This is a genomic window from Nonomuraea candida, from assembly GCF_000725485.1.
GTDB classification, from domain to species: Bacteria; Actinomycetota; Actinomycetes; order Streptosporangiales; family Streptosporangiaceae; genus Nonomuraea; species Nonomuraea candida.
The window spans coordinates 227,361-340,412 of sequence record NZ_JOAG01000012.1 but is presented as its reverse complement, the minus strand read 5'-3'; the positions used below and the strand labels follow the sequence as shown (position 1 = coordinate 340,412).

General features: G+C 71.8%; 102 protein-coding genes (1 of these 102 cut by a window edge). 66 read left to right on the top strand and 36 right to left on the bottom strand.

Going from position 1 to position 113,052, the window contains the following annotated elements:
- The 3 genes from IO39_RS13470 to IO39_RS13460 form a co-directional block, all read right to left on the bottom strand.
- Positions 1–724, bottom strand: a 724-nt coding sequence (locus IO39_RS13470) for a CPBP family intramembrane glutamic endopeptidase (protein ID WP_063765262.1), incomplete at its 3' end; no start/stop codon positions are given.
- A 211-nt stretch (positions 725–935) separates the two neighbouring features.
- A complete protein-coding gene (locus tag IO39_RS13465) occupies positions 936–1,193 on the bottom strand; it encodes a WhiB family transcriptional regulator (protein ID WP_043621232.1) in 258 nt (85 codons plus the stop codon).
- A gap of 174 nt (positions 1,194–1,367) precedes the next feature.
- Entirely contained in the window at positions 1,368–2,756 is a 1,389-nt protein-coding gene (locus IO39_RS13460) for a glutamate-cysteine ligase family protein (RefSeq protein WP_245641948.1), read from the bottom strand.
- 311 nt (positions 2,757–3,067) lie between these two features.
- Between IO39_RS13460 and galE (IO39_RS13455) the strand changes: the two genes are divergently transcribed.
- Positions 3,068–4,045, top strand: coding sequence for a UDP-glucose 4-epimerase GalE (gene galE / locus IO39_RS13455; RefSeq protein ID WP_043621226.1), 978 nt, complete (start codon positions 3,068–3,070; stop codon positions 4,043–4,045).
- A gap of 102 nt (positions 4,046–4,147) precedes the next feature.
- Here the strand turns inward: galE (IO39_RS13455) and IO39_RS13450 are convergent, their stop codons facing one another.
- Positions 4,148–5,011 (bottom strand): hypothetical protein, encoded by an 864-nt coding sequence (locus IO39_RS13450; RefSeq protein ID WP_157548276.1) that lies wholly within the window; start codon positions 5,009–5,011, stop codon positions 4,148–4,150.
- An 83-nt stretch (positions 5,012–5,094) separates the two neighbouring features.
- Positions 5,095–5,892, bottom strand: a complete 798-nt coding sequence (locus tag IO39_RS13445; protein ID WP_169789061.1) for a hypothetical protein — start codon at positions 5,890–5,892, stop codon at positions 5,095–5,097.
- Positions 5,893–6,249: 357 nt separating this feature from the next.
- Between IO39_RS13445 and sucC the strand changes: the two genes are divergently transcribed.
- The 3 genes from sucC to IO39_RS13430 all read left to right on the top strand — a co-directional run bounded on the left by sucC (position 6,250) and on the right by IO39_RS13430 (position 10,270).
- On the top strand, positions 6,250–7,431 hold the full coding sequence (sucC, locus tag IO39_RS13440) for an ADP-forming succinate--CoA ligase subunit beta (protein ID WP_043621217.1): 1,182 nt from the start codon (positions 6,250–6,252) through the stop codon (positions 7,429–7,431).
- 3 nt (positions 7,432–7,434) lie between these two features.
- The gene (gene sucD / locus IO39_RS13435; RefSeq protein ID WP_043621214.1) at positions 7,435–8,310 is read left to right on the top strand and encodes a succinate--CoA ligase subunit alpha; all 876 of its coding nucleotides are present in this window, start codon (positions 7,435–7,437) and stop codon (positions 8,308–8,310) included.
- Positions 8,311–8,632: 322 nt separating this feature from the next.
- Positions 8,633–10,270 (top strand): cell division protein PerM, encoded by a 1,638-nt coding sequence (locus IO39_RS13430; protein ID WP_043621211.1) that lies wholly within the window; start codon positions 8,633–8,635, stop codon positions 10,268–10,270.
- A gap of 110 nt (positions 10,271–10,380) precedes the next feature.
- Here the strand turns inward: IO39_RS13430 and IO39_RS13425 are convergent, their stop codons facing one another.
- Positions 10,381–10,800, bottom strand: coding sequence for a hypothetical protein (locus IO39_RS13425; RefSeq protein ID WP_245641947.1), 420 nt, complete (start codon positions 10,798–10,800; stop codon positions 10,381–10,383).
- A 74-nt stretch (positions 10,801–10,874) separates the two neighbouring features.
- Between IO39_RS13425 and purN the strand changes: the two genes are divergently transcribed.
- The 3 genes from purN (at position 10,875) to IO39_RS13410 (ending at position 13,557) form a co-directional block, all read left to right on the top strand.
- Positions 10,875–11,504, top strand: a complete 630-nt coding sequence (gene purN / locus IO39_RS13420) for a phosphoribosylglycinamide formyltransferase (RefSeq protein WP_052422832.1) — start codon at positions 10,875–10,877, stop codon at positions 11,502–11,504.
- Complete coding sequence (gene purH, locus IO39_RS13415) at positions 11,501–13,051, top strand: bifunctional phosphoribosylaminoimidazolecarboxamide formyltransferase/IMP cyclohydrolase (RefSeq protein WP_043621203.1); 1,551 nt, start codon at positions 11,501–11,503, stop codon at positions 13,049–13,051. Before purN ends, purH begins: the two co-directional genes overlap by 4 nt.
- Positions 13,052–13,377: 326 nt before the next feature.
- Positions 13,378–13,557, top strand: coding sequence for a hypothetical protein (locus tag IO39_RS13410; protein WP_043621200.1), 180 nt, complete (start codon positions 13,378–13,380; stop codon positions 13,555–13,557).
- 32 nt (positions 13,558–13,589) lie between these two features.
- Here IO39_RS13410 and IO39_RS13405 read toward each other — a convergent pair whose 3' ends face one another.
- Positions 13,590–14,597 carry an ROK family protein gene (locus tag IO39_RS13405; protein ID WP_043621196.1) on the bottom strand — a complete coding sequence of 336 codons (1,008 nt, stop codon included), beginning with the start codon at positions 14,595–14,597 and terminating at the stop codon, positions 13,590–13,592.
- Between the two features lie 294 nt (positions 14,598–14,891).
- On the opposite strand from IO39_RS13405, the gene IO39_RS13400 reads away from it, so the two are divergent.
- Positions 14,892–15,743: a bifunctional methylenetetrahydrofolate dehydrogenase/methenyltetrahydrofolate cyclohydrolase gene (locus tag IO39_RS13400; RefSeq protein ID WP_043621194.1), complete on the top strand. Its 852-nt coding sequence runs from the start codon at positions 14,892–14,894 to the stop codon at positions 15,741–15,743.
- 227 nt (positions 15,744–15,970) lie between these two features.
- Positions 15,971–16,804, top strand: coding sequence for a polysaccharide deacetylase family protein (locus IO39_RS13395; RefSeq protein ID WP_043621191.1), 834 nt, complete (start codon positions 15,971–15,973; stop codon positions 16,802–16,804).
- 87 nt (positions 16,805–16,891) lie between these two features.
- On the opposite strand, the gene IO39_RS13390 is transcribed toward IO39_RS13395, so the two are convergent.
- Positions 16,892–17,653 (bottom strand): IclR family transcriptional regulator domain-containing protein, encoded by a 762-nt coding sequence (locus IO39_RS13390; protein WP_052422831.1) that lies wholly within the window; start codon positions 17,651–17,653, stop codon positions 16,892–16,894.
- 103 nt (positions 17,654–17,756) lie between these two features.
- Between IO39_RS13390 and IO39_RS13385 the strand changes: the two genes are divergently transcribed.
- The 6 genes from IO39_RS13385 to IO39_RS13360 all read left to right on the top strand — a co-directional run bounded on the left by IO39_RS13385 (position 17,757) and on the right by IO39_RS13360 (position 24,404).
- Positions 17,757–18,737: an ABC transporter substrate-binding protein gene (locus IO39_RS13385; RefSeq protein WP_043621189.1), complete on the top strand. Its 981-nt coding sequence runs from the start codon at positions 17,757–17,759 to the stop codon at positions 18,735–18,737.
- Positions 18,734–19,522 (top strand): ABC transporter permease, encoded by a 789-nt coding sequence (locus IO39_RS13380; RefSeq protein WP_043621186.1) that lies wholly within the window; start codon positions 18,734–18,736, stop codon positions 19,520–19,522. The genes IO39_RS13385 and IO39_RS13380 overlap by 4 nt, the downstream gene beginning before the upstream one ends.
- Entirely contained in the window at positions 19,519–20,400 is an 882-nt protein-coding gene (locus IO39_RS13375) for an ABC transporter permease (RefSeq protein WP_084772770.1), read from the top strand. Before IO39_RS13380 ends, IO39_RS13375 begins: the two co-directional genes overlap by 4 nt.
- Positions 20,393–21,184, top strand: coding sequence for an ABC transporter ATP-binding protein (locus tag IO39_RS13370; RefSeq protein ID WP_043621390.1), 792 nt, complete (start codon positions 20,393–20,395; stop codon positions 21,182–21,184). Before IO39_RS13375 ends, IO39_RS13370 begins: the two co-directional genes overlap by 8 nt.
- A gap of 85 nt (positions 21,185–21,269) precedes the next feature.
- The gene (locus IO39_RS13365) at positions 21,270–22,934 is read left to right on the top strand and encodes a thiamine pyrophosphate-dependent enzyme (RefSeq protein ID WP_043621184.1); all 1,665 of its coding nucleotides are present in this window, start codon (positions 21,270–21,272) and stop codon (positions 22,932–22,934) included.
- 9 nt (positions 22,935–22,943) lie between these two features.
- On the top strand, positions 22,944–24,404 hold the full coding sequence (locus IO39_RS13360; protein WP_043621181.1) for a benzaldehyde dehydrogenase: 1,461 nt from the start codon (positions 22,944–22,946) through the stop codon (positions 24,402–24,404).
- Positions 24,405–24,443: 39 nt separating this feature from the next.
- Here the strand turns inward: IO39_RS13360 and IO39_RS13355 are convergent, their stop codons facing one another.
- Positions 24,444–25,304, bottom strand: a complete 861-nt coding sequence (locus tag IO39_RS13355) for a MurR/RpiR family transcriptional regulator (RefSeq protein ID WP_157548272.1) — start codon at positions 25,302–25,304, stop codon at positions 24,444–24,446.
- The gene (locus IO39_RS13350; protein WP_084772769.1) at positions 25,301–26,755 is read right to left on the bottom strand and encodes a glycoside hydrolase family 3 protein; all 1,455 of its coding nucleotides are present in this window, start codon (positions 26,753–26,755) and stop codon (positions 25,301–25,303) included. The genes IO39_RS13355 and IO39_RS13350 overlap by 4 nt, the downstream gene beginning before the upstream one ends.
- An 87-nt stretch (positions 26,756–26,842) precedes the next feature.
- On the opposite strand from IO39_RS13350, the gene IO39_RS13345 reads away from it, so the two are divergent.
- Complete coding sequence (locus tag IO39_RS13345) at positions 26,843–28,372, top strand: glycoside hydrolase family 10-like protein (protein ID WP_052422830.1); 1,530 nt, start codon at positions 26,843–26,845, stop codon at positions 28,370–28,372.
- 281 nt (positions 28,373–28,653) lie between these two features.
- Here the strand turns inward: IO39_RS13345 and IO39_RS13340 are convergent, their stop codons facing one another.
- Positions 28,654–29,301: an FHA domain-containing protein gene (locus IO39_RS13340; protein ID WP_043621172.1), complete on the bottom strand. Its 648-nt coding sequence runs from the start codon at positions 29,299–29,301 to the stop codon at positions 28,654–28,656.
- 181 nt (positions 29,302–29,482) lie between these two features.
- Between IO39_RS13340 and IO39_RS13335 the strand changes: the two genes are divergently transcribed.
- The 4 genes from IO39_RS13335 to IO39_RS13320 all read left to right on the top strand — a co-directional run bounded on the left by IO39_RS13335 (position 29,483) and on the right by IO39_RS13320 (position 33,406).
- Positions 29,483–30,604, top strand: a complete 1,122-nt coding sequence (locus IO39_RS13335) for a citrate/2-methylcitrate synthase (protein WP_043621169.1) — start codon at positions 29,483–29,485, stop codon at positions 30,602–30,604.
- A 70-nt stretch (positions 30,605–30,674) separates the two neighbouring features.
- On the top strand, positions 30,675–30,974 hold the full coding sequence (locus tag IO39_RS13330; protein WP_043621166.1) for a DUF3017 domain-containing protein: 300 nt from the start codon (positions 30,675–30,677) through the stop codon (positions 30,972–30,974).
- 53 nt (positions 30,975–31,027) lie between these two features.
- On the top strand, positions 31,028–32,242 hold the full coding sequence (locus tag IO39_RS13325) for an NADP-dependent isocitrate dehydrogenase (RefSeq protein ID WP_043621163.1): 1,215 nt from the start codon (positions 31,028–31,030) through the stop codon (positions 32,240–32,242).
- A 135-nt stretch (positions 32,243–32,377) separates the two neighbouring features.
- Positions 32,378–33,406, top strand: coding sequence for a polysaccharide deacetylase family protein (locus IO39_RS13320; protein ID WP_043621160.1), 1,029 nt, complete (start codon positions 32,378–32,380; stop codon positions 33,404–33,406).
- A 78-nt stretch (positions 33,407–33,484) separates the two neighbouring features.
- On the opposite strand, the gene IO39_RS13315 is transcribed toward IO39_RS13320, so the two are convergent.
- A complete protein-coding gene (locus IO39_RS13315) occupies positions 33,485–34,615 on the bottom strand; it encodes a saccharopine dehydrogenase family protein (RefSeq protein ID WP_043621383.1) in 1,131 nt (376 codons plus the stop codon).
- A gap of 308 nt (positions 34,616–34,923) precedes the next feature.
- On the opposite strand from IO39_RS13315, the gene IO39_RS50580 reads away from it, so the two are divergent.
- A complete protein-coding gene (locus IO39_RS50580; protein WP_052422829.1) occupies positions 34,924–37,233 on the top strand; it encodes a protein kinase domain-containing protein in 2,310 nt (769 codons plus the stop codon).
- 58 nt (positions 37,234–37,291) lie between these two features.
- Positions 37,292–38,278 carry a malate dehydrogenase gene (locus IO39_RS13305; RefSeq protein ID WP_043621158.1) on the top strand — a complete coding sequence of 329 codons (987 nt, stop codon included), beginning with the start codon at positions 37,292–37,294 and terminating at the stop codon, positions 38,276–38,278.
- 308 nt (positions 38,279–38,586) lie between these two features.
- On the opposite strand, the gene galE (IO39_RS13295) is transcribed toward IO39_RS13305, so the two are convergent.
- A complete protein-coding gene (gene galE / locus IO39_RS13295) occupies positions 38,587–39,534 on the bottom strand; it encodes a UDP-glucose 4-epimerase GalE (RefSeq protein WP_043621154.1) in 948 nt (315 codons plus the stop codon).
- Positions 39,535–39,620: 86 nt separating this feature from the next.
- Here galE (IO39_RS13295) and IO39_RS13290 point away from each other — a divergent pair, with 86 nt between their 5' ends.
- The 4 genes from IO39_RS13290 (at position 39,621) to IO39_RS13275 (ending at position 45,379) form a co-directional block, all read left to right on the top strand.
- Positions 39,621–40,934 carry a hemolysin family protein gene (locus tag IO39_RS13290; protein WP_043621151.1) on the top strand — a complete coding sequence of 438 codons (1,314 nt, stop codon included), beginning with the start codon at positions 39,621–39,623 and terminating at the stop codon, positions 40,932–40,934.
- A gap of 14 nt (positions 40,935–40,948) precedes the next feature.
- On the top strand, positions 40,949–41,953 hold the full coding sequence (trpS, locus tag IO39_RS13285; protein ID WP_043621147.1) for a tryptophan--tRNA ligase: 1,005 nt from the start codon (positions 40,949–40,951) through the stop codon (positions 41,951–41,953).
- Positions 41,954–42,194: 241 nt separating this feature from the next.
- Positions 42,195–44,654 (top strand): ABC transporter permease, encoded by a 2,460-nt coding sequence (locus tag IO39_RS13280; RefSeq protein WP_043621145.1) that lies wholly within the window; start codon positions 42,195–42,197, stop codon positions 44,652–44,654.
- Positions 44,651–45,379 carry an ABC transporter ATP-binding protein gene (locus IO39_RS13275; RefSeq protein WP_043621141.1) on the top strand — a complete coding sequence of 243 codons (729 nt, stop codon included), beginning with the start codon at positions 44,651–44,653 and terminating at the stop codon, positions 45,377–45,379. Before IO39_RS13280 ends, IO39_RS13275 begins: the two co-directional genes overlap by 4 nt.
- Positions 45,380–45,459: 80 nt before the next feature.
- Here the strand turns inward: IO39_RS13275 and IO39_RS13270 are convergent, their stop codons facing one another.
- The 4 genes from IO39_RS13270 to IO39_RS13260 form a co-directional block, all read right to left on the bottom strand.
- Entirely contained in the window at positions 45,460–46,122 is a 663-nt protein-coding gene (locus IO39_RS13270) for a response regulator (protein ID WP_043621137.1), read from the bottom strand.
- Positions 46,119–47,306, bottom strand: a complete 1,188-nt coding sequence (locus IO39_RS13265; RefSeq protein ID WP_052422828.1) for a sensor histidine kinase — start codon at positions 47,304–47,306, stop codon at positions 46,119–46,121. Before IO39_RS13265 ends, IO39_RS13270 begins: the two co-directional genes overlap by 4 nt.
- Before the next feature lie 180 nt (positions 47,307–47,486).
- A complete protein-coding gene (locus IO39_RS54320; protein ID WP_157548270.1) occupies positions 47,487–47,681 on the bottom strand; it encodes a hypothetical protein in 195 nt (64 codons plus the stop codon).
- A 102-nt stretch (positions 47,682–47,783) separates the two neighbouring features.
- A complete protein-coding gene (locus IO39_RS13260; RefSeq protein WP_043621134.1) occupies positions 47,784–48,974 on the bottom strand; it encodes a helix-turn-helix domain-containing protein in 1,191 nt (396 codons plus the stop codon).
- A gap of 222 nt (positions 48,975–49,196) precedes the next feature.
- Between IO39_RS13260 and IO39_RS13255 the strand changes: the two genes are divergently transcribed.
- Positions 49,197–50,186: a YihY/virulence factor BrkB family protein gene (locus IO39_RS13255; protein ID WP_052422827.1), complete on the top strand. Its 990-nt coding sequence runs from the start codon at positions 49,197–49,199 to the stop codon at positions 50,184–50,186.
- Between the two features lie 104 nt (positions 50,187–50,290).
- On the opposite strand, the gene IO39_RS13250 is transcribed toward IO39_RS13255, so the two are convergent.
- A complete protein-coding gene (locus IO39_RS13250) occupies positions 50,291–51,445 on the bottom strand; it encodes a D-alanyl-D-alanine carboxypeptidase family protein (protein WP_043621131.1) in 1,155 nt (384 codons plus the stop codon).
- An 83-nt stretch (positions 51,446–51,528) separates the two neighbouring features.
- On the opposite strand from IO39_RS13250, the gene IO39_RS13245 reads away from it, so the two are divergent.
- A complete protein-coding gene (locus IO39_RS13245) occupies positions 51,529–51,747 on the top strand; it encodes an SCO4848 family membrane protein (RefSeq protein ID WP_043621128.1) in 219 nt (72 codons plus the stop codon).
- Positions 51,748–51,843: 96 nt separating this feature from the next.
- Here the strand turns inward: IO39_RS13245 and IO39_RS13240 are convergent, their stop codons facing one another.
- On the bottom strand, positions 51,844–53,196 hold the full coding sequence (locus IO39_RS13240) for a peptide ligase PGM1-related protein (protein WP_043621125.1): 1,353 nt from the start codon (positions 53,194–53,196) through the stop codon (positions 51,844–51,846).
- A gap of 534 nt (positions 53,197–53,730) precedes the next feature.
- On the opposite strand from IO39_RS13240, the gene IO39_RS13235 reads away from it, so the two are divergent.
- Positions 53,731–54,954, top strand: coding sequence for a M20 family metallopeptidase (locus tag IO39_RS13235; RefSeq protein ID WP_043621122.1), 1,224 nt, complete (start codon positions 53,731–53,733; stop codon positions 54,952–54,954).
- A 169-nt stretch (positions 54,955–55,123) separates the two neighbouring features.
- Here IO39_RS13235 and IO39_RS13230 read toward each other — a convergent pair whose 3' ends face one another.
- The gene (locus IO39_RS13230; protein ID WP_043621119.1) at positions 55,124–57,031 is read right to left on the bottom strand and encodes a Xaa-Pro dipeptidyl-peptidase; all 1,908 of its coding nucleotides are present in this window, start codon (positions 57,029–57,031) and stop codon (positions 55,124–55,126) included.
- Between the two features lie 290 nt (positions 57,032–57,321).
- On the opposite strand from IO39_RS13230, the gene IO39_RS13225 reads away from it, so the two are divergent.
- The 6 genes from IO39_RS13225 to IO39_RS13200 all read left to right on the top strand — a co-directional run bounded on the left by IO39_RS13225 (position 57,322) and on the right by IO39_RS13200 (position 64,201).
- Positions 57,322–58,389 carry a BMP family lipoprotein gene (locus IO39_RS13225; protein WP_043621116.1) on the top strand — a complete coding sequence of 356 codons (1,068 nt, stop codon included), beginning with the start codon at positions 57,322–57,324 and terminating at the stop codon, positions 58,387–58,389.
- An 82-nt stretch (positions 58,390–58,471) separates the two neighbouring features.
- Complete coding sequence (locus IO39_RS13220) at positions 58,472–60,079, top strand: ABC transporter ATP-binding protein (RefSeq protein ID WP_043621114.1); 1,608 nt, start codon at positions 58,472–58,474, stop codon at positions 60,077–60,079.
- Positions 60,079–61,218, top strand: coding sequence for an ABC transporter permease (locus tag IO39_RS13215; RefSeq protein ID WP_043621111.1), 1,140 nt, complete (start codon positions 60,079–60,081; stop codon positions 61,216–61,218). The genes IO39_RS13220 and IO39_RS13215 overlap by 1 nt, the downstream gene beginning before the upstream one ends.
- Complete coding sequence (locus tag IO39_RS13210) at positions 61,215–62,495, top strand: ABC transporter permease (RefSeq protein ID WP_043621107.1); 1,281 nt, start codon at positions 61,215–61,217, stop codon at positions 62,493–62,495. Before IO39_RS13215 ends, IO39_RS13210 begins: the two co-directional genes overlap by 4 nt.
- Complete coding sequence (locus IO39_RS13205; RefSeq protein WP_043621104.1) at positions 62,492–62,887, top strand: cytidine deaminase; 396 nt, start codon at positions 62,492–62,494, stop codon at positions 62,885–62,887. Before IO39_RS13210 ends, IO39_RS13205 begins: the two co-directional genes overlap by 4 nt.
- Before the next feature lie 33 nt (positions 62,888–62,920).
- Complete coding sequence (locus IO39_RS13200) at positions 62,921–64,201, top strand: thymidine phosphorylase (RefSeq protein ID WP_043621101.1); 1,281 nt, start codon at positions 62,921–62,923, stop codon at positions 64,199–64,201.
- A gap of 6 nt (positions 64,202–64,207) precedes the next feature.
- Here IO39_RS13200 and IO39_RS13195 read toward each other — a convergent pair whose 3' ends face one another.
- Complete coding sequence (locus IO39_RS13195) at positions 64,208–64,594, bottom strand: MarR family winged helix-turn-helix transcriptional regulator (protein ID WP_043621098.1); 387 nt, start codon at positions 64,592–64,594, stop codon at positions 64,208–64,210.
- Positions 64,595–64,681: 87 nt separating this feature from the next.
- Between IO39_RS13195 and IO39_RS13190 the strand changes: the two genes are divergently transcribed.
- The 5 genes from IO39_RS13190 to IO39_RS50575 all read left to right on the top strand — a co-directional run bounded on the left by IO39_RS13190 (position 64,682) and on the right by IO39_RS50575 (position 69,243).
- The gene (locus tag IO39_RS13190; protein ID WP_245641946.1) at positions 64,682–66,097 is read left to right on the top strand and encodes an MFS transporter; all 1,416 of its coding nucleotides are present in this window, start codon (positions 64,682–64,684) and stop codon (positions 66,095–66,097) included.
- A gap of 221 nt (positions 66,098–66,318) precedes the next feature.
- Positions 66,319–66,996, top strand: a complete 678-nt coding sequence (locus tag IO39_RS13185; protein WP_043621094.1) for an AMIN-like domain-containing (lipo)protein — start codon at positions 66,319–66,321, stop codon at positions 66,994–66,996.
- Positions 66,997–67,078: 82 nt separating this feature from the next.
- Positions 67,079–67,429, top strand: coding sequence for a cupin domain-containing protein (locus tag IO39_RS13180; protein WP_043621090.1), 351 nt, complete (start codon positions 67,079–67,081; stop codon positions 67,427–67,429).
- Between the two features lie 132 nt (positions 67,430–67,561).
- Positions 67,562–68,635: an adenosine deaminase gene (locus IO39_RS13175; protein ID WP_043621084.1), complete on the top strand. Its 1,074-nt coding sequence runs from the start codon at positions 67,562–67,564 to the stop codon at positions 68,633–68,635.
- Positions 68,632–69,243, top strand: coding sequence for a PH domain-containing protein (locus IO39_RS50575; protein ID WP_052422824.1), 612 nt, complete (start codon positions 68,632–68,634; stop codon positions 69,241–69,243). The genes IO39_RS13175 and IO39_RS50575 overlap by 4 nt, the downstream gene beginning before the upstream one ends.
- 176 nt (positions 69,244–69,419) lie before the next feature.
- Here the strand turns inward: IO39_RS50575 and IO39_RS13165 are convergent, their stop codons facing one another.
- The 3 genes from IO39_RS13165 to IO39_RS13155 are packed head-to-tail and all read right to left on the bottom strand — an operon-like array spanning position 69,420 to position 72,290.
- Positions 69,420–70,157: an enoyl-CoA hydratase/isomerase family protein gene (locus tag IO39_RS13165; protein WP_043621081.1), complete on the bottom strand. Its 738-nt coding sequence runs from the start codon at positions 70,155–70,157 to the stop codon at positions 69,420–69,422.
- The gene (locus IO39_RS13160; RefSeq protein ID WP_245641945.1) at positions 70,154–71,629 is read right to left on the bottom strand and encodes an AMP-binding protein; all 1,476 of its coding nucleotides are present in this window, start codon (positions 71,627–71,629) and stop codon (positions 70,154–70,156) included. Before IO39_RS13160 ends, IO39_RS13165 begins: the two co-directional genes overlap by 4 nt.
- Positions 71,589–72,290: a TetR/AcrR family transcriptional regulator gene (locus IO39_RS13155; protein WP_052422822.1), complete on the bottom strand. Its 702-nt coding sequence runs from the start codon at positions 72,288–72,290 to the stop codon at positions 71,589–71,591. Before IO39_RS13155 ends, IO39_RS13160 begins: the two co-directional genes overlap by 41 nt.
- Before the next feature lie 117 nt (positions 72,291–72,407).
- Here IO39_RS13155 and IO39_RS13150 point away from each other — a divergent pair, with 117 nt between their 5' ends.
- From IO39_RS13150 to IO39_RS13140, 3 genes are all read left to right on the top strand, one after another.
- On the top strand, positions 72,408–73,223 hold the full coding sequence (locus tag IO39_RS13150) for a MerR family transcriptional regulator (RefSeq protein WP_043621077.1): 816 nt from the start codon (positions 72,408–72,410) through the stop codon (positions 73,221–73,223).
- 101 nt (positions 73,224–73,324) lie between these two features.
- Positions 73,325–74,233 (top strand): sigma-70 family RNA polymerase sigma factor, encoded by a 909-nt coding sequence (locus tag IO39_RS13145; protein ID WP_043621363.1) that lies wholly within the window; start codon positions 73,325–73,327, stop codon positions 74,231–74,233.
- Positions 74,234–74,248: 15 nt separating this feature from the next.
- A complete protein-coding gene (locus tag IO39_RS13140; protein ID WP_043621074.1) occupies positions 74,249–74,734 on the top strand; it encodes a GyrI-like domain-containing protein in 486 nt (161 codons plus the stop codon).
- A 118-nt stretch (positions 74,735–74,852) separates the two neighbouring features.
- On the opposite strand, the gene IO39_RS13135 is transcribed toward IO39_RS13140, so the two are convergent.
- The 5 genes from IO39_RS13135 to IO39_RS13115 all read right to left on the bottom strand — a co-directional run bounded on the left by IO39_RS13135 (position 74,853) and on the right by IO39_RS13115 (position 81,251).
- Positions 74,853–76,262, bottom strand: a complete 1,410-nt coding sequence (locus tag IO39_RS13135) for an ATP-binding protein (RefSeq protein ID WP_043621071.1) — start codon at positions 76,260–76,262, stop codon at positions 74,853–74,855.
- A 158-nt stretch (positions 76,263–76,420) separates the two neighbouring features.
- Positions 76,421–78,043: a phospho-sugar mutase gene (locus IO39_RS13130; RefSeq protein ID WP_043621360.1), complete on the bottom strand. Its 1,623-nt coding sequence runs from the start codon at positions 78,041–78,043 to the stop codon at positions 76,421–76,423.
- A gap of 113 nt (positions 78,044–78,156) precedes the next feature.
- A complete protein-coding gene (locus IO39_RS13125) occupies positions 78,157–78,960 on the bottom strand; it encodes a purine-nucleoside phosphorylase (protein ID WP_043621069.1) in 804 nt (267 codons plus the stop codon).
- A gap of 3 nt (positions 78,961–78,963) precedes the next feature.
- Entirely contained in the window at positions 78,964–80,268 is a 1,305-nt protein-coding gene (locus tag IO39_RS13120) for a M20/M25/M40 family metallo-hydrolase (protein WP_043621066.1), read from the bottom strand.
- Entirely contained in the window at positions 80,265–81,251 is a 987-nt protein-coding gene (locus tag IO39_RS13115; protein ID WP_245641944.1) for an Lrp/AsnC family transcriptional regulator, read from the bottom strand. Before IO39_RS13115 ends, IO39_RS13120 begins: the two co-directional genes overlap by 4 nt.
- Positions 81,252–81,355: 104 nt before the next feature.
- On the opposite strand from IO39_RS13115, the gene IO39_RS13110 reads away from it, so the two are divergent.
- Positions 81,356–82,660: an MFS transporter gene (locus IO39_RS13110; protein WP_245641943.1), complete on the top strand. Its 1,305-nt coding sequence runs from the start codon at positions 81,356–81,358 to the stop codon at positions 82,658–82,660.
- 74 nt (positions 82,661–82,734) lie between these two features.
- On the opposite strand, the gene IO39_RS13105 is transcribed toward IO39_RS13110, so the two are convergent.
- On the bottom strand, positions 82,735–83,226 hold the full coding sequence (locus IO39_RS13105; protein WP_281200074.1) for a gamma-glutamylcyclotransferase family protein: 492 nt from the start codon (positions 83,224–83,226) through the stop codon (positions 82,735–82,737).
- Between the two features lie 196 nt (positions 83,227–83,422).
- Between IO39_RS13105 and IO39_RS13100 the strand changes: the two genes are divergently transcribed.
- The 10 genes from IO39_RS13100 (at position 83,423) to IO39_RS13055 (ending at position 98,109) form a co-directional block, all read left to right on the top strand.
- Positions 83,423–84,811: an NAD(P)H-quinone dehydrogenase gene (locus tag IO39_RS13100; RefSeq protein ID WP_043621057.1), complete on the top strand. Its 1,389-nt coding sequence runs from the start codon at positions 83,423–83,425 to the stop codon at positions 84,809–84,811.
- Positions 84,812–85,036: 225 nt separating this feature from the next.
- Positions 85,037–87,322 (top strand): TIM-barrel domain-containing protein, encoded by a 2,286-nt coding sequence (locus IO39_RS13095; RefSeq protein WP_043621054.1) that lies wholly within the window; start codon positions 85,037–85,039, stop codon positions 87,320–87,322.
- A 26-nt stretch (positions 87,323–87,348) separates the two neighbouring features.
- Positions 87,349–88,647 (top strand): ABC transporter substrate-binding protein, encoded by a 1,299-nt coding sequence (locus IO39_RS13090; RefSeq protein ID WP_245641942.1) that lies wholly within the window; start codon positions 87,349–87,351, stop codon positions 88,645–88,647.
- Complete coding sequence (locus IO39_RS13085; protein ID WP_043621048.1) at positions 88,648–89,511, top strand: carbohydrate ABC transporter permease; 864 nt, start codon at positions 88,648–88,650, stop codon at positions 89,509–89,511. It begins immediately after the preceding gene.
- Entirely contained in the window at positions 89,508–90,329 is an 822-nt protein-coding gene (locus tag IO39_RS13080; RefSeq protein ID WP_043621045.1) for a carbohydrate ABC transporter permease, read from the top strand. The genes IO39_RS13085 and IO39_RS13080 overlap by 4 nt, the downstream gene beginning before the upstream one ends.
- A 14-nt stretch (positions 90,330–90,343) precedes the next feature.
- Positions 90,344–93,226 (top strand): glycoside hydrolase family 3 protein, encoded by a 2,883-nt coding sequence (locus tag IO39_RS13075; protein ID WP_043621042.1) that lies wholly within the window; start codon positions 90,344–90,346, stop codon positions 93,224–93,226.
- Between the two features lie 53 nt (positions 93,227–93,279).
- Positions 93,280–94,044, top strand: a complete 765-nt coding sequence (locus IO39_RS13070; RefSeq protein ID WP_157548268.1) for a hypothetical protein — start codon at positions 93,280–93,282, stop codon at positions 94,042–94,044.
- A 133-nt stretch (positions 94,045–94,177) separates the two neighbouring features.
- Positions 94,178–94,678, top strand: a complete 501-nt coding sequence (locus tag IO39_RS13065; RefSeq protein WP_043621036.1) for a DoxX family protein — start codon at positions 94,178–94,180, stop codon at positions 94,676–94,678.
- Positions 94,679–94,879: 201 nt separating this feature from the next.
- Positions 94,880–97,549: a cellulose binding domain-containing protein gene (locus IO39_RS13060; RefSeq protein WP_043621033.1), complete on the top strand. Its 2,670-nt coding sequence runs from the start codon at positions 94,880–94,882 to the stop codon at positions 97,547–97,549.
- A gap of 107 nt (positions 97,550–97,656) precedes the next feature.
- Complete coding sequence (locus tag IO39_RS13055; protein ID WP_043621030.1) at positions 97,657–98,109, top strand: hypothetical protein; 453 nt, start codon at positions 97,657–97,659, stop codon at positions 98,107–98,109.
- A 113-nt stretch (positions 98,110–98,222) separates the two neighbouring features.
- On the opposite strand, the gene IO39_RS13050 is transcribed toward IO39_RS13055, so the two are convergent.
- On the bottom strand, positions 98,223–98,594 hold the full coding sequence (locus tag IO39_RS13050; protein ID WP_043621027.1) for a winged helix-turn-helix transcriptional regulator: 372 nt from the start codon (positions 98,592–98,594) through the stop codon (positions 98,223–98,225).
- Between the two features lie 123 nt (positions 98,595–98,717).
- On the opposite strand from IO39_RS13050, the gene IO39_RS13045 reads away from it, so the two are divergent.
- Positions 98,718–99,614, top strand: a complete 897-nt coding sequence (locus IO39_RS13045; RefSeq protein WP_043621354.1) for an NAD(P)-dependent oxidoreductase — start codon at positions 98,718–98,720, stop codon at positions 99,612–99,614.
- 34 nt (positions 99,615–99,648) lie between these two features.
- Here IO39_RS13045 and IO39_RS13040 read toward each other — a convergent pair whose 3' ends face one another.
- The 3 genes from IO39_RS13040 to IO39_RS13030 are packed head-to-tail and all read right to left on the bottom strand — an operon-like array spanning position 99,649 to position 103,144.
- Complete coding sequence (locus IO39_RS13040; protein ID WP_043621025.1) at positions 99,649–100,569, bottom strand: carbohydrate ABC transporter permease; 921 nt, start codon at positions 100,567–100,569, stop codon at positions 99,649–99,651.
- The gene (locus tag IO39_RS13035) at positions 100,566–101,507 is read right to left on the bottom strand and encodes an ABC transporter permease (RefSeq protein WP_043621023.1); all 942 of its coding nucleotides are present in this window, start codon (positions 101,505–101,507) and stop codon (positions 100,566–100,568) included. Before IO39_RS13035 ends, IO39_RS13040 begins: the two co-directional genes overlap by 4 nt.
- On the bottom strand, positions 101,504–103,144 hold the full coding sequence (locus tag IO39_RS13030) for an extracellular solute-binding protein (protein WP_043621022.1): 1,641 nt from the start codon (positions 103,142–103,144) through the stop codon (positions 101,504–101,506). The genes IO39_RS13035 and IO39_RS13030 overlap by 4 nt, the downstream gene beginning before the upstream one ends.
- Before the next feature lie 222 nt (positions 103,145–103,366).
- On the opposite strand from IO39_RS13030, the gene IO39_RS13025 reads away from it, so the two are divergent.
- From IO39_RS13025 to IO39_RS12975, 11 genes are all read left to right on the top strand, one after another.
- The gene (locus IO39_RS13025; protein WP_043621015.1) at positions 103,367–104,578 is read left to right on the top strand and encodes an ROK family transcriptional regulator; all 1,212 of its coding nucleotides are present in this window, start codon (positions 103,367–103,369) and stop codon (positions 104,576–104,578) included.
- 98 nt (positions 104,579–104,676) lie between these two features.
- A complete protein-coding gene (locus IO39_RS13020) occupies positions 104,677–107,487 on the top strand; it encodes a glycoside hydrolase family 3 protein (RefSeq protein WP_043621013.1) in 2,811 nt (936 codons plus the stop codon).
- Complete coding sequence (locus IO39_RS13015) at positions 107,484–108,488, top strand: LacI family DNA-binding transcriptional regulator (protein ID WP_043621010.1); 1,005 nt, start codon at positions 107,484–107,486, stop codon at positions 108,486–108,488. The genes IO39_RS13020 and IO39_RS13015 overlap by 4 nt, the downstream gene beginning before the upstream one ends.
- A 157-nt stretch (positions 108,489–108,645) precedes the next feature.
- Positions 108,646–109,122 (top strand): gas vesicle protein GvpJ, encoded by a 477-nt coding sequence (gene gvpJ / locus IO39_RS13010; protein WP_052422821.1) that lies wholly within the window; start codon positions 108,646–108,648, stop codon positions 109,120–109,122.
- Between the two features lie 6 nt (positions 109,123–109,128).
- Positions 109,129–109,932 (top strand): GvpL/GvpF family gas vesicle protein, encoded by an 804-nt coding sequence (locus IO39_RS13005; RefSeq protein WP_043621003.1) that lies wholly within the window; start codon positions 109,129–109,131, stop codon positions 109,930–109,932.
- Positions 109,933–109,945: 13 nt separating this feature from the next.
- Positions 109,946–110,173: a gas vesicle protein GvpG gene (locus IO39_RS13000; protein WP_043621001.1), complete on the top strand. Its 228-nt coding sequence runs from the start codon at positions 109,946–109,948 to the stop codon at positions 110,171–110,173.
- Positions 110,174–110,177: 4 nt separating this feature from the next.
- Positions 110,178–110,669: a gas vesicle protein GvpO gene (locus IO39_RS52540; RefSeq protein WP_084772761.1), complete on the top strand. Its 492-nt coding sequence runs from the start codon at positions 110,178–110,180 to the stop codon at positions 110,667–110,669.
- A gap of 1 nt (position 110,670) precedes the next feature.
- On the top strand, positions 110,671–111,012 hold the full coding sequence (locus tag IO39_RS12990; protein ID WP_043620998.1) for a gas vesicle protein: 342 nt from the start codon (positions 110,671–110,673) through the stop codon (positions 111,010–111,012).
- Positions 111,005–111,820 (top strand): GvpL/GvpF family gas vesicle protein, encoded by an 816-nt coding sequence (locus IO39_RS12985; RefSeq protein WP_043620995.1) that lies wholly within the window; start codon positions 111,005–111,007, stop codon positions 111,818–111,820. Before IO39_RS12990 ends, IO39_RS12985 begins: the two co-directional genes overlap by 8 nt.
- Complete coding sequence (locus tag IO39_RS12980; protein WP_063765261.1) at positions 111,817–112,011, top strand: gas vesicle protein; 195 nt, start codon at positions 111,817–111,819, stop codon at positions 112,009–112,011. Before IO39_RS12985 ends, IO39_RS12980 begins: the two co-directional genes overlap by 4 nt.
- Positions 112,012–112,299 carry a gas vesicle protein K gene (locus tag IO39_RS12975; RefSeq protein WP_043620994.1) on the top strand — a complete coding sequence of 96 codons (288 nt, stop codon included), beginning with the start codon at positions 112,012–112,014 and terminating at the stop codon, positions 112,297–112,299.
- A 107-nt stretch (positions 112,300–112,406) separates the two neighbouring features.
- On the opposite strand, the gene IO39_RS12970 is transcribed toward IO39_RS12975, so the two are convergent.
- On the bottom strand, positions 112,407–112,925 hold the full coding sequence (locus IO39_RS12970) for an NUDIX hydrolase (protein WP_043620991.1): 519 nt from the start codon (positions 112,923–112,925) through the stop codon (positions 112,407–112,409).
- A 74-nt stretch (positions 112,926–112,999) separates the two neighbouring features.
- Positions 113,000–113,052, bottom strand: partial view of a GNAT family N-acetyltransferase gene (locus tag IO39_RS12965; protein ID WP_245641941.1) — the 3' end only. The gene runs 457 nt beyond the window's last position; only the last 53 of its 510 coding nucleotides appear in the window; the start codon falls outside the window, past its right edge; the stop codon is at positions 113,000–113,002.

The window sequence follows — 113,052 nt, the reverse complement described above, 5'->3', positions numbered from 1 at the left end:
GCTCTGGGGTGGCCGAGGTGGGGCCGGGGCCGGCGGGGGAGGGGTGGAGGGCGGCGGAGATCCGGGCGAAGAGGTAGCCGAGCGAGTTGGTGGCCAGATGCAGCATCGCCGGGGTCAGGAGGCCACGGCGGCGACGCAGCTCGCAGAACAGCACGCCGGCCGCGGCCGTGGAGACCACGCTTCCCGCCACGACCCGTGCGGTGTCCAGGTGGGCGGGGGACTCGCCCGCCGTGAGGGCGCCGAGGGCGGGGTTGGCGCGGGCCATGTCGATGGCGGGCAGGATGTGCCAGAGGCCGAACAGGGTGGAGGAGACGGCCGTGGCGGCGACCGTGCCCCGCCTCTGGCGCACCATGGCGTACAGCGCGCCCCGGAAACCCACCTCCTCCAGCAGGACCGTGCCGAAGGGGACCTGAAGCAGGGCCTCTTCGAAGACGCGGGCGCGAGAGAGCGACAGGGCGCGCTCGTCGCGGAAGAGCGGCCTGGTGCGCGGCGAGGCTATGCCGACCGCGTAACCGGCGGCCACCGTCGCCGCCAACACGCCCCCGGCGATGGCCCCTCGGCGGCCGTGCTCGAACCCGAGCTCCTGCCACGACACCCCGGACCTGCGCGCCATGGCGACCAGCGCGGCCGTGGCGACGGTGGACGTCAGGGGGCCCAGACGGGGAGCGATCTTGTTGTTCAGGAGGTTGGCGGCGGTGAGCACGGCGATCGAGCGGAGCAGCACCCTTGCAGGCTACGTCGCGCCAGGCCCTCATGGCCCCACCGCCCACCGCCCACCGTCCACCGTCCACCGCCCACCGTCCACCGCCCACCGCTCACCGCACGGCGCTGAGTTGCCGCGGCGGGTCGGGCCGGCCGGTGCCGGGCACTGCGGGGTGCCGGGCACTGTGGGGTGCCGGGCAATGCGGGGGGCCGGGCAGGCAGGGGGTGGCGGGTCAGGAGGCCGCCGGGCGGCGCCAGCCTTCGGGGAAGCGGGTGCGGCGGCGTTCGTCGGGGGTGAGACCGCCCCAGATGCCGTCCGCCTCCCCGGCTCGTAAGGCGTAGGAGCGGCACTCCTCCAGCACCTGGCAGCTCGCGCAGACCGCCTTGGCGCGCGACTCCTGCAAGGGGGTGGGGGCGAGGGGGAAGAAGAGGTCAGGGTCGCTGGATCTGCATGCGCCCCGGCGCAGCCAGCCGATCTCCTCCATTGGCATGGGTCAAAGGTAGAGCCAGGTCATGATCGGCCACATCATCCTGGGGGTTGAGCCGCATGTACATCCGGCGGTTCGATCGGAGCCCGCTTCGTCAGGGTTGCCGGCATGGCGGTGGTGCGGGGTTCGGTGGGTCTGCTTCGTAGGGAGGGCACCGCCCCGGCGGCTCGGGGAATGTCAGATGTCCCACGTGTGCACGGGCTCGTTGGCGTGCATGCGTTCGATGTACTCCAGCGTCATCCCCCGCAGCGCCTCGTGCCGGTCGCCGGCGTCGCCGGTGTCGCCGGACTGCGCCCGTACCCGGGCCACCTGCCAGTCCGCCCCCGTGCGGCCGGACAGGCAGCGGCCCTCGATGACGGACAGCAGCCGGTCGGCGACGGGCCGGTGCACGCCCCACCTGGCCAGGCCCTCGTACGCCATGGGCAGCAGCCGGCGCAGGATCAGCTCGGACGCCGGCACCTCGCCCATCCCCGGCCAGTACAGCCGCGCGTCGAGCCCGTGCCGGGCCGCGGCGGCGAGGTTGTCGGCGGCGGCGCTGAACGACATGCGGCTCCAGACCGGCCGCTCGTCGTACGGCAGCACGCGCATCAGCCCGTAGTAGAACGCGGCGTTGGCCGCGACGTCGGCGACCGAGGGCCCGGCGGGCAGCACGCGGTTCTCCACGCGCAGGTGCGGCACCCCGTCCACGACCGCGTACACCGGGCGGTTCCACCGGTAGATCGTGCCGTTGTGCAGGGTCAGCTCGTGGAGCTGGGGGATGCGGCCCTGTTCGAGCTCGGCACGCGGGTCCTCGTCCTCGCAGAGGGGCAGCAGGGCGGGGTAGTAGCTGACGTTCTCCTCGAACAGGTCGAACACGCTCGTGATCCACCGCTCGCCGAACCACACCCGCGGCCGTACGCCCTGCGCCTTCAGCTCCGCCGGCCGGGTGTCCGTCGCCTGCTCGAACAGAGCGATCCTGGTCTCCCTGTGCAGCTCCCTGCCGAACAGGTACGGCGAATTGGCGGCCACCGCGACCTGGGCGCCGGCGATGGTCTGGGCCGCGTTCCAGTGGGCGGCGAAGGTGTCGGGGCTGACCTGGAGGTGGAGCTGCACGCTGGTGCAGGCCGCCTCGGGGGTGATGCTGTCGGCGTGGGTGTCGAGGTGCTCGACGCCCTCGATGGACAGGTGCAGGTCCTCGCCGCGGGCCGCGAAGATCTGCTCGTTGAGCAGCCGGTAGCGGGGGTTCGCGGAGAGCGCGCCCTCGCCGATGTCCTGCTCCCGCAGCGTGGGCAGGATGCCGACGAGGACCAGGTGACCGTCCTGTGAGCGGGCGCGTTCCTCGGCGTGGTTGAGCCGGGCCCTGACGTCGTTCTCCAGCCGGAGCGCCCCGTCGCCCGCCAGGTCCTGCGGCGCGATGTTGATCTCGACGTTGAACTGGCCCAGTTCCGTCGCCCAGTCCGGCTGCGCGATCGCGGCGAGCACCTGGGCGTTGCGCATGGCGGCCTCGCCGCGCGCGTCGACGATGTTGAGCTCGATCTCCAGGCCGGCGAGCGGGTGCTCGAATTCGAACCGGGATTCACGCAACATCTGGGCGAAGACATCAAGGCATCGGTGTACCTTCTCCCGGTATTTCCGGCGGTCGTCCCTGCTGAACACGACGACTGGCACGTCCCTGCCCATATCAGGAAATGTCGCACGGCGAAGCCGACTAGGCCAGAGCACGGACCAGACCAGAACACGAACCGGGCCAAGCCATGAACCGGGCCAAGCCATGAACCGGGCCGCGGCGTGAACCGGGTCAGAGCGTGAGACGGCCGGTCCCCGTCCTTGTCCACAGGGACGCCAGGTCATCCACAAGGAGGCCGACGCGGGCCGTCCCGGCTGGCTAGGGTGCAGGGATGCGCGTTTTGATCACCGGCGGGGCGGGATACATCGGGAGCACGGTCGCATCGGCCTGCCTGGACGCCGGCATCGACCCCGTGATTCTGGACAGCCTGGTGACGGGGCGGCGGGAGTTCACCGAGGGGCGGGTCTTCTACGAGGGCGACATCAGCGACGGCCCGCTGATCGACAAGATCTTCGCCGAAAATCCCGGCATCGAGGCCGTCGTCCACTGTGCGGCGCTCATCGTGGTGCCCGACTCCGTGGCCGACCCCGTCGGCTACTACCGGGCCAACGTCGCCAAGAGCCTGGAGTTCGTCGACCACCTGCTGCGCAACGGCCGCACCCGGATGATCTTCAGCTCCTCGGCGTCGATCTACCGCGCCGGCGAGGACCACACGGTGACCGAGGAGTCCCCGCTCGACCCCCAGAGCCCGTACGCGCGGACGAAGGCCGTCTGCGAGGGCATGTTCGCCGACATCGCCGCCGCCCGGCCCATCGAGATCCTCTCGCTGCGCTACTTCAACCCGATCGGGGCCGACCCGCGGATGCGCACGGGGCTGCAGCTCCGCCGTCCCAGCCACGCCCTGGGCAAGATGATCGAGGCGTACGAAGACGGCGTCCCGTTCCGGATCACCGGCACCGACTACCCCACGAGCGACGGCACCGGCATCCGCGACTACGTCCACGTCTGGGACCTGGCCACCGCCCACGTGGCCGCGCTGCGGCGCTTCGACGAGCTGGGGACCAGCGTGATCAACCTCGGCACGGGCCGGGGCACCACGGTCCGCGAGCTGGCGGAGGCGTTCAACCGCGTGGTGGACCGGCCGATCGAGGTCGTCGAGGCGCCGGCCCGGCCCGGCGACGTGGCGGGCGCCTACACCCGCAGCGACCGGGCCCGCCGCCTGCTGGACTGGCAGGCCCGCTATTCGGTGGAGGAGGGCATCAGGCACTCCCTCGAATGGGCGAGACTCCGCGACACCCGGCTCGCCTGACCGCCGTCGGACGAGGTGTGCCCAAGAGGAAGGCCCTCTCCCGCCGTTCGCAGGAGAGGGCCCGACCCGGCCTTTACGGCCGGTTCAGCCTGTGCGGCCGGTTCAGCCGGCGAGCCGGCCCAGCGGCACGTTCAGCTCTTCGAGCTCGGAGATCTCGTCCTCACCGTTCTCGAACTCGGTCGCGACGCCCTCGGTCGGCGCCTTGATCGACATGATGCTGCCCCAGCCGGAGTACCGGGTGTCCACGCTCACGGAGCCCTTGTTGCCGATGACGGACCCGGGGAACGTCGAGACGAGGCGCGTGGGCAGGCCCGCCGCGTTCACCTCGAGCTTCCACGAGATCGTGGCCTTCGCGGCCTTGGCGGACGGCTTGCTCAGCCAGGAGGAGCGCAGCCAGGAAGAGGTCTTCCAGACGTCGCCCAGCTTGACCTTGCCGGTGTAGCCGCCGCGGGTCGCCTTGGCGCTCTTGAACAGGGTCTTGAGGGTGGCGGGCTCGGCCACGTTGAGCGGCTGGCCGTACACGCCGGTGACGCCGCCGTTCGGGCCGTTGGGGGCCTTGAACCAGGTCTCGCCCTCCGGCAGGAAGGTCGACCAGAGGCCGCCGGACAGGTAGGCCGTGTTGCCGATCTTGATCGTGCGCTCCGGCGTGGCCATGGCCTTGATGAACTCGCCGCCCTCCTCCTCGGCCAGCTCGCCCAGCTCCGCCGGGAGGTTGAACTTGCCGGTGACGTCGGAGGCCGCGATGCCCGACTTCTTGAACAGCAGGCTGCCCGAGCGCCGGATCACGATCTCGCGCTGGCCGCCCATCTCGACCTTGGTGCTCTCGGTGAACGTCACGCCCTTGCCGGGGGCGAGCTGCTTCTTGACGGCGGCCACCGGGCTCTTGGGGGCCGCGGCCAGCGCCGGCGTGGCGGTCACCAGAGCGGCGGTCGCCGTTAATGCCACGCCCGTCAGGATTCGCTTCATGCGCATTCCTTAGTTATTGAGGGGAGTATTGATGTCCCAGGGCCCAAAGTGAGCCGTGGGGCGGCTCGGGGGGTCGTCGCAGACTACTGGAGTCTGCCGAGCGAGTTAAGAGAATTGTTCGGAATCTCCTGTGGGACCGAAGTGTCCGGCCCGAGCTCGTCGTAATCGACCACCTCGTCGGCGGGCGGCGCGACGACCTTGATCTTGGCGCCCCAGCCCGAGAAACGGGTCTCCACCGTGGAGGTGGTCTTTCCGAGCACGCCGAAGTCCATCAGGTATTCACTGCGGATCCCTGTGACCAGGCCCTTGGAGTTCACGCCCAGCGCGTAACCGATGCGCACAGAGCCCAGTCGCGGGTCGATCTTCTCGCCGTAGATCCGGCCGAGTTCCTTGAACGTGAGCGACCCCCGGTATGTCCCGCCCCTGAAACTCCCGGCCTTCGCGACGAGCGTCTTCAGCACCTCGGGCCGGAAGACGTCGAACGGCTGGTCGCCGGTGCGCGCGCCCGACTCGCTCGGGTAGCGCACCCACTTCTTGCCCTCGGGCAATTCCGCGCCGAACAATTCACCCTGCGCGTAGACGTGCCCGCCCACCGTGATCGCCCGGTTCGGCGCCGACGGGACCGCCGCGCCTTTCGTCCGGGTGCGTAGATCCGCGGCGACGACCCCGCCGTCACCGAAGCCGAATTCGCCGGTCGTCGTCGTGACCAGAGTGGTCGTCCCGTCCGTCACCATACGGGACGTCTCCGACACGCGGACCCCGTGACCGGCGGCGTACTGCTTCTTCAGCGCCTTCGCCGGGTCCACGGGCGCGGCCTGTGCCGGCGCGGCGGCCACGAGTGCGGCCGACGACGCCAGCGCCAGGCCGGCGAGAATTCGCATCATTGCTTTCCTTCGGCTTTGCGAGAGCGGGGAGCAAGCCTGCCATTCGAAGATCACGACCATATATCGAGTGGCGGGTCGTACGGCGACTAATCGGTGCAAATTCGGTGCAGGGTGGCGCCGCCCGGGAAGTGAGATCACCGTCACATAGCGGCAGAACCGCGACCCGATGACCTGGGCAGGTCAAGCTTCGGGCTAGGCTTCACTGGCGGAAACGCCCGGCACGCACCCCTGAGCGTAGGAGCTCTGCCGTGAGAGCAGCGAGGTACGAAGCCAACGAACGGCGAAGCGGACCCGACCGTCAGCGCAGTTGCCCGGGCCTTCGAACATCAGTCGGATAAGCAAGGACGGACCCTCGTGGACCTGTTCGAACATCAGGCGAAGGAGCTCTTCGCCGACTACGGCATCCCGGTGCCACGCGGCATCGTCGCCCACACGGTGGAGGAGGTGCGGTCGGCCGCCACGGAGCTGACCGGCCGCGTTGTCGTCAAGGCCCAGGTCAAGACCGGCGGCCGCGGCAAGGCCGGCGGCGTGAAGGTGGCCGACGACGCCGCGGACGCCGTCGCCAAGGCCGAGGCCATCCTCGGCATGGACATCAAGGGCCACACGGTCCACAAGGTGCTCGTCGAAGAGGCCAGCGCGATCGCGGAGGAATACTACTTCTCCTTCCTGCTCGACCGCGCCAACCGCACCTTCCTCGCCATCTGCTCCGCCTCCGGCGGCATGGACATCGAAGAGGTCGCCCACACCTCGCCCGACAAGGTCGCCAAGGTGCCGGTCTCGGCGCTGACGGGCGTCGACCGGGCCAAGGCCCGCGAGATCGCGGTCGCCGGCGGCCTGCCGGAGAAGGCGCTCGACGGCGCCGCCGAGCTGATCGAGAAGCTCTGGTGCTGCTTCGTCGACGAGGACGCCTCGCTGGTCGAGGTCAACCCCATGATCCTGGCCGCGGACGGCCAGGTGAAGGCCCTCGACGGCAAGGTCACCCTCGACGACAACGCGGCCTTCCGCCAGGCCGACCACGAGGCGCTGGCCGACAAGGCGGCCGAGGACCCGCTCGAGGCCAAGGCCAAGGAGAAGGACCTCAACTACGTCAAGCTCGACGGCAACGTCGGCATCATCGGCAACGGCGCGGGCCTGGTCATGTCCACCCTCGACGTGGTGGCCTACGCCGGCGAGGCGTTCCCCGGCAAGCCGTCGCCCGCCAACTTCCTCGACATCGGCGGCGGCGCCTCGGCCGAGGTCATGGCCGCGGGCCTGGAGATCATCCTCTCCGACCCGAGCGTCAAGTCGATCTTCGTGAACGTCTTCGGCGGCATCACCGCCTGCGACGCCGTCGCCAACGGCATCGTCTCGGCGTTCAAGCTGCTGGAGAGCCGCGGCGAGGCCGTGACCCACCCGCTGGTGGTCCGCCTCGACGGCAACAACGCCCAGCTCGGGCGGCAGATCCTGGCCGACGCCGCGCTCCCGCGGGTCGAGCTGGTTGACACGATGGACGAAGCGGCCAAGCGCGCCGCCGAGCTCGCTGCGGTAGGTGCGTGACCCATGGCCATCTGGTTGACTGAGAACAGCAAGATCATCGTTCAGGGCATGACCGGCGGTGAGGGCACCAAGCACACCCGCCGCATGCTCGCCTCCGGCGCCAAGGTCGTCGGCGGCGTCAACGCCCGCAAGGCCGGCACCACGCACGAGGGCCTGCCCGTGTTCGGGACGGTCCAGGAGGCGATGGAGGCCACCGGCGCCGACGTGTCGGTGGTGTTCGTGCCGCCGAAGTTCACCAAGGACGCCGTCAAGGAGGCCATCGACGCCGAGATCCCGCTCTGCGTCGTGATCACCGAGGGCGTGCCGGTCCACGACTCGACGGAGTTCTGGGCCTACGCGGTGGCCAAGGGCAACAAGACCCGCATCATCGGCCCCAACTGCCCCGGCATCGCCTCTCCCGGCGCCTCCAACGCCGGCATCATCCCCGCCGACATCACCACGGCCGGCCGCATCGGCCTGGTCTCGAAGTCCGGCACGCTCACCTACCAGCTCATGTACGAGCTGCGTGACTTCGGCTTCTCGACCGCCGTGGGCATCGGCGGCGACCCCGTCATCGGCACCACGCACATCGACGCCCTCCAGGCCTTCCAGGAAGACCCGGGCACCGACGCGATCGTGATGATCGGCGAGATCGGCGGCGACGCCGAGGAGCGGGCCGCGGCCTACATCGAGCAGCACGTCACCAAGCCCGTCGTGGCCTACGTGGCGGGCTTCACCGCGCCCGAGGGCAAGACGATGGGCCACGCGGGCGCCATCGTGTCCGGCTCGGCCGGCACCGCCCAGGCCAAGAAGGAGGCCCTGGAGAAGGTCGGCGTACGCGTCGGCAAGACCCCCTCCGAGACCGCCCGCCTGATGCGCGAGATCATGCAGTCCCGCTGAGCGGGCTCCTTTCGCAGGCCCCGCGCGGCACGTTCCGCGCGGGGCCTTCGCATGCCCGGGGCGGTTCGTGAAGGCCGCGGCAGCCGCGGTGGGGTGGCACGTGAAGCCGCGGCAGCCGCGCGGTGACATGGGGCGCGAAGCCGCGGCAGCCGCGCGGCGGGATGGGGCGCGAAGCCGCGGCAGCCGCGCGGCGGGATGGGGCGCGAAGCCGCGGCAGCCGGGCGGCGGGATGGGGCGGGGCTCCGAAGCCGTAACAGATGGACGGGCGATCCCGGCGCGTCAACCAAGCTTTGGTTGGGAAAGATTGAGAAAATCGCCTACTGTGACGGCGATTCTCGACCAGTTGCGCACCGCCCCCCGATCGGTGCTCGGCAAGCTCCCCGGGGTCTCGAGCGACGACGACGACTCCAGGCGGCCACTGCCCGTGTCGGGGATGCTGGCGGCCGCGCTCACGCTCGGCGTCGGGCTGGCCGCGCTCACCACGCTCACCCTGGTCGGCTGGATCGCCGCCCCGCGGGGCGCGCTGGGCGCCGGGCTGCCGGGCGTCTTCCGCACGGCGGCGCAGCTCTGGCTGGCCGCCCACCACGCCGGCTTCGCCATCCCCGGCGGGCGCGTCGGCCTGCTGCCGCTCGGGCTGATGATCCTGCCCGCCATCCTGCTCTACCGGGCCGGCCGGTGGATGGCCCGCGACGCCGACCTGCGGCTGCGGCTGCCCGCCCGGCTGCCCAAGAACAGCCCCAGGGAGCAGGCCGGGGCCCGCCGCCGGGCCCAGCTCGTGCTGGTGGCGCAGGCGGGGGTGTCGCTGGCGGCCCCGTACGCGCTGCTCGCGGGCCTGATCGCGCTCGTGGCGAGCAACGACGTCACCCAGCCGTTCATCGGCGAGGCGCTGCTGAGCCACTTCGTGCTGGCGTTCCTGGCGGGCTCGCTGGCCACGGCGCGCATGATCGGGCCCTGGCGGGTGATGCTGCGGCTGCTGCCCGAGCGGGTGCGCGCCCTGACGGTGGGCACCGCGGTCGCGACGGCGGTGCTGGTCGTGGCCGGGCTGGCGCTGGTGGCGCTCGCCGTCGTGCTCAACTTCGAGCAGGTCAGAGAGCTGTCCGAGGTGCTCGCGCCCGGGTTCGTGGGCGGCGTGCTGCTGGTGCTGCTCCAGCTCCTCTACCTGCCCAACGCCGTCGTCTGGGCCTTCTCCTACATCTCCGGCCCCGGGTTCGCGATCGGCGCCGACACCCTGGTCGCGCCCACGGGCGTGCAGCTCGGCACCGTGCCCAGCCTGCCGCTGCTGGGCGCGCTGCCGGAGAGCGGGCCGGTGCCGGCGTGGATGATGGCGGTGATCGCGCTGCCGTTCGCGGCCGGGGCCGTGGCCGGCGTGATGGTGGCCAGGATCTCGCCGTCGCCCTCCTATGAGGCGGCGCCGCTGTGGGGGTTCCTGACCGGGGTGTCGACGGGCCTGGTGGCCGGGGTGCTGGCGGCGCTGTCCGGCGGGCCGATGGGCGGCGGCCGGCTGGCCACGGTCGGCCCCTCGCCCTGGGAGGTGGCGCTGTCGGTGGCGCTGGAGGTCGGCGTGGCCGCGGGCATCTCCGCGGGCGTGACGAACCTGCTGCTGCTCAACAAGCGCGCCAGGACCCCGCTCGACAAGGCCGCGGCACCCGTGCGCAAGGCCGGCGCCGCGCTGGCCAAGGCGGCCAGCAAGGTCGGCCTGGCCGAGTCGGAGGTGCGCCCGCTGCCCGGCCACTGGATGGACGCCACCGAGGCCGACACCCAGGAGATCCCGGTCATCAGGGACGACTGGCAGGACGAGCACGCCTCCGCCGAGGCCGAGACGCTGGCCCAGGCCCGTCCGCGCCTGCGGGAGCCGGAGCAGGCGGCGCCCCGGCCGCCGCGCCGGGACATCGTGGACGAGTCCGACGATCGCGGCGGCCACGTCATCTACGTCGACCCGTACGCCTGGGACCGCGACTGACCGGCGGCTTCCGGAGCCGCCGGTCTTGAGGGCGCCCGGTCCAGGGCCCGCGGGCTGGTTCAGGGGCCGGGCGGTTCGACGTTGTACGTGCCCGGGGACCTGCGGCGCCTCTAGGGCTGCATGGCCCCGAGGACCTCCAGCACGTCGGCGGGGAGCTTGCGCTCGGCGGAGTTCCTGAACTGCGTGAAGCACTCGCCCTGCGCCGCCACCGTGCCCGCGCCCTTCATGCACTCCTGGTAGGCCGAGTATTCGTCCATGAGATAGAGCTGCATCACCGTGGCGCCGGCCGACAGGAAGAGGGCGAAGGCGGAGACGGTGATGCCGCCCACCGCCACGCCCGTCGGCTTGCCCGCGCCCTTCAGCAGCGGCAGCGCGCGGATCCCGGCCACCAGCGCGAACGCCGCCATGACCAGGCCCGCCAGCGGCAACATGAACGTCATGGCCAGCGCTGCGATGGACAACCAGATCGCTCGGCGGCCCGCGGACTCCGCGGGCTGCTGGCCTGCCGGTGCCTTCACCGGTGTCGACACCTGACCTCCTCTGCGTCGCCGGGCGATGAACAGATACCCTGTGACCCCCACCCTGTTTCCTCATTGGAGTGTGTGTGTCTAAGGCTGGGCGGCTCGTCGTCCTCGTCTCCGGCTCTGGAACCAACCTACAGGCCCTGCTGGACGCTTCCGCCGACCCGTCATACGGTGCTCGCGTGGTCGCGGTCGGCGCCGACAGGGAGGGAATCGAGGGGCTGGCCAGGGCCGAGAGGGCCGATGTCCCGACTTTTGTCGAAAAATTGGGCGATTATCGGACGCGGGCGGAGTGGGATGCCGCCATCGCGGCCAGGATCGCATCGTACGAGCCCGACCTGGTCGTCTCCGCGGGCTTCATGAAAATCTTGGGCACGCCGTCACTCGAAGCGTTCCCCCTGCTGAACACCCATCCGGCGCTGCTGCCGTCGTTCCCCGGGGCCCACGGCGTGCGCGACGCGCTCGCCCACGGCGTCAAGGTGACCGGCTGCACGGTGATTCTGGCCGACGCGGGCGTCGACACGGGGCCGATCGTGGCGCAGGCGGCGGTGCCCGTGCTGCCGGACGACGACGAGGCGGTCCTGCACGAGCGCATCAAGACCGTCGAACGACGGCTGCTCGTCGAGACCGTCGGCCGGATGGTCCGCGAAGGCTGGACGGTCAGCGGACGCACCGTCCGAATCGGTAACCACACAGGAGGGGAAACCACGTGACTCGCATCGCCATCCGGCGCGCGTTGATCGCCGTTTATGACAAGTCCGGGCTCGAAGAGCTGGCCAGAGCCCTCGACGGCGCCGGTGTGGAGATCGTCTCGACCGGCGGCACGGCCGCCGCGATCTCCTCCTACGGCGTCCCGGTGACGAAGGTGGAGCAGCTCACCGGCTTCCCCGAGTGCCTCGACGGGCGGGTCAAGACGCTGCACCCGCGCGTGCACGCCGGCCTGCTGGCCGACGTCACCAAGCCGCACCACGTGGCCCAGCTCGAAGAGCTGGAGATCGACCCGTTCCAGCTCGTGGTGGTCAACCTCTACCCGTTCCAGCAGACGGTGGCCTCCGGCGCCTCCGACGAGGAGTGCGTCGAGCAGATCGACATCGGCGGCCCGGCCATGATCCGGGGCGCCGCCAAGAACCACAACACCTGCGCGGTCGTGGTCGACCCCGGCGCGTACGGCGACGTGCTCAACGCGCTGGCCGAGGGCGGCTTCACGCTGACCGAGCGCAAGCGCCTCGCGGGCGTCGCGTACGCGCACACCGCCGCCTACGACGTGGCCGTGGCGAACTGGTTCGCGGGCACGTACGTGGCCGAGGAGGAGTTCCCGTCGTTCGCCGGGACGGCGTACGAGCGCAAGGCCACCCTCCGCTACGGCGAGAACCCGCACCAGCGGGCGGCCCTCTACACCGGCGGCACGGCCGGCGGGGGCGGGCTGGCCAACGCCGAGCAGCTGCACGGCAAGGAGATGTCCTACAACAACTACCTCGACGCCGACGCCGCCTGGCGGGCCGCCTGGGACTTCGCCGAGCCCTGCGTGACCATCATCAAGCACCAGAACCCGTGCGGCATCGCCATCGGCGCCGACGTGGCCGAGGCGCACCGCAAGGCCCACGCCTGCGACCCGGTGTCCGCCTACGGTGGCGTGATCGCCGTCAACCGCGCGGTCACCGCCGAGCTGGCCAGGCAGATCTCCGACGTGTTCACCGAGGTCGTGGTGGCTCCGGCGTACGACGAGGAGGCGCTGGAGGTGCTGCGCGGCAAGAAGAGCCTGCGCCTGCTGCTGTGCCCCGAGGGCCCGTCGGAGCCGACCGAGTTCCGCAAGATCAACGGCGGCCTGCTCGTGCAGACCGTGGACCGGGTCGACGCCGCCGGCGACTCGGCGGCGCAGTGGGAGCTCAAGACGGGCGAGCCCGCCTCGCCCGAGGTGCTGGCGGACCTGGAGTTCGCCTGGCGCGCCAGCCGCTCGGTGAAGTCCAACGCCATCCTGCTGGCCAGCGGCGGGGCGACCGTGGGCGTCGGCATGGGCCAGGTCAACCGCGTCGACTCGTGCCGCCTGGCCGTCACCAGGGCGGGGGAGCGGGTGACGGGCTCGGTCGCGGCCTCCGACGCGTTCTTCCCGTTCCCGGACGGGCTGGAGGTGCTGGCGGAGGCCGGCGTACGCGCGATCGTGGAGCCGGGCGGGTCCGTCCGGGACGAGCTGGTGATCGAGGCCGCCGAGAAGGCCGGCATCACCCTGTACTTCACCGGCACCCGCCACTTCTTCCACTGACGCGCGGCTTTCCGCGGGGGTCCGCCTCTTCCTGAGGTACGGCTCTGAGGTCCGCCTCCTGGGGGCGCGACCCTTCGGAGTACGGCCCTTAGGAGGTACGGCCCTTAGGAGGTGCGGCCCTTAGGAGGTGCGGCCCTTCGGGTACAGCCCTTCGGGGTACGGCCCTTCTGAGGTGCGGCCTTTGCTTATGTCGCCGATCGTAAAGATCGTCACGATAAGGGTGACATGTTAGATCATGTCGCCCTTATCCCATTTTTGCGTCAAGCATCCGTCTGCTCCGGCTAACCTGAACTCCTCCTCGCTTCTCCCACCTCCGGAGTTCCCCTATGGCGCTCGACGCGATCCTGCAGGCATTCGTCACCATGAACGGCCTGGCCACCAGCCCCTTCGTGCTCCTGGTCCTCGCCTTCATCGGCGCTTACCTGGGCGGCCGCGTCGTAGAGGTCATCCCCTACACCCGCCGCATCATCGAGCGCCGCGAAGCCCAGGCCGCCGAGCGCGAGTAACCGCACCCGAGCAGCAAGACCTTCGAAAGCCGTCATGAAGGGTGGGCGTGCCAGGCGAGGTTGGCTGCTCCGGCGAGGCTGGCTCGCACCCCCAGCACGCTGGGTCTGACCTCGACCGCCTGCACGAACGGCAGGCCGCTCACGTCGTCCAGCGCTTGGGTCAACGGGTCGAAGAGCACGCGGCCGGCGGCCGACACGCCTCCGCCGATGACGACTGCCGTGATCTCGACGGCCGCCGCGGTGGACGCGATCATGCCCGCCAGCGCCCGCGCGCCGCGTTCGAAGGCCGCCACCGCGACCGGGTCGCCCGCTGCGGCGTCCTGGGCGAGGGTGCGGGCATCTGCCCTGGCCTCTTCCGGGGCCGCTTGTCCGTCGTCCGGGGTGCCCGTGGCGGATCCGGAGTGAGAGGCGAGGGGAGATCCAGGCGAGGACGCGGGGGTGGCGCGGGAGGCGGCGCCTGGTCGCCAGCCGTTCTCCTGGGCCCAGCGGGCCATGTTGGGGCCGCTGGAGTAGCGTTCGACGCAGCCGCGGCCGCCGCAGGTGCACCGCTCGCCGTTGGGGTCGATGCTCATGTGGCCGACATGGCCGGCGTTTCCGGTCGGGCCCAGCAGGGGGACGCCGTCGATCACCAGGCCGCCGCCGATGCCCGTCGAGACGACGATGCCCAGCAGGGACGCGCAGCCGCGGCCGGCGCCGAGCCAGTGCTCGCCGAGCGCGAAGCACTGCGCGTCGCCCGCCAGCACGGTAGGGAGCGCGGTCAGCTCGCGCACCTCGTCACGCAGCGGGAAGCCACGCCAGCTCGGCATGTTGACCGGGCTCACGGTGCCCAGGGCGAGGTCGACGGGGCCCGCGCAGCCGATGCCGACCGCCCGGGGCGAGGGGCCGCCGTCCGTGACCTCCGTGATGAGGGCCGTCAGGGCGGACATGACGTCCTGCCCCGGCGTCGGCCGGGTGGCGGAACGCAGCAGGGAGCCGGCCTCGTCGACCAGGGCGGCGGCGAGTTTGGTGCCTCCGATGTCAATGGCGAGGACGCAGCTCATCAGCGCTCGCCGTGGTGGTCGGGACGGCGGCGGGGATCACCGGGGCGCTCCGGGCGCGCGCGGTCGGCGGGCGCTGCGGGCGGCAGGCGGAAAGGCAAGGAAGGACCTCCGTGCGCTCGTTGCTGGCCCCGGTTACATTAGGCCCTTCCGTGATCGATGACAACGATGTCATCGGCAGGCTGTGGATAACTCGGGGGTGACTGCCTGGCCTCTGTGGATAACCGGCTGCGGCGGTGGGCGCGGTGGGAGTGGTCCGGTGCGGGGAAGCCGGGGCGGCATGGAAGGATTACGGACATGAGCGCAGTGAAACTCGATGGCAAGGCCACCGCCGCGAAGATGAAGGCAGATCTCACGAAGCGGGTGGCCGCGCTCAAGGAACGCGGCATCACGCCGGGCCTGGGAACGGTGCTGGTGGGTGACGACCCGGGCAGCCAGATCTACGTCGCGGGCAAGCACCGCGACTGCGCGGAGGTGGGCATCGCCTCCATCCGCGTCGACCTGCCGGCCACCGCCTCCCAGGCCGACGTCGAGGCGGCCATCGACGAGCTCAACGCCTCGCCGGCGTGCACCGGCTACATCGTGCAGCTTCCGCTGCCCAGGCACCTCGACACGATGGCCCTGCTGGAGCGCATCGACCCGGCCAAGGACGCCGACGGCCTCCACCCGGTCAACCTGGGCCGTCTCGTCCACATGGTCGACGCCCCGCTGCCCTGCACCCCGCACGGCATCGTGCTGCTCCTGCGCGAGTACGGCGTGCCGATCAAGGGCGCGGAGGTCGCCGTGGTCGGCCGGGGCATCACGGTGGGGCGGTCGCTGGGGCTGCTGCTGACCCGCCGCAGCGAGAACGCCACCGTGACCCTCTGCCACACCGGCACGCAAGACCTGGCCGCCCACGTCCGCCGCGCCGACATCGTGGTGGCGGCGGCCGGCGTGCCCGAGCTGATCACGCGCGACATGGTGAAGCCGGGCGCGGCCGTGCTCGACGTGGGGGTCTCCCGCGTGGAGGGCAAGATCGCCGGTGACGTGGCGCCGGACGTCGAGGAGGTCGCCGGCTACCTCACGCCCAACCCGGGCGGCGTCGGACCCATGACCCGCGCCCTGCTCCTGTCCAACGTGGTCGAGGCCGCCGAGCGCCTGGCCGAGTAGCCTCCGGCCGCCTTTCCACGCCAGCCTCCGGGTCGCCTTCGAGCAGGGCGGTCCCGGGGGCTCTTTTCACGCCGGCCTCCGCCGTCGGACAGTCTCCGCCATTGAACGGTCTCCGCCGCCGGACGGTCGCGGGGAGACGTACATCCGTCATTTGACGGAGGACGTGGCCGGGGTGTCGCCCGAAGATGGTCCTCGAGGGCTCTGCCAAGAGCCCATCGAGGAGGGTCATGCCTGACCGACCGACGATCTGCCTGACGTTCGACTTCGACGCGATCTCGCTCTGGTTGGCGCGCGGGATGACCTCGCCGGGGCCGGTCTCGCGGGGCGAGTTCGGGGCGCACGCGATGCCGCGCATCCTGCGCATGCTGCGCGAGCGCGACATCACCGCCACGTTCTTCATCCCGGGCCACACCGTGGACGCCTATCCCGCCGAGTGCGCCGCCATCGCGGAGGCGGGCCACGAGATCGCCCTGCACGGGTACGCCCACGAGCAGGTCTCCAGGCTGGACCGGGCCGGCGAGCTGGCGGCGGCCACGCACGCCCGCGACTCCATCGTCAAGGTCACCGGCTACGAGCCCCGCGGCAACCGCACCCCGAGCTGGGACTTCACCAGCTCGACCGTGGAGGTGCTGCTGGAGCTGGGCATCGAGTACGACTCCAGCCTGATGGCCACCGACTACACCCCCTACTACGCGCGGCGCGGCGACATGGCCGACCCCGGCGGGCCGTACCGGTTCGGGGAGTCCACCTCGCTGGTCGAGCTGCCGGTGTCGTGGTCGCTGGACGACTATCCGCAGTTCGAGTACCTGCGCCTGGACACCGCCGTCATGCCCGGCCTGCGCGAGCCCGCGGCCGTCTTCCGCAACTTCCTCGACGACGTGGACTACCTGCTGCGTGACGAGCCGGGCGGGGTGTGCGTGCTGACCTTCCATCCACAGGTCATCGGGCGCGGGCATCGCCTGCTGGGCCTCGAACGCTTCCTCGACGCCTGCCTGGATCGGCCGCTGGCCTTCCGCACCTGCCTGGACACCGCCCGCGCCTTCCGCGAGCACGGCGCCTGACGCACGTCGGCACCTCGTGATGCCGGGCACATGCCGGGCACATACCGGGCACATGCCGGGCACATGCCGGGCGCCGGCAGGCGAAGGTCAGGCGTGCAGCGAGGCCAGGTCCGCCTCGATCCGGCCCGCCGTGGCCAGCAGCGGCGGCAGCAGGTCACGCCTGACGGCCTGGAGGCTCGTCCGGGTGGCGTGCGTGGAGACGTTCACCGCCGCCACCGTCCGCCCCGCGCGGTCCCTGATCGGCGCGGCGATCGAGCGCAGCCCCTCCTCCAGCTCCTGGTCCACCATCGCCCACCCGCGCCCGCGCACCTCGTCCAGCTCGGCCCGCAGCGCCGCGGGCAGCACGATCGTGTGCGAGGTCAGCCGCCGCAGCCGGGCCCGCCCCAGGTACGCCTCCAGCTCCCCGGGCGGCAGGGCGGCCAGCAGCACCCGGCCCATCGAGGTGCAGTAGGCGGGGAACCGGGTGCCGATGCTGATCGACACCCGCATGATCCGGGCCGTGGCCACCCGCGCCACGTAGACCACGTCCTCGCCGTCGAGCACCGCGACCGAGGCCGACTCCCGCACCTCGGCGGCCAGCCGTTCGAGGTGCGGGTCGGCCACCTCGGGCAGGGACAGGGCGGACAGGTAGGCGTAGCCGAGCTCCAGCACGCGCGGCGTGAGCGCGAACAGCCGGCCGTCGCCGCGCACGTAGCCGAGGTCGGCCAGCGTGATCAGGAACCGCCGGGCGGCGGCCCTGCTCAGCCCGGTCGCGCGGGCCACCTGGCTGAGCGTCAGCTCGGGCTGCGCGGCGCTGAACGCGCGGATCACCGCGAGCCCCCTGGCCAGCGACTGGACATGATCGGCCATGGTGATCCCCTTGACAGCAGCCGGTAAAGGCGTAGCTTCCGCGATACGGGGTTGTTCGGCCAGAGAATACCTGTGCGCATAGCGAACAGAAAGAGGAGCAGCCGTGCGTCGCGCTCTCTTGATCCTCGCCGTCCCGCTCGCCGTCTCACTCGTCACCGCCTGCGGCGGCGCCCAGCCGGCCGCGCCCGGCCGGGGCCCGGGAACGACCGGCGCGGGAACGACCGGCACGGAAATGACCAAGGTCAACGCCGGCGTGATCGCCATCGTCGACACCGCTCCCATCCACCTCGGCAAGGCCAGGGGCTTCTTCGCCGAGCAGGGGATCGACCTCACCATCACCCCCGTCGCCGGCGGCGCGGCGGCCGTCTCCGGGGCCGTGAGCGGGCAGTTCCAGTTCGCCTTCGCCAACACCACCTCGCTGCTGACCGCCAAGCAGCAGGGGCTGGACGTGAAGGTGGTCGCCAACGGCGTCTCCTCCACCGGCGAGCAGGGCGAGGACTTCAGCGCGGTGCTGGTCGGGCCGGACAGCCCGATCAGGACGGCCAGGGACCTGGCGGGCAGGAAGATCTCGGTCAACCAGCTCAAGAACATCGGCGACACGACCGTACGCGCCTCCGTACGCAAGGCCGGCGGCGACCCGGGCGGCATCGAGTTCGTCGAGCTGCCCTTCCCCGACGCGCCCGCCGCGCTGCTGGGCGGCCAGGTGGACGCCATCTGGGTGGTCGAGCCGTTCGTCAGCCAGGCCGTCAGCCAGGGCGCCCGGCCCGTGGCCTGGAACTTCGCCGACGCCGCCCCCGACCTGACCGTGGCCATGTACTTCACCACCGGCCGCACCGACCCCGGCCTGACCACCCGGTTCACCATGGCGATGCGCAAGTCGCTGGAGTACGCCGACACGCATCCCGAGGAGGTGCGGGAGGTGCTGAAGACGTACACCAGGATCGTGCCCGAGGTGATCGCCCGGATGCACCTGCCGAAGTGGCCGGTCGAGGTGAACCGGGCGTCCGTGCAGACCATCGCGGACCTGGCGCTGGGCGACGGCGTGCTCAAGCAGCGGATCGACGTCTCGGCGCTGCTCCCGTGACCCGCGCGGACGGCTCCTGGTCCCGGCTGGGGCACGGCGCCGCCGGGCTCGGCGGCCTGCTGCTCCTGATGGAGGCCGTGCCCAGGCTGGGCCTGGTGGACGAGCGCTTCCTGCCGCCCGCCTCGCGGATCCTCGCCACGCTGGCCGGGGAGCTGGCCACGCCCGGGTTGTGGATCGCGCTGGGCCAGACCATGCGCGGCTGGGCGGCCGGCCTGGCGCTGGCGTTCGGCGCGGCGGTGGTGACCGGGGTGGTCATCGGCGTCGTGCCGGGGCTGCGCGCGCTGACGAGCTCGACCGTCGAGTTCCTGCGGCCCATCCCGTCGGTCGCGCTGGTGCCGCTGGCCACGCTGCTGTTCGGGCCGTCGCTCGGCTCGACGCTGATGCTGGTGGTCTACGCGGCGTTCTGGCAGGTGCTCATCCAGGTCCTGTACGGCGTGGCGGCCGTGGACCCGGTGGCCTCCGACACGGCCCGGTCGTACGGGCTGTCGGCCTGGTCGCGGATCAGGCGCCTGGTGTGGCCGACGGCGCTGCCGTACGTGATGACCGGGCTGCGGCTGGCGGCGGCGGTGGCCTTCATCCTGGCGGTGACGGCGGAGCTGGTCATCGGCAGCCCCGGCCTGGGCGCGCAGATCCAGGTGGCGCAGAGCAGCGGCGCGGTGCCCACCGTGTACGCGCTGATCGTGCTGGCCGGGCTGGTCGGCATCGCGGTGAACGCCGCCGTGCGGCTGCTCGAACGCCGGGTCCTGGCCTGGCACCCCGCCGTGCGCTCGGAGGTGCCCGCATGAGCGCCACCGGACCGCCCGGAGACGCGCGGCCCGCCACGGCGGCCGGAGACGTCCGCGTGAGAGGCGCGGGCGCGGCCGGGGACGCGCGGCCCGGCGGTGGCGTCCGCGTGCGGGTCTTGGGAGCGGTCAGGCGGGTGGTGTGCCTGGTGGCGCTGCCCGCGCTGCTGGTGCTGCTCTGGTGGGCGGTCAGCGGCAGCTCGTTCTACCTGCCCGGCCCGGCCGCCGTGGGCCGGGCCTTCGCCGAGACCTGGTTCTCGGCGCGGCTGCTGGACGACGTGCTGCCCAGCGTCGGCAGGCTGCTGGCTGGCTACGCGCTGGCCGCGCTGCTCGGCGTGGGCCTGGGCGTGCCGATCGGGTCGTCGCCCCGGCTGCGCGCCACGCTGGAGCCGGTGCTGGAGTTCTTCCGCGCCGTCCCGCCGCCCGTCCTGGTGCCGCTGATCATGCTGCTGGCCGGCATCGACACCCCGATGAAGGTGCTGGTCATCGTCTCGGGCTGCGTCTGGCCGATCCTGCTCAACACCGTCGAGGGCGTGCGCGCGCTGGACGAGGTGCTCGCCGACACCTGCCGCATGTACGGCATCAGCGGCATGTCCAGGCTGCGCTGGTTCGTGCTGAGGGGCGCGAGCCCGCAGATCATGACCGGGCTGCGGCAGGCCCTGTCCATCGGCATCATCCTCATGGTCATCAGCGAGATGTTCGCCAGCTCCAGCGGCCTCGGGTTCACGATCGTGCTCTTCCAGCGGCAGTTCCAGATCGCCGAGATGTGGAGCGGCATCCTCCTGCTCGGGCTGCTGGGGCTCGGGCTGTCGCTGCTCTTCCGCCGCCTGGAGCGGTGGGTGCTGGCCTGGTACCACGGCAGTGGAGCCGCCCGTGCTTGAGATCCACGACCTGCGCAAGGTGTACGACGGCCGGGGCCGCCACGTCGAGGCCATCGCCTCGGTCACGCTGAGCGTCGCCGCCGGGGAGCTGGTCTGCGTCGTCGGCCCGTCCGGCTGCGGCAAGACCACGCTGCTGCGCGCGGTGGCCGGGCTGCTGCCGGTCAGCGGCGGCGAGGTGGCGGTGGACGGCCGGCGCGTGACCGGGCCGCCGCCGGGCACGGCCGTGGTCTTCCAGGAGTACGGCCGCAGCCTGTTCCCCTGGATGACCGTGCGCCAGAACGTGGAGCTGCCGCTGAAGGAGAAGGGGCTGCCGGCCGGCCGGCGGCGCGCGCTGGTCGCCGGCTCCCTGGACGCGGTCGGGCTGGCGGACGCGGCCGACGCGCATCCGTGGCAGCTCTCCGGCGGGATGCAGCAGCGGGTGGCGATCGCCAGGGCGGTGGCGTACGAGCCGAAGGTGCTGCTCATGGACGAGCCGTTCGCCGCCGTGGACGCCCAGACCCGGGCGGACCTGGAGGACCTGATCCTGCGGCTCTGGCGGGACCTGGGGATGACCGTGCTGTTCGTCACCCACGACATCGACGAGGCCGTCTACCTCGGGCAGCGCGTCGTCGTGCTGTCCGCGTCGCCCACCACGGTCATGGAGGACCTGAAAATCGACCTGCCGGCCGCCCGCGACCAGCTCACGACGCGCTCACTGCCCCGCTTCGGCGAGCTGCGCGGCCACGTCTACCGGCAGATCCAGCGCGCCAGGGCACACCATGACGACGCCCGGGGGACGCCATGACGACCGCCGGCCAGGCCATGCGTGCTCGGGACGTCATGACGACCGCCGGCCGCGCCGTGGGCCGCCGGCCGCGCGAGGGGGCGGCATGAGGACCGTCAGGGACGCCGTCTTCGGCGTGCTGCGCCGCCACGGCATGACCACGATCTTCGGCAACCCCGGCTCGACCGAGGTCCCGCTGCTCACCGGGCTGCCCGGCGACCTGCGGTTCGTGCTGGCCCTGCACGAGGGGTCCGTGGTCGGCATGGCGACCGGCTGGGCGATCGGGCGCGCGGCCCCCGCGCCGGTCGTCCTGCACACCACGGCCGGGCTGGGCAACGCCGTCGGCGCGCTGGCCACCGCCAGGGAGAACCGGGCGCCGCTGGTGGTGATCGTCGGCCAGCAGGACCGGCGGCACCTGGCGCTGGAGCCGTTCCTGGCCGGGCGGCTGGCCGGGCTGGCGGGCGACTACCCGGTACGCGTCGACCAGCCCGTACGGGCCCAGGACGTGCCCGGCGCGGTGGCCAGGGCCGTGCACGAGGCGGTCACGTTCGGGGGGCCCGCGCTGGTCGTGGTGCCGATGGACGACTGGGCGGCGCCCTTCGAGGAGGAGACCATGGCGGCGCCCGCCCGGCTGCTGCGGCCCGCCGGCGTGTCCTCCGGCGACCTCGCGCCGCTGGTGGAGCTGCTGGCCGGGGCGCGCAGGCCGGCGATCGTGGCCGGGGCGGGCGTGGGCGCCGGCTGGGACGCGCTGGTCGGGCTGGCCGAGCGGCTGGGATGCCCGGTGTTCCAGGAGTCGTTCGGCGGGCGGGCCGGGTTCCCGCAGGACCATCCCCAGTACCGTGGCGTGCTGCCCGCCGACCGGGGCCGGCTGCGGGAGCGGCTGCGGCCCTTCGACGTGGTGCTGGTGGTGGGGGCGCCGGTGTTCCGCCAGTACCCGTACGCGCCGGGCCCGCTGGTCGCGCCGGGCACCGTGGTCGCGCTCGTCACGGACGACCCCTCGGTGGCCCATCGCAGCCCGGCCGACCTGGCCTGCCTCGCCTCCCCCGAGGCCGTCTGCACCCACCTGACCACCCTCCTGCCCCCCGGCCCAGAACCCACCGGCCCAGAACCCACCGGCCCAGAGCCCGCCGACGCGCCGCCCGCCGACGCGCCGCCCGCCGACGCGCCGCCCGCCGACGCGCCGCCCGCTGGAGGCGAGCCACCGGCGGAGGGGGTGCCGTTGCGGCCCGCCGACGTGTTGCGGGAGCTGGCCGCCCGGTTGCCGCGCGACGCCGCCCTCGTCGAGGAGACGCCGTCCTCCCGCCCCGACCTGCACCGGCTCGTGCCCGCCAGGACCTCGCTGGGCTTCGTGTCGGCGGCCATGGGCGGGCTGGGCTTCGGCGTGCCCGCCGCCGTGGGCCTGCGGATGGCGCTGCCGGACCGGCCCGTCGTCGCCGTCGTGGGCGACGGCTCCGCCCTGTACGGCGTGCACGCCCTGTGGAGCGCCGCCCACTACCGGGCGGGCGCGCTGTTCGTGGTGCTCGCCAACGGCCGGTACGCGGTCATGGACCGCCTGGCCGACCGGCACGGCGGCGGCGCGGCGCCGTGGCCGCCGTTCACGGAGGTGGACCTGGCCGCCCTGGCGAGATCGCTCGGCTGCCCCGCCGTCCGGGTCGAGTCCACGGGCGACCTGGCGGCGGCGCTCGACGAGGTCATGCCCACGCTCGCCACCCGCGAGAGCCCCCTGCTGCTGAACGTGGTGGTGGGCGTGGACCCGGAATTCCAGCCCTGAGGAGGCACCATGACGTTCCTGGACCCCAAGATCTGGACGGGCTCGATCTTCGACGGCGGCTGGACGGCCTCGCGGGCCGGTGACGCGCCCGTCGTCGAGCCCGCGACCGGGGCCGAGCTCGGCCGGGCCGGCGTCGCGGGCCCCGGCGACGTGGCGGCGGCCGCCGTACGCGCCCGGCGGGAGCAGCCGGCCTGGGCCGCGACGCCGTACGAGGAGCGGGCCGCGCTGCTGCGGCGGGCCGGGCGGCTGTTCGAGGAGCACGCCCAGGAGATCCAGGACTGGATCGTGCGCGAGTCGGGCGGCGTGCCGGGCAAGGCCGCGTTCGAGACGCACGTGGCGGCGCAGGAGTGTTACGAGGCGGCGGCGCTGGCCTCGCAGCCGCTCGGCGAGCTGCTGCCCACGGCGCGCAGGCGGCTCAGCTTCTCGCGGCGGGTGCCGGTCGGGGTCGTGGGCGTGATCGCGCCGTTCAACTTCCCCCTCATCCTCGGCATCAGGTCGGTCGCCCCGGCCCTGGCGCTGGGCAACGCGGTGGTGTTCAAGCCGGACCAGCGCACGGCCGTCTGCGGCGGGTACGCCGTCGCCCGCGTCTTCGAGGAGGCCGGCCTGCCCGGCGGCCTGCTGCACGTGCTGCCCGGCGGCCCCGAGGCCGGCCGGGCCCTGGTCGAAGACCCGAACATCCCCGTGATCTCCTTCACCGGCTCCACGGCCGCCGGGCGCAAGGTCGGCGAGGCGGCGGGGCGCCTGCTCAAGCGGGTGCACCTGGAGCTGGGCGGCAACTCGGCGCTCGTGGTCCTCGACGACGCCGATCTCGGCCCGGCGGCGTCGGCGGGCGCGTGGGCGTCCTTCTTCCACCAGGGGCAGATCTGCATGACCGCGGGCCGGCACCTGGTGCACGAGGCCGTGGCCGAGGAGTACGTGGACCGCCTGGCCGCCAAGGCCACCGGCCTGCCGGTCGGCGACCCCGCCACCGGGCAGGTCGCGCTCGGCCCGCTCATCGACGCCGGGCAGCGGGACCGGGTGCACCGGCTGGTCACCGAGAGCGTGTCGGCGGGGGCGCGGCTGGCGGCCGGCGGCACGTACGAGGGGCTGTTCTACCGGCCGACGGTGCTGGCGGGGGTGCCGGCGGGCGCGCCCGCGTACGCGGAGGAGGTGTTCGGGCCGGTGGCGCCCGTGACGACGTTCTCGACGCTGGAGGAGGCGGCGGCGCTGGCCCGCGACAGCGAGTACGGGCTGTCGCTGGGCATCCTGACCCGGGACGTGATGAGGGGGCTCGCCCTGGCGGACCTGGTGCCGACGGGGATCGTGCACATCAACGACCAGACGGTGGACGACGAGGCGGTGGCCCCGTTCGGCGGGGTCGGCGCCTCCGGCACGGGCACCCGCTTCGGCGGGACCGGCGCCAACGTGGCCGCCTTCACCGAGACGCAGTGGGTCACGATGCAGGGCGACATCGCCCCCCACCCGTTCTGACCCGCCCGGCCCCCGTCCGGGCGGGCGGGCGGCCGGATGTCAGTGATGGTGGTAGCGGGCGATGGCGGCGCGGGTGGCGCGGATGGCGGCGTCCGCCGTGTCGTAGCGGCGCTGCGCCAGCCCCACGAAGATGCAGTCCACGATCAGCAGCTGGCTGATCCGGCTGGCCAGCGCCCCGGGCCGGAAGGCCGTCTCGCGCCCCGCCGACACCAGCGTGTGGTGCGCCAGCCCGGCCAGCGACGACCGCGGGTTGTTCGTGATGCCCACGATCACCGCGCCCGCCTCGGCCGCCGTGTGGGCGGGCACCAGCACGTCGGGCGTCTCGCCGCCGCAACTGATGGCCACCGCCACGTCGCCTTCCCGCAGCAGCGCCGCGCTGGTCAGCGCCAGGTGGGCGTCGCTGAAGGGATGGCTGGACAGCCCGATGCGCAGCAGCTTCTGCGACATGTCCGCCGCCACCAGCCCCGAGGCCGCCACGCCGTACACGTCCACCCGCCGCGCCTCCGAGATCGCCGTGACGACCTCGTCGAGCCGGTCGGGGTCGAGCTGGGCGGCGGTGTCGGCCAGCGCCTCGGACTCGGCCCGCGCCACCTTGGCGATCACGTCGGTGAGCGGGTCGTCGGGGGCGAGGTCGCCCGGCACCAGCCGCTCGGGCTCCTTGGCCACGGCCGCGGCCAGCGCGAAGCGGAGCTGGGAGTAGCCGGAGAAGCCCAGCGCCCGCGCCGTGCGCACGATCGTCGCCTCGCTCGTCCCCGACACCGCGCTGAACTCGGTGATCGTGCTCCGCACGACCAGCCCGGGATCGTCCAGGATGAGCCGGGCGATGGACTGCGCCGCCGGGGTCAGCGAGGGCAGCACGGCGCGCACGGCGGCGACCGGGTTGGCGGGCTCGACGCTCATCGCACCAGCCATTCGGCCGCGGCCTGGGCGGACACGCGGGAGATGCCGTGCGTGGCGATGTGGGTGACGCTGTGAGCGGCGCCTTGGGTGTCGCCGTCGGGCGGCGCGGGGATGCCGGTGTCCACCACGATCAGGTCGGGCCGCGCGGCCAGGGCCTTGGCCACGGTGTCACGCACCCAGGCGTGCCGGGCGGCGTCGTGCACGACCAGCACCACCGGCCGGTCGTCGAACGCGGGCAGCTCGCCCTCCCGCTCCATGCGCACCCGTTCGGTGTTGGGCAGCAGGGCGGCCAGGGCGGCGGCGAGCCCGGTCACGACGCCGGGGTCCACGGCCTGGTTGAGCCGGGTGTTGACCTCGACGACCAGGGGCGCGCGGTCCAGGACGGCGGTGCCGGTCGTGGTCAGCGCGGCGCGGGCGGCGCGCAGGCCCACGCCCTCGTCGATGTCGGCGCGGGCCCGCTCGCGCAGCTCGGCGCGGCCGGCGTGCCAGTCGGACAGCGCCCGCACCCGTCCGGCCGCCTCGGCCAGCCGCTCCTCGGGCAGGCTGCCGTCGCGCACGGCGGCCACGATCGTCGCGACGATCTCGCGCAGGCCGTCCTCGGTGGTCAGGCCGAGGCAGATGGCGTCCACGCCGGCGGCGAGCGCGCGCACGGCGATCTCGCCGGGGGAGAACATGGCGGCCACCGCCCGCATCTCGATCGCGTCGGTGACCAGCATCCCGTCGAACCCGAGCTCGCCCCTCAGCAGCTCGGTCATCACGGTACGGCTGAGCGTCGCGGGCATCGCCGGATCGAGCGCGGGCACGAGCAGGTGGCCGGACATGATCGAGCGCACCCCGGCGGCGATCGCGGCCCGGAACGGCGGCAGGTCGCGTCCGGCGAGCACCTCGCGCGAGGCGTGCACGGTCGGCAGCGCCAGGTGGGAGTCGGTGACAGTGTCACCGTGGCCGGGGAAGTGCTTGGCGCAGGCGGCCACGCCCGCGCCCTGCACGCCCTTGACGTAGGCGACGGTGTGCCGGGCGACCAGCTCCGGGTCGGGGCCGAACGAGCGCACGCCGATGACCGGGTTGGCCGGGTTGGCGTTCACGTCGGCGGAGGGGGCGTAGTCGAGGGTGATGTCGGCGTCCGCGAGCATCCTGCCGATCTGGCGGCCCACCTGCTCGGTGAGGTCCACGTCGTCCACCACGCCCAGCGCCCGGTTGCCGGGGAAGGAGCTGCCGGCCACGACCTCCAGCCGGGTGACGGCGCCGCCCTCCTCGTCGATCGCCACGACGGTGCCGGGGTGCTCCGCCCGGATCTGGCGCACCAGCCGTGGGCTGACGGCGTTGCGGGCGAACAGGACCACGCCGCCGAGACCCTCGCCCAGCGCCCGGCGCAGCCAGTCGGGGGCGGAGGTTCCGTCGAACCCCGGGTGGAGCACCGTCATCGCCAGTCTGTACAGGTCACCGCTCATCGGCATTTTCCTTCACAGTTGTTGATCTGAAGGTAATTTTCTGTCATCGTCGGCCTCGACACAACCACTTCCGAGAGGCCACCCCCCATGCCCAGCAGAAGGACTCTCCTGAAGGGTCTCGCCCTCGCCGCTGCCGCTTCCGCCGTCCCGCTGCCCGCCTTCGCCGACGCCGGCCACGTCCCGCCGCTGCGTCAGATGCGGGGCATGTGGATCGCGTCAGTGGTGAACATCAACTGGCCGTCCAAGCCGGGGTTGAGCGCCGACGAACAGAAGGCCGAGTACCTCGCCTGGCTGGACGTGGCCGTGCAACGCAAGCTGAACTCCGTGTTCGTGCAGATCAGGCCGACGGCCGACGCGTTCTGGCCGTCGCCGTACGAGCCGTGGTCGCAGTATCTGACCGGCACCCAGGGTCAGGACCCCGGTTACGACCCGCTGGGCTTCGCCGTGGAGGAGACGCACAAGCGGGGCCTGGCCTTCCACGCGTGGTTCAACCCGTACCGCGTGTCGATGCAGGCCGACCCGGCGCGGCTGCACCCCGACCACCCCGGGCGCAAGCACCCCGACTGGATCGTGCCGTTCGGCGGCAAGCTCTACTACAACCCCGGCATGCCCGAGGTGCGCAAGTTCTGCCAGGACGCGATGATGGACGCGGTCACCCGCTACGACATCGACGGCCTGCACTTCGACGACTACTTCTACCCGACCAACACCACGGCCTTCGACGACGCCGAGGAGTTCGCCCAATACGGCGCCGGCTTCCCCGACCTGGCCGCCTGGCGGCGCAACAACGTCGACCTGATGGTGCAGGAGATGCAGCAGCGGGTGCTCGCCGAGAAGCCGGAGATCGCCTGGGGCATCAGCCCGTCCGGCATCTGGCGCAACAAGGGCACCGACCCGCTCGGCTCCGACACCAACGGCGGGCAGTCCTACGACAACCTGCACGCCGACACCCGCGGCTGGGTCAAGAAGGGCTGGCTCGACTACATCGCGCCGCAGCTCTACTGGTACATCGGGCAGCCGCCGGCCGACTACTCCAAGCTCGTGCCCTGGTGGTCGGAGGTCGCGAGCGGCACCAAGACGTTGTTGTGGATCGGGCAGGCCGCGTACAAGGCGGGCGACCCGGCCCAGGCGCCCGAGTGGCAGGTCCCGGACGAGCTGTCCCGGCACCTGACGCTCAACCGCGACCACCCCGAGATCGGCGGCGACATCTGGTACAACGCCAACGACGTCAAGGTGGACCGGCTCGGCTCCGTCTCGACCGCGGTCAGGGACCACTACCAGCGGCCCGCGCTCGCGCCCGTGCTGCCCCGGCTGGCCGGCGGGAGGGCTCCCTCGCGTCCGGTGGTGGCCTACGCGCGGCGCGGGCACGGCGGCGTCGAGGTGCGGGCGGTGGCCACCGGCCGCGACGAGCCGTTCCAGTTCGCGATCTTCCGCTTCGACCGGCCCGCGCGCCAGAGCGCCTTCGCCGACGCGCGCAACCTCGTCGCGGTCGTGCCGGGTGACCGGCAGATCCGCTGGACCGACCCCGACGGCAGGCGCGGTGACCACTACTACGCGGTGGCGGTCGACCGGGCCAACCGGACGAGCAGGCCGAGCAACGGGTTCCGGGTGATCTGAGGGCGCCGCCCGGATGATCGGACCGAGGGCGTGCTACGCCCGCGCACGTCGCCGGCCGTTTTCCTGACCGGCGACGAGCCCGGCGCGCGCCCTCGGGCGTTCACCGCTGCTCGGATCCGCGCCCCGCGAGGGGCGCGGCGGACGCTCGGGGCCCGATGCTGCCGGAACCCCTCGCCGAAGCCCCGGTCGCGATCCGGTTCCCGAAAGCCCCGCTTCCGAGAAGCCTGCCCCTTGCCGAAGCCCTGCTCCGTGCGGAGCCCGGCCTCTGCGGAAGCCCGCTCCTAAGAAGCCCTGCGCCCAGCCGCCGATGGCTGCTCGGCGCCCGCTCCCGACGACCGCTGTGGCGGAACCACCGGGGTCGGGCGCACGAGACCGAGCGCGACGACCTCGTTGGCCAGCCGGGTGCGCCGGTTGGTGCCCTCGGGAATCCGGAACTTCTGGTAGAGCCGCAGCAGATGCTGCTTGACCGCGGCCTCGGTCACGACCAGGTCGTCGGCGATCTCGCGTGCGGTCGCCGGAGCGACGAACGCCTCGTCCGACAGCGCCGGCCTGCAGAGCGAGGTCAGCACGTCGACCTCGCGCCTGGTCAGCTCGGGCGCCGCCGCCCTGCGCAGCTCGACCTCGGGGGTGAAGTCCTCTCGCGGGACTCCACCGATGCGACCCCGCGCCGCGCCGAACGAGACGACGTCGCCGTCGTCAAGGACCCTCCGGGCGATCGGCCTGCCGTTCACCCGTGTGCCGTTCCTGGACAGGCCCAGGTCGACGACATACAGGTAGGGTCCTCGTCTGACGAACTCGGCATGGAGTCGAGACACGCTGGGATCGGTGAGCCGGATGTCAACACCCCGGCCCCTTCCGACCGTCGTGATCTCGGGGCGCAACGGGACCACCTCGCCAGTGTCCTCGATGCGTATGAACGGCCCCTCCACGGCAGTTCCTCCCCAGGTAGCCCGCCGTAACTATTACTACAGCTCCGGCTTACCCAACCGAGGGGATGCGGAATCTCCTTTGCCGAAAGGAGAATCCGTCGTGAAATTGGTCTGGACCTTTACCGGCGATTTTGCCTGCTCACGGGTAGACTTCGGACGAAGATAAGCGGAGGAAACACTCATGGCGGACAAGCCCACGAAAGGTCTGGCCGATGTCGTCGCGGCGTCCACTGCGCTGAGTGACATCGACGGAAAGGCCGGTCGCCTCTTCTATCGTGGATTCGACATCCACGACCTGGCCGGCCGCGCGACGTTCGAGGAGACCGCGTACCTGCTCCAGCGGGGGAAGCTGCCCACGCGTGCCGAGCTCGACGCCTACGGCGCCGAGCTGGTGCGAGGCAGAGAGCTGGGCGCCCTGGTGTCCGCGAACATCGCCGAGATCGCCGAGAAACAGAAACCCATGGAGGCGCTGCGCTCCCTGGTGTCGCTGTCCGGCGCGGACGATCCGGACAAAGACTCCATCGCGCCCGAGGCCAACCTGCGCAAGGCCGCCCGGCTGGTCGCGCAGCAGCCGCTGCTCGTCGCCCGCTACCACGCCGCCCGCACCGGCGCCGAGGCTCCCGAGCCCGACCCGTCGCTGAGCATCGCCGCGAACTTCCTGCTCCAGGTCACCGGCCGCACTCCCGATCCGCGCGAGGTCGAGATCTTCGACGAGTGCCTGGTGCTGCACGCCGACCACACCATGAACGCCTCCACCTTCGCCGCCCGCGTCTGCGCCGCGACCCTGTCGGACATGCACTCGGCCATCGTCGCCGCGATCGGCACCCTCAAGGGCCCGCTGCACGGCGGGGCGAACGAGCAGGTCATGAAGACGCTGGAGTCGTTGTCGCCCGGCGGCGTGGCGCAGGCCGTGCGCGACAAGCTGGCCGCCGGCGAGAAGATCATGGGCTTCGGCCACCGCGTCTACAAGACCGAGGACCCGCGCGCCACGCATCTGCGTAGAATGTCGGCCGAGCTGGGCGAATCCAGCGGCGACGACACTTACTACCGGATGTCCAAGGAGATGGAGGAAGTCGTCTTCGAGACCAAGGGCCTCTACCCCAACGTCGACTTCTACGCCGCCTCGGTCTACCACTACCTGGGCATCCCGACCGACCTGTTCACGCCGGTCTTCTCCATCAGCCGCATGTCCGGCTGGACCGCTCACGTGATCGAGCAGCACGCCGACAACCGGCTGATCCGCCCCGACAGTGAGTACATCGGTGAGACCGACCAGAAGTGGAAGCCGATAGACGAGCGATGAGCCTGGGCCGGAGAGAGCGAGGCACGATGCCGACACAGGCCCGTGCGCATGCGGCCATAAGCAGGGCGCGTTGAGCCAAGGGACCGAACGCGAGAGCTGGGGGCCGTACCCGCTGATCCTGGCGGGTGCGGCCGTCGGCGTGCTCGTGATCTTCATCGCGAACCCGCGCTGGGGCGGGTTCGTGCTGGGCGGCGTCATCATGGTCGCCGCCGCGCTGCGCTTCGCCGGCTACGGCGGCCAGCTCGCGCTCAGGAGCAAGAAGAACGACGTCATCACGCTGTCCGTGTTCGGATTCGTGCTGGTCCTGACCTCGCTCTTGCTCTACAACAACGAGCTGAAGGCGCTCATCCTGTCCCTTTTCGCCCCGTGACCTGACGGTCCGATAGCCTCAACGCATCCATTCATTGAAGGGGAACCATTCGCATGCCCAAGATCAAGGTGGAGGGCCCCGTCGTCGAGCTTGACGGCGACGAGATGACCCGGATCATCTGGCAGTTCATCAAGGACCAGCTGATCCTTCCCTACCTCGACGTCGACCTGAAGTACTACGACCTCGGGATCGAGCACCGAGACGCCACGGACGACCAGGTCACCATCGACGCCGCGAACGCCATCAAGAAGTACGGCGTCGGTGTGAAGTGCGCCACCATCACCCCGGACGAGGCGCGCGTCGAGGAGTTCGGCCTCAAGAAGATGTGGAAGTCCCCCAACGGGACCATCCGCAACATCCTCGGCGGCGTGATCTTCCGCGAGCCGATCATCATGTCGAACGTGCCGCGGCTCGTCCCCGGCTGGACCAAGCCGATCGTCGTCGGCCGTCACGCCTTCGGCGACCAGTACCGCGCCACCGACCTGAAGATCCCCGGCGAGGGCACGCTCACCCTGACGTACACGCCCAAGGACGGCTCCGAGCCGATCGAGCTCGACGTGTACGACTTCCCCGGCGGCGGCGTCGCGATGGCGATGTACAACCTGGACGAGTCGATCCGCGACTTCGCCCGCGCCTCGATGCGCTACGGCCTGGCCCGCAACTACCCGGTCTACCTCTCCACGAAGAACACGATCCTCAAGGCCTACGACGGCCGCTTCAAGGACATCTTCGCCGAGGTCTACGAGACCGAGTTCAAGGACCAGTTCGAGCAGGCCGGCCTGACCTACGAGCACCGCCTCATCGACGACATGGTCGCCGCGGCGCTGAAGTGGGAGGGCGGCTACGTCTGGGCCGCCAAGAACTACGACGGCGACGTCCAGTCCGACACTGTCGCCCAGGGCTTCGGCTCGCTCGGCCTGATGACCTCGGTCCTGATGACCCCCGACGGCCGGACCGTCGAGGCCGAGGCCGCGCACGGCACCGTGACCCGCCACTACCGCCAGCACCAGCAGGGCAAGCCCACCTCCACCAACCCGATCGCCTCGATCTTCGCGTGGACGCGTGGCCTGGCCCACCGCGGCAAGCTCGACAACACCCCCGCGGTGTCGGAGTTCGCCGACAAGCTGGAGCAGGTCTGCATCGAGACCGTCGAGGGCGGCCAGATGACCAAGGACCTCGCGCTCCTGGTCGGCGGCGACGCCAAGTGGCTGACCACCCAGGACTTCCTGGCGGCGCTGGACGAGAACCTCAAGAAGAAGATGGCTTGATCGTTCCTTCCCGCGAAGGGCCGTCCGCTGCCGGGCGGCCCTTTTCCATGTCTTGACCGCGGGTGCGGCGTGGTGCAGTTGATCACGTGGGTAAGAGCCAGCTCAGAACGGTCGTACACGTTTCGGGGGGTTCGGATGCGACTGCGAATTCTGAGTGGGCTGGGGGCGCTCACCGCCGCCGCCATCCTGACGGGCTGTGACTCTCAGCCCGAGACCACCAAGCTGGCCACCAAGAAGGTCGACGCCGCCGCCAAGGCCAAGGCCGACCGGGCCGCCAAGGTCGCCAGGGCCGCCAAGGTCAAGGCGAACGAGCTGGGGCAGATCCCGGTGCTGATGTTCCACCGGATCGTCCCGAAGCCGCAGACGACCGACGACAGGTCGCCGCAGCAGTTCCGGGCCGACCTGGAACGGCTCGTACGGGAGGGATACGTGCCGATCACGGCCGCCGAGATGGTGGCCGGCAAGATCGACATCCCGGCGGGCAAGCACCCGGTCGTCCTGACCTTCGACGACTCCTCGCCCTCGCAGCTCACCCTGAACGAGATGGGCGTCCCCCAGAAGGACACCGCGGTCGCGATCCTGAAGGAGGTGGCCGCCAGGAACCCGGGCTGGCCGGCGAAGGCCACCTTCTACGTCACGCGCGACATGTTCGGTAAGACCGTGCGCGAGGAGCAGGCGCAGGCCCTGCTCTGGCTCAAGGACAACGGCTTCGAGATCGGCAACCACACCCGTGACCACCTCAACCTGCGGGGCCGCTCGCGCCAGCAGGTCGAGGAGCAGATCGGCACGATCGCCAAGCAGATCGGCGCCCTGTCCTACACCAAGCCCACCACGATCGCCCTGCCGTACGGCAACCAGCCCACCAAGAAGGACTGGGCCATGCGCGGCAAGCTCTACAACCACCAGGGCGCCTTCCTGGCCGGGTACACCCCCGCGCCGGCGCCCTTCAGCAAGTCGTTCGACCCGGCCGGCATCCCGCGCATCAAGGTCATGGAGAAGAAGGGCGACTGCGCCCAGTTCTGCTCCGAGGCGTGGCTCGACTGGCTCAAGAAGAACCCGGACATGCGCTACACCTCCGACGGGGACGTGCGCACGGTGGCCTATCCGAAGTACAAGGCCCCGTACATGCGCAAGGCCTTCGCCGCCTGGAGTCTGCCGTACTGACGGCGCGCGGAGGCGGGGTCAGGACCGCCGGGTGAAACGGAGGCGGGGTCAGGACCGCCGGGTGAAGCGGAGGCGGGGTCAGGACCGCCGGGTGAAGGCGATGCCGGCCCGGTGGAGGCGGTCGATGAGGGGCCGGCCCATGGCCGAGGCCGTGGTGAGCTGGCCCGCGCGGTCGGGGACGTCGTCGAAGGCCAGGCAGAGGGCCGACTCCGCGAGCATCTTGGCGGTCTCGTCGTAGCCGGGGTCGCCCCCCGACACCTCCGTGACCACCCGCTCGCCCCCGCCCTCGCCCAGGAACGTCGCCTTGAACCAGCTCCTGGCCCGCTGCTCGGGCGAGGGGCCGTCGCCGGGCCGCAGCCGCTCCTGGAGCAGCCGGCGCGCCGGAGGGAGCTGCGCGAGCACCGCGAACGCGCCCGCGCCGGCCGCCGTGGCCAGCGCCCGGGGCAGGGTCCTGACCGCGTAGTGGTGGCGGTAGGTGAAGCGGGGGCCGTAGCGGTCGAGCAGGCGGGCGGAGTAGCCGACGATCAGCGGATCGACCGTGGGCAGGGGCAGGGCCCAGCCGCCGCCCACGTGACGCGGGCCTCCCGGCAGCGAGCTGACCGTGCGGCCCCGGGGCGGGACCTCGGCCGCGCGCCGCCGGGCGCCCTCGGCCACCGTCTGGCGCGCCCGGCCCAGCACCGACAGCGCCGAGGCCAGGGTGCCGCCCGACGGGCGCATGCTCGTCCGCAGGAAGCCGCTGACCTTGAGCGGGACGCCCTCGGGCAGTTTGGTGACCGTGTGCAGGACGCCGAGGTCGAACGGGATCGAGTCGAAGCCGCAGGCGTGCACGAGCTTGGCGCCGCTCCTGAGCGCGCGGTGGTGATGACGCACGTACGTCCGGTCCACGAACTCCGCCTCGCCCGTCAGGTCCAGGTAGTGCGTGCCGGCCTCGGCGCAGTTGGCCACCACGCCGTCGCCGTGCCGTACGTACGGGCCCACGGTGGTGGCTAGCACCCGCGTACCGCGGGCCAGCGCCGCCAGGGAGGCCGGGTCGGCGGCGTCGGCGACCAGGATCGGCACGTCCAGCCCGAGCCGGGCCAGCTTGGCCCGGTCGCGCCCGGCCACCGCCCAGCGCACGCCGGGGCCCGCGGCCCGCGCGAGGTAGGCGGCCGTCAGCGCGCCGGTGAACCCGCCGGCGCCGAAGAGCACGATGTCGAAGGGGCGTTCCACGATCCAGAGGTTCGCGCGGAAGCGGTCGCGGCGCAAGGAGGCCCGGAAAGCGGCGAGAGGCGAAGCCGTGGTTCCGGAGGGGGCGAGAGAGGAAGCCGTGGTTCCGGAGAGGGCGAGAGAGGAAGCCGTGGTTCCGGAGGGGGCGAGAGGCGAAGCCGTGGTTCCGGAGGGGGCGAGAGGCGAAGCCGTGGTCCGGGAGGTGGAAAGAGGCGAAGCCGTAACGTGCCCAAGCCTTAACAGATCCCTGTGAAGTTGCTGAGCGTCGTAAAGTTTGCGTCGATGGGGTTCAGTACACGTGGGGATGACGAATGCCGCAAATCTCGCCGCTGGTCGCCGGCGATCCCAGCGAGCTGGGGTCCTTCCGGCTGTCCGGACGGATCGGGGAAGGTGGCCAGGGCATCGTCTACCTGGGCGTCAACGACGACGGTGAGCGGGCCGCGATCAAGCTGCTGCACGTCAAGTTCAGCGGCGACACCATCGCCAGGTCCCGCTTCGCCAGAGAGCTGAGGGCGGCCAAGCGGGTCGCGTCGTTCTGCACGGCCCGGGTGATGGAGGCCGACCTCGACGGCGACACCCCCTACATCGCCAGCGAGTACATCGACGGCCGGCCGCTGCGGGAGGTCGTCGAGAGCGACGGCCCGCTCACCGGCACGGCGCTGCACCGGCTGGCCATCGGCACCGCCACCGCGCTCACCGCCATCCACCATGCCTCGATCGTGCACCGCGACTTCAAGCCCGACAACGTGCTGATCGCCGCCGACGGGCCGCGCGTGGTCGACTTCGGCATCGCCCGCATCATCGACTCCACCGGCACGATCACCAGCCGCGCCATCGGCACCCCCGCCTACATGGCGCCCGAGCAGATCGCCGGCGACGAGATCGGGCCCTACACCGACGTGTTCTCGTGGGGGGCCACCATCTCCTTCGCGGCCACCGGGAAGGTGGCCTTCGAGGGCAAGTCCATCGCGACGGTGCTCAACCGCATCCTCAACCACGAGGTCGACGTCGACATGATGGAGGAGCCGCTGCGCGGGGTGGTGCGCGAGGCGCTGGCCAAGTCGCCGGCCGAGCGGCCCTCCGCCGACCAGATCCTGCTGCGGCTGCTGGGGCAGTCGTCGGCGGTGGGGGCCTCCACGGCGGTGCTCACCAAGGGCGTGCAGGTGGCCGGCGACGAGGACACCACGCCGTTCCTCCGCGTCTCGCCCAGGTCGCTCACCGGCCAGCAGGCCAGGACGGGCCCCGGCGCGTCGCCCCGGCCCGGCGCCACGGGCCCGGCTGCCGCGCCGGCCTCAGGCCCCGCCCCCGCCGCTTCGGGCGGGGCAGCCGGGTCCGGTACGAGCGCCGCCCCTGGCACGGGGCCGGCTCCGGACGTGACCGGGCCGGAACAGTATCGGACCACGGACCAGGAGCAGCCCGGGACCACGGGCCAGGGGCAGCACGGGAACACCGGGCAGAGCCGGCACGGGAACACCGGGCAGGGGCGGCAGGACCGTCAGCACACGCTCGGCCGGCAGGCCGTGACGACCCCGCCCGCCCCGGCGGGGCCGCACGGGTCCACGGGGCCGCAGGGGTCGACGGGGCAGCACGGGTCCACGGGGCCGCAGGGGTCGACGGGGCAGCACGGGTCCATGGGGGCCCACGGTTCCACGGGGCCGCACGGGGTGGCGACCGGGCCGGGGAGCGGGCCGGTGCCGGCCGCAGGGGATGGGGCGCCGTACCCGGAGCACGAGCCCGCCGGAAGGCGCAGGCGGGCCAAGGTGTGGCTGGCGCTGGCCACCTCGCTCGCCCTGGTCGCCGCCGCGGCCGTGGCGCTGTTAGTGAAGAACGGCTGGCAGGGCCTGCCCTTCGGCGACGGGGCCGGCCCGGGCTCGGAGAAGAGCCCGCCCGCCGCGCTGTCCACGGTGGTGGACAGGGTGGCGAGCACCGGGAAGATCGTGATCGGCGTCAAGGGCGACCTGCCGGGCGTCGGGCTGCAGAACGGCGACGACTTCCAGGGCTTCGACGTCGACATCGCCAGGCGGATCGCGGCGGAGCTGGGGGCCGAGCGGACGACGCTCGTCCGGGTCAGCAGGGACGACCGCGACGACGCCCTGGCGGAGGGCAAGGTCGACCTGGTCGTGGCCACGTACTCGGTGGACAGGAGCAAGGTGACGTTCGCGGGGCCGTACTACCTGGCGCACCAGGACGTGCTGGTGCGCGCGGGCACGGGCATCGACGAGCTCGGCGACCTGAAGGGCAAGCGGATCTGCGCGCCCAACAGCCCGTCCGTCGGCCTGGTCCAGGACCGGGTGGCGGTCAAGCCGGTCGTGGCCGGCGACTACGCCGCCTGCATGGACCTGCTCAGGAACGGCAAGGTGGACGCGGTGCCCGGCGACGACCTGATCCTGGCCGGGTTCGCGGCCCGCGAGCACATGCGTTACAAGGTGCTCGGCGCCAAGCTCACCAACGAGCGCTACGCGGTGGGCATCAAGGCCGGCGACGTGAAGACCTGCAAGGCGGTGTCGGGCGTGATCGCCGACCTGTACGCCAAGGGCTTCGTCGCGGAGCTCATGACCAGGCACTTCGGAAAGGTGGACTTCGAGGAGGAGCTGAAAGTGCCCGCGATGGAAACCTGCTGATGACGAGCGGGTAACATCCCAGGCGTCAACGATTCTTGCTGGGAGTTAGGGGAAGGCCATGGCGTCGTCAGCCACTGTGCCCGTCAAGGTGACCGTCACCGGAGCCGCCGGCCAGATCGGCTACGCTTTGCTGTTCCGTATCGCGTCGGGGCAGCTGCTCGGCGCCGATGTTCCGGTCAAGCTCAGCCTGCTGGAGATCCCGGCGGCGGTGAAGGCGGCCGAGGGCACCGCGATGGAGCTGGACGACTGCGCCTTCCCGCTGCTGTCGGGCATCGAGATCACCGACGACCCCAACGTCGCCTTCGCCGGGGCCAACGTCGCGCTGCTGGTCGGCGCCATGCCGCGCAAGGCCGGCATGGAGCGCGGCGACCTGCTCGGCGCCAACGGCGGCATCTTCGGCCCGCAGGGCAAGGCGATCAACGACCACGCCGCCGATGACATCAAGGTCCTGGTCGTGGGCAACCCGGCCAACACCAACGCGCTCATCGCCCAGCAGAACGCGCCCGACGTGCCGGCCGACCGCTTCACCGCGATGACCAGGCTCGACCACAACCGCGCGCTGTCCCAGCTCGCCGCCAAGCTCCAGGTCCCGGTCACCGAGATCAAGAAGATGACGATCTGGGGCAACCACTCCGCCACGCAGTACCCTGACCTGTTCCACGCCGAGGTCGGGGGCAAGGTCGCGGCCGAGCAGGTCGAGTCCGAGTGGCTGAGCGGCACGTTCATCCCGACGGTCGCCAAGCGCGGCGCCGCCATCATCGAGGCCCGCGGCGCCTCTTCGGCCGCCTCGGCCGCCAACGCCGCGATCGACCACGTCCACGACTGGGTCAACGGCACCGACTGGACCTCCGCGGCCGTGGTCTCCGACGGCTCCTACGGCGTGCCGGAGGGCCTCATCTCGTCGTTCCCCGTACGCGCGGCGGGCGGCAAGTTCGAGATCATCCAGGGCCTCGAGATCGACGCCTTCTCGCGCGAGCGCATCGACGCCAGCGTGCGCGAGCTGGAGGAGGAGCGCCAGGCGGTCAAGGACCTGGGCCTGATCTGACCCGAGCTCGAACGACGCGCGCTCCCGGCTGCGGGAGCGCGCGTTTCGCTTTCCCGGCGCGGCCCGCCGTCACTCCTCCTGAGGCGTCCCCGGGAGGTGCGCGTCTGGGCCGGGCGCCTCCGGGCTGCTCGCCTCCGGGCAGGACGTGGGCCGGGTGACCGGGGCGGGCGCCGGGGTCGCGAAGACCACGCCGGCCGCGGCCAGGAGGCTGGCCATCACGACGAGGGCGCAGAAGACCAGCTTCGTGACCCTTGGTGAAAAGCTCCTCACATTTCGGTATCACAGCACATATTCGCGCCGCGCATGGCTCATTCGCCAGAAAGCGCTCCCCAGGCGTCCGAAACGATGTCGCGCAGCGACGCGCGCTCGGCCTTCCACCCCAGCTCCCGCTGGATCTTGGCGGACGAGGCGACGAGCACGGCCGGGTCGCCCGCCCGCCGGCCTTCGACGACGGCGGGGATCTCGTGCCCGGTCACCTCGCGGCAGACCGAGATCACCTCCTGCACGGAGAACCCGGTGCCGTTGCCCAGGTTGTAGATCCGGTGCTCGCCCGGCGTGGTCGCGTCCAGCGCGAGCAGGTGGGCCTTGGCCAGGTCGGCGACGTGGATGTAGTCGCGCACGCAGGTGCCGTCGGGCGTGGGGTAGTCGGTGCCGAACACGCTCACCGACGCCCGCTCGCCGGTCGCCACCTTCAGCACGTTGGGGATGAGGTGGGTCTCGACGGCGTGCCGCTCGCGGTAGCGGCCGTAGGCGCCGGCCACGTTGAAGTACCGCAGGCTCACCGCGCCCAGCCCGCGCTGGCGGGCGTAGGCGCTCAGCGCGGTGTCCACGGCCAGCTTGGAGGCGCCGTAGGGGTTGGTCGGGCGCGTCGGGTCGCCCTCCTCGATCGGCGAGCGCTCCGGCTCCCCGTACGTGGCCGCCGTCGAGGAGAACACGATCCGGTCCACGCCGTGGTCCCGCATGGCGTCGAGCAGCCCCAGCGTCCCGCCCAGGTTGTTGTCCCAGTAGCGCCCCGGCTGCTGCACCGACTCGCCCACCAGCGACCTGGCCGCGAAGTGCAGCACCGCCTCCACGCCGGCCAGCGCCTGCCCGGCCTCGGTGATGTCGGCGCGCACGAAGCGGGCGCCCTCGGGGACGGCGTCCTCGTGCCCGGTCGACAGGTCGTCGAGGACGGTCACGTCGTGCCCCGCCTCGACGAGCTGGGCGGCGACGACGCTGCCGATGTACCCGGCGCCACCGGTGACCAGTAGCCTCATGTGCACTCCTGTTCAAATATGTTTGATTTTGTAAGGCTTGGGGTTCAGCATACGCGGGAAACCCGACGAGTACGCTGCCAACCACAATGTTTGACACCGTCGCGGCCAACATCGCCCTGGTCCTGCTGTTCATTCTGATCGGCGGCTTCTTCGCCGCCGCCGAGATCGCGATGGTCTCCCTGCGCGACAGCCAGGTCCGCAAGCTCTCGCAGCGCGGCCGGCGGGGCGAGCGCGTGGCCAAGCTGGCCAGAGACCCCAACAGGTTCCTGTCCGCCGTGCAGATCGGCGTGACCGTGGCCACCATGTTGTCGGCCGCGTTCGGCGCCGACCGGCTCGCCGCGCAGTTCTCGCCCGTGCTGGAGGGCTGGCGGGTGCCGGCCGCCGTGGCGCCCGTGCTGTCGCTGGTGCTGGTGACGCTGGCGATCTCGTATGTGTCGCTGGTGCTCGGGGAGCTGGCGCCCAAGCGGCTGGCGCTGCAGCGGGCCGAGGGGCTGTCGCTGTTCGTGGCGCCGTTCCTGGACCGCATCGCGGCCCTGTCGCGGCCGATCATCTGGATGCTGTCCAAGTCCACCGACGGCGTGGTCAGGCTGCTCGGCGGCAACCCGAAGGCCGACAGGGAGGAGGTCACCACCGAGGAGCTGCGCGACATGGTGGTGGGCCACACCGACCTGACGGCCGACGAGCGCAAGCTCATCGCCGAGGTGTTCGCCGCCGGCAAACGGCAGCTCAGGGAGGTGATGCTGCCGCGTACGGAGGTCGAGTTCATGGAGGCCGACACCCCGCTGAACGAAGCCGCCCGCCTGGCCGCCACGCTCCCGCACTCGCGCTTCCCGGTCTACCGGGAGACCTACGACGAGGTGATCGGCTTCGTGCACGTCCGCGACCTGCTCGACCCCGAGCTGATCGGGCGCGCCGAGCCGATCAGCGCCGTGGTGCCGATCAGGACCGCCAAGTTCGTGCCCGCCTCCAAACGCCTGCTCAGCACCCTGAACGAGATGCGCGACGAGGGCCAGCACCTGGCGATCGTGGTGGACGAGTACGGCGGCACCGCCGGCATCGTCACCATGGAGGACCTGGTCGAGGAGCTGATCGGCGACATCAGGGACGAGTACGACGTCGAGGAGGACGTCGTCATCCTGCCCGCGGGCGAGATCGAGATCGACGGCCTGACGAACCTCAACGACTTCGCCACCGAGACCGGCATCCGCCTGCCGGACGGCCCGTACGAGACGCTGGCGGGCTTCGTCATGGCCATGCTGGGGCACGTGCCGGCGGTCGGGGAGCGGGTGGAGTTCTCCGGCTTCGAGCTGGCCGTCACCGAGCTGGACGGCCGCCGCATCGCGCGGGTGCGGGTGAAACGCCGACCGGCCGCCGAGTCGCTCCCCGACCAGGATTCCTGACACAATTGCCTGCTATGGCCAGACCTCGTGTATTCTCCGGCATCCAGCCCACCGCGGACTCCTTCCACCTGGGCAACTACCTGGGTGCGTTGCGCCAGTGGGTCCCCATGCAGGAGACCCACGACGCCTTCTACTGTGTGGTCGATCTCCACGCGCTGACCGTGAGCCCCGAGCCCGCCCAGCTGCGCGCCCGCACCCGCGTGGCCGCCGCGCAGCTGTTCGCCTGCGGCCTCGACCCGGAGCGCTCCACCGTCTTCGTGCAGTCGCACGTGCGCGAGCACACGGAGCTGACGTGGATCCTCCTCTGCCTCACCGGCATGGGCGAGGCGGCCAGGATGACGCAGTTCAAGGACAAGGCGGCGAAATACGGGGAGAGCGCGGCCGGCGTCGGCCTGTTCACCTACCCGATGCTGATGGCCGCCGACATCCTGCTCTACCAGGCCGACCAGGTGCCCGTCGGGGCCGACCAGAAGCAGCACCTGGAGCTGACGCGCGACCTCGCCCAGCGCTTCAACCACCGCTTCGGCGACACGTTCACGATGCCCGAGCCGTTCATCCCCAAGGAGGTCGAGAAGATCACCGACCTCCAGGACCCGACGGCGAAGATGTCCAAGTCGTCCTCCAGCCCGCAGGGCATCCTCGACGTCCTGGAGCAGCCGGGGCCGCTGCGCAAGAAGATCATGCGCGCGGTCACCGACACGGGCTCCGAGGTGCTCTTCGACGAGACCAACAAGCCGGGCATCTCCAACCTGCTGCGCATCCAGGCGGCGCTGACCGGCACGCCCATTCCCGAGCTGGTCGCCCGCTACGAGGGCCAGGGCTACGGCACGTTCAAGAAGGACGTCGCGGAGGCCGTGGTCGAGACGTTCTCGCCGATCAGGGAGCGCACGGAGAAGCTGCTGTCCGACGAGACCGAGCTCGACCGCCTGCTGGCCATCGGGGCCGAGCGCGCGGCGGCGGTGGCCAGGGAGACCATGGCCGTCGTGCGCGAGCGGGTGGGCTTCCTGCCCAAGCTCTAGCCTTCCTGGCCACGAGGGGCCGGTCACGCCGATCACCCGGCGCGACCGGCCCTTTTCCGTGCCCGGCACCAACCCCCGCCGCCGTAGCAGCCGCAAGCCGCCACCGCACCCGGCCCCGCCACCGCACCCGGCCCCGGACCCGCCACCGCATCCGCACCCGGACCCACGCCGGAGCCGGGCGGGACCCGGGCACCCCCGCGACAGGGACCCCGGTACCGCCCGGAGATCGTCCCGGCGGCCGATGATCGGCCCCGCCGCGGCCAGCAGGCTGGAAGGGCAGGTCACGGAGGGAGGCGGCACGGTGGTGTGGATGGCGTGGCGGACGGTGCGCAGGCATCCGGGCAGTGTGGCGGGCGCGCTCGTCAGCCTGGTCGTCGCGGCCACGATGGTCAGCGCGCTCTGGTTCGTCATCGATTCGGCGAACGCCCGGCAGGCCCCCGTCGAGCGGTATGCCGGCGTGCCCCTGGTCGTCGGCACCGGCATGGTCGCGGGGGCGATCCCCCCCGAGCTGGTCACGGCCGTGCGCGCGCTGCCGGAGGTGGGCGCGGCGGTGCCCGAGCTGACGTTCGCCGTCGGCGGCGTCGACGCGGACGGCCCGGTCTGGGGGCACGGCTGGTCGAGCGCGGTGCTGACGCCCTTCCGCCTGAGCGCGGGCCGGCCGCCACGGGGCGCGGGCGAGGTGGTCGTGGACGCGCGCCTGGCGGGGGCCGGCGTGGGCGACCGCGTCGCGCTGGAGGTGGCCGGCGTCGTACGGACCTGCCTGGTCGTGGGCGTGGCGACGGCGGCGGCGGAGCCGCGTCACCAGACGGCGCTGTTCTTCGCCGACGACCACGCCGCCACGCTGGCCGGCCGCGGCACGGGCGGCGACGCGCTCGGAGTCTTCCCCCGGCCGGGGGTCGGGACGGCGGCGCTGGCCGCGGCGGTGTCGCGGGTCGTGGCGCCGTACGAGAGCGCCGGGGTGCGCCTGGCCACCGGCGCGGCGCGCGGTCTGGAGGAGGGCACGCCCGCCGGCCCGCAGACCGGCCTGTGGTTCCTGCTGGCGATGACGGCGCTGGTCGCGACCGGTATGGTGGCCGCCGCCCAGGGCCTGTCGGTACGGCGGCGCGGCATGGAGATCGCGGTCCTGCGCGCCCTCGGCGCCCGCCCCCGGCAGATCCGCCGCATGCTGCTCGCCGAGGGGCTGCTGCTGTCGGCGCTCGCCACGGCGATCGGCCTCCCGCTGGGCATGCTGGCCGCCCCCGTGGTGGCCGGCCGGTTCCGTGACTTCGGCAACCTGGGCGCGGCGTTCGAGCTCGGCTACCGCCCGGCGCCCATGGCGTGGACGCTCGCGTTCACCCTGGCCGTCGCGCTGGCGGCGAGCCTCATGGCGGTGGCGCGGGCGCTGCGCGTCCGGCCGGGCGACGCGCTCGGCGAGGCCCCGCAGGAGGGCCGGCGCGCCGGCCGGGCCAGGCTGCTGAGCGGGCTGGCGCTGCTGGCCGTGGCCGCCGCGCTCACCGCGCTGCTGCTCGGGCGCGTGACGGACTTCGGCGGGCCCGTCGGGACGATGGCCGCGCAGTTCCTCATGATCGCCCTGGTCGTGGCCGCCGCCGGGCTGGTCGCGCCGTGGGTCGTGCTGAGCGCGGGCCGGCTGGTACGCGCCGTGATCGGCCGCGTGTCCCCGGTGGGCGGCTTCCTCGCCACCGCCAACGTGATCTTCAACCACCGCCGGTTCGCCGGCGCGGTCGGGGCGATCGCGCTCGGCATGACGCTGGTCGGCGTGGTCGTCGGCACCCAGCTCTTCTACGACTGGCGCGCGGCGGCGTGGGCGGCCAGGGAGGTGCGCGCCGACCACGTGCTGCTGCCCGCGCACCCGGCCGCCGGCCTGTCGGAGGAGGTGCGGCGCGGGGCCCAGGAGCGCGCGGTCGGCGTGCGCTCCATGCCGGCCACGCTGAACGGCAGGCCCACGGACCTCACGGTGGCCACCGGCGACGTCACCCGGGTCCTGGACCTGGCGCTGCCGCACGCGCCCGGCGCGGGCGAGGTCGCGCTCGACGCGTCGCTGGCGGGCAGGAGCGGCGCCCAGGTCGGCTCGCGGCTGCGCGTGCGCCTGCCGGGGGCCCGCGAGGACGACCTGCGCACGGTGACCGGCATCTACCCGGACACGCCGGAGCTGGCGTCCATGCTGGTGACCACCGTCGGCGACGGCGCGGCGCGGCTGGGGCGGGGGCCGTACCAGAAGGTGTACGTACGCGGCGCGCTCGCCCGCCCCACCCCCCTGGCGCTGACCAAGCGGGACTACGTCTGGCACACCGCCCGCGAGCACGCCGCGCGCAACCGCGCCCTGCCCTACGTCTCCGTGCTCGTGGCGCTGTTCGGCCTGGTGGCGGCCGTCAACGGCCTCTGCCTGGCGCTGCTGGACCGCGGCCGCGAGTTCACCGGCATGCGCCGGCTGGGCCTGCGCCGCGCCCAGATCGCCCGCATGATCTGCTGGGAGAGCCTGCTCACCGTGCTCCCCGTCCTCCTCCTGGCCCTGGCGGCCACCGTCTGGACCACGCTGGTGCACGCCGTCAGCGAGCCGGGCGGCCCGGCGGCCCTGGCCTCCTTCATCCCCTTCGACTGGCTGGCCTCCCTCGGCGGCGGCGCGCTCCTGGCCGCACTGGCCGGCTCGCTGCTCGCCGTACGGGCCGCCATGCGCAACCAGGAAAGGCAGGGTCTGGCATGACCGAACCCGCGGTACGGCTGAACCAGGTCGGCAAGGTCTACGGCACGGGCCCGTCCCCCGTGCACGCGCTCAAGGACGTCACCCACGACTTCGCCCGCGGCTCGTTCACCGCGGTCATGGGACGGTCGGGATCGGGCAAGACCACGCTGCTGCAGTGCGCCGCCGGGCTGGTGCGGCCCACCTCGGGCGCGGTCAGCGTGGGCGGGCGCGACCTGGCGGCGCTCGGGGAGAACGAGCTGGCCGCCCTGCGCGGGGAGCGGATCGGGTTCGTCTTCCAGTCCTACAACCTGCTGCCCGCGCTGACCGCCAGGGAGAACATCGAGCTGCCGCTGCGGCTGGCGGGCCGCAGGGCCGAGCCGGGGCGGGTGGCGGAGCTGATCGCCAGGACCGGCATCGCCGGGCACGTGGACCGGCGCCCGCACGAGCTGTCCGGCGGCCAGCAGCAGCGGGTGGCCATCTGCCGGGCGCTGGTGGCCGGGCCCGACGTCGTCTTCGCCGACGAGCCGACGGGCAACCTGGACAGCGCGGCCGGACGGGAGATCCTGGCCATGCTGCGCCTCGTCGTGGACACCCTGGGGCAGACGGTCATCATGGTCACCCACGACGCGCAGGCCGCCACCCTGGCCGACACCGTGCTCGTCCTGAGCGACGGCCGGGTGGCGGACGTCGTCGCGGGCGCCGCGCTCCGCCACGGCCCGCCGGGCCTCACCAGCCCGGCCCCGTAGCCGGGCGGCCGGTCCCCGATGCTCGCGGGTGCCCGGGATGACCGGCCGGTCCCGTGGCGGGGGCGGCCGGTTCCCCTTGCTCACGGCGTGCCGGGGGTGACCAGGCCGGCCTCGTAGGCGGCGATGACGGCCTGGGCGCGGTCGCGTACGGCGAGCTTGCCGAACAGGTCGCTCACCCGGTTCTTCACCGTCGAGACCGACAGGCCCAGCTCGCCGGCGATCTGCGTGTTCGACAACCCGCGCGCGATGAGCTCCAGCACCTGCCGCTCGCGCTCGGTCAGCGCGGGCAGCTCCGCCAGGGACGGGGCCGCGCGCGGGCGGGCCGGCCGCACGAACGTCTCGATCAGGCCGACCAGCAGCCGGGGCGCGACCGCCGCCTCGCCCCTGTGCACGGTCCTGATGCCGTCGATGAGGTCCTCGGGGGTGGAGTCCTTGGGCAGGAACCCCGACGCGCCCGCCCGCAGCGCCGCCACCACGTGCTCCTCCAGGTCGAACGTGCTCAGCGCGAGCACCTTGACCTCGGGCAGCTCCCCGGTGATGCGCGCGGTCGCCGCCACGCCGTCCAGCTCCGGCAGGTAGAGGTCCATCAGCACCACGTCGGGCCGCAGCGCGTGGCACTGCCGCACCGCCTCCAGCCCGTCGGCCGCCTCGCCCGCCGTGGTCAGGCCCGGCGCGGTCTCCAGCAGCAGCCGCAGCCCGGTGCGGACGATGGCGTGGTCGTCCACGAGCAGTACCTTGATCACTTCGCCTCCGGCAGCGGGATACGGGCGTGCACCACGAAGCCTCCCTCAGGCGCGGGCCCGGCGCGCAGCTCGCCCCCGCACAACGACACCCGCTCGGCCATCCCCGCCAGCCCCAGCCCCATCCCGACGCCTCCCGCCCCGGCCCCGGCCCTGACCCCACCGGCCACCGCCCCACCGGCCACCGTCCCACCGGCCACCGTCCCGGCGGCGCCGGGGCGGGTGCGGCCGTCGTCGCTCACCTCCACCTCGACCAGCCCGGGCCGGTACGCCAGCCGCACCCGCGACCGGGCCCCCGCCGCGTGCTTGCGGGTGTTGGTGAGCGACTCCTGCACGATGCGGTAGACCGCGTGGTCCACGGTCGTCGGCAGCTCCACGGCCGTCCCCTCGACCTCCAGCGCGGCGTCGCCGGACTCCGCGACCAGCGCGGGCAGCCGCGCCACCCCCGCGCCCGACTGGTCGGCCACGGGCTCCCCGTCGGCGCGCAGCACGTCGAGCAGGTGGCGCATCTCGGCCATCGCCCGGCGGGCGGTGTCCTCGCCGGTGAGCAGCGTGTCGCGGGCGCGTTCGGGGTCGATCGGGATCGTGCGCCTGGCCACGCCCATGTAGAGGCCGATCACGCTGACGTGGTGGGCGATGACGTCGTGCAGCTCGCGGGCGATGCGGCGGCGCTCCTCGCGTACCGCGATCTCGGCGGCGAGCTGCTCGCGGCGGTGGGCCAGCTCCACGCGCAGGCGGACGATGTGACCGGCCGCCACCGGGAGCGCGGGCGTCAGCACGACGGCCAGCACCGCGGGCATCGGCCCGGTCAGGGAGAGGCCGGCGAGCAGCACGCCGGCGGGCACGGACAGCGCGCCCACCACGAGCGAGACCCGGCCCGGGGCGTGCCGGCCCACGCTGTAGAGGGCGATCAGCATCGCGCTGACCGGGGCGTCGTACTCCGGCGGCCGGGTGCCCGCCGCGTAGAGGAGCGTGACGAGCACCGCCACGACGACGGGGTGGCGGCGGCGCAGCGGCATCAGGGCGGCGCCGGCCAGGGCGAGCAGGACCACCTTGACGCCCAGGCCCCAGTGGGCCAGGCCGAGCTCCGCCGCGAGCACCACCACGACGGGCACGGCGCCGGCCGGCCCGGGGGAGAGGCGCCACGGGGCCCCGGCCCGGCCCGGGCGCGGCAGTCGTTCGCGCAAGGCCCCGGCGATCACCTGTCCAATGCACCACACCGGCACAGGACCGCGCAAACCGCCGGGGCGGAGGAGAGGAGGGGCGGAGGGAGGAGGAGGGGAGGAGGGGGAGGGGGCGGCGCGGGCGTGGGGGCCGCGCCCGCGTCGACCGCCCGGCCTTCGGGCCCGTGGAGGCGGGCCCGACGGTCAGGCTCTCCGGGCCGCCCGGTGCACGCGCAGGAGGGCACGGAGGGCGGCCAGGCTGGGTCTGGTGACCCGGGTCTCGTCGCGAACGGCGGTCCACCCGGAATGGTCCCTGTGGAAGGACCATCCGGGGAACTCGCGCGTCGCCTCCTGCTGGAGGCGTTCCATGACGAAATCAGCACTGGGCGCTCTGGTCATGGGACGCAGAGTGGCATCGCCATACCTGACCGTGACGAACTCCGGCGCAGGATCTCCCCGTTCGCATCGGGCGAACTCTGAGTTCGCGAAAGGGAAGGCGTTTCAGATGGGGATGTCGTGCCGCTCGGCGAGATGACGCACCTCCGACGCCCAGGACGGCCGCGCCCGCCGCGCCAGCGACCGGACCATCTCTCTCAGCAGCAGCTTGTGGTCGAGCTCCTCGGGGCATTCCCGCTCGATCCGCAGGAGATGGAGCAGGCTGGCGGCGTCGTCGCCCAGGTCCTCGCAGGCGCGGGCGACGTCGCCGAGATGGGTGGCGCGCCGCTCGATGGACGGCGTGCGCCGCAGGTCGATGTCGTCGGCCACGTGCAGCACCGCCTCGGGACGGCCGACGTCGTTCTCGATGCTGGCCATGTGGATGGCGACGTTCGTGGGGCCGAAGAAGGCCTGGTCGTAGACGGCGGAGGCGTCCTCGACCCGCGCGGCCAGGCGCGCCGCGGGGCCGCGCACGCGCTCCCTGGCCGCGTCGTCCTCGCCCATGCGGGCCTCACCGATCGCGGCGAGCAGGTGCAGCGCGCCGAGCGCCTTGATGTGGCGCTCGTCGCCGTCGCCGGCGTGCGGTTCGAACAGCTCGATGCCGCGCCGCGCGACGTCGTACGCGATCTGGTGCATGTCGTCGGACAGCATCGACTGCCCCAGGTTCCAGTACGCCCACGCGACCATCAGCGGGTCGCCCGACTCCTCGGCGAAGCGCATCGCCCGGTCGGCCGCCAGGTGCGCCAGGTCCACCCGCCGCAGATGCTTCAGCACCCCCCTGGCCAGCAGGTACGCGTCGGTCGCCACGTTGTACGACTGCGGCGTGTGCTCCAGGGCCAGCCGCTCGGCGTCGGTGACCAGGGACGGCAGCGCGGCCATGAGGATCGAGTAGCGGCGCGTGGAGGTGAACCAGGCGTTGCGGGCGGCCGCAACGCGCTCGCCGAGCTGCGCGGCGTCGGGCGGCTCGATGTCGGGCCCCAGGGAGCGGCTGGTGAACAGGGCCCGCTCGATGTCGCTGATCTGCGGCCTGCTGGGCTCGTGGGAGTCGCGCGGGGTCTCTCCTAACAGCACCGCCGTGCGTACGCCGAGCACTTTGGCGATCTCTCGCAGCAGGGGCAGCGAGGGGGTTCGTTTGCCGTGCTCGATCAGCTCGATGTGCCTGGTGGTGCAGCCGGACTGCGTGGCCAGCGCGGTGGTGCTCATGCCACGTCGTTCGCGCTGGAGCCTGACCATCTGCCCGGTGCTGATTTCGGCCATGGGCGTGGCGCCTCCTGGATCGGTCCCAACTCCCACAGGCTAGGGCTCCCGATGTGCGCCTGCCATGGTTTCCGCCCTGCTCAGGGGCAGGCCAGGCCCGGTATCGGCGGTATGCCCACCGATACCCGTTGTGTCGCTCCGGCGGTGGCGGGGCCAGGGCGGGCCGGAGGATGATCGTCGCCCCCGGCCCGGGGTAGGGGGTTCCCGGGAGAAGAGGGTGAGATGACGAGCCTGACGCAGCGCGTGGAGTCGGTGAAGTCCTGGTGGCGCGGCAAGCTGGACTCCTGGCGGGTCCGCAGGCTGTCGCTCGACCACCTCATCCGGGCGGGGCAGCGCTACCAGCTCCAGTACGGCGACCGGCTGGCCGGCGCGGTCACCTACTTCGCGTTCCTGTCCTTCTTCCCGCTGGTGGCCCTCGGCTACGCCGTGCTCGGGTTCGCGGTGGCGACCAGCGAGCCGACCCGCAGCGCCCTGGAGCAGGCGATCGCCGAGCGGCTGCCCGGCATCGCGGAGCAGCTCAACCTCAAGGTCATCGCCAGGGCCAAGGAGACCGCCGGCATCATCGGCCTGCTCGGCCTGCTCTACGCCGGGCTCGGCGCGCTCGACGCGCTGCGCGGGGCGCTGCGCGAGATGTCGATGACCACCACGCCGCCGCTCAACTTCTTCGTCGGCAAGCTGCGCGACCTGGCCTCGCTGCTCCTGCTCGGCGTCACGGCGATCAGCTCGGTGCTGGTCGCCGGGTTCGCCACGACCGCCACCGACAAGGTCATGCACTTCCTGCTCGGCAGCCAGTCCGCGCTGGCCGGCCTCGGGTTCAGGGTGGCGGGGGTGGCGGCGAGCGTGGGGGCCGACTGGCTGCTGTTCATGATCCTGCTCGGCTGGGTGGCGCGGCCGACCCAGCCGCTCCGGGTGATCGCCAAGGGGGCGCTGCTGGGCGCGATCACGTTCGGGGTGCTCAAGCAGGTCGCGACCCTGCTGCTGGCCACCACGCTGGGCAACCCGGTCTACGGGACGTTCGCCGTCATCGCCGGGCTGCTGGTCTGGATGAACTTCTCGGCCCGGCTCGTGCTCTTCGTGGCCGCCTGGACGGCCACCTCGGGGCTCTGCCCGCCGCCGTCCCCGTCCCCGATCCCGGCCGGGGAGGTGAACGGCCCGGCGGGCACGGGCCCGGCGCCCCGTCCGGCCCACGCCCCCGGGCGGCCGGACGCGTGACCGCGCAGCGGATGCGACGCGCGTACGCGCAGCGGGTGCGACGCGCGTACGCGCAGCGGGTGCGCGATCAGGCGGGTGCGGGCCGGACGCGGGCGGTCAGAGCGTCAGAGGCGTGAGCGGCCGCGTTTGCGGCGGATGCCGTAGCCCAGCCAGAGCAGCCCGAACAGCAGGCCCCCGCCGATCACCAGCGAGCCGACCGTCTTGGTGGAGTCGGTCTGCTTGGCGGCGGCCGAGTCCAGCAGCGGCGGTTGCGCGGCCGGCGTGACCGAGACGCCGGGCGAGCTTCCTGCTCCCGGCGCGCTCGTGGCGGCGGGCGCGGCGCCCGGCTGGTGCGGGGCGGCCTGCGCCGTGGCGGGCAGCGGGTCCACCAGCCGCCCGACCGGGGCGGCCTTGCCCCGTACGGAGAAGCCCCAGTTCAGCAGGTCGGCCACCTCCTCCCAGAAGTAGCCCTCGTGCCGCATGATGCTCACCACGATCGTGTGCCCGCCACGGGTGGCCGCGCCGACGAAGCTGGCCCGGGCCTTCGACGTCCAGCCGTTCTTGACGCCGACCGTGCCCTCGTAGCGCCAGAGCAGCTTGTTGTGGTTGCTGATCTCGTAGTGCCCCTTGGGCGCGGGGAACTTGGCGGTCTTCGTGCTGATGTAGCGGCGGAAGTCGGGGTTGGCCAGCCCGGCGCGGGCGATCAGCGCCAGGTCGTACGCCGAGCTGCTCTGCCCCGGCTGGTCCAGGCCGCTGGGCGTCTTGGCGACCGTGTCGTACGCCTGCAGCCGCTTGGCCTCGGCGTTCATGTCGAGCATGGTCTTGGCCACGCCGCCGTTCGTCTCGGCCAGCGCCATGGCGGCGTCGTTGCCGGACGACATCATCAGCGCCTTGAACAGGTCGTCGATCTTGTAGGAGACCTTCGGCGACAGGCCGACCGCGCTGCCCTCCTGGTTGCAGGCGTTGTGGCTGGGCCGGATCTTGCGGTTCTTGTCGAGCTTGGGGATCAGGGTGAGCGCGGTCAGCGTCTTGAGCGTGCTGGCCGGCAGGTAGCGCCCGTGGGCGTCCTTGGCCGCCAGCACCTCACCCGTGTCGACGTCCGCGATGACGTACGAAGTAGCCTTGCTCTTGGGCGGCTTCTTCACGCCTTCGGGCGCGACCAGGCCGCGGCTGCCCAGCGCCTCGCCTCCCACCGGTGTCGTCGGTGCGGCGTGTGCGGTGCCGCCGGTGAGCGAGACCGCGGCGATGAGTGCCGTGACCGGCACGAGTTTCGTCCACATGGCGGTCTCAGCGTAGCTCCGTGTTAATGCACATGTGGCGACACATCCCCCGAAGATCCACGTTCGATGCTAGAGAGGTACATGTGTCACGAAAGATCGCCGGATTCCTCATCATCCTGGGCGCGTTCATGATCTTCGAGTGGGTGAACCTGGGGTTTAACTTGGCCGACGGCCATCCGACCAGCTTCTACGTGGTGCACGGCATCCTGATCGTGGTGAACGTCATCCTCGGCGTCGTGCTGGGGGTCATCGGCTGGCGCGGTTTCTCAGCCGCCAAGGGCCGCAAGGGGAGCGCCGGCTGAGGCGGTCGTACGGGGAGCGCCGGCTGAGCGGTCGTGAGGCGGCGCCGGCCGAAGGGCGTGAGGGGGCGCCGGCCGAAGGGCGTGAGGGGGCGCGGGTCAGGGGCCGCAGAGCAGGCGGCGGGTGAGCGCGTGCAGCTCGTCGGCCTCCTCGCGGGAGTCGCCGATCGAGGTGAAGCCCAGCTTGCCGTGCTCGGGGATGGCCCCGAGCAGGTGGAAGACGTTCCCGGTACGGCGTGCCGCGTCGAAGCCGATGCCGAGCCGCTCCGCCGTCCGCATCACGTCACCCGGAGTACGCCCCCGGAGGCAGGCGGAGGCGCAGTTGTCGGTCGCGGTGTAGTACTTGGGCCGGTTTTCGGACATGAGCAGACCGGTGGCCGAATCGTATTTCGCCCCCGTCGTCAGCACGGCGGCGCCGAACGGGTGCGTGGTGCCGCCGATGCGCAGGTTGATCTCGCACAGCAGCGCCGCGTACCCGGCGTCGGCCTTGAGGGCGAAGAAGTCCATCCCGAACAGCCCGATCACGCCCCGCTCGGCCAGCACCCGCGCGATCCTGATGGCGGAGTCGCCCACCTCGGCGCGGTACTCGGGCGCCGCGGGGAACGTGCAGCCCTGGTAGACGTGCCCGTTGGGGCCGCCGAGCACCTGGTCGTGCGTGGCCAGCACCCGGGCGTCGCCGCCGGGCGTGACCTGGACGAGCGCGCTGGGGTGGTAGAGCGGGCGATGCTCGATGAACTCCTCGACCACGCCGCCGCGCTCGCGGAGCTTGGCGGTGAAGCTGCCCCAGGTCTCGCCCTCGGCGGAGAAGCTGGTCAGCGACCTGTCGGCCTTCGTGACGACGGCGTTGCCGAGCCCGGAGTAGCCGTCGTTCAGCTTGACGATCACCCGCTCGCCGGGCAGGGCCTCCATGGCCTCCTCGACCTGGAGCACCGAGCGGACGTCGGCGAAGCCGCGCGCCATCGGCACGCCGGCCTCGTGGCCCACCTCCCGCGACCCGCTCTTGGAGCCGTAATAGGACAGGGACGTGGCGGGCCCGTAGAGCGGGACGCCGAGGAGCGCGGCCAGCTCCTCCTCCAGCTCGCTGAGCACGAACGGCACCATCCAGGCGTCGCCGTCGATCGCCGAACGTAACTGCTCCAGGACGTCGGGACGGTCGAGCAGGGTCCTGGTCAACGGCTGGGACCAGGGGTCGTCGAGGCTGATCAGGGTCAGCCGCTTGGCGGCGTCGTCCGGGTCGGGCAGGAAGGCGAAGTAGTAGTCGACGATGTCGGGATCGACCGGCGCGGAGGAGAGGTAGACCACCTTGACCCCGGGCTCGCGCAGCGTGAGCAGCAGGAACAGCAAGCGCTCCTCGTAGGACCTGGCTCCCGTGATCCGGCGGAGCTCATCCTGCGGAAGGGAGAGCGAGGGCACGACCACCAGGGTCCCCTCGCCCGGCTCAAAGATGCTCAACCCAGCACACTTCTCCCCGAACGGGATTTTAGTGATCATACAGCGAGTGAAACACGCATTCTTCTCAAATGCAGCAATCGCCAGAGTGTGATGACCATGACAGAAGGTGACAGGATTCGGAATCACTGACCACGTTTGAACTGGCAGCCTCGGGTCACGATCTACTGATCCCTTGTGACTATTTCCGGATCAGCCGTATGTGTGCGGAGCGCGACTTTCCGGTGGTTACGGGCCTGCCGTCGGCTAACTTTTGGGGTATCTGTCGGCGCGCAGTCGCGCGGGAGCGATAAAGTCGAAGCATCGCCATCGGGCTCACGGCCGACCGCTGTGCTCGCGGGCTGCGGCGGCACTCGCGACCGATGACCGCATGGGCCCGGGCTGACGATCTCGCGCACCGAAACCAGCGGGTGTGTCTTTGGCCCGCCGAGCGGCCGTTCGACCGGGTGGTCGCCGCGGGATGGAGAGTATTTACAGCGCAGCCGCGATGGCCACGCACGTTTGCGGGGCGCGCGGCACAGGACGGGACGGTGACATATGCGGGGACGTGAGCTGCGGGGGGAACTCGACGCGTTCCTGGCGGAGAATGAGCAGGAGCTGGTGGCATTCCGCCGCGACCTGCACATGCACCCCGAGCTGGCCTTCGCCGAATATCGCACGACACAGCGGATCGCCGAGCGGCTCACGGCCGCCGGCCTGCGGCCCTCCGTGCTCCCCAGAGGCACCGGGCTCATCTGCGACGTGGGCAGCGGCGACGGGCCGACCGTCGCGTTGCGGGCCGACATCGACGCGCTGCCGCTGCAGGACGAGAAGGACGTGCCCTATCGCTCGACCGTGGCCGGCTCCTGCCACGCCTGCGGGCACGACGTGCACACCACGGTCCTGCTCGGCACCTCGCTCTTCCTGGCCCAGCAGGCGGCCGCGGGGCTGCTGCCGGGCCGGGTGCGCCTGATCTTCCAGCCCGCGGAGGAGCTGCCGGGCGGCGCGCTGGAGGTCATGGCCCAGGGCGGCATCAGCGGCGTGGACCGCATCTTCGGCCTGCACTGCGACCCGCGGGTGGACGTGGGGCAGGTCGGGCTCAGGTCCGGCCCGATCACCTCGGCCTGCGACAAGATCGTCATCAGGGTCACGGGCCCCGGCGGCCACACCGCCCGCCCCCACCTGACCGCCGACCTCGTCTTCGCCCTGGCCAAGATCCTCACCGAGCTGCCCGCGGCCCTGTCGCGCCGCGTCGACCCGCGCTCGTCGCTGAGCCTGGTGTGGGGCAAGGTCGTGGCCGGCTCGGCGGCCAACGCGATCCCCGACGACGGGGTGGCCGAGGGCACGGTGCGCTGCCTCGACGAGAACGCCTGGCACGCCGCCCCCGACCTGATCAAGACCCTGCTGGAGTCGGTGGCCGGCGCCTACGGCGTCGAGGCCACGATGGACTACACGCGCGGCGTGCCGCCGGTGGTCAACGACGAGGTCAGCGTCGAGATGCTGGCGGAGGCGGCCGAGCGGGCGCTGGGCGCGGGCGCGGTCGTGCCGACCGAGCAGTCGCTCGGGGGCGAGGACTTCGCCTGGTACCTGGAGTCGATCCCGGGGGCGTTCGCCCGGCTCGGCACCCGGTCGCCCGACGGGGTGACGTACGACATCCACCAGGGCACGTTCGACGTCGACGAGAAGGCGATCGCGATGGGCGTGCGGGTGATGGCCGCCACGGCGCTGACGGCGCTGTGGGAGGTCGGGCCGCTCGACTCGATCACCACCGCGATGGCCTGACACGACACGCCGGGCGCCGCGCCGCGGCGGACCCCGCCGGCATGCACGCCGGCCGGACGTCATACAGCCCGCGCCGGCCTGCACGCCGGCGGCAGGACGCCGTGCACGCGGCCCGCCCGCACAAGCGGGGCGGGCCGCGTGCCGTCTCAGCGGGGTCTGCCGGGGGCGGTCAGCGGAGCCGGCCGAAGGTGACGGGCAGGTGCAGGGACGACTTGCCGGGGGAGACCGTGATCCGGGTGCCCGGCGGGTAGCGCAGCGTGTAGTCGCGATCGGTGGAGATGATCACCAGGCCCAGCCGGTGGCCCTTCTTGAACACGTAGTCCGTCGGCTGGAAGTCCCAGGTGAAGGTGTAGTCCTTGCCGGGGCGCAGCGGCTCCGTCCGGTCGGCGCGGTGGCGGTTGCGGACGTCGATCCAGCCCCTGGTGACGATCTTGTAGGGGGTGCTCGCGGTGCCGAGCTGCCTGAGCGTGGTGCAGCCCGTGTCGCCGGGCACGCCCTGCCCGTAGCAGTAGGTCTGGCCGGTCGAGACCAGCGTGCCGTTCGGGCGCACGTCCGTGCCGTAGTCCACCAGCAGCGCCGTCAGGTACGGCGACGCGCCGTCCTTGACCGAGGCCCGCACGGAGACCGTCGGCGTCCCCGCGATCCGCACGTCGGCGGGCAGCGCGCCGGTCGTGTAGGCCAGCCGGTTCGGGTCGGCCCCCGTCGCCTCCACGAGCTGCTCGGCCGTCCTGTCCTTCTGGTCCACGAACGACTCGGGGGCCGTGTGCCGGCGCGGCGTCAGGCCGAGCGTCGAGCCGGGGCCCGGGTGGAGCGGCACGGTGACGGTGCCCGGCGGCGGCCAGGAGCGGTGCCGGGTCCACTGGCCGGCGGCGATCTCCACGTCGGCCTGCGGCTCGCGCATGACGCCCGAGTCGATGCCGTGCAGCCAGTGGTCGAACCAGCCGTGCAGCTGGCGCAGCCACTCGGCGGTGCGCAGGCTGAAGGGGTTCATGTGGGTGCCCTGGTGCAGCCAGAGCTTGCGCGGCACGTCCCGCTTGGCCAGCGCGTACCACCACTGGGCGAAGTGCTTGGTCTTGACGTTCCAGTCGTTGAGGCCGTGCACGACGAAGACGCTGGCCTTCACCTTGCGCACGTCGTTGAGGTAGTTGCGCTCGTCCCACAGCGGGCCGTAGTCGCCGGTGACGCGGTCCTGGGCGGCGGTGATGCCGTCGATCAGCGCGCCGCACGCCTGCTGGCCGTTCTCCCTGGTCAGCACGTATTTCGCGAGCACGTCCAGGTCCTCGCCCTGGAACCCGCCAGGGGCCAGGACGCCGCCGTTGGCGCGGTAGTAGTCGTACCAGCTGGAGATGGCGGCGATCGGCACGATCGTCTCCAGGCCCGCCACGCCGGTCGCGGCCACCGCGTTGGGCAGCGTGCCGTTGTAGGAGACGCCGATCATGCCGACCTTGCCCGTCGACCAGGTGGCCGTGACCGGGTTGCCCGCGGCGTCGAAGCCCTTGGCGCGGCCGTTCAGCCAGTCGATGGCGGCCTTGGGGCCGGCGGTCTCGTTGGGCGCGCCCGAGGTGGGGCAGCCGGTGGCGCGCCCGCTGCCGAGGTTCTCCACCAGCGCGACGGCGTAGCCGCGGGGCACGAAGTAGTTGTCGTAGTAGCCGTCGAAGGGCCCGGCGTCCTGCCGGGCCGACAGGGCGGTGAGCGCGGGCAGCGGGACGCCGTTCTCGTCCACGTCCACGGGGTGGTTGGCGACGTCGTTGCCGCCCGCGTAGTACGGGCTCGCCTCCATGATCACGGGGACCTTGAGCCCCTGCTCGGTCTCCTTGGGCCGCAGGATGTCCACGGCGACCCGGTCGGGGGCGCCGTCGTGGTCGCTGTCGGTGCCCGCCACCTCGACGAACACCGTCTGCTCGATGGCGTCGGCCCGGGAGAAGACGGGCTGGGTGGCGTTGTCCGCGATCGTGATGGCCGGGGTGGCTGAGGTGGCCGGCGGGCCGGGCGGGGCGGCGGTGGCGGGCGCGGTGCCGGCCAGGGTCGCCACGAGTAAGGCGGCCAGCGGCACGGAGAGTGCTCTCCAACGGTGCATGCGGGACTCCGATACGAAGATTTCGACCGTTCGCTGGGAATCTCCGTCACGATCGGCCCTGGGGCAAGGGGTGATCGACCACCAAAGTTGGGCAAATCTTTCCGCCGAGTGTCCTGTGTGACTGGATCGCGATTCAGGTCACGGTCGCGAGTGATGTCGGTAACGGAGCGGTTGCGACCCTGTGTCCCAGTTTGGTTGTCCCTGGTCAAGCAACTATCTTCCGTGCAGGTGCCGTACGTTTCTTCGCGCCCGCGATGAGATTCGGCGGCGGGGAAATGGAAGGAGTCGCCTTGCTCGGCAAGCGATTCAACAGGGTGGCGCTCGGCTCGGTCGCCGGCGTCATGCTCATGGCGGCGGCCGCGTGCGGCGGTGGCGGTGGGGGGACCACGGCCGGCCAGGAGCCGACGGGCGGCACGAGCGGCGAGGCGTCCAAGGGCGCGCTCAAGGTGGGACTCGCGTTCGACATCGGCGGGCGCGGCGACAAGTCGTTCAACGACTCGGCCTACGCCGGCCTGGAGAAGGCCAAGACGGAGCTGGGCGCCGAGATCAAGGAGATGAGCCCGTCCACGGACGGCTCCAACCGCGGTGACCTGCTGCGCCAGCTCGCCGACGCGGGCTACAACCCGATCATCGGCGTCGGGTTCGCCTACGCCGAGGACATCAAGAAGGCCGCCGAGGAGTACCCGGAGGTCCAGTTCGCGGTCGTCGACTCGGCCTCCAACGCCCCCAACGTGACCGGCCTGCTGTTCGCCGAGGAGCAGGGCTCCTACCTGGCGGGCGTCGCCGCCGCGACCAAGGCGGAGAGCGGCCACGTCGGCTTCGTCGGCGGCGTCGAGAACGACCTGATCAAGAAGTTCGAGGCGGGCTTCGTGGCGGGCGTGAAGTCCGTCAAGTCGGACGCCAAGATCGACGTGACGTACCTCACCCCCGACGGTGACTTCTCCGGCTTCAAGGCCCCCGACAAGGGCAAGGTCGCGGCCGAGAAGATGTACCAGAGCGGCGCGGACGTCATCTACCACGCCTCCGGCGACTCCGGCCTCGGCGTGTTCCAGGCGGCCGCGGCGGCCAAGAAGAAGGCCATCGGCGTCGACTCCGACCAGCGGCAGACGGTCAAGGAGACCGACCTGCAGTCGGTGATCATGACCTCGATGCTCAAGCGCGTGGACGTCGGCGTCTTCGAGTTCATCAAGGCCTTCCAGGGCGGCGCCAAGGGCGGCACGAACGTCACGTACGACCTGAAGGTCGACGGCGTGGGCCTGGCCACCACCGGCGGCGAGATCGACGACATCAAGGACAAGCTCGACGCTGCCAAGAAGGACATCGTCGACGGCAAAATCACGGTTCCTGCCAAGCCGTAATCGGGGTAGAAGAGACAGCTGAGGGCCCGGAGTCCCCACTTCGGGCCTTCTGTCTATGCCGCCCCCCTGTAGGAGAGGCGAAATGAGTGCTGACACCCTGGCCACGGCGAAACCCGCCGTAGAGCTGGAGGGCATCACCAAGCGTTTCCCCGGCGTCGTCGCGAACCACGACATCCGCATCACCGTCCGGCCCGGCACGGTGCACGCCATCGTCGGGGAGAACGGCGCGGGCAAATCGACCCTGATGAAGATCCTGTACGGCATGCAGAAGCCGGACGAGGGCACCATCAGGGTCAACGGCGCGGAGGTCAGCTTCCGCACGCCGAGCGACGCCATCGGGGTCGGCATCGGCATGGTGCACCAGCACTTCATGCTCGCCGACAACTTCACGGTCCTGGAGAACATCGTGCTCGGGGCCGAGCCGAAACGGGCCGGCCTGCTGGACACGGCCGCCGCCCGTGCCCGCATCAACGAGCTGGCCGAGACCCACGGCCTGCGGGTCGACCCCGACAAGCTCGTCGAGGACCTCGGCGTCGGCGACCGCCAGCGCGTCGAGATCCTCAAGGTCCTCTACCGCGGGGCCCGCATCCTCATCCTCGACGAGCCGACGGCCGTACTGGTGCCGCAGGAGGTCGAGGAGCTCTTCCAGAACCTGCGCGAGCTGAAGGCCGAGGGCCTGACCGTCATCTTCATCTCGCACAAGCTCGACGAGGTGCTCGGCATCGCCGACGCGATCACCGTGATCAGGCGCGGCACCACGGTCGCCAGCGTCGACCCGGGCGAGGTCACCGCGCGGCAGCTCGCCGAGCTGATGGTGGGCAGCGAGCTGCCCACGCCCGAGACCCGCGAGTCCACGGTGACCGACGTCGTGACGCTGAAGGTCTCCGGGCTCACCATGGAGGCCGACGGCCACCGCCCGGTGCCCAAGGGCGCCTCCGCCGAGGCGTACGTGGCCAAGCTGCGCGAGGAGGGCAAGCGCCTGCTGCTCGACGACGTGTCGTTCGAGATCCACCAGGGCGAGATCCTCGGCATCGCGGGCGTCGAGGGCAACGGCCAGTCCGAGCTGATCGAGGCCATCATGGGCATCCGCCCCGCGCACGGCCTCATCGAGCTGACCGGCCGGGACATCACCTCCTGGTCCACGCTCAGGCGCAGGGAGTCCGGCATCGGCTACATCCCCGAGGACCGCCACCGCCAGGGCCTGCTCCTGGAGGCGTCGCTGTGGGAGAACCGCGTGCTCGGCCACCAGACCAGGAAGCCCGCGCGCAGGGGCATCTGGATCAACCGGAAGGCGTCCAAGGCCGACACCGAGCGCATCGTCAGGGAGTACGACGTGCGCACGCCAGGCGTGGACACCCTGGCCCTGGCCCTGTCGGGCGGCAACCAGCAGAAGCTGATCGTGGGCCGGGAGATGAGCGGCGCGCCCGCGTTCCTCATCGCCGCCCACCCCACGCGGGGCGTGGACGTCGGCGCCCAGGCCGCCATCTGGGACCACCTGCGCGACGCGCGCGCGGCCGGGCTGGCGGTGCTGCTCATCTCGGCCGACCTCGACGAGCTGATCGGGCTGTCCGACGCGATCCAGGTCATCTACCGGGGGCGGCTCGTGGCCGCGCTCGACCCTTCCGACATCACGCCCGAGCGGCTGGGCGGCTACATGACCGGCGCCATCGCCGGCACTGAGGAGACGTGATGCCCGCCGGGCTCAACCGGGCGCTGCTCACCGTCGCCGGCGCCATCGTCGCCGTCATCCTGGCGATCGCGATCTGCAGCGTGGCGATCGTCGCCGCGGGCGGAGGCCCGCTCGACGCGCTCGCCGCCTTCTTCGACTTCGGCGCGACCGAGCGGGCGCAGTCGAACGGCGTCGCGGCCCTCATCGACCGGGCGATCCCGCTGTTCATCGCCGGCCTGGCGGTGGCCATCGGCTTCCGGATGAATCTGTTCAACATCGGCGTCGAGGGCCAGTACCGGATCGCCGCCATCTGCGCGGCCTACGTCGGCTCGACCTTCACCGCGCCGGGGTGGATCCAGATCTCGGTGATCATCATCGTCGCGGCGCTGGTCGGCGGCTTCTACGCGCTGGTCCCCGCGGTGATGAAGGTCACCAGGGGCGTGAACGAGGTCATCGCCACGATCATGCTGAACTACATCGCCATCAACCTGGCCTCCTACCTGGTCAGGGGCCCGTTCAGCGGCCAGAAGGAAGGCGACCTCACCACCACGACCCCGCCGCTGCCCGAGTCGGCGATGTTCCCCGACCTGAACTTCGTCTTCGACTGGTTCGGCATGGTCCGCCCGACCCGCGCGGGCGGCCTGTGGGGCTTCCTGCTGGTGGCGATCGTGCTGGGCGTGGTGGTCTGGCTGGTGCTGGAGCGCACCCGCTTCGGCTTCAACGTCAAGGCCAGCGGCCTCAACGGCCCCGCGGCGCTCGCCTCGGGCGTCGCCCCCAAGACGATGGTCATCGCGGCCATGGTGATGTCCGGCGCGGTCGCCGGGCTGATCGGCCTGCCGGAGATCCTCGGCGACCGGGGCGCCTACAACTCCAACTTCACCGCCGGGCTGGGCTTCCTCGGCATCGCGGTGGCACTGCTCGGCCGGAACAAGCCGGCCGGCATCGCGATCGCCGCGCTGCTGTTCGCCTTCCTCGACCGGGCCCAGGGCGCGCTGCAGGAGGCGCACGTGCCGGCGTCCGTGGTCACGATCATCCAGGGCGTGATCGTCCTGCTCGTCGTGATCGCCAACGAGATCACCAAGCGCCTCGCGCTCAGGCTCGAAGAGCGCCGGGCCGCCCAGCAGCTCGCCAGGAACACACCGGTTGAGGTGACAGCATGACCCGGGTCGGCAAGTACCACCTGGCGCTCGTCGGCGTCGCGGCGCTCATCCTGCTGCTGTCGCTGGTGCGGATCATCACCGGCCAGAACGACATCACCTCCTCCGGCACGTTCGGCGCCGCCCTGATGCTGGCGGTGCCGATCGGGCTGGCCGGGCTCGGCGGCCTGTGGGCCGAGCGGGCCGGCGTGGTCAACATCGGCCTCGAAGGCATGATGGTGCTCGGCACCTGGTTCGCCGGCTGGGCCGGATACCAGTGGGGCCCCCTGGCCGCGCTGGCCGCCGGGCTGCTCGGCGGCGCGCTCGGCGGCCTGCTGCACGCCATCGCGACCGTGACGTTCGGCGTGGACCACATCATCAGCGGCGTGGCCATCAACCTGCTCGGCCCCGGCGTCACCCGCTTCCTGTCGGAGGTGCTCTACAAGGAGGGCACCCAGGCGAACGAGGCCGGCGCGGGCATCACCACCTCACCCGCCGTCACCGGACGTACGTGGGAGCCCAGCCTGCCGATCCTCTCCGACGGCCCCGACCTGCTCGGCAAGCTGGAGAGCACGCACTGGTTCCTGCTGTCCGACGTGGCGGGCGTCCTGCGCGGCCTGACGCACAACGTCAACGTGCTGGTGATCCTGGCCGTGCTGCTGCTGCCGCTGACCTTCTTCGTGCTCTGGCGCACCGCCTTCGGCCTGCGGCTGCGCTCGGCCGGCGAGAACCCGTGGGCGGCCGAGTCGCTGGGCGTGAACGTCTACCGGATCAAGTACATCGCCGTCGTCATCTCCGGCGCGTTCGCCGGGCTGGGCGGCGTGTTCCTGGTCTTCATCTCCGACAAGTACGTCGAGGGCCAGACGGCCGGGCGCGGCTTCATCGGCCTGGCTGCGATGATCTTCGGGAACTGGCGGCCGGGCGGCCTGGCCGTCGGCGCCTCCCTGTTCGGCTACACCGAGGGCCTGCGGCTGCGCAGCGGCGAGGCGATCACCTCGTTCTTCCTGTTCGGAGCCGTGCTGCTGCTGATCTACCTGGGCCTGCAGATCCGCCGCCTGACCTCCTCCGGCCGGCCCGCCGAGCTGGCGGCCAGTGGCGCCAGGCAGTACACCCTGATGGCCTGCGCCGCTCTGGGCGCGGTCATCCTGTTCTGGCTCTGGCTGACCGTCGACCAGCTGCCGAACGAGTTCGTCTTCATCACGCCACACGTGCTCACGCTGCTCGTGCTCCTGGTCGCTTCGCAACGCCTGCGGATGCCCAAGGCCGACGGCGTCAGCTACCGCCGGGGGGAACAACATTGAACATCGACTGGGACGGCCTGCGCGACGAGGCGGCCGAGGCCATGCGGCACGCGTACGCGCCGTACTCGAAATTCCCCGTCGGGGCGGCGGCGCTGGTCGAGGACGGGCGCGTCGTCACCGGCTGCAACGTCGAGAACGCCTCCTACGGCGTCGGGCTGTGCGCCGAGTGCGGGCTGGTCTCGGCGCTGCAGCGCTCGGGCGGCGGCCGGCTGGTGGCCTTCACCTGCGTGGACGGCCACGGCGAGCTGCTGATGCCGTGCGGGCGCTGCCGCCAGCTCCTGTACGAGTTCGGCGGCGAGGACCTGCTGGTCGAGACCGAGGACGGGCCCAAGCGCATGGCCGAGATCCTGCCGTACGCGTTCGGGCCGCACGACCTCAGCAGGAGCGCGTGAGTGGACGCCATCGAGTGCGGCGGGGGTGCGTGAGTGGACGCCATCGAGGTCATCCGGGCCAAGCGGGACCGGAGTGAGCTGAGCACGGCGCAGATCGACTGGGTGATCGACGCCTACACGCGCGGCGAGGTGGCCGACGAGCAGATGTCGGCCCTGGCCATGGCGATCCTGCTGAACGGCATGGACCGGCGCGAGATCGCCGACTGGACCCAGGCCATGATCCGCTCCGGCGAGCGCATGGACTGGTCGGCCCTCGACCGGCCCACCGCCGACAAGCACTCCACGGGCGGGGTCGGCGACAAGATCACGCTGCCGCTGGCCCCGCTGGTGGCGGCGTGCGGCGCGTACGTGCCGCAGCTGTCCGGACGCGGGCTCGGGCACACCGGCGGCACCCTGGACAAGCTGGAGTCCATCCCGGGCTGGCGGGCCTCGCTCTCCAACGCCGAGATGCTGGACGTGCTGCGCTCGGCCGGGGCCGTGGTGTGCGCGGCCGGCTCGGGCCTCGCGCCCGCCGACAAGAAGCTGTACGCCCTGCGCGACGTCACCGGCACCGTCGAGTCGATCCCGCTGATCGCCTCCTCGATCATGTCGAAGAAGATCGCCGAGGGCACCGGGTCGCTCGTGCTGGACGTGAAGGTCGGCTCGGGGGCGTTCATGAAGACCGTGCCGGCCGCCCGCGAGCTGGCCGAGACCATGGTCGCGCTCGGGACGGACGCCGGGGTGCGTACCGTCGCGCTCATGACCGCCATGGACCGGCCGCTCGGCCGGGCCGTGGGGAACGCGCTGGAGGTCGCCGAGTCGGTCGAGGTGCTGGCCGGCGGCGGGCCCGCCGACGTGGTCGAGCTGACCGTGCGGCTGGCGCGCGAGATGCTGGCGGCGGCCGGGATCTCCGGGGGCAAGGACCCGGAGAAGGCGCTGGAGGACGGGTCGGCCATGGACGCCTGGCGGCGCATGATCACCGCCCAGGGGGGCGACCCGGACGCGCTGCTGCCCAGGGCGGCCGAGACGATGACCGTCGAGGCGCCGTCGTCCGGCGTGCTGGCCCGCCTCGACGCCTACGCCGTGGGCCTGGCGGCCTGGCGGCTCGGGGCCGGACGGGCGCGCAAGGAGGACCCGGTCTCGTTCGGGGCCGGGATCGTGCTGCACGCCAAGCCGGGCGATCTGGTGCGGCAGGGGCAGCCGCTGCTGACCCTGCACGCCGACGAGACGTGGCGGTTCGAGCGCGCCCTGGAGGCGCTGGAGGGCGGGTACGCGGTCGGGGAGACCGCCGGCGAGCAGCTCCCCCTCGTCATCGACCGCATCACGGCCGGGTAGCACCGCTCAAGAAGTGAGGGCCGGGGCTTCGGTGAAGACCTCGGCCAGCACCGCCCGCTGCGTCGGCAGGGCCTCGGCGTGGCGGGCGCGCCCTTCGTCCGTGATGCACACGAACACGCCCCGGCGATCGACGTCGCACACCCCGCGCGAGACCAGCGACGCCTTCTCCAGCCGGGCCACCACCCGCGACAGCGCGCTCTGGCTCAGGTGGACCTCATCGCAGAGCTCCTGGATGCGCAGCTTCCTGCCGTGGTGCACCATGCGGTCGAGCACCTCGAACTCGCTGGGCCCGAGCCCGTGCCGATCGCCCAGCTCGCGCTCCAGCGCGCACATGGCCTTGGCGTGCTTGGCCAGGACGTATCGCCAGGTGTCGACCACGAACTGCTCGTCCATGCCGGGGAGAGTACCACCTCGGAAAAACTCATGCAACAGCATTAAATGCACTTGCATTAGATGCGTCTGCATGTAATGTTCTGCCTCATGTCTTCTTCCTCATCCCGGCGGTGGGCGGCGCTCGCCGTGCTCTGCGCCGTGATCTTCTTGGACGCCCTCGACGTCTCGATGGTGGGCGTCGCGCTGCCCGCCATCCAGCACGACCTGGGGCTCAGCACCTCTTCCTTGCAGTGGGTGGTCAGCGGCTACGTGCTCGGCTACGGCGGTCTTCTGTTGCTCGGGGGCAGGACCGCCGACCTGCTCGGGCGGCGCAGGGTGTTCCTGGTCGCGCTGGGCGTCTTCGCCGTCGCGTCGCTGCTCGGGGGCATCGTGGACGACGGCGCGCTGCTGATCGCGGCCCGCTTCGTGAAGGGCGTGGCCGCCGCGTTCACCGCCCCGGCCGCCTTGTCGATCATCACTACCACCTTTCCCGAAGGCCCTGAGCGCAACAGGGCGTTGAGCATCTTCACCGCCTGCGGCGCCAGCGGTTACTCGCTGGGGCTGGTGCTGTCGGGCCTGCTGACCGAGATCGGCTGGCGCTGGACGCTGCTGATGCCGGTGCCCGTCGCGATCATCGCGCTGGTCGCCGCGCTGAAGGTGCTGCCCCGGGGGTCGGAGGAGCGCGCCGAGGGCGGCCACGACCTCGTCGGCGCCGTGACCATCACCGCGTCGATGCTGCTGCTGGTCTTCACCGTCGTGCAGGCGCCGGAGGCCGGCTGGGCCTCGCTCCAGACGATCGGCTCGCTCGTGGGCGTGGCCGCGCTGCTCGGCCTGTTCGTCCTCACCGAGCTGCGGGTCCGCCACCCGCTGGTGCGGCTGGGCATCCTGCGCTCCGGCCACATCGTCCGGGCCAACCTCGGGCTGCTCATCCTCATGGGCTCGTACGTGGCCTTCCAGTTCGTGGCCATGCAGTACTTCCAGAACCTGCTGGGCTGGTCCGCCCTCGGCACCGCCATGGCGTTCCTGCCCGCCGGCCTGCTCGTCGCCCTCACCTCGACGAAGATGGGCGACTTCGCCGATCGGTTCGGCACCGGCAAGCTGATCGTGGTCGGCGCCGCCGCGCTGGCCGGCGGGTACGCCGTCTTCCTCGGCATCGACCGCACCCCCAGCCTGGGCGGCCTGGTGATCCCCGGCATGGTCCTGCTGGGCATCGCGTTCGCCCTGTCGTTCCCCTCGCTGAACATCCAGGCCACCAACGGCGTGGACGACGACGAGCAGGGGCTGGCCTCCGGCCTGCTCAACACCTCCGGGCAGGTGGGCGGCGCGATCGTGCTGGCCGTGGTGACGGCCGTGCTCACCTCGGGCGGCGGCGAGACGCTCTCCATCGGCTCGCTGCGCGCGGCGATCGTGGTCTCGCTCGTGCTGGCCCTGGTCGGGCTGGCCATCTCGGCCACGGGACTGCGGGCCCGCAAGCCGGCGCCGGTGGTGGACGAGCGGGACGTGAAGGCGTACGAGGTCGTCTGACCTCCATGGGGCTCCGCCGGCCGGGCGGGGCCCCATGGCCTTTGGCGCTGTCGGCTTATTGGTGGGGCTGCTCGTATATATGGGCCTTGTCCGTTGATCGGGGGATAAGTCGGTCGGGGGGCGTGGGGGGCCGGGGGGAAGGCCGGGGGAAGGCCGGGGAAAGGGCGCAACGAGCGGCCGTGACGCGGCTTGCAGGGCCGTACGCTGGGCATCTACCGGGCATGCGCCCGTCATCCCCGCCCCGCGGCCGGCCGTCGCGCGCCCGCGTGGCCGTTCCGCTGGCCTGCCTCGCCACCGTGCTCACCGCGTGCGGCACCGCCCCGCAGGCCACCCTGCCGCAGGCCACCGCGACCGAGCCCGCCACCGAGACCGCTTCCGAGCCCGCTCCCGGTACCGGCTCCGGGAGCGGGTCCGCCTCAGAGTCGGCCCCCGGGTCGGCTCCCGGGTCGCCCGCGCCGGGGCCCGACATCCCGACCAGCACCGCCGAGGTCGACGTCGACCGGTCGGGGATGGAGCCCGCGGTTGTGACGTCCGTACGGTACGCCGCCCACGAGGCGTACGACCGGCTGGTCGTGGAGCTCAAGGGCGGCATCCCCGGATACAGCGTGAAATGGGTGGACGAGCTGGTCCAGGACGGGTCGGGCCGGGCGATCGACGTGCCCGGCGGCGCGTACCTCCAGCTCACGCTCTTCCCCGCGAACGCCCACGACGACGAGGGCCGGTCCACCTGGGCGGGCGGTCCCGTCTACGAGGCGAACCTGGACAACCTCACCGGCGTCGTCAGGACCGGCGACTTCGAGGGCAGGGTCGGCATCGGGCTGGCGCTGGCCAGGCGGACCGCCTTCCGGGTCACCGAGCAGGACTCCCCGAACCGGCTGGTCCTCGACGTGGCACGCTGAGGCCGTGGCACCCCGGATCGTGCCGCCTCGGGCTCGTGGCACGTCGACATCGGGGCAGGTCGGGTCGTGGCAGACTGGCGTCGTGGTGAGAAAGATCGAGGGCCCGGCCCGCATCCCCGTACCCGGCGGCAAGCTCATCGACGAGCACGTCGGCCGCGTCAACAGCGGCGACGAGGCCGTCTCCATCGCCCACATGACCGCGCCGCCCGGCTGGGAGGAGCCGGCGCAGACGCCGTCGTTCACCGAGTACACCGTGGTCCTGCGCGGCACGGTGCTCGTCGAGCACGACGGCGGCACGACCCGCGTCGGCGCCGGGCAGTCGGTGGTCACCTCGCCGGGGGAGAAGGTGCGTTACAGCGTGGGCCCCGAGGGCGCCGAGTACATCGCGGTGTGCCTGCCCGCCTTCTCGCCCGAGTCCGCCGGCCGCGACTGAGACCACGCAGGGGCGCGCACAGGGGCGCACAGGGGCGCACCGGGGCGCGGTGTCCCTCGCCCTCCCGGCCGGGTTCGGGGAGCGGTCCCGAGCCATAGCGGTGGAGGTGGGTGGTGCTCATATCATGGCCAGATGAGCCCCACCCTTGACCAGATCCGGCGGGCTCCCAAGGTGCTGCTGCACGATCACCTCGACGGCGGGCTCCGCGCCGAGACGATCGTCGAGCTGGCCCGGGAGACCGACTACGGCCGGCTGCCCACGGAGGATCCCGACAACCTGCGCCAGTGGTTCGAGGAGGCGTCCGACTCGGGCTCGCTCGAACGCTACCTGGAGACGTTCGACCACACGGTCGGCGTCATGCAGACGCGCGAGTCCCTCGTCCGCGTGGCCGCCGAGTGCGCGCAAGACCTGGCCGACGACGGCGTGGTCTACGCCGAGGTGCGCTTCGCGCCCGAGCAGCACACCACCAGGGGGCTGAGCCTCGACCAGGTGGTGGAGGCGGTGCTGGAGGGCTTCGAGCAGGGCTCGCGCGGGCGCGGCCTGCGGGTCGGCACGCTGCTGACCGCCATGCGCCACCAGGCGCGCTCCAGGGAGATCGCGGAGCTGGCGGTGCGCTACCGCGACGGCGGCGTGGTCGGGTTCGACATCGCGGGGGCCGAGGCCGGCTACCCGCCCACCCGGCACCTCGACGCCTTCGAATACCTGCAGCGGGAGAACGCCCACTTCACCATCCACGCCGGCGAGGCGTTCGGGCTGCCGTCGATCTGGCAGGCCATCCAGTGGTGCGGCGCCGACCGGCTCGGGCACGGCGTGCGCGTCATCGACGACATCTCGGTGGCCTCCGACGGCACGGCCAAGCTGGGGCGGCTGGCGGCGTACGTCCGCGACAAGCGCATCCCGCTGGAGATGTGTCCCACCTCCAACCTGCAGACCGGCGCCGCCGCCTCGATCGCCGAGCACCCGATCGGGCTGCTGCGGCGGCTGCACTTCCGGGTCACGGTCAACACCGACAACCGGCTGATGAGCTCGACCAGCGTGTCGCTGGAGTTCCACAAGCTGGTCGAGGCGTTCGGCTACGGCTGGGACGACCTGCAGTGGTTCACGGTCAACGCGATGAAGTCGGCGTTCCTCCCGTTCGACGAGCGGCTGGCGCTGATCAACGGCGTGATCAAGCCCGGCTTCGCCCAGATCAAGTGGCAGCCGTGAAACAGACCTACCGCTCCAAGACCGCCTTCGTGCTGGCGTGGGTGTGGGTGGCGTTCGTGGCGTTCAACGTCTACGACCTGATCGCCCGCTTCAACGGCAAGCCGTCGCTGGTGGCGCTGGCCGTGCTCGGGGCGCTGACGGCCCTGGTGTACGCGGTCGCGCTGCGCCCCGCCACGGTCTTCACCGAGGAGGGGCTGGTGGGGCGCAACCCGTTCCGCACCACGGTCGTGCCGTGGGCCGCGATCGACGACGTGACGGTGTCGCACGCCATCAACGTCCGGCACGGCGACGACCAGGTGCTGCGGTTGTGGACCCCGATGAGCAGCGCGCGCGAGCGGGCCAAGGCGGAGCGGCGCGGGGCGCCCAAGGCGGAGCGGGGGCGTTTCCGGACCGAGCCGACGCTGGCGCGCGGCGAGCAGGCGGCCATGGAGGCGTTCTCCGGCAAGACGCACGCCGACTGGGTGGGCGACCAGATCCGCGAGCGCGCCGAGTCGGCCCGGCGCCGCGACGACGCGCCGGCGCCCGCCCGGGTGAGGTGGTCCTACGACTCGATCGCGGTGCTGGTGGTGGCGGTGGCGCTGACGGTCGCCGCCATCGTCGTCGCCTAGCCCGGCCTCCGGGCCGGTCCCGTCTGAATCCGGTTCCGTCAAGCGGCCCGTCCCGCCTGAATGCCGGTTCCGTCAAGCGGCCGGGCCCGCCTGATGCCGGTTCCGTCAAGCGGCCGGGCCCGCCTGATGCCGGTTCCGCCGAGCGGCCGGTCCCGCCGTACGGCCGGGGCCGCTGCTCACGGGGTCGGCTTGGCCCTGCTGCTGACGAACTCGGCCATGCCGGCCTGGGCGATGCCCGACGCCTCCACCCGCTCGGCCGCCTCGGTCTCCGCCTGGAAGGCCCGCTCCACCTCCGCCGGCGGCGGGCGCAGCAGGGCCAGGTGCACGGCCGTGGCGGCGCCGGGGGCGGTCCAGCGGCGCACGCGGGCGATCGCCGCCTCCACCAGCTCCTCCGGGGCCACGATCTCGTCCAGCAGGCCGACGTCCAGGGCGTCGGCGGCGCTCAGGCGGGCCGCGTCGAGCACCAGCCGCAGCGCCCGGCCGCCCAGGAGGCGGGGCAGCAGGTAGCTGGAGGCGTTCGAGATCGACAGGCCGATGCGGTTCTCCGGCAGGAAGTACTCCGCCGACGGCGTGCCGAGGCGGGCGTCGAAGCAGAGCGTCCACTCGGCGGCCCCGCCCACGGCCAGGCCGTTGACCGCCGCGACCACCGGGACGCGCGTCTCCAGCACGGCCCTGGTCATGTCGTGGAACGAGGCCACCTCCGCCACCAGCGACCGGCCGGCGGCCTCGCGGAGGTCCTCGCCGGCCGAGAACGCCCGGCCCGTGCCGGTGACCACGATGCCCCGGGCGCTCGCGCCGTGCTCGCGGACGGCCGCCGCGAGGTCCACCCGCATGGCCGCGGTGAGGGCGTTGAGCTTGTCCGGGCGGGCGAGCGTGATCACGGCCACCTCGTCGCGTACGGTCACGTCGATCATCGGGATTCCCTTTCCACGTGGATGGCCGGAGCGGCGCGCTGGTCGCGCCGGAGGCCGAGGAGGTGGCGCTTCTCGATGCGGGCCGACGGGGTGAGCGGGAACTCCGCGACGAACTCCACGTACGCCGGGACCTTGAAGCCGGCCAGGCGCTCCCTGGCGTGGTCGGCCACGCTCATGGCGGTCCCGGCCGTCGGCTCGTGGCCGGGGCGGAGCTGGACGAACGCCTTCGGCAGCTCGCCGAACAGGTCGTCGGGGATGGGCACCAGGGCCGCCGACAGGACCGCCGGGTGCCCGGCGAGCACCCGCTCCACCTCGGCGCACGAGATGTTCTCGCCGCCCCTGCGCACCATGTCCTTGATCCGCCCGGCGTGCCGGAGATGGCCGCGCTCGTCGCGTACGCCCAGGTCGCCCGTGTGGTACCAGCCGCCTCTGAAGGCGTGGGCGGTGGCCTCGGGGTGGTTCCAGTAGCCCTTCATCATGGGCACGCCCCTGACCAGGATCTCGCCGGTCTCCGGGTCGAGGCGGACCTCCTTGCCGGGCGGCGCGAGCCCCATGGCGCCGGTGCCCACCGTGTCGTCGGCGTCGAGGGGCATCACCAGGTCGGCGCCGCTCTCGGTGGAGCCGTACAGCTCGCGCCACGGCGCGCCCCAGCGCTCCTCGAACGCGGCGTGCAGGTCGGGCTGGATGCCGGAGCAGAGCACCACGCGCATGCGGTGGTCGCGGTCGTGCGGGTGGGGCGGCTGCTTGTGCATCAGCAGGGGCATGGTGCCCAGCACGTACGTGAGCGTCGCGCCGTGCCGCCGGGCCGAGGCCCAGAAGCCGGAGGCGGAGAAGCGGGGGAGCACGACGAGGGGCACGCCGCCCAGGAGCGCGAGCACGGTGACCCACTGCGGGTCCAGGTACGAGTACGCCTGCGCGATCATGATGACGTCGTCGTCCCGGAGCCGGACCTGGTCGGCGACGACCCGGGCGGTCCTGAGCCAGTAGTCGTGGGTGAGCATGCAGGCCTTGGGGAAGCCCGTAGTGCCCGACGTGTACTGAAAATTCGTGACGTCGTCGGGCTTGGCGTGGAAGGCGGGGGCGCGGTGGCCGCCGTCGTCGAGGGCGTCGAAGAGGTGCGCCGTGCCGGGGACGCGGGAGGCGTGCCCGGCCGTGGTGACCGTGGCCACCGCGCCCGAGTCGCGCAGCACGTGCGCCAGGTCGGCGGCCCGGTAGCGGACGTTCACCGGCACGGTCACCGCGCCGGCCTTGAGCGTCGCCAGCCAGGTCAGCGGCCAGCCCGGCACGTTGTCCATCATGATCGCCACCCGGTCGCCGGGCCGTACGCCCTTGTCGGCCAGCGCGCCGGCCAGCCGGTCGGAGCGCGCGTCGGCCTCGGCGAAGGTCAGGGACGCGTCGGGGAATCGGAGGAACTCGCGCCCGCCGTACGCGCTAGCGGCGTGCCTCATCAGGTCGGGGATCGTTTCTGGCATCCGGCGGCTCCCACGGGAACTCGGGCAAGAGGCAGAAATCGGCCAGGGCGACGGGCTGGGCCGGGGCTCGGACGGCGGCCAGGCCGATCGCGACGAACTCGGCGCACACCTGCTCCAGCGTGGAGTCCCCGTCGGGGCGGTACCACTCGCTGGTGCCGGTGCACATGGACATCAGGGCGAGCCGGGTCAGCTTCTCGTCGGCGACGCGGAAGACGCCCTGGATGACGCCGTCGGACAGCGCGTGCTTCCAGTGGGCCTCGTACGCGTCGCGCAGGGCGATGATCTCGTCGTGGGCGGCGGAGCCGGGGGTCAGGGAGCGCAGCTCGCCGTCCATGACGCGGGTGGTCATCGGGTTGCGGGCGTGGACGGCGGTCAGGGAGCTGATCAGCAGGGCCAGGCGGTCCGCGGGCCGTTCGTACGGGGCCAGCATGCGCTCGGTGGCCTCGATCAGCCCCCGCTGGGCCGTCCGCATGAGGTCGGCCAGCAGGGATTCCTTGCTGGTGACGTGGTGGTAGATGCCGGCGTTGGTCAGGCCGACCGCCCGGGCGAGGTCCCGGATGCTCGTCGCGGCGTAGCCCTGCCGGGCGAACAGCAGCACGGCCGCCGTCCTGATCCGCTCGCCGGCGTTCGTGTCGCGGTCGGTGAGTCGTGGGATGGTCAAGGGGTCCGCCCTACCGAACGTTCGGTCGCCCGTCTTGAACCGAAAAGTACCCCAAGGCGTAAAAAATCGCCATAGGTTGACTCTGACACCGTGTCAGGCCCTACACCTTGAGAGGCCATGTTCAGCATCGGAGACTTCGCCAGGCTGGGACTGGTGTCCGTACGGATGCTCCGCCACTACGACGCCATCGGCCTGCTGCGCCCCGCGCACGTCGACCCGGTCACCGGCTACCGCTCCTACCAGGCGGAACAGCTCGCCAGGCTCAACCGGATCGTCGCCATCAAGGACCTCGGCTTCACGCTGGAGCAGGTGCGGGCCATCCTCGACGAGAAGGTGAGCACCGAGGAGCTGCACGGCATGGTGCGCCTGCGCCGCGCCCAGCTCGAAGCCCGGATCAACGCCGACCTGGCCCGGCTGCGCAGCGTCGAGGCGCGGCTGCGCACGATCGAGACGGAGGGGCACATGGGCACGGCGGAGGTCGTGCTGAAGAGGCTCGACCGGATCCGCGTCGCCCAGCTCTCCGCCAGGGCCGCCAGCTACGAGGGCGAGGACATCGGGCCGGTCATCTCGCCCCTGTTCGAGGAGCTCTGCCGGCGGGTGGACGCGGCCGGCGTGCGGATCCTCGGCCCCGGCATCGCCCACTACCTCCAGGAGGACGACGGCACCGTGATGGTGCACGCCTGCCTGCCGGCCAACGTGTCGCCCGGGGGACACGACTTCGACGTCGCGGACCTGCCCGCCGTCGAGACCGCCGCCACGATCATCCACCGCGGGCCGATGGAGGAGGCGGGGCCGACGTTCCAGGAGCTGGCCCACTGGATCGAGGAGCACGGCTACCGCGCCCTCGACCTGCCCAGGGAGGTCTCGCTGCACGTTCCCGAGGACCGCGCGGAGTGGGTGACCGAACTGCAGATCGAGGTGGTCCCGTGCTGAACGGGGAGACCGCGCCGGGAGGGCCGGTGGAGACCGCGCGGCGAAGGCAGGCCGAGACCGCGCCGGGAGGGCCTGCCTGGGCCGGGCCGGAGGGGCGCGGGGTGGCCGAGATGGAGCGGCACCGGGTCGAGCTGACCGGCTACTGCTACCGGATGCTGGGGTCGGGGTTCGAGGCCGAGGACGCGGTGCAGGAGACGTTCGTCCGGGCCTGGCGCACGTACGACCCGGGGCGCGGGCCGCTGCGCCCGTGGCTGTTCCACCTGGCCACCAACGTCTGCGTCGACATGCTGAGAGGCCCGCAGCGCCGCGCCCGCGCCATGGACCTGGGCCCCGCCGCCGTCCCCGGAGCCGCGCTGGGCGAGCCGCTGCCCGAGAACCGCTGGGTGCAGCCCGTCCCCGACGCCCGCGTTCTCGACCCCGCCGACCTGGCCGTGACGAGGGAGACGGTGCGGCTGGCGTTCGTGGCCGCGCTGCAGCACCTGCCGCCCCGGCAGCGCGCCGTGCTCATCCTGCGCGACGTGCTGAAGTGGAGCGCCGCCGAGACCGCCGCCCTCCTGGGTGCCACGGTGACCTCGGTCAACAGCAGCCTGCAACGCGCCAGGGCCAGGCTGCCCGCCTCGGACCCCCTCGACGCCGCGGTGGACGAGGGGCTGCTGGCGCGGTACGTGACGGCGTTCGAGCGCTACGACGTGGACGCGCTGGTGTCGCTGCTGCACGAGGACGCGACGTCGTCCATGCCGCCGTTCACGTGGTGGCTGCGGGGGCGCGAGGACATCCGGGCCGTGCTGCTGCACTCCGACGCGCCGTGCGCCGGGTCCCGCCTGGTGCCGACGCGGGCCAACGGCTGCCCGGCCTTCGGGCAGTACCTGAACGGGGAGCCGTTCGCGCTGCTCGTCCTGGAGGTGTCCGGGGGCGTGGTCGTGGGGGAGACCACCTATCTCGATCCGGGGCTGTTCCCGTTCTTCGGGCTGCCGATGAGTTTCGGGGCCGCGCTCCGTACTGAGGGGTGAAGGAGGAAACAGAACATGCCACAGATCGTCGAGTTCCCCGGGCGCCCGTACGTGGGGGTGCGCCGTACCATCACCATGACCACCTTCGGGCTGGTCGCGGATCGCATCGGGGAGATCATCGGCTGGCTCGCCGAGCGCGGCGCGCACCCCGCGGGCGCGCCTTTCCTGCGTTACGAGAGCATCGACCTGGCCCGCGACCGGCTGGTGGTGCAGGCGGGGGTGCCGGTGGCCGCGCCGGTGGAGGGCGAGGGCGACGTCTTCGCCGACACCCTGCCCGCGGGCCGCTACGTCACCGTCTCCCACCACGGCCATCCCGACCAGCTCTTCGGCGTCGTCGAGGCGACGCTGAAGTGGGCCGGGGAGCAGGGCCTGACGTTCGACCTGACCGAGAAGGACGGGACCGAGCACTGGGGCTGCCGCCTGGAGCTCTTCCAGACGGACCCGCGGGTGGAGCCCGACCCGCACAAGTGGGACACCGGCCTGCAGTTCCGCCTGACCTGACCCCCACGGTACGGACGAAAGCCGCCTGTGCGGCCGGAACAGCGTGCGGCCCGGGCCCTGGAGAAGAATCCGGGCCCGGGCCGCGGCGCGTCCGAAGGCGGTCGTGGCCGCCGGCGGCTCAGCGCCAGACGTCGAGCAACCGCTCGGGAGTGATGTGCGTGACCCCGTCCACCTCGCAACCGCTGCGGGAGACGGCATAGAGGGGCGTGGAGGTGTCGGCTCCCGGCATCTGCGCCCGGTGCACGATGAGCTCGCTCAGGTCGTGATGGTCGAAGGGCCGGTTCTCCTGCCACTTCACGGACCCGACGAACATGATCTGCTTGGCGACCGGCTCCCGATCGGCGCCGACCAGATCGATCTCCGGGTTGTTCGTCCGCGTCCAGTACCCCCCGACCGCCCCGGTCTCCTCGGGCAGCCCGTCCATCCGGCGCAGAGACTCCTGAATCAGCGGCTCGACGGCCAGTCCCCGCCACGACGTCCACGACCGGCGAATTCGCGCCAGCACCATGTCGCCCCGGCCGCGTTCAATGTCGGTCAGACGGGGCCCGATAAACGAGATCCAGAACCGCAGGTGCGAGTCGATCACCCGGTAGCGCGAGTCTCGCGAGGGGCGCGTGGACAGAGGCCGCTCCAGGGCGATCAGGCGTTTCTCCAAGAGAAGCTGGAGCGCCCGGTTCATCGTAGCCCGAGGGATCTCCTGAGTCGCGGCCGCTATGTTGGAGTGCGTGCGCTGCCCCGACCCGATGGCGTTGAGCACCTGGTGGGCGTGAGCCTCAGGCGGGAACTCCGCGGCCAGAGCGCGCTCGCCGCTGACGACCATGGCCGAGAGCGGGTCGCGGACCGCCTGTTCCAGGTAGGTCCAGAGCGAGGCTCCCTTGGGCCACTCCTCGCAGATCATCGGCAGTCCGCCCGAAACCAGATGGGCGTCGATCGCCTCGGCTGGAGGCAGGTCGAGCGCCTGCGCGAGGGTGTCCGGTGTGAGGGGGTCGACCACGAAGTCGGCGGCGCGCTGGTAGAAGGGGCGCTCGTAGGTGTTGATCGCCTCCATCATGGACAGGTCCGAGCCGATGAGCAGGAGCAGCACCGGCCGCCGCGAGAACTCCCTGTCGAAGAGCTTCTGCAGCACGCCTTCCAGCGTAGGGTCCGTCTTGATCAGGTAGGGCAGTTCGTCGATGACCACGATGCTCGGAGAGTCCTCCGGGAGTGCGCGAGCCAGGAGGGAGAGCGCCTCGTGCCACGACTCCGGCCGCTTGCCGGCGAATGAGGACGCCCCCGGCAGGTTGGACGAGCACGCGTCCTCGGCGAAAATGCGCAGTTCCTGGCCGGTCGAGAAGCCGGTGGCCGTGTAGTACATGTGCGGCACCTGGGCCTGCCGGATGAACTCCTCGGCCAGACGCGACTTTCCGACACGGCGGCGCCCCCTCATGAGGAGGGCGCGTCCCGGCCGATCGAACTGACGGCGGCCGGTCTTCTCCAGCGCGCGCTTGAGGGTCGCGAGCTCGCGACGTCTGCCGATGAAAGGTTCCACGGCTCCCCCAGTTAGTCTCACGGATGAGACTAACTGAGATAGAGGTATCGAGGCATGAACTTTGTGAACTTAGTCCTCGCGTTGGTCTCACGGATGAGACCAACGCTCCGTGGAACATCCACATGTGGTTCAACCACCTCTGGGTGTTCCACGGAGCGTTACAGCCCCAGGTGGGTGGTGAGGTCGGTCTTCAGGGTGGTGAGGTGGTGGCCGGCCTGGGTTCGGGCGTCGGCGGGGGTGATGGTCACCGGGACGACGACCTCCAGGTAGCACTTCAGCTTGGGCTCCGTGCCGGACGGCCGCACGACCACGCGGGCGTCCCCCGACAGCAGGTAACGCAGGCCGTCCGTGGGCGGCAGGCCGCCGTCGCCGCGGGCCAGGTCGTCCGCGCGCTCCACCGTGCGGCCCCCGAGAGCCGCGGGCGGGGCGGCGCGCAGGCGGGACATGGCGGCGGTGATCAGGGACAGGTCGGCCACCCGGAACGACAGCTGGGCCGTCGCGTGCAGGCCGTAGCGGCGGGCCTGGTCGTCGAGGAGGTCGAGCAGCGTACGGCCGTCGCGCTTGGCCGCCGCCGCGATGGCCGCCACCGTCAGGGCCGCGCCGATGCCGTCCTTGTCCCTGACGGGCAGGCCGGCGTCGGAGCCGACGCTGTAGCCGATGGCCTCCTCGTAGCCGAACACCAGCCCGGGGCCCGCCTTGATGATCCACTTGAAGCCCGTGAGCGTCTCGCCGTAGCGGACCCCGTGGGCTCTGGCGATCTTGCCGAGCAGGGTGGAGGAGACGATGGTGGTGGCCACCATGCGGTCGCCGGAGGTGTGCGTGATGACGTGCTCCGCCAGCAGGCCGCCGATCTCGTCGCCGGTCAGCATGCGTACGCCGCCGCCCGGCAGCGGCACCCCCGCCGCGCACCTGTCGGCGTCGGGGTCGTTGGCCAGCACCAGGTCCGCGCCGAGCTTGGTGGCCAGGGCGGCGGCCAGGTCCATCGCCCCGGGCTCCTCCGGGTTGGGGAAGGCCACGGTGGGGAAGTCGGGGTCGGGGTTGCGCTGCTCCTCGACCGCCATGGGGCTGTCGAAGCCGGCGGCCAGGAAGGCGCCCGTGAGGGTGGCCCCGCCGACCCCGTGCAGCGGCGTGTAGGCCACGCGCAGGTCTCTGGCGTCGCCGAGGGGCAGGGACGTCACCGCGTCGATGTAGTCGTCGACGATGCCCTCGCCCAGCTCGGTCAGCGTGCCGGGGGAGTGCAGCGGCAGCTCGTCCACGCGGCCCACGGCGTCGATGGCGGCCGAGATCTCGCTGTCGATCGGCGGGATGATCTGCGAGCCGTCGCCCCAGTAGACCTTGTAGCCGTTGTCGCGCGGCGGGTTGTGGCTGGCGGTGACGGTCACGCCGGCGTCGGCGTCGAGGTGGCGTACGGCGAAGGCCAGCACCGGCGTGGGCAGCGGGCCGGGCAGGAGCGAGGCGTGCAGGCCCGCGCCCGTCAGCACGGCCGCCGTGTCGCGGGCGAACACGTCGGACTTGTGGCGGGCGTCGTGGCCGATGACGACGTGCTTGCCGGGGCCGAGCACGGCGGCCAGGCCGGCGGCGGCGCGCATGACGGTGACGCGGTTCATCCGGTTGGGGCCCGCGCCCAGCTCGCCGCGCAGGCCCGCGGTGCCGAACTCCAGCTTGGCGCCGAAGCGCTCGGCCAGGGCGGCCAGGTCTTCCCGCTCGATCAGCGCGGACAGCTCCGCGCGGGTGTCGGGGTCGGGGTCCTGCGCCAGCCAGCGGCGGGCCTCCTCCAGCAGCCCCGCCCGCCCACCGGCCTGCCCTTCGCGCCCGCCGGCCCGCCCCGCCGCCTGGCCGGCCTCCTCGGCGCGGTGGTCGCCGGGACGGTCGCCGGGGCGGTCGTCAGGCCCGGTCACAGCCGGTCCACGGCCTTGGCGAGCAGGTCGCCCATGCGGGTGGCCGTGGCGCGGCCCACCTCCAGGACCTCCTCGTGGTTGAGCGGCTCGCCCGACAGCCCCGCGCCGGGGTTGGTGACCAGGGAGACGCCGAGCACCTCGAGGCCGGCCTCGCGGGCGGCGATGGCCTCCAGGACCGTGGACATGCCCACCATGTCGCCGCCCAGCGTGCGCAGCATGCGGATCTCGGCGGGCGTCTCGTAGGTGGGGCCGCGGAAGGCGACGTAGACGCCCTCGGCCAGGGTCGGGTCGATCTCGCGCACCAGCGCGCGCAGGCGGCGCGAGTAGACCTCGGTGAGGTCGATGAACGTGGTGCCGGTGATCGGGTTGGCCCCGGTCAGGTTGATGTGGTCGCTGATCAGGACGGGGTCGCCGACGTTCTGCGTCTCGGGGCGCAGCCCGCCGGCGGCGTTGGTGAGCACCACCGTGCGCACGCCGGCCGCGGCGGCCGTGCGCACGCCGTGCACGACCGCGTCGACGCCGAGCCCTTCGTACAGGTGGGTGCGGCCGAGGAAGATCAGCGCGTGCCGGCCGGCCGGGGTGCGCACGACGCGGATCTTGCCGCCGTGTCCCGCCACGGCGGGCGCGCGGAAGCCGGGCAGGTCGGTGAAGGGGATCTCCTTGACCGTCTCGCCGATGGCGTCGGCGGCGGGCACCCACCCCGACCCCATCACGAGGGCCACGTGGAAGGTGTCGAGGCCGGCGGCCGCGCGCAGGGCCGTCGCGGCCTCGGCGGCCAGGGCGTATGCGTTGTTGGTCACAGCTCAGTAGTTTAGGAGGAGCCTGTCCAGGACCCGCACCCCGAACTGCAGCGCGTCCACCGGCACCCGCTCGTCCACGCCGTGGAACATCGAGGCGAAGTCCATGTCGGCGGGCAGCCGCAGCGGCACGAAGCCGAACCCGCGCACCCCCAGGTCGGCGAAGAACGTCTTGTTGTCGGTGCCGCCCGACATGGAGTACGGGATCGCCCGCGCCGCCGGGTCCTCGGCCTTCAGCGCCGCGATCATCGACTCCACCAGCACCCCGTCGAACGAGGTCTCCAGCGCGATGTCGTGGTGGATGAACTCGCGGCGCACCTTCGGCCCGAGCAGCCCGTCGACGGTCTTGAAGAACTCCTCCTCGGCGCCGGGCAGGAAGCGCCCGTCGATCACGGCCGTGGCCTGCCCGGGGATGACGTTGGACTTGTAGCCGGCGTCGAGCTGGGTCGGGTTGGTGGTGTTGCGCAGGGTGGCGCCCACGAACCGCACCAGCGGCCCGATCCGGTCGAGGATCGGCTGGGGGTCGTTCTCGTCGAACGGGATGCCGAACGCGTCGGCGACCTCGGTGAGGAACCGGTGGACGGTCTCGGTGTAGGTCAGCGGCCACTCGTGCGCGCCGATCCTGGCCACCGCCCTGGCGACCTCGGTGACGGCGTTGTCGCCGTTCAGCATCGAGCCGTGGCCGGCCGTGCCGTCGGCGATCAGCTTCATCCAGGCCAGGCCCTTCTGGGCGGTCTCGATGAGGTAGAGCCGCAGCGACGGGTCCACCTCCAGCGAGTAGCCGCCGACCTCGCTGATGGCCTCGGTGACGCCCTCGAACAGCCCGGGGTGGTGCGCGGTGAGGTATTTGGCGCCGTGGACGCCGCCGGCCTCCTCGTCGGCCAGCCAGGCGAAGACCAGGTCGCGGCGCGGCCGGCGGCCCTCGCGCTTCATGGCGCGCAGCACGGCCAGCATCATCGCGTCCATGTCCTTCATGTCCACCGCGCCGCGTCCCCAGATGTAGCCGTCGCGCACCTCGCCCGCGAACGGGTCGACCGACCAGTCGGCGGCGTTGGCCGGCACGACGTCGAGGTGACCGTGCACGAGCAGCGCGGGCAGGGACGGGTCGGTGCCCTCGATCCGGGTGACCACGTTGGCGCGGCCGGGCTCGCTCTCGATGTAGGTCGCCTCGACCCCCACCTCGGCCAGCCGGGCCATGACGACCTCGGCCGCGGCCCGCTCGCCGGGGCCGCTGCCGTCCCCGTAGTTGCTGCTGTCGACGCGGATGAGCTCCACGCACAGGTCGGCGACTTCCCGCTCGGCAGGGGTCATGGTGTCTTCTCCATCGTGAGCAGTCCGGACTTGTGAAGGTGGCCGCGCTTGTAGGCGCGGGTGATCAGGGTGAGGTCGACGTCGGTGATCTCGTCGTGGCGGCCGACGACGCCGGTCATGAAGCGGTACAGGGCGGCCTCGTGGGCCGCCACGACCTGCACGATGAGGGAGTGTGTGCCCGTCGTGGCGGCGCAGTAACGGACGTTGGGGTGCCCGGCCAGCTGCTGTCCGACCAGGTCGAGGCCGTGCGGCCGGACCTTCAGCCAGAGCATGGCCTCGACCTCCAGGCCGAGCAGCGCGGGCTCCACCTCCGCGCGGGGCAGCAGCAGGCGCCGCTCGATGAGCGAGGTGACCCGCCGGCGCGCGGTCGGCACGGAGACGTCCAGCCGCTCGGCCACGGTCGTGAAGGCGATCCTGCCGTCGGCGGCCAGCAGCTCGGCGATCTCCTGCTCCAGGGGTGACAGGCCCTCCTCGTCGGGCAGGCATTCGGGCGGCGGGCCGGGCCGCAGCTCGGCCAGCTCCCGCTCGGTGAGGTACGGGGCGTGCCACTCGGCCACGGTCCTGAACGTGTGGAGCACGACCTGGGTCTGCGTCTGCAGGACCCCGTCGATGTCGGAGACCTGCGCGGAAAGGATGCGGTGCAGGTCCTCGCGGGACGGCGAGACCAGCTCGCAGCCGATGTCGGCGGCTCCGGTCAGCGAGTAGACCGAGCGGGTGTCGGGCCGGTCGGCCAGCGCCTTGGCGACCTGCGCCGCCGTGCCGGGGCGCACCTGGACGTGCAGGTGCACGGGCCGCCCGTGCCCGGTGCGCAGGTCGTCGTAGATGGCCGTGACCCGCACGACCCCGTCGGCGATCAGCCGCTGCAGCCGCCGGGCGACCGTGCGCTCGTGCTCGCCCACGGCGCGGCCGATCTCGCCCCAGGAGGCGCGGGGGCTGACTTGCAGCGCGGCCACGAGCCGCCGGTCCAGAACGTCCACCTGCACCCGTTTCAGTGTCGGGATTGTAAATATTGGCCGAGATATTTGACTGTTTCGGTCGTCCGAATGCACAGTAAGCCATCTCCGCACTTGTCAGCAAAGGAGCCCTCGTGGCGACCTCCCCTGTGGCTCAGTCACCCCTCGGCATCCCCAAGAGCCGCGGCCGCCAGCTCATGGCGGCCAGCATCGGCAACGTGGTCGAGTGGTACGACTGGTATGCCTACACCTTCCTCGCGACGTACTTCTCCGAACAGGTCTTTCCGAAGGGCTCGGGCAACAGTCTGGTGCCCCTGCTGAGCTCGTTCGCCGTCTTCGCGGTCGGCTTCTTCATGCGGCCCCTGGGCGGCCTGCTCGTCGGCGCCTTCGCCGACAGGTACGGCCGCAAGGCCGCCATGACGTTCACCATCGTGCTGATGGGCGCGGGCTCGCTGCTCGTCGGCCTGACCCCCACGTACGCGGCCGTCGGACTGCTGGCGCCGATCATCCTCACCCTGGCCAGGCTCATCCAGGGCCTGTCGGTGGGCGGCGAGTTCGCCGCGGCGACCACGTTCCTCGTGGAGTCGGCCCCCAAGGGCCGCCGCGGCCTGTTCTCGAGCTTCCAGTACGTCAGCACCACCATCGGCCAGCTCCTCGCCTCCGGCCTGGCCGCGCTGCTGGCCACCATGCTGGCCTCGGCCGACATGAACTCCTGGGGCTGGCGGGTGCCGTTCTTCGTGGGCGCGGCGCTGAGCCTCGTGGGCCTGTGGATCCGCAAGGGCGCCGACGAGACCTCGGCCGTGGCGGAGGAGATCCAGCGCGGCGAGGCCAGGCGGCCCAAGCTGTTCGACTTCCTCAAGCACCACCCGAGGTCGGCGGCCACGATCGTGGGCATCACGATCGCCGGGACCGTCGCGTACTACACCTGGACCAGCTTCCTGCCCACCTACGCGCAGATCACGGTGGGCTTCGACAAGGCCGACTCGCTCCAGATCGGCACGATCTCGCTGGTGTTCTTCATGATCCTGCAGCCGCTGGCCGGCATGCTGTCGGACCGGATCGGGCGGCGGCCGCTGCTGATCGCGTTCGGGCTGGGCTTCCTCGTGCTGCCCGTGCCGCTGCTCGGCCTGCTCACCGACGCCTACGGCAGCCTGCTGGTCGTGCAGCTCATCGGCATGGTCTTCCTGAGCGGCTTCACCTCGATCTCGGCGGCGGTGAACTCGGAGCTGTTCCCGACGCGGGTGCGGGCCGCGGGCGCCGGGTTCCCGTATTCGCTGACCGTGGCGATCTTCGGCGGCACCGCCCCGCTGATCGGCACCGCGCTGCAGGAGGCGAAGAACCCCGGGCTCTTCCCGTGGTATATGTCGGCGCTGGCGCTGATCTCGACGCTCGTCTACCTCTTCGTGCTCAAGGAGACCAAGGACCAGCCGCTGCGCTGACCGGCCGCCGCCGCCCCCGCCTCACCCGGGCGGGGGCGCGCGGCGTCAGCCGTCGTACGGGGTGGCGCGCGGCGTCAGCCGCCGTAGGACGTGCAGGGGCGCTGGCGCAGCTCCTTGACGTAGTCGTCGGGGGCGCCGGCCCGCTCGGCCGCCTCGGCCAGGCTGCCCAGGTAGCGGGCCGAGGGCAGGCCGCCCTCGTAGCCGTCGAGCACGTAGAACCAGGCCAGCACCTCGCCGTCGAGCGTCTGCACCCGCATGCGCACCTTGTGGTACGCCCCGCGCACCGCCCCCTCCCACTGGTCGAGCGAGAGCTCCTCCCAGTCGGGCACGTCGTAGAGGACCACGAACACGTGCTCGTCGGGATCCTCGACGATGGTGGCGACCGCGCCCTCCCAGGCCAGGTCCATCCCGCCGAACGTCAGCCGCCAGCCGGGCAGCCAGCCCACGCCCCAGACCGGCGAGTGGGGGGCGCGCATGGCCATCTGCTCCGGGTCCATGTTCGTGCCGTATGCGCCGTAAAGTCGGAGGTCGCTCCGCTTCCCCGTGTGATCTGAAGGCCACGCCACGATCTACCCCTCTCGCCGGCTGCCGCTTCGTCATCCAGCTACCGCGCCATCCTGCCACGCTGGGCAGCCGTGCCGGTCCATCGGATCGGGGGTGGCGGGCCTCGTGTCATCCGGCCCGCGTAAGAGCCGGCCGGCGGGGAGGCGTGATCTCGGCCCCGTTGCAGCTTCTCGCGCGCCGTGCGGGACAATGGGACACGTGACGAGGATCGTGATCATCGGCGGCGGACCAGGCGGCTACGAGGCGGCGCTGGTGGCCGCGCAACTAGGCGCGCAAGTCACGATGGTCGAGCAGGACGGCCCCGGCGGCGCGTGCGTGCTGACCGACTGCGTGCCGTCCAAGACGCTGATCGCGACCTCCGTGCGCAAGCAGGCGCTGCTCGACGCGGCCTCGCTGGGCGTGTCGTTCTCCGGCGGGGCCGACGGCGACGCGGGGGTGGTCGGCGTGGATCTGCCGCTGGTCAACAAGCGGGTCAAGGAGCTGGCGCAGGCGCAGTCGGCCGACATCGCGGCGCGCGTCGAGGCCGAGGGCGTGGAGATCGTCAAGGCGCGCGGGCGGCTGGTCGACCCGCAGGTGGTGCGCGCCGGTGACCGTACGATCAGGGCCGACGTGGTGCTGGTGGCGACCGGGGCGACGCCGCGCGTGCTGCCCGGGGCCGAGCCCGACGGCGAGCGCATCCTCACCTGGCGCCAGCTCTACGACCTGGAGGAGCTGCCCGAGCACCTCATCGTGGTCGGCTCGGGCGTGACGGGGGCGGAGTTCGCCGGGGCCTACCGGTCGCTGGGGGCGGAGGTCACGCTGGTCTCCAGCCGCGACCGGATGATGCCCAACGAGGACGCCGACGGCGCCGAGGTGCTGGAAGAGGTCTACCGGCGGCGCGGGATGAACGTCATGGGCCGCTCGCGGGCCTCCTCCGTCAAGCGCACCGACGACGGCGTGGTGGTCACCCTGGAGGACGGCCGCACGGCCGAGGGCTCCCACGCGCTGATGACCGTCGGCATGATCCCCAACACCGCCGGCATCGGGCTGGAGGAGGCCGGGGTGCAGCTCGACCGGGGCGGCTTCATCAAGGTCGACAAGGTCTCGCGCACCTCCGCGCCGGGAGTGTACGCCGCCGGTGACTGCACGGGCGTGCTCATGCTGGCCTCGGTCGCGGCCATGCAGGGCCGGATCGCGGTCTGGCACGCGCTGGGCGAGGCGGTGCAGCCGCTGCGGCTGGCCACGGTGGCCTCCAACATCTTCACCGACCCCGAGATCGCGGCGGTGGGCGTGGCCCAGCGGGCGATCGAGGCGGGCGAGATCGAGGCCAACGTGGTCAAGCTGCCGCTGGCCACCAACGCGCGGGCCAAGATGCAGGGCTTCAACGACGGCTTCGTCAAGCTGTTCTGCCGCCCGCACACCGGGATCGTGCTGGGCGGCGTCGTGGTGGCGCCGCGGGCCTCCGAGCTGATCCTGGCCGTGTCGGTGGCGGTGCAGCAGCGGCTGACCGTCGACCAGCTCGCCCACACGTTCGCCGTCTACCCGTCGTTGTCGGGGTCGATCACCGAGGCGGCCCGCCGGCTCATGCAGCCGGGGGTGTCGATCTAGTCCCCGGCCGCTCTTCCAGGGCGCGTGGTGCTTCCGCACCGCGCGCCCTTTTTTCGTGCCGCCGGGCCGCCGGGCCGGCGGGCCGCGGGGGAGGCGGGCTCTGGGGACGGGTCGCGGAGGCGGGCTCTCGGGACGGGCCGCGGAGGCGGGGATAAACCGTTGACGTTTGTTGGTATGGACAGCAAACTAATTCACGAGTTTGGCGCCCCGTCCGAAGGAGCTTCCATGCCCTATCGCCCTCCCCTGGTCGCGCACGAGTACTTCGTCGCGGACCCGCCCGAGCTGCCGGTGCGCGCACGCGGCGAGGGCGGCCTGTCGGCGATCACCACCGCCGAGCTGGTCGCGGCCGACGGCGGGGAGGTGCTGCTGAAGGCCGTCACCTCGGCGGACGAGACGCTGGTCGTGCAGGTGGGCGTGGCCGGCGAGGGGGTCATCAGGGTCCGCCTGTCGGAGGACGCCACCGCCAGGCCCCGCTCGGAGCGGGCCATCGCGCTGGTCTCGCCGCGCACGTACCAGGGGGCGCGGGCCGAGGTCGCGCCGGACGGGCCGATCCTCATCGACGCGGGCCCGCTGCGCGCCGAGATCAGCCTGGCGCCGTGGCACCTGCGCTTCACCGATGCCGCCGGGGCGACGCTGGTGGAGCAGGACCGGGGGCACACCGACATCAGCGGCCGGCTGCGCACGCTGCCGTTCGGCCGCTCCAGCGCCGCCGGTACGCCCGTGGCCTATCACGAGAGCTTCGCCGCCGCCCCGGACGAGGCGTTCGCCGGGTTCGGCGAGTCGTTCACCCGGCTCGACAAGCGCGGCCAGCGGCCGGTCATGTGGAACTTCGACGCCTTCGGGGCCGAGTCGCAGCGGGCGTACAAGAACGTGCCCCTCTACCTGTCGAGCAGGGGCTACGGCGTGCTGGTGGACAGCGGCGCGCCCACCGAGTTCGACGTGTGCCAGTCCACGCACAGCGTCGTGCAGATCGTGGTGCCCGACGACGTCATGGACTACTACGTGATCGCCGGGCCGACGCCCTCGGAGGTCCTGGACCGTTACGACCTGCTGACCTGCCGGCCCTCGCTGCCGCCCAAGTGGGCGTTCGGCACCTGGATCTCCTCCGGGTTCTGCGTGGACAGCCAGGAGCGGGTGCTGGCCCGGGCGCGCACGATCAGGCGGCGCGGCATCCCGTGCGACGTGCTGCACCTGGACACCTACTGGCAGGCCGACGGGCACTGGTCGGAGCTGAAGTGGGACGCCGAGAACTTCCCCGACCCGGACGGCATGCTGGCCGAGCTGGACGGGATGGGGTTCAAGGTCTGCCTGTGGATGAACCCGTATATCTCCCACCTCAGCCCGGCGTTCCGGGAAGCCTCCGCTGCCGGATATTTCCTGAAGAATCAGGATGGGGAGACCTACGTCGCCGACTGCTGGCACGGCTCGTTCCCGGCCTGCGGCATCGTCGACTTCACCAACCCGGCCGCCGTCGAGTGGTTCAAGGGCCTGCTGCGCCCGCTGCTGCGCCAGGGCGTGGCCGCCTTCAAGACCGACTTCGCCGAGGGCGTGCCGGCCGACGCGGTGGCGTTCAACGGCATGCCGGGGGCCGACCTGCACAACGTCTACACGCTGCTGTTCAACGACGTCGTGGCCGAGGTCACCCGGGAGGTCCACGGGCACAACCTGGTCTGGGCGCGGTCGTCGTACCTGGGGGGCCAGCGGCACAGCGCCCAGTGGGGCGGCGACACCTACACCAGCTACGCCGCCATGGGCAGCACGCTCAGAGGCGGGCTCGCGCACGGGCTGTCCGGCGTGCCGTTCTGGAGCCACGACGCCGGCGGCTTCACCGGCCGGCCCACCGACGACCTGTACGTGCGCTGGACCCAGTTCGGCGCGCTCTCCCCGCTGCTGCGGCTGCACGGCACCACGACCCGGGAGCCGTGGGAGTTCCCCGAGGTCGAGGCGGCGGCCGTGGCCGCGCTCAAGCTGCGCTACCGGCTGATGCCCTACATCTACTCGGCGGCCGTCGAGGCCGCGCGCACCGGCGCGCCGATGATGCGCGCCCTGTGCGTGGACTTCCCCGACGACCCGGTGGCCTGGCAGGCCGACCTGCAGTACCTGCTCGGCCGTGACCTGCTCGTCGCGCCCATGACCGCGCCCGAGGGCGCCAGGCAGGTCTACCTGCCGCGCGGCCGGTGGGTGGACTACTGGACGGGCGAGGTGCTCGACGGCTCCCGTTACGTCACGGTCGCCAAGCCGCTCGACCAGATCCCCCTGTTCGTACGGCACGGCGCGCTCATCCCCGTCACCGCGCAACGCGACACGGTGGACGTGCCCGCCGAGATCACCCTCGTCGCCTTCGGGGGCGGCGACGGGACCGTGGAGGTCCACGACGCGGACGGCGTGACGATCGCCGTCGCCACCAGGGACGGCGCGGACCTGCGGGTCGCCGTCACCGGCCCGAAGCGCGTCACCGGGGTCGAACTGGCCCCGGTGGCCGGAGCCCCCGCGCGGGCCGTCATCTCGTAACACCCCCTGGAGGGATCATGGTCAGAATGAGAAGCGCCGCGGTGCTGGCCGCCGCCGCGCTGGCCCTGTCGGCGTGCGGCTCGGGAGGAGACTCGGCGGCCCCGGCCCCGGGCGGCTCCGAGCCGCGAGTGCTGAAGCTGTGGCACTACGAGTCGGCCGACAGCGCCATGGGCAAGGCGTGGGCCGAGGCGATCAAGAAGTTCGAGGCGTCGCACCCGAACGTGACCGTCACGTTCGAGGAGAAGGGCTTCGAGCAGATCCAGAAGACGGCCGGCATGGTGCTCAACTCCGACGAGGCGCCCGACATCATGGAGTACAACAAGGGCAACGCCACGGCCGGGCTGCTGTCGAAGCAGGGCCTGCTCGCCGACCTGAGCGAGGAGGCCGCCAAGCGGGGCTGGGACAAGCTGCTGCCCGGCGGCCTGCAGACCACCGCCAAGTATGACGACCGGGGCGTGATGGGCTCCGGCAAGTGGTACGGCGTGCCCAACTACGGCGAGTTCGTGATGGTCTACTACAACAAGGAGCTCTTCGCCGAGCACAAGGTCGAGGTGCCGGCCACGTTCGAGGAGTTCACCGCCGCGCTGGACACGTTCGTCAAGGCCGGCGTGACCCCCATCGCCAACGCCGGCGCCGAATACCCCGCCCAGCAGATCTTCTACCAGCTCGCGCTGACCAAGGCGCAGAAGCCGTGGCTCGCGGCCTACCAGTCCTACCAGGGCAAGGTCGATTTCCACGGCCCCGAGTTCACCTACGCCGCCGACACCTTCGCCGACTGGGTGAAGAAGGGCTACCTCGCCAAGAACTCGGCCGGGCTGAAGGCCGAGGACATGGGCGTGGCGTTCATGAACGGCAAGTTCCCCATGATGATCAGCGGAAGCTGGTGGTACGGCCGCCTCGCCTCCGAGATCAAGGACTTCGAGTGGGGCCACTTCCTGTTCCCCGGCGCCACGATGTCGCCCGGGTCGAGCGGCAACCTCTGGGTGGTGCCCGAGAAGTCGGAGAACAAGGACCTGGCCTACGACTTCATCGACATCACCATGAGCAAGGACATCCAGAACCTGCTCGGCAACTCCGGCGGCGTGCCCGTGGCCGCCGACCCGGCCGCGATCACCGACGCCAGGAGCAAGGAGCTGATCGAGACCTTCAACAAGCTCACCGCCGCCGACGGCCTGGCCTTCTACCCCGACTGGCCCGCGCCCGGCTACTACGACGTGCTGGTGGCCGGGGTCCAGGAGCTCATCAACGGGAGCAAGACCTCCGCCGAGGTGCTGGACGGGCTGGCCAAGCCGTATGAGGACAACCTCGCCGACCTTGGCAACTAGATGAGGGTGCGCACGAGGGGATACTGGCTCTACCTGATCCCCAGCCTGCTGCTGTTCGCGGCCGTCATCGTCGTGCCGTTCCTGATGAACGTGGGGGCGAGCTTCACCCGCTGGTCGGGGGTGGGCACACCCCGGTGGATCGGCCTCGACAACTACGCCAGGCTGCTGGAGGACGAGCGGTTCTGGGAGTCGTTCCAGCACAACGTGGGACTGATCGTGGCCATGGCCGTCGTGCCGACCGCGATCGGCCTGGTGCTGGCGGCGGCCCTGTTCGACTACATCGGCAAGCGCTTCGGGCCCCGCACGGCCTCGGCGCTGCGCGCGATGTACTACCTGCCGCAGGTGCTGCCGGTGGCGGTGGCCGGCGTGGTGTGGGGGTGGATGCTGCACCCGTCGTACGGCGCCGTCAACCAGATCCTCGGCCTGGACCTCGACTGGCTCGGCGACCCGGACCTGGCGCTGGCCACGGTCATGGCGGTCATGGTCTGGTTCCAGCTCGGCTATCCGGTGGTCATCTTCATGGCCGGGCTGCAGCGCGTGGACCCGGCCTACCACGAGGCGGCCGAGATCGACGGGGCCTCGTGGTGGCGCAGGTTCTGGCACATCACGATCCCGCAGATCCGGCCGGAGATCTTCGTGGTGCTGCTGACCTGCACGATCGCCGCGCTGAAGGTGTTCGGGCCGATCTTCGTGCTGACCCGGGGCGGGCCGGGGAACGCGACGATGGTGCCGTCGTACTTCTCCTACCTGAACTTCTTCCAGAAGAGCAACGTCGGGTACGGCTCGGCCATCGCCACCGTGCTGGCGCTGATCATCATCGTGGTGACGTTCCTGTTCCTGCGCGTGCAGGAGCGTGAGTCATGAGGGGGCCGGGACGCTGGGCGGTGCTGTTCGCGCTGGTCGTGCTGGCCGTCGTGATGATTTTCCCGTTCCTCGTCGTGGCGATGAACGCGGTCAAGTCGCCGGCCGAGTACAGCTCCCAGGGGCCGCTGAGCCTGCCCGACGGGCTCTACCTCCAGGGGATCGTGGACTTCTGGAACCGGGTGGAGTTCGGCACGAAGCTCTGGAACAGCTTCCTGATCAGCGCGTCCGTCTCGGTGCTGGCGGTCGTGCTGTCGGTGCTCAACGCGTACGCGCTGGGCATCGGCCGGGTCAGGGGGCGGCTGTGGATCCTGGTGCTGTTCCTGGTGGCCAACACGCTGCCGCAGGAGGCCCTGGCCTACCCGCTCTACTACCTGGCCAAGGCCGCCGGCCTGTACGACACCCAGCTCGCGGTGATCATCGTGATGACCGCGATCCAGGCGGCGTTCGGCACGTACCTGCTGAGCGCGGTGCTGGGCCAGTTCCCGAAGGAGATCCTGGAGGCGGCGGCGATCGACGGCGCGGGGCGGCTGCGCTCGTTGCTGCGGATCGTGGTGCCGATCAGCCGGCCCACGCTCAGCGTGCTGCTGATCTTCTTCTTCATCTGGACCTGGAACGAGTTCTTCCTGCCGCTGATCTTCCTGATCTCCAACGACACCCAGACCGTGCCCGTCGCGCTCGGCGTCCTCCAGGGCGAGAAGTACATGGACGCCACCATGTCCAGCGCCTCGGCCCTGCTCGGCATCGTGCCCGCGGTCGCCTTCTTCCTGATCTTCCAGCGCACGCTGACCCGTGGTGTCACGGTCGGCGCCATCAAGTGATGGAGAACCCTTTGATGCGAAAGATCCCGCTGTTAGCGGCCTTGACCCTCGCCGCCTCGCTGCTCACCGCGCCTTCCGCGCACGCCGAGGCGTACCCCTTCCAGAACCCGGCCCTGCCGCTGGAACGGCGGGTGGACGACCTGCTCGGCCGGCTCACGCTGGACGAGAAGCTGAGCCTGCTGCACCAGTCGCAGCCGGCCATCCCGCGCCTGGGCATCGCCTACCACAAGAACGGCACCGAGGCGCTGCACGGCGTCGCCTGGTCCAACCACCTCAACGACAACTGGAACCAGAAGTTCGCCAGCGGCACCGTGTTCCCGCAGGCGGTGGGCCTGGCCAGCACCTGGGACCCCGAGCTGATCAGGAAGGTCGGCTCGGCCGTGGGCGACGAGACGCGCGGCTACAACGCCGCCGATCCCGTGCTGTGGGGCCTCCAGGTGTGGGCGCCGGTGGTGGACCTGCTGCGCGACCCGCGCGCGGGCCGCAACGAGGAGGGCTACTCCGAGGACCCGCTGCTGACCGGCGCCATCTCGACGGCGTACGGCAAGGGGCTGCAGGGCGACGACCCCTTCTACCTCAAGACCGCGCCGGTGCTGAAGCACTACCTGGCCTACAACAACGAGAACGACCGCAGCCTGACCTCCTCCAACCTGACGCCCAAGCTGAAGCACGAGTACTACGAGCCGGCCTTCAAGGCGGCGATCTCGGCCGACGCGGCGACCGGGGTGATGGCGTCGTACAACCTGGTCAACGGGCGGCCCAACCACGTCAACCGCGACCTGGACACCGTGGTGCGATCGTGGACGGACAAGACGCTCTACCACCCCAGCGACGCCTGGGGGCCGCACGCGCTGACCGACCTGGAGAAGTACTACGACGACAAGCCCGAGGCGTTCGCCGCCGTGCTGAAGGCCGGGCTGGACAGCTTCACCATCGACGGCAGCGACCTCGGGCCGATGCTCACCAACCTCAAGGCCGCGCTCGACCAGGGCCACCTCACGGTCGCGGAGGTGGACGAGTCGGTGCGCAACGTGCTGAGCATCCGGACGCGGCTGGGGCACTTCGACCCGGACGGCGGGCCGTACAAGAAGATCACCGCCGATGTGATCAACAGCGCGGCGCACCAGCGGCTCAACCGCGAGACCGCCGGGAAGGCGGCGGTGCTGCTGCGGAACTCCGGCGTGCTGCCGCTGCGCGCGCCGAAGTCGGCGGCCGTGGTGGGCCCGCTGTCGGACAAGCTCTACCGTGACTGGTACTCCGGGCAGCTCCCGTACCAGGTGACGCCGCTCGACGGGATCAAGGAGCGGGTGCCCGGCGTCACCACCGGCGAGGGGCTGGAGCGGATCGCGCTCAAGCACCTCGACTCCGGCAAATACCTCGCCGCCACCGGCACCGGCCCCGACGACAACGCGGCGCTCACCGGCGCCGCGTCCGACGCGGCCGCGCAGTGGGACCTCACCGACTGGACCGGCGGCGTCTCCACGCTGCGCAACGCGGGCAACGGCAGGCTGCTCGGCGGCGACTGGCGCTCGCTGGACACCGACGACGCCGAGCCCGACGGCTGGTACGTCTCCCAGCAGTTCGCCCTGGAGGAGCAGCCCGACGGCAGCCATCTCATCCGCTACGCCGGGTTCGAGACCGTGGAGGGCTGGTTCGGCCTGCCCGACGCGTACGTGGGCGTCACCGACGGCACGCCCGGCCTGGTGCCCAGAGCGCAGGCGGCCAGGTTCGGCAAGGAGATCGTCTCCGACGGCGTCGCCGCGGCCGCCGCGCAGGCCGCCCAGGCGGAGGTCGCGGTCGTCGTGGTGGGCAGCCACCCGTTCGTGGCCGGGCGCGAGTTCCGCGACCGCGACGATCTGCGGCTCGGCGCGGGCCAGCGGCGGCTGATCGAGGCCGTGCGCAAGGCCAACCCGCGCACCGTCGTGGTGCTGGAGACCAGCTACCCCGTCATCGTGGACGCGCCGACGCTGCTGTGGACCACGCACGCGGGCGCGGAGACCGGGCACGCCGTCGCCGACGTGCTCTTCGGCGACGTCAACCCCGGCGGCCGGCTCACCCAGACCTGGCCGGCGAGCGACGACGACCTGCCGAGCGTGCTGGACTACGACCTGACCAAGACCGGCATGACGTACCTGTACGGCAAGGACAAGCCGCTCTACGCCTTCGGCCACGGCCTGAGCTACACCACCTTCGGCTACCAGGGCCTGCGCGTGCGCGGCGACACCGTGAGCGTCAAGGTCACCAACACCGGCCGGGTCAGGGGCGACGAGGTCGTCCAGCTCTACACCCACCAGCGCGACTCCCGCTTCGAGCAGCCGGTCAAGCAGTTGCGCGGCTTCCAGCGGGTGACGCTGGAGCCCGGCGAGACCCGTACGGTGAGCTTCACCCTGAAGCGGCCGGACCTGGCCGTCTGGGACCACACCAGGAACAGGTGGGTCGTCGAGCAGGCCACCCATGACGTGCTCGTCGGCTCCGCCTCCGACCGCATCCGCCAGTCCACGACGCTGCGCGTGCCCGGCGAGACGGTCCCCGTGCGCGACCTGACCAGGACGACCCGGGCGATGGACTTCGACGACTACGCGGGCGTCGCCTTCGCCGACGAGAGCAAGGTGAGCGGCGAGGTCGTCGCGGGCTCGGCGGGCGACTGGCTGGCCTTCACCCGCGCCGCCTGGGGCGCGCGCCTGACGGCCGGGGTGGCCTCGGCGGCCGGCGGCTCGTTCGAGGTGCGGCGCGGCTCGCCGACCGGCCCGCTGCTCGCCACCGTGCAGGTGCCCGCCACGGGCGGTGTCTACGAGTACGGCACCGTGACCGCGACGGTGCGGGCGGGCACCGGCGACCTGTACCTGGTGTTCAAGGGCGACCTGCGGATCAGGGACTTCGCGTTCACCAGGTCGTGATCAACTTCCGGCAGACTCTGCGATCCACCCCCGCGCTCCTGGAAAGGGAACTCATGCAGCGGAAGATCGCAGTCGCCGTCGTGGCGGCCATGAGCGTGTCCATCACCGGGCTCATGGCCGCCACCCCCGCCGGGGCCGCCCCGGCCGACCCGGTCAAGGTCCTGCAAGGGACGCTGAAGCCGGGCAAGGGGGTCAGGTTCAGCGACGTCACCTCCCTGGTGGCCGACTCCGAGACCACCACGTTCCTGCGGCGCACCGGGAAGTGGCAGTTCGGCAAGAAGGGCATCGCGGCCTCCGACATCACCGCCGACGCCAAGAGGTACTCCGGCGGCGTCTTCAACCGCCTGTACGCCGTGGACGGCGGCCGCACGATCTGGATCGGCGGGAAGAGCTGGACCAGCCACCGGACGGACGTCTACACCCCCGAGGACGGCAAGTTCACCAAGGAGCCCCTGGGCTCGACCGGCGCCTACACCGGCACCTACGGCCAGCTCGTGAACCCGGCCGAGCCGGCCACGCTGAAGGTCCTGCTCAAGGGCGAGAAGAAGGGCCGCATGTACTCCGGCAAAATCGGCTACGCCACGCTGGCGAAGGTGTCGCCGTGGTTCCGGGCGAGCCTGCCCTTCGGCGGGGACGCGGACACGATCCTGACGTACGAGCTCACGCTCGGCGCCGACAACCTGCCGCACAAGCTCGTCACCTCGCGCCAGGCCGTCGACAACGTGCCCACGGACGGCCGGTTCAAGACCGTGACCAGCTACACCGGATGGGGCTCGAAGGTGAGCGTCGCGCCGCCGCCGAAGGATCGGATGCGCTGACGCGGTCGCGCCGGCCCTGGTCGGTTCTGATCGGGCCGGGGCGGCCATGTTCCGCACCCTCTTCCGGGTTGCCCTTCATTGGATAGTGGTGTTATCTAGAGCTAGGTAGTTCAGCTATCCAATGGAGGGGATCATGACTGTGATCGTCCTGCTGGTCGCCACCTTGGCGTTCCGGCTGCTCGGCAGGTTCGGCGTGCGCCGGTTCGACACCTGGCGCGTGAGCGCGGCCCACGGGCTCGCCGTCATGCTCGTCATGACGGCCAGCGCCCACTTCGCCCCCGCCGACGTGACCTTCATGCCCAACTACGCCGACATGGTGGCCATGGTGCCGTCATGGGTGCCGTTCCCCGGCTTCGTGGTGTACGCCAGCGGCGTGCTGGAGCTGGCCGGGGCGGCGGGGCTGGTGCTGGAGCGGACCCGGCGCGCGGCCGGTATCTGCCTGGCGCTGCTGTTCGTGGCCCTGCTGCCGGCCAACGTGCAGGCCGCCGCGCTCGGGCTGGAGGACGTCGGGTCGCCGCTGTGGCAGCGGATCCCCGAGCAGGTCCTCTACATCGCGGTCGCGCTCTGGGCGGCGGGTCTCGGCCGGTCCCCGGCGCGCCGGCCGGTCGCGCCGGAGAGCCCGAGCGCGGTCTGAGCGGGCTCCACGGCCGGTGGTTAATTCGTCGTCCGTCCAAACTATTGACCTCCGTCGCGCCTGTGTGTGAGCCTGCTGGGTGAAAGCTCATGCGCGAAGGCGCGGCGACGGTCAGGGTCGGTGCACTCTGCTCGTGCATGGCGGTCATCTGACGCCTCTGGGGCGCCCTCCGGCGTGCCCTCCGGAAAGGAAGAGCCGCGCATGCGAAGAAGGTTGTTCGTGCTGCTCGCGACCGCCGCCGTGCTGCTGGCGGCGGCCGGCGTGCGGATGTCGCCGGTCTCGGCGGTCGCCTCGGACCCGTACACGTACAAGAACGTCAGGATCGACGGCGGCGGCTTCGTCCCCGGCATCGTCTTCAACCCGACCGAGCGCAACCTGATCTACGCCCGCACCGACATCGGCGGCGCGTACCGGTGGAACCAGTCCACCAGGTCCTGGACCCCGCTGCTCGACTGGGTCGGCTGGGACCGCTGGGGCTACAACGGCGTGATCAGCCTGGCCACCGACCCCGTGCAGACCAACCGCCTGTACGCCGCGGTCGGCATGTACACCAACTCCTGGGACCCCAACAACGGCGCCATCCTGCGCTCCACCGACAAGGGTGACACGTGGCAGGTCACGCCGCTGCCGTTCAAGCTCGGTGGCAACATGCCGGGCCGCGGCATGGGCGAGGCGCTGTCGGTGGACCCGAACGACAACCGCGTCCTGTACCTCGGCGCGCCCAACGGCAACGGCCTGTGGCGCAGCACCGACTACGGCGCGACCTGGTCGAAGGTGACGAGCTTCCCCAACCCCGGCAACTACGCCCAGGACCCGAACGACCCCAACGGCTACCTCAGCCACCGGCCGGGCGTGGTGTGGGTGACCTACGACAAGCGCTCGTCCGCCGCAGGCACCGCCACCAGGACCATCTACGTGGGCGTCGCCGACAAGGACAACACGGTCTACCGCACCACCGACGGCGGCGCCACCTGGTCGCGGCTGGCCGGGCAGCCCACCGGCTACATCGCCCACAAGGGCGTGCTCGACACCGTCAACGGCTACCTCTACCTCGCCACGAGCGACACCGGCGGGCCGTACGACGGGGCCAAGGGCGACGTGTGGCGCTACGCCACCGCCACCGGCGCCTGGACCCAGATCAGCCCCGTCCCGTCCTCCAGCGCCGACGACTACTTCGGCTACAGCGGCCTGACCATCGACCGCCAGGACCCGGCCACGATCATGGTCGCCACGCAGATCTCCTGGTGGCCGGACGTCATCTTCTTCCGCTCCACCGACTCCGGCGCGACGTGGACCCGCGTGTGGGACTGGACCTCCTATCCCAACCGCTCCTTCCGCTACAAGATGGACATCAGCGCGAACCCGTGGCTGACCTTCGGCACCAACCCGCAGCCGCCCGAGGTCACGCCCAAGCTGGGCTGGATGACCGAGTCCCTGGAGATCGACCCGTTCGACTCCGACCGGATGATGTACGGCACCGGCGCCACCATCTACGGCACCGAGGACCTCACGAAGTGGGACTCCGGCGCGCAGTTCACCATCAGGCCCATGGCCAAGGGCCTGGAGGAGACCGCCGTCCTCGACCTGATCAGCCCGCCGAGCGGCGCGCCGCTGGTCAGCGGCCTGGGCGACATCGCCGGCTTCCGCCACACCGACCTGGACGCCGTGCCGCCGATGATGTTCACCTCCCCGAACTTCACCTCCACCACCAGCCTGGACTACGCGGAGAAGGCGCCCTCGATCATGGTCAGGGCGGGCAACTTCACCGACGCCGACCGCCCGAACGACAGCCACGTGGCCTTCTCCACCGACGGCGGCGCGAACTGGTTCCAGGGCACGGAGCCGGCCGGCGTCAACGAGGGCGGCACGGTCGCCGCGGCGGCCGACGGCTCCCGCTTCGTCTGGGCCCCCAAGGACGTGGCCCCCGTCCACTCGGTCGGGTACGGCACCTCCTGGCAGCCCGCCGCCGGCCTGCCCACCGGCGCGATCGTGGAGTCGGACCGGGTCAACGCGAGCACGTTCTACGGCCTCAGCGGCGGCCGCCTCTACGTCAGCACGAACGGCGGCGCCTCCTTCACCGCCACCGCCGCCACCGGCCTGCCCGCCAGCGGCAAGGTCAAGGCCGTGCCCGGCGTCGAGGGCGACGTCTGGGTGGCCGGGGAGGGCGGCATCTGGCACTCGACCGACCGCGGCGCCTCCTTCACCAAGCTGTCCGGGATCACGAACGCGGTCAACGTCGGCTTCGGCAAGGCGGCGCCCGGCGGGACGTACCTGGCGGTCTACGCGGTCGCCACGATCGACGGCGTCACCGGGCTGTACCGCTCCGACGACGGCGCCTCGACCTGGGTGCGCATCAACGACGACAAGCACCAGTGGGGCAACATGGGCGAGGCCCTGACCGGGGACCCGCGCGTGTACGGCCGGGTCTACCTGGGGACCAACGGCCGGGGCATCATCTACGGCGACCGCACGGGCCCGCCCGTCACGGTCACCCCGACCGTCACCCCGACGGTCACCCCGACCGTGACGCCCACCGTCACCCCGACCGTCACTCCGACGGCGGGGACGGGGTGCGAGGCGACGTACAAGGCGGGCAACTCCTGGCCAGGCGGGTTCCAGGCCGAGGTGGGCGTCAAGAACACCGGCACCTCCTCGATCACCGGCTGGAAGGTGACCTGGACCTGGCCGAACGACCAGAAGATCACCCAGATCTGGAGCGCCACCCAGACGCAGTCGGGCAAGAACGTGACCGCCGTCAACGTCGGCTACAACGGCACCCTGGCCGCGGGCGCGACGACGTCGTTCGGCTTCAACGGTAGCCATTCCGGCACCAACACCCCACCCACCACCCTCACCTGCACCCCGGCGTAAGGGAAGGGCCTGGGGAGGCGCCACCCGCGCCCGGGAGCCCGCCACGAGCGCCTCCCCGACGAGGCCGAACCTGTCTGGGGGGCGTGCTCCCGGGTAGCAGTGCGCGCATGCACACACTGGTCAAGAGCCTGATCGCGGGCGCCGCGGGCACCAGCGCGCTCAACCTCGCCTCATACCTCGACATGGCCGTCCGGGCCCGGGGCGCCAGCAGCACCCCGCGGCGGGCCGTGGCGAGGCTGAGCGACCTGGCCGGCGTGAGCCTCGGGGAGGGCGAGCGGGCCGACCACCGCAAGGAGGCGCTCGGCGCGCTGCTCGGCTACACCACCGGCGCGGGCGCGGCCCTGTGCTACGGGCTCCTGACCTCCCGCCGGCGGCCGCCGTGCCCGGCCGGGGTGCTGGCGCTGACCGCGCTGGCGATGACCGGCTCCAACGCCCCGCTGACCGCGCTGGGCGTCACGAACCCGCGCGAATGGCCGGCCTCGGCGTGGGTCTCGGACCTGCTGCCGCATCTGGCGTACGGAGTGACGGCGTACGCGGCGTACGAACTGCTGCGCTCCTGACCGTCCCCACCCGGGCGCGTCACCGGCGACCGCGCCACCCGCAGGCCGCGCCACCCGGAGGCCGCGCCGCCACCGGCGACCGCGCCACCACCGGAGGTGGGCCGCCCCGCCGCTCAGCGGTCGGTGCCGCTGCCGCTCACCTGGTCCCACGCGATCGCCTCGATGCGATCGAGGTGCTGCTCGCCCCACTCGCCGAGCGGCCCCATCGCCGCGTTGAGCGAGTGGCCGAACGGGGTGAGCGAGTACTCCACCTTCGGCGGGACCTGGTGATAGACCTCGCGATGCAGCAGCCCGGTGCTCTCCATCTCGCGCAGTTGCAGGATCAGCACCCGCTCGCTGATGCCGGGGATCGCCCGCCGCAACTCCCCGAAGCGCAGCGCGCCGTCCTGCAACGCGAAGAGGACCAGCCCCTTCCACTTCCCGCCCATCACGGCGATCGCGGCGTCGAGCCCGCAGGTGAACGTGCGCTTCTTCGTCTCGCTCATGACTCCACACTGACATTTATGTGAGTACCCGGCAAAATTGTCGGTACTTGAGTAAATGTATGCGCAAGCACCAACATGGGGGAGGGCGCCCACGCCACCACTCTCTATGACTGGAGCACGCACATGACAGCAAAGCACCCGGTGACCGTCATCGGGCTGGGCGCGATGGGCACGGCCCTGGCCGGGGCCTTCCTCGGGGCCGGCCATCCGACCACCGTCTGGAACAGGACCCCCGCCAAGGCGGCGCCTCTCGTCGCCAGGGGAGCGGAGCAGGCGCAGGACATCGAGGCGGCGGTTTCGGCCGCGCCGCTGGTCGTCACCGCCCTGACCACCTTCGACGACACCCGCGACGCCCTGGCACCGGCCGCCGCGGCCCTGCGCGAGCGCGCCCTGGTCACCCTGAACAGCGGCTCCCCGGCCGGCGCCCGCGACATGTCCGCCTGGGCGCTCGGCCACGGCGCCCGCTTCCTGGCCGGCGCGGTCAAGAACGTGCCCTCGGCCGTGGGCGACCCGGAGACCCTGCTCTACTACAGCGGCGACAAGAGGGTCTTCGACGCGTACGAGCCGGCCCTGAAGGTGCTCGGCGGCGACACCGTTCACCTGGGCGACGAGCCCGACCTGGCCGCCCTGTACGAGATGGCGGTCGGGGCCACCCTGCTGCCCGCCCTCACCGGCTTCTTCCAGGGCGCCGCCGCCATCCAGTCCCGGGGGCTGGAGGTGAGCAGCATGGTGCGCTTCGCCGGCAAGTGGCTGGACATGATCAAGTCCCTGCTGCCGGTGTACGCGAGGGAGATCGACACCGGCGACTACTCCGACGCCGCCTCCTCGGTGAACCTCTTCCTGGCCGGCGCCGCCCACGACGAGGACCTGACCAAGGAGACGGGCGTGGACACGTCCTGGCTGGCCCCGCTCTACGACCTGCTCCGCCGCGCCGCGGAGTCCGGCCACGGCGACCACAGCATCGCCGCCCTCACCGAAACCCTCAGAACCTCACCCCCCTCCACCCCGGACCGGGCGTGAAACCACGCCGAGAGCCCTCTCGCCGGAGGCAGGGTCAGCCCTTGATGGCGCCGACGATGACGCCCTTGGTGAAGTGGCGTTGCACCAGGGGGTAGAGGATCAGGGCCGGGATGACGGCGATGACGACGATCGCCATCTTGATGGCCAGGGTGGGCGGGGCGTCGCCGGTGACGCCGGCCGTGGCGGCCGGGAGGGGGTTGGAGTCGACCACGTACTGACGCAGGATCAGCGCCAGCGGCCACTTGCGGGTGTCGTCGATGTAGAGCATCGCGTTGAACCAGGAGTTCCAGTAGCCCACGGCGTAGAACATCGCGACCACGGCCGTGACCGCCTTCGACATGGGCAGCACGATGCGGAACAGGATGCGGAACTCCCCGGCCCCGTCGATGCGGGCGCTGTCCAGGATCTCGCCGGGGATGCTCATGAAGAACGAGCGCAGCACCACCACGTTGAACGCCGACACGGCCGTCGGCAGGATGAGCGACCAGTACGAGTCCTTCAGCCCCAGCCCGCTCACCATCAGGTACACCGGGATGATGCCGGGGAAGAACACGAACATCAGCAGCACGCTGAACAGCAGCGGCCGGTGCAGGAACGAGCCGGGGCGCGACAACGAGTACGCCCCCAGCACGCTCACCCCGGCGCTGATCAGCGTGCCTGCCACGGTCACGCCGGTGCTGACCAGGACGGCCCGGCTGACCACCGTGTCGGAGAAGATCTGCCGGTACGCCTCGAACGTGATCCCGTCGGGCACCAGCACGAGCCCGCCCGCCGCGTTGACCGTGGCCGACGAGCTCAGGCTGGTCAGCACGATCGTGTAGAGCGGGCCGAGCACGGCCACGAGGATCAGCGTGATCAGCGCCCCCTTGCCGAACTGGCCGGCCGGATGGCGCCGCTCCTCCCAGGGCGCGAGCCCGGCCGGGGCGCGGCGGGCTCTCGATGTCAGGGCCGTCATGTTCTCGAATACACCCCTCGTTCGCCGAGCGCGTGCGCCACCCGGTTGGCGGCGATGATGAGCAGCAGCCCCACCACGCCCTTGAACAGCCCGGCCGCCGCGCCGTACCCGAGGTCGCCGGTGCGGATGCCCGACCAGTAGACGAACGTGTCGAACACCTCGGACGCCTCGCTGCCCACGGCGCTGCGTTGCAGCATGAACTGCTCGAAGCCGACGTTCAGGGCGTCGCCGAGGCGCAGGATCAGCAGCAGCACGATCACCGGGCGCAGCCCCGGCAGCGTGATGTGCCACATGCGCCGCCAGCGGCGGGCGCCGTCCACGGCGGCGGCCTCGTACAGGTTCGGGTCGATGGTGCTGAGGGCGGCCAGGAAGATGATCGCGCCCCAGCCGGCGTCCTTCCAGATGGTCTGTGAGGTGAGGAGCAGGATGAAGGTGTCGGAGTTCGTCATCCAGTCGACGCCCTCGTGCCCGTTCTCCCGCAGGACCTGCGCCAGCAGGCCCGCCCCGCCGAACATCTGCTGGAAGATGGCCACGACCAGCACCCAGGAGAAGAAGAACGGCAGGTAGACCACGCCCTGCACGAACGCCCGCAGCCGGGCCGAGACGATGCTGTTGAGCAGCAGCGCCAGCATGATCGGCACGGGGAAGTAGAAGACGAGCTGGAAGGCGGTGATCGACAGCGTGTTGGCGATCGCCCGGAGGAACTGCGGGTCCTGGAAGAGCAGCGCGAAGTTCGTGAAGCCGATGACCGGGCTGCCGAGGATGCCGCCGGTGTACGGGTTGTAGTCCTGGAAGGCGATGACGTTGCCGAGCGCCGGGACCCACCAGAAGGCCACGACGACCAGCAGCATGGGCAGGTTCATCGCCAGCAGCGGCCAGTCCCTGCGGAGCTTGGCCCGCCAGGTCGGGCCGGCCGCCGCCGTGATCGAAGAGCTCACAGCCTGCCGTTCTCGCGCGCGGTCTTCATGTAGAACTCGCGCGCCTCGTTCCCGCCCTGGTCCTGCCACTCCTTGACGATCTTGGGCCACTCGGACACGGGGCGCTTGCCGCGGAAGATCTCCTGCATCTTGTCCTCGGTGGGCACGGTCAGCCCGGCCATCCGGGACGGCTTCTCCACCCGGATGCCGACGAACGGGTCGTTCTCCAGCAGCTTGGACGCCTCGGTCTGCCAGTCGTGCTGGGCCTGGACGAGGCCCTCGTACTGGCTCATCGCGTTGGCGTTGGGCCGTCCCGACAGGAACATGTAGGTGGGCGCCACCTCCTTGCGCCCGAGCGCGGTCTGCTTCACCTTGCCGTCGTCGATCGTGTAGTGCTTGCCCTCCACGCCGTTGTGGACCAGCTCGTACTCCTGGGTGCCGAACGGCGCCGAAGTCCAGTTGGACAGCGCGAGCAGCTCGCGGGTGCGGGCGTCGCCCAGGCCCTTCCTGATGAAGACGAACATGCTGGCCGGCTCGTTGCGCCACATGATCGTCTTCCCGCCGGGCCGCGCCGGGTACGGGTCCACGATCTGCATGTCGAACTTCGGGTTGTCGGGCTGGAAGCGGCCCAGGTTCTCGTGCCAGGCGCCCAGGCCGTCGCGGTAGATGACCATCTGGCCGCTGCCGAAGATGCCCTTGTTGTCGGCGTCCTTGTTGGCGACGACGTCGGGGTGCACGTAGCCGGCCTCGAAGAGCTTGACCATGAACTCGATGGCGGCGGCGAACTCCGCGGTCTCGTACTTGTACTCCAGGGTGCCGTCGCTCTTCTTGCGCCACTCGCGCGGCGCGCCGAAGGCCCGCTGCATCTCCTGCTCCATGCCGCCGCCGAAGGCCCAGCGCTTGCCCTTGGCGTCGGTGATCGCCTTGCCGAGCGCGAGCAGGTCGTCGCCGCTCTTGGGGTGCTGCAGGCCCAGCTCCTGGAGGATGTCCTGGCGGACGAAGGTCGCGAACGGGTACGGGTCGTTCTGCCAGGGGATGCCCTGGAGGACGTTGCCGAAGACGCCGTACTGCCAGGCCGCGGTGTCGTAGTTGGCCAGCAGGGGGAACTCCTTGGCCTTGTCGCCGGCCAGGTAGGGCGACAGGTCGGCGAAGAGCTTGTTGGCCGCCTCGGTGAAGTGGCCGATCTTGATCAGCTCCCATTCCGGCACCATCACCATCTCGGGCACGTCGCCGCTGGCCAGCAGGGTGCTGAGCTTCTGCCCGTAGGTGTTGCCGTCGGAGATGTTGAAGCGGACGACGCCCCCGAGCCGCTCGTTGACCGTGTCGTAGTAGGAGTTGCTGCCCAGGCCCGGCGGCACCGTGCCCCACAGCGGCGTCATCGCGGCCACCTCCTTGCCGCTGGTGAGCGGCTTGGCGGTGACGGCCTGCACCATGGTGGCGGGGCGGGTCAGGAAGCCGGGCTGGACGAACTCGGCGCCGGGCAGGTCGGGCTTCAGCCCGGGGATCTCGAAGGGGATCCGCGTGGGCACGAGGCTCTTGAGCTTGTCGGCCGCGACGGCCGTGCCCTTGGACACCTGTCTCTTCTCGGCGCAGCCCGCTGCCAGGACGCTCGCGCCGACCAGGCCGAGGAATCCGCGGCGAGTCGTGGACGTGGGCATGGCTCGCTCCCTTCTCGGAGTGGGGGATGGCCTCCCGGCACGAACCCCGCTGCCTGCTGTGGACCGCCGCACGCGGCCACCGCTACAATTAGTTGGTATTCCAGCCAAACAAATTAGTAGACTGTCGCAGCAGCCACAAGTGAGCGCGGTGGTCACAGGTTGGTGAAGGGAGCCCGTGATGCGGCATGCTGGGGTCATCTCATGGCGGGAACGGGGCTGATATTGATCACTTCTACGACCGGCCCTCAGCCGGCCGACTTCGCCGACGTACGGGCCACCAACCTCGCGGTCGTGCTGCGCTTCGTCCGCGAGCACGCGCCCTGCTCGCGCGCCGACATCGCGGCCTCCACCGGGCTGAACAAGGCGACGGTCTCCAGCCTGGTCGCCGACCTCATCGACCGGCGGCTGGTGCGCGAGACCGGGCTGACCGAGAACCGCGTCGGCAGGCCGGCCACGATGCTCGTGCTCGACGGCTCGCCGTACGCCGCCATCGGGGTGGAGATCAGCGTCGACACCGTGTCCGCCGTGGCGACCGACCTGGCGGGGGAGCGGCTGCTGACCTGGCGGCGCGCGTTCTCGGGGGGCGGGTCCGTCAGCCAGGGCGTGGCCGGGGTGGGGGCGATCATCAGGCGGGTGGTCGGCCGGATGGCCAAGGAGGAGCGCCAGGTGCTGGGGCTGGCCGTGGCCGTGCCGGGGCTCGTCGACCGGCAGGGCAGCGTGCGCGTCGCGCCCAACCTCGGCTGGCACGACGCCGACCTCGGCGGCGACCTGGCCAAGGCGCTGCGTGATCCGGGCTTTCCCATCCAGGTCGACAACGACGCCAACCTCGCGGCCCTGGCCGAGCAGCGCTTCGGCTCCCACGCGGGCGCCTCCGACCTGGTCTACCTCAGCGGCGCGATCGGCGTGGGCGCCGGCGTCATCCTCGACGGGCGGCTGCGCCGGGGCGGGCGCGGCTTCAGCGGCGAGATCGGCCACGTCCAGCTCGACCCCGACGGCCCCGCCTGCCGCTGCGGCCGGCGCGGCTGCCTGGAGGCCATGGCCGGCATCGGGGCGGTGCTGCGCAAGGACCCGTCGCCGGCGGAGGTCCAGGTCGAGGTCGAGGAGGTCGTGCGCCTGGCACGCGCGGGCGACCGCGACGTGCTGGCCACGCTCGCCGCCGTGGGCGGCAACCTCGGCAAGGGCGTGTCGGTCCTGGCCAACCTGCTCAATCCCGAGGTGGTGATCCTCGGCGGCTACTACGTCCCGCTGGCCCCGTGGCTGCTGCCCGCCGTCCGGGCCGAGGCGGCGGCCGGCGCGGTCGCCGCGGAGGCGGGCGGCTGCCAGGTCGTGGCCTCCACGCTGGGGCACGACGCGGCCGCGCTCGGCGGCGCGGCGCGGGTGCTCGACTCGGTCGACTCGGGAAGATTGCCGGGAGGATTGTCGCGAATCCCTTGACCTTGGTCACAGGGACGTGCACCCTTCAGTCAATCCACCGAAATTTCCGCGTAACTTCCCCAGGCCGGTCGTCGAAGCGCTTCGACACTCTCAGAGGGATGATCATGCAACCACCCCCCTTCCGCGACCCAGCGGCCCCCCTTCGAGACCGGATCGACGACCTGCTGGGCAGGCTCACCCTTGAGGAGAAGGTGGGCCTGCTGCACCAGTACCAGGCGCCGGTCGAGCGGCTGGGGCTCGCCGCGTTCCGCACGGGCACCGAGGCGCTGCACGGCCTGGCCTGGCTCGGTCCGGCCACCGTCTTCCCCCAGGCCATCGGGCTGGCCTCGACCTGGGACCGCGACCTCGTCCGCCGGGTCGGCGCGGCGACCGGCGACGAGGTGCTCGCCTTCCACCACAAGGACCCGGCGGGGGCGGGGCTCAACGTGTGGGCTCCCGTGGTCAACCCGCTGCGCGACCCCCGGTGGGGCCGGAACGAGGAGGGCTACTCCGAGGACCCGTGGCTGACCTCGGTCATGGCCACGGCGTACGCGCGCGGGCTCAGTGGGAGCGCTCCCGAAGAGGACGGCGAGACGCCTGGTGGGAGCGCTCCCAGGGTGCTCAAGACCGCGCCGACGCTCAAGCACTTCCTCGCCTACAACAACGAGACCGACCGCTGCACGACCTCCAGCAACCTGCCGCCCCGCGTGCTGCGCGAGTACGAGCTGCCGGCCTTCCGCGGCCCCATCGAGGAGGGCGTGGCGGTGGCCGTGATGCCCTCGTACAACCTGGTCAACGGCCGGCCGGCGCACCTCAGCCCGCTGATCGGGCAGGTGCTGCGCGCCTGGGCCCCGGACGACCTGCTGGTGGTCAGCGACGCGTACGCGCCGGGCAACCTCACCACGCTCCAGGGCTACCACGACACCCCGCCCGAGGCGTACGCGCACGCGCTCAGGGCCGGGATCGACAGCTTCACCCAGGACGACGACCGCGCCGGGGCCACGCTCGGCCACCTGCGCGACGCGCTCGACCGTGGGCTGCTGGCCGAGGAGGACGTGGACACCGCCGTCCGGCACGTGTTGTCGATCAGGTTCCGGCTGGGTGAGTTCGACCCGGCGACGCCGTACGACGAGATCTCCGACGGCGTGGTCAACTGCCCCGAGCATCAGGCGCTGGCCAGGGAGGCGGCGCGGTGCTCGTTCGTGCTGCTGGAGAACGACGGCCTGCTGCCGCTGGGCGACGACGTGCGCACCGTCGCGGTGATCGGCCAGCTCGGCGACGCGCTGATGGAGGACTGGTACAGCGGCACCCTGCCCTACGCCGTCACCGCCCGCGCCGGCCTGTCCGAGCGCCGCGAGACCGTGTTCTGCGAGGCCGTGGACCGGGTGACGCTGACCGCCGACGCGGGCCCCGTCACCGCCGACCCGGCCGGCGGGCCGCTGCGCGCGGGGGCCGCGGAGCCGGGCCTGTTCGACCTGCTCGACTGGGGCGGCGGCGCGTACGCGCTGCGCGCCGTGGCCACCGGCCGGTTCGTCTCCGTGGACGGCACGACGCTGGTCAACGACCAGCCGGGGCCGAACGGGTGGGAGGTGCGCCAGACGTTCCGCATCGAGGAGCGCCCGCGCGGCACCCTGGCCCTGCGCCACATCTCGACCGGCTGCTACGTCGCCGCCGGTCCGGACGGCGTCCTGGGCCTGGTGGACGACGCCGACCAGGCCGCCTGGCTGGCCATGGACGTGGTGGTCAGCGGCGCCGGCGAGGCCGCCCGCGTGGCCGCCGCGGCGGACGTGGCGGTCGTGGTGGTCGGCGACCACCCCCTGGTCAACGGGCGCGAGACCGAGGACCGCACCACCCTGGCGCTGGCCCCCGCGCAGGACGCCGTGGTGCGGGCCGTGCGCGCGGCGAACCCGCGTACGGTCATGGTCGTCTCCAGCGGCTACCCGCTCACCTGGACCGAGGACGAGCTGCCCGCGGTGTTGTGGTCGGCGCACGGCGGCCAGGAGTACGGCCACGCCCTGGCCGAGGTGCTGTTCGGCGACGCCGACCCCGAGGGCCGGCTCACCCAGACCTGGTACCGCTCCGAGCAGGAGCTGCCCGACCTGCTCGACTACGACATCATCGCCTCCGACGCCACCTACCAGTATTTCCGCGGCGTCCCCCTGCACCCCTTCGGCCACGGCCTCAGCTACACCACCTTCGGCTACGACGACCTGCGCGTCCGGCAGTCCGGCGGCGTCGTGCACGCCGAGGTCACGGTCACCAACACGGGCCCGCGCCCCGGCGTCGAGGTCGTGCAGTTCTACACCCACCAGCAGCGCTCGCGCGTCAAGCAGCCGCTGCGCCGGCTGCGCGGGTTCGAGAAGGTGCGCCTGGCGCCGGGCGAGAGCCGCCGGGTCGCGCTCCGCCTGCCCGTCTCCGAGCTGGCCTTCTGGGACGTGACCAGGAGCCGGTTCGTGGTGGAGCGCGCGCCGCACCGGCTCATGGTCGGCCGCAGCGCCACCGACCTGCGCCTGAGCGCCCGCTTCGAGGTCGAGGGCGAGGTCATCCCGCCCCAGTCGGGCCTGCTGCGCGGGGCCGACCACGACGAGTACGACGCGATCACGTTCGTCGACGAGACCAGGGTGGACGGCGACGCCGTGCGGTCCGAGGTGGCGGGCGCCTGGATCCTGTTCCGCGAGGTGGACCTGACCGGCGTCACGTCCTGCGTGGCCGAGGCGGGCAGCACGGAGGGCGGCATGATCACCATCCGCCGCGGCGACCCGCTGTACGGCCCGGCGCTGGCCACGTTCCCGGTGCCCAGGACCGGCCGGTACGACTATCACTCCGTCGCGGCACCCCTGGCCGGCGCCGGCGGGGTGCACGATCTCTACGTGGTCTTCGAGAACGAGGGCGTGACGCTGGTCCGGATCGGCTTCGGAGCGGCGGCTTGAGCGGGCGCACGGTCACCATCGCGCAGGTCGCCAAGCACGCGGGCGTGGCCGTGAGCACGGTCTCCTACGTGCTCAGCGGCAAGCGCACGATCTCGGCCGACACCAGGCGGCGGGTGCTCGACAGCATCAGCGCCCTCGGCTACCACCCCAACGCCGGCGCCCGCGCCCTGGCCAGCAAGCGCTCCAACGTGATCGCGCTGGTGCTGCCGCTGCGCGCCGGCATGCACGTGCCGGTGCTGATGCGCTTCGCCAGCTCCGTCGTCACCGCCGCCCGCCGCTACGACCACGACGTGCTGCTGCTGACCGCCGACGAGGGCACCGAGGGCATCCTGCGGGTGGCCGCCAGCGCGCTGGTGGACGCCCTGGTGCTGATGGACGTGGAGCTGGACGACCGCCGGGTGCCGCTGCTGCGCGAGCTGGCCGAGCCGAGCGTGCTGATCGGCTTCCCCGCCGAGCCCGCCGGCCTGACGTGCGTGGACCTCGACTTCGCCGCGGCGGGCGCGCGCTGCGTGGAGCACCTGGCCGAGCGCGGCCACGAGGAGATCGCGCTGCTCGGGGCCCCGTCGGTGGTGTACGACCGGGGCACCGGCTTCGCCACCCGCACCCGCGAGGGCTTCGTGGCGGCCCTGGGCGACCACGGGATCAAGGGCGTCGCGCTGCCGTGCGAGGAGACGTTCGACGAGGTGTACGAGACCGTGCGCGACCTGCTCCTCGACCACCCCGGCCTGTCGGGGCTGGTCGTGCACAACGAGGCGGCGGTGAGTCACGTGCTGGCGGCGCTGCGCCAGCTCGGGCGCCGGGTGCCGCACGACGTGGCGGTGGTGGCGATCTGCCCCGACGACGTGGCCGAGCGGGCCGGGCCGCCGCTCACCTCCGTGCTGATCCCGGCGGAGGAGGTGGGCAGGGAGGCCGTCCGGCTGGTCATGGAGAAGCTGGAGGGCCGCACGGTCCCCGACGCCACCCTCCTGACCCCCCTCCTGGCCGTCCGCGCCAGCACCTGACCCCCTCCCGGCCGCGCCCTTCTGACGCCCTCCTGGCCCTCTGCGGAGCTTGCGGGGGGTAAGCACCGCAAACCCGCCGTGTGCCAGTTTTTAAGCTGTATGGGGTTCCCTGTCTGCTTTTCCCGGGCAGGCTCGCGGAAAGCAAGGGGGAATCACTATGAGCACGTCCATCCAGCCGGCGGCGACCGCCGGTCAGGGAGGCGGTGGCGGACCGTCAGGTCTCGCCGACGTGATCGACACCATCCTCGACAAGGGCCTCGTGATCGACGCCTACGTGAGGGTGTCACTCGTCGGCATCGAGATCCTGACGATCGACGCGCGGGTCGTCATCGCCAGCGTGGACACCTACCTGCGCTTCGCCGAGGCCGCGAACAGGCTGGACATGTCCAAGAGCGAGAAGGGCCTGCCCGAGGTCGTGGCGGAGGCCAAGGGCGTCCCGAGCAAGGACAAGACCCAGGAGGTGATCCAGGGCGTGGTGGAGGCGGCGGGCCCCGCGCTCTCGCAGCTGACCGGCAAGCAGCAGGACCCCGCGGCCGCGGCGAGCGAGCCGGACACCGAGACGAGGGTCGAGGTGGAGCGCGAGCACCAGGGTCCGCCGAAGAAGAAGATCCGGCCGCAGCGAGAGGAAGGGTAGAGCACGATGGGACGCTCCACGAACGTCTCCGGCGCCTCCGTGCCCCAGCAGCCCACCCGCAAGAACCAGAATCTGGCGTTGTACGTCTACGGCATCGTGCCCTCGGGCGCCGAAGTGCCGTCCGGGCAGCAGGGCCTGGGGGATCCGGCGGGCAAGGTCAAGCTCATCGAACAGGGTGACATCGCGGCCCTCGTCAGCGACATCGACGTGGACCAGCCCCTCGGCCGGCCCGAGGACTTCTACGCGCACGAAGGGCTGCTCGACGCCATGGCCGCCGCCGGTCCCGTGCTGCCGTTCCGGTTCGGCGGGGTGCTGACCAACGCCGACGCCGTCGTGGAAGAGCTGCTCACGCCGCACCACGACGACTTCGCCGCCGCGCTGCAGGAGGTCAAGGGACAGGCCGAGTACGTCGTCAAGGGCCGCTACGTCGAGCAGACCGTGCTGGCGGAGATCCTCGCGGAGAGCCCCGAGGCGCGGGCCCTGCGCGACGCCCTGCGGGGCAAGTCCGAGGACGCCACCAGGAACGAGCGGATCAGGCTGGGCGAGATCATCAACGCCTCGATCGCGGCCAAGCGTGAGCTGGACACCAACCTGCTCGCCGACGCCCTGTCCGGGCTGTTCACCCAGGGGGTCGTCAGGGAGCCCACGCACGAGCAGGACGCCGTGCACCTGGCGCTGCTGGCCAAGACCAGCGACCAGGGGCGGCTCGAACAGGCGTTGAAGGACTTCGGCGAGCGCTGGGAGGGCCGCGTGGAGCTGCGGCTGCTGGGCCCGATGGCTCCCTACGACTTCGTCGTCTCGCAGGCGTGAGAGGTGCTGAGCCATGGGGCTGCTGGGCACCCTCTTCACGTGGCCGGTGTCGGTGCCGATCAAGACGCTGATCCGGCTCGGCGAGCTGATTCAGGACCAGGTGGATCGCGAGACGCACAATCCCGCGACAGTGCGCAGGAAGCTGGAGGAGATCGAGGCGATGAGACAGGCGGGCGAAATCTCCGAAGAGGAGGAGCGCGTGGCCGTGGAACAGGTGCTGCGGATGGCGACCCGGAGGTGAAGCGATGAGCGTCAGAGGGTCGGGCACCGAGGTGCCGCGCGTGCGCCGCAAGTTCCGCACCGGAGAGCACCCTGCGCGGGAGGAGGACGGCCGGCCGTCCTCCACGGAGGGCTCCCCGGCGAGCCCGACGCAAACGGCGGAGCGGCCGGCGGCGGACCAGCCGCCGGCGGCCGAGCGGTCGCCGGATCGGTCGGCGGATCGGCCGCCGGAGCGGCCGGCGGCGGGGCGGGAGCTGAACGCGGCGACGGCGGGCGGGGCAGGGCAGCGCCACATCGCCGACCTGACCACGAAACCGATCGAGGGCATCACCTCGGTCCAGCCGGAGGAGAACGGCTGGACGGTGAACGTCGAGGTGCTGGAGGACCGCCGGATCCCCTCGTCGGGCGACATTCTCGCCCTCTACCAGGTACAGCTCGACAAGGAGGGTGGCTTGCAGTCCTATCGGAGGATCCGGAGATACAAGCGGTCGAACGCCGAGTACGGCGAGGTGCTGTGACATGGACAGGATCGCGTCGTCGTCCGGCCCTGTCGCCCGGCCCGCCTACGGAGCGGCCTCCGGCAACCGGGAGCCCGCCAACCTCGGTGACATCCTGGAGCGCGTGCTCGACAGGGGAGTCGTGATCGCCGGGGACATCCGGGTCAACCTGCTGGACATCGAGCTGCTGACGATCAAGCTGCGGTTGCTGATCGCCTCCGTGGACACCGCCAGGGAACTGGGCATCGACTGGTGGGAGCACGACCCGTACCTGTCGGGCAAGGACCGGGAGCTGATGGAGGAGAACCGCCGCCTGCGCCGCCGCCTGGCCATCGCCGAGGGGCGGGAGGGCGTCGATGCCTGAGCCCGCCCGGGCGGACGCCCTCACCTACCTGTACGCCGTGGCCCGCGAGCCGCTGCCGTCCTGCCCCGCCGGAGTGGCGGGCTCGGAGGTGCGCACCGTCGCCCGCGCCGGGCTGGTGGCCTACGTGAGCACCGTGCCGCCGGAGCGGTTCGGCGAGGAGCCGCTGCGGCGCTCCCTGGAGGACCTGGACTGGCTGGCGGAGACGGCCCGCGCCCACCATCGCGTGGTGGACGCCGTGGCCGCCCTCACCACGACCGCGCCGATCAGGCTCGTGACCGTGTACGAGGACGACGCGCAGGTGGCCGAGCTGCTGGAACGGCGCGCGGACGCCTTCGGGGAGCTGCTCGACCGCGTCACGGGCCGCAAGGAGTGGGGCGTCAAGGCCTACTCCTCCCCGCCCGCCTCCTCATCACCCGCCTTCTCATCACCCGCCGCCGGCGACCCGGTCAAGGCGGCAGCCGAGCGGCATGCCGCACAGCCCCGGTCCGGGAGCGGGACGGCGTACCTGCAGCGCCGTCGCGCCAGCCTGCGCGGCCGGGAGCAGGTCCGCAGGCAGGCGCTCCAGCGCGCCGACCACATCCACCGCGCGCTGTCCGCCCTCGCCGTGGCCGGGCACCGCCACCGCCCCCAGGACCCGCGCCTGTCGGGGCGCGACGACTGGATGCTGCTGAACGGCGCGTACCTGGTGGACGACGCCAGGGCCGACGAGTTCACCGCGCTGGCGGCCACCTTCGGCGGCGACGGCGTCGAGATCAGGCTGACCGGGCCGTGGGCGCCCTACTCGTTCACGGTCATGGAGCAGGTGTGAGCCGCGACGTCCTGGCCTACGAGCTGCTGCCGCCCGAGCGGGTGGCCCTCGTGGACCTGCTGGACCGCCTGCTGGCCGGCGGCGTCGTGCTGACCGGCGAGCTGGTGCTGTCCATCGCCGACGTCGACCTCGTGCACATCTCGCTGCGCACCCTGATCGCGTCGGTGGACGAGCTCCAGGGAGCCCCGTAGATGGACACGCCGCGCTGGCGCATCGCCGCCGACTCCGACACGGTCGAGCGCGACCTGACCCGGCTCGTCCTCACGATCGTCGAGCTGGTACGCCAGCTCGTGGAACGCCAGTGCGTCCGCCGCATGGAGCAGGGCGACCTGACGGACGACCAGATCGAGACCCTGGGCGTCACCCTGATGCGCCTGGAGGAGGCCATGGGCGACCTGTGCGAGCGCTTCGGCCTCACCCCGGCCGACCTCAACCTCGACCTCGGCCCCCTGGGCACCCTGCTGCCCACCGCCGACTGACCCGCGCCACGCACTGTCACGTCCGGGTCCGGATGTCCCGACCCTGCCGCGTCCTGGCGCAGACGTCCGGGCCCCTGCCGCGTCCGGGCCCCCTGCCGCGTCCGGGCTCAGGCGTCCCGGTCGTGCAGCAGGTGCCAGGGCAGGACGACCGGGGTGACCGGAACGTCGCCGGCGACCAGCCGCGCCACCAGCGCGCCGAGGTCTGCCGGCACCACGGGCTCGTCGAGCGGCCCGGCCAGCTCGTCCGCCGTCCACCAGCGGAACCGGTCGGTCGCCGCCCGCTCCTCCTCGTCCATCCCCGAGGTGTCCACCACCAGCCCGGACACGCGCAGCATGAAGTAGGAGTCGTGGGAGCGGAACCGCCGCCCGCCGAGGGACCAGCCGCCCTCGCTGGTCGCCACCACGGGGCCCAGCGCCTCGGGGGTCACCGCGTGGCCCAGCTCCTCCCGCAGCTCCCTGGCCGCGGCCTGCCGGGCGCTCTCACCCGGGTCGACGCCGCCGCCCGGCGTGAACCACGCGTACGGCGGGTTCTCCACCTGCAGCAGCAGCCCCCGGTAGAGCAGGACGCGGCCGGCGGGATCGATCAGCAGCACCCGGGCCGACGCCCGCAACTCCACCCCGCTCACGCCGTCGCCTCCGTGGTGCCGGAACCCAGCCCCGCTCACGCCGTCGTACCCGTGGTGCCGGAACCCAGACCCGCTCACGCCGTCGCCTCCGCGATGATGGCCCAGCGCTCGTGATCGCGCCAGGCGC

Coding starts and splice junctions, on each gene's coding strand:
- IO39_RS13465 (WP_043621232.1), bottom strand. CDS start 1,193: ATGCCAATGGAGGAGATCGGCTGGCTGCGCCGGGGCGCATGCAGATCC.
- IO39_RS13460 (WP_245641948.1), bottom strand. CDS start 2,756: ATGTTGCGTGAATCCCGGTTCGAATTCGAGCACCCGCTCGCCGGCCTG.
- galE (WP_043621226.1), top strand. CDS start 3,068: ATGCGCGTTTTGATCACCGGCGGGGCGGGATACATCGGGAGCACGGTC.
- IO39_RS13450 (WP_157548276.1), bottom strand. CDS start 5,011: ATGAAGCGAATCCTGACGGGCGTGGCATTAACGGCGACCGCCGCTCTG.
- IO39_RS13445 (WP_169789061.1), bottom strand. CDS start 5,892: ATGCGAATTCTCGCCGGCCTGGCGCTGGCGTCGTCGGCCGCACTCGTG.
- sucD (WP_043621214.1), top strand. CDS start 7,435: ATGGCCATCTGGTTGACTGAGAACAGCAAGATCATCGTTCAGGGCATG.
- IO39_RS13410 (WP_043621200.1), top strand. CDS start 13,378: ATGGCGCTCGACGCGATCCTGCAGGCATTCGTCACCATGAACGGCCTG.
- IO39_RS13405 (WP_043621196.1), bottom strand. CDS start 14,597: ATGAGCTGCGTCCTCGCCATTGACATCGGAGGCACCAAACTCGCCGCC.
- IO39_RS13400 (WP_043621194.1), top strand. CDS start 14,892: ATGAGCGCAGTGAAACTCGATGGCAAGGCCACCGCCGCGAAGATGAAG.
- IO39_RS13395 (WP_043621191.1), top strand. CDS start 15,971: ATGCCTGACCGACCGACGATCTGCCTGACGTTCGACTTCGACGCGATC.
- IO39_RS13390 (WP_052422831.1), bottom strand. CDS start 17,653: ATGGCCGATCATGTCCAGTCGCTGGCCAGGGGGCTCGCGGTGATCCGC.
- IO39_RS13375 (WP_084772770.1), top strand. CDS start 19,519: ATGAGCGCCACCGGACCGCCCGGAGACGCGCGGCCCGCCACGGCGGCC.
- IO39_RS13365 (WP_043621184.1), top strand. CDS start 21,270: ATGAGGACCGTCAGGGACGCCGTCTTCGGCGTGCTGCGCCGCCACGGC.
- IO39_RS13360 (WP_043621181.1), top strand. CDS start 22,944: ATGACGTTCCTGGACCCCAAGATCTGGACGGGCTCGATCTTCGACGGC.
- IO39_RS13355 (WP_157548272.1), bottom strand. CDS start 25,304: ATGAGCGTCGAGCCCGCCAACCCGGTCGCCGCCGTGCGCGCCGTGCTG.
- IO39_RS13350 (WP_084772769.1), bottom strand. CDS start 26,755: ATGAGCGGTGACCTGTACAGACTGGCGATGACGGTGCTCCACCCGGGG.
- IO39_RS13345 (WP_052422830.1), top strand. CDS start 26,843: ATGCCCAGCAGAAGGACTCTCCTGAAGGGTCTCGCCCTCGCCGCTGCC.
- IO39_RS13335 (WP_043621169.1), top strand. CDS start 29,483: ATGGCGGACAAGCCCACGAAAGGTCTGGCCGATGTCGTCGCGGCGTCC.
- IO39_RS13325 (WP_043621163.1), top strand. CDS start 31,028: ATGCCCAAGATCAAGGTGGAGGGCCCCGTCGTCGAGCTTGACGGCGAC.
- IO39_RS13320 (WP_043621160.1), top strand. CDS start 32,378: ATGCGACTGCGAATTCTGAGTGGGCTGGGGGCGCTCACCGCCGCCGCC.
- IO39_RS50580 (WP_052422829.1), top strand. CDS start 34,924: ATGCCGCAAATCTCGCCGCTGGTCGCCGGCGATCCCAGCGAGCTGGGG.
- IO39_RS13305 (WP_043621158.1), top strand. CDS start 37,292: ATGGCGTCGTCAGCCACTGTGCCCGTCAAGGTGACCGTCACCGGAGCC.
- galE (WP_043621154.1), bottom strand. CDS start 39,534: ATGAGGCTACTGGTCACCGGTGGCGCCGGGTACATCGGCAGCGTCGTC.
- IO39_RS13290 (WP_043621151.1), top strand. CDS start 39,621: ATGTTTGACACCGTCGCGGCCAACATCGCCCTGGTCCTGCTGTTCATT.
- trpS (WP_043621147.1), top strand. CDS start 40,949: ATGGCCAGACCTCGTGTATTCTCCGGCATCCAGCCCACCGCGGACTCC.
- IO39_RS13280 (WP_043621145.1), top strand. CDS start 42,195: ATGATCGGCCCCGCCGCGGCCAGCAGGCTGGAAGGGCAGGTCACGGAG.
- IO39_RS13275 (WP_043621141.1), top strand. CDS start 44,651: ATGACCGAACCCGCGGTACGGCTGAACCAGGTCGGCAAGGTCTACGGC.
- IO39_RS54320 (WP_157548270.1), bottom strand. CDS start 47,681: ATGACCAGAGCGCCCAGTGCTGATTTCGTCATGGAACGCCTCCAGCAG.
- IO39_RS13260 (WP_043621134.1), bottom strand. CDS start 48,974: ATGGCCGAAATCAGCACCGGGCAGATGGTCAGGCTCCAGCGCGAACGA.
- IO39_RS13255 (WP_052422827.1), top strand. CDS start 49,197: ATGACGAGCCTGACGCAGCGCGTGGAGTCGGTGAAGTCCTGGTGGCGC.
- IO39_RS13250 (WP_043621131.1), bottom strand. CDS start 51,445: ATGTGGACGAAACTCGTGCCGGTCACGGCACTCATCGCCGCGGTCTCG.
- IO39_RS13235 (WP_043621122.1), top strand. CDS start 53,731: ATGCGGGGACGTGAGCTGCGGGGGGAACTCGACGCGTTCCTGGCGGAG.
- IO39_RS13230 (WP_043621119.1), bottom strand. CDS start 57,031: ATGCACCGTTGGAGAGCACTCTCCGTGCCGCTGGCCGCCTTACTCGTG.
- IO39_RS13220 (WP_043621114.1), top strand. CDS start 58,472: ATGAGTGCTGACACCCTGGCCACGGCGAAACCCGCCGTAGAGCTGGAG.
- IO39_RS13215 (WP_043621111.1), top strand. CDS start 60,079: ATGCCCGCCGGGCTCAACCGGGCGCTGCTCACCGTCGCCGGCGCCATC.
- IO39_RS13210 (WP_043621107.1), top strand. CDS start 61,215: ATGACCCGGGTCGGCAAGTACCACCTGGCGCTCGTCGGCGTCGCGGCG.
- IO39_RS13195 (WP_043621098.1), bottom strand. CDS start 64,594: ATGGACGAGCAGTTCGTGGTCGACACCTGGCGATACGTCCTGGCCAAG.
- IO39_RS13190 (WP_245641946.1), top strand. CDS start 64,682: ATGTCTTCTTCCTCATCCCGGCGGTGGGCGGCGCTCGCCGTGCTCTGC.
- IO39_RS13185 (WP_043621094.1), top strand. CDS start 66,319: ATGCGCCCGTCATCCCCGCCCCGCGGCCGGCCGTCGCGCGCCCGCGTG.
- IO39_RS13175 (WP_043621084.1), top strand. CDS start 67,562: ATGAGCCCCACCCTTGACCAGATCCGGCGGGCTCCCAAGGTGCTGCTG.
- IO39_RS13165 (WP_043621081.1), bottom strand. CDS start 70,157: ATGATCGACGTGACCGTACGCGACGAGGTGGCCGTGATCACGCTCGCC.
- IO39_RS13160 (WP_245641945.1), bottom strand. CDS start 71,629: ATGCCAGAAACGATCCCCGACCTGATGAGGCACGCCGCTAGCGCGTAC.
- IO39_RS13150 (WP_043621077.1), top strand. CDS start 72,408: ATGTTCAGCATCGGAGACTTCGCCAGGCTGGGACTGGTGTCCGTACGG.
- IO39_RS13140 (WP_043621074.1), top strand. CDS start 74,249: ATGCCACAGATCGTCGAGTTCCCCGGGCGCCCGTACGTGGGGGTGCGC.
- IO39_RS13120 (WP_043621066.1), bottom strand. CDS start 80,268: ATGACCCCTGCCGAGCGGGAAGTCGCCGACCTGTGCGTGGAGCTCATC.
- IO39_RS13095 (WP_043621054.1), top strand. CDS start 85,037: ATGCCCTATCGCCCTCCCCTGGTCGCGCACGAGTACTTCGTCGCGGAC.
- IO39_RS13090 (WP_245641942.1), top strand. CDS start 87,349: ATGAGAAGCGCCGCGGTGCTGGCCGCCGCCGCGCTGGCCCTGTCGGCG.
- IO39_RS13085 (WP_043621048.1), top strand. CDS start 88,648: ATGAGGGTGCGCACGAGGGGATACTGGCTCTACCTGATCCCCAGCCTG.
- IO39_RS13080 (WP_043621045.1), top strand. CDS start 89,508: ATGAGGGGGCCGGGACGCTGGGCGGTGCTGTTCGCGCTGGTCGTGCTG.
- IO39_RS13075 (WP_043621042.1), top strand. CDS start 90,344: ATGCGAAAGATCCCGCTGTTAGCGGCCTTGACCCTCGCCGCCTCGCTG.
- IO39_RS13070 (WP_157548268.1), top strand. CDS start 93,280: ATGCAGCGGAAGATCGCAGTCGCCGTCGTGGCGGCCATGAGCGTGTCC.
- IO39_RS13065 (WP_043621036.1), top strand. CDS start 94,178: ATGACTGTGATCGTCCTGCTGGTCGCCACCTTGGCGTTCCGGCTGCTC.
- IO39_RS13060 (WP_043621033.1), top strand. CDS start 94,880: ATGCGAAGAAGGTTGTTCGTGCTGCTCGCGACCGCCGCCGTGCTGCTG.
- IO39_RS13055 (WP_043621030.1), top strand. CDS start 97,657: ATGCACACACTGGTCAAGAGCCTGATCGCGGGCGCCGCGGGCACCAGC.
- IO39_RS13050 (WP_043621027.1), bottom strand. CDS start 98,594: ATGAGCGAGACGAAGAAGCGCACGTTCACCTGCGGGCTCGACGCCGCG.
- IO39_RS13045 (WP_043621354.1), top strand. CDS start 98,718: ATGACAGCAAAGCACCCGGTGACCGTCATCGGGCTGGGCGCGATGGGC.
- IO39_RS13040 (WP_043621025.1), bottom strand. CDS start 100,569: ATGACGGCCCTGACATCGAGAGCCCGCCGCGCCCCGGCCGGGCTCGCG.
- IO39_RS13030 (WP_043621022.1), bottom strand. CDS start 103,144: ATGCCCACGTCCACGACTCGCCGCGGATTCCTCGGCCTGGTCGGCGCG.
- IO39_RS13020 (WP_043621013.1), top strand. CDS start 104,677: ATGATCATGCAACCACCCCCCTTCCGCGACCCAGCGGCCCCCCTTCGA.
- gvpJ (WP_052422821.1), top strand. CDS start 108,646: ATGAGCACGTCCATCCAGCCGGCGGCGACCGCCGGTCAGGGAGGCGGT.
- IO39_RS13005 (WP_043621003.1), top strand. CDS start 109,129: ATGGGACGCTCCACGAACGTCTCCGGCGCCTCCGTGCCCCAGCAGCCC.
- IO39_RS13000 (WP_043621001.1), top strand. CDS start 109,946: ATGGGGCTGCTGGGCACCCTCTTCACGTGGCCGGTGTCGGTGCCGATC.
- IO39_RS52540 (WP_084772761.1), top strand. CDS start 110,178: ATGAGCGTCAGAGGGTCGGGCACCGAGGTGCCGCGCGTGCGCCGCAAG.
- IO39_RS12990 (WP_043620998.1), top strand. CDS start 110,671: ATGGACAGGATCGCGTCGTCGTCCGGCCCTGTCGCCCGGCCCGCCTAC.
- IO39_RS12985 (WP_043620995.1), top strand. CDS start 111,005: ATGCCTGAGCCCGCCCGGGCGGACGCCCTCACCTACCTGTACGCCGTG.
- IO39_RS12975 (WP_043620994.1), top strand. CDS start 112,012: ATGGACACGCCGCGCTGGCGCATCGCCGCCGACTCCGACACGGTCGAG.